71 protein-coding genes are annotated in these 81,647 nt (G+C 71.4%); 43 read left to right on the top strand and 28 right to left on the bottom strand.

What is annotated here, in order from left to right; genetic code table 11:
• Positions 1-2,368: type I polyketide synthase (locus tag ACH4UK_RS10910; RefSeq protein ID WP_398355691.1), on the top strand; the 2,368-nt coding region annotated here is incomplete at its 5' end.
• A 113-nt stretch (positions 2,369-2,481) separates the two neighbouring features.
• Entirely contained in the window at positions 2,482-4,008 is a 1,527-nt protein-coding gene (locus tag ACH4UK_RS10905) for a cytochrome P450 (protein ID WP_398355690.1), read from the top strand.
• Between the two features lie 94 nt (positions 4,009-4,102).
• Here the strand turns inward: ACH4UK_RS10905 and ACH4UK_RS10900 are convergent, their stop codons facing one another.
• On the bottom strand, positions 4,103-4,492 hold the full coding sequence (locus tag ACH4UK_RS10900) for a nuclear transport factor 2 family protein (protein ID WP_398355689.1): 390 nt from the start codon (positions 4,490-4,492) through the stop codon (positions 4,103-4,105).
• Between the two features lie 749 nt (positions 4,493-5,241).
• Positions 5,242-5,808: a Uma2 family endonuclease gene (locus ACH4UK_RS10895; protein ID WP_398355688.1), complete on the bottom strand. Its 567-nt coding sequence runs from the start codon at positions 5,806-5,808 to the stop codon at positions 5,242-5,244.
• Positions 5,809-6,043: 235 nt separating this feature from the next.
• On the opposite strand from ACH4UK_RS10895, the gene ACH4UK_RS10890 reads away from it, so the two are divergent.
• On the top strand, positions 6,044-8,062 hold the full coding sequence (locus ACH4UK_RS10890; protein ID WP_398355687.1) for a thioredoxin domain-containing protein: 2,019 nt from the start codon (positions 6,044-6,046) through the stop codon (positions 8,060-8,062).
• A gap of 135 nt (positions 8,063-8,197) precedes the next feature.
• Here ACH4UK_RS10890 and ACH4UK_RS10885 read toward each other — a convergent pair whose 3' ends face one another.
• Positions 8,198-8,890: a hemolysin III family protein gene (locus ACH4UK_RS10885; protein WP_398355686.1), complete on the bottom strand. Its 693-nt coding sequence runs from the start codon at positions 8,888-8,890 to the stop codon at positions 8,198-8,200.
• Positions 8,891-9,114: 224 nt separating this feature from the next.
• Here ACH4UK_RS10885 and ACH4UK_RS10880 point away from each other — a divergent pair, with 224 nt between their 5' ends.
• The gene (locus ACH4UK_RS10880) at positions 9,115-10,941 is read left to right on the top strand and encodes a phosphoenolpyruvate carboxykinase (GTP) (protein ID WP_398355685.1); all 1,827 of its coding nucleotides are present in this window, start codon (positions 9,115-9,117) and stop codon (positions 10,939-10,941) included.
• A gap of 183 nt (positions 10,942-11,124) precedes the next feature.
• On the opposite strand, the gene ACH4UK_RS10875 is transcribed toward ACH4UK_RS10880, so the two are convergent.
• The 7 genes from ACH4UK_RS10875 to ACH4UK_RS10845 all read right to left on the bottom strand — a co-directional run bounded on the left by ACH4UK_RS10875 (position 11,125) and on the right by ACH4UK_RS10845 (position 18,951).
• Positions 11,125-11,727 carry a hypothetical protein gene (locus ACH4UK_RS10875; protein ID WP_398355731.1) on the bottom strand — a complete coding sequence of 201 codons (603 nt, stop codon included), beginning with the start codon at positions 11,725-11,727 and terminating at the stop codon, positions 11,125-11,127.
• A 43-nt stretch (positions 11,728-11,770) separates the two neighbouring features.
• Positions 11,771-13,591 carry a substrate-binding domain-containing protein gene (locus ACH4UK_RS10870; protein WP_398355684.1) on the bottom strand — a complete coding sequence of 607 codons (1,821 nt, stop codon included), beginning with the start codon at positions 13,589-13,591 and terminating at the stop codon, positions 11,771-11,773.
• The gene (locus ACH4UK_RS10865; RefSeq protein ID WP_398355683.1) at positions 13,588-14,808 is read right to left on the bottom strand and encodes a toxic anion resistance protein; all 1,221 of its coding nucleotides are present in this window, start codon (positions 14,806-14,808) and stop codon (positions 13,588-13,590) included. The genes ACH4UK_RS10870 and ACH4UK_RS10865 overlap by 4 nt, the downstream gene beginning before the upstream one ends.
• Before the next feature lie 77 nt (positions 14,809-14,885).
• Complete coding sequence (locus ACH4UK_RS10860; RefSeq protein ID WP_398355730.1) at positions 14,886-15,977, bottom strand: hypothetical protein; 1,092 nt, start codon at positions 15,975-15,977, stop codon at positions 14,886-14,888.
• Positions 15,978-16,136: 159 nt separating this feature from the next.
• A complete protein-coding gene (locus ACH4UK_RS10855) occupies positions 16,137-16,535 on the bottom strand; it encodes a hypothetical protein (RefSeq protein WP_398355682.1) in 399 nt (132 codons plus the stop codon).
• 90 nt (positions 16,536-16,625) lie between these two features.
• Positions 16,626-17,837, bottom strand: coding sequence for a pyridoxal phosphate-dependent aminotransferase (locus ACH4UK_RS10850; protein ID WP_398355681.1), 1,212 nt, complete (start codon positions 17,835-17,837; stop codon positions 16,626-16,628).
• A 301-nt stretch (positions 17,838-18,138) separates the two neighbouring features.
• A complete protein-coding gene (locus ACH4UK_RS10845) occupies positions 18,139-18,951 on the bottom strand; it encodes an arylamine N-acetyltransferase (RefSeq protein ID WP_398355680.1) in 813 nt (270 codons plus the stop codon).
• 200 nt (positions 18,952-19,151) lie between these two features.
• On the opposite strand from ACH4UK_RS10845, the gene ACH4UK_RS10840 reads away from it, so the two are divergent.
• Positions 19,152-19,481 (top strand): hypothetical protein, encoded by a 330-nt coding sequence (locus ACH4UK_RS10840; RefSeq protein ID WP_398355679.1) that lies wholly within the window; start codon positions 19,152-19,154, stop codon positions 19,479-19,481.
• Between the two features lie 34 nt (positions 19,482-19,515).
• On the opposite strand, the gene ACH4UK_RS10835 is transcribed toward ACH4UK_RS10840, so the two are convergent.
• A complete protein-coding gene (locus ACH4UK_RS10835) occupies positions 19,516-20,343 on the bottom strand; it encodes an NAD(P)-dependent oxidoreductase (RefSeq protein WP_398355678.1) in 828 nt (275 codons plus the stop codon).
• A gap of 98 nt (positions 20,344-20,441) precedes the next feature.
• On the opposite strand from ACH4UK_RS10835, the gene ACH4UK_RS10830 reads away from it, so the two are divergent.
• Positions 20,442-20,846: a winged helix-turn-helix transcriptional regulator gene (locus tag ACH4UK_RS10830; RefSeq protein WP_398355677.1), complete on the top strand. Its 405-nt coding sequence runs from the start codon at positions 20,442-20,444 to the stop codon at positions 20,844-20,846.
• Positions 20,847-20,954: 108 nt separating this feature from the next.
• Positions 20,955-21,815 (top strand): serine protease, encoded by an 861-nt coding sequence (locus tag ACH4UK_RS10825; protein WP_398355676.1) that lies wholly within the window; start codon positions 20,955-20,957, stop codon positions 21,813-21,815.
• 76 nt (positions 21,816-21,891) lie between these two features.
• Here ACH4UK_RS10825 and ACH4UK_RS10820 read toward each other — a convergent pair whose 3' ends face one another.
• A complete protein-coding gene (locus tag ACH4UK_RS10820; protein ID WP_398355675.1) occupies positions 21,892-22,713 on the bottom strand; it encodes a TetR/AcrR family transcriptional regulator C-terminal domain-containing protein in 822 nt (273 codons plus the stop codon).
• Positions 22,714-22,796: 83 nt separating this feature from the next.
• Between ACH4UK_RS10820 and ACH4UK_RS10815 the strand changes: the two genes are divergently transcribed.
• Positions 22,797-23,645, top strand: a complete 849-nt coding sequence (locus tag ACH4UK_RS10815) for a siderophore-interacting protein (protein ID WP_398355674.1) — start codon at positions 22,797-22,799, stop codon at positions 23,643-23,645.
• Between the two features lie 40 nt (positions 23,646-23,685).
• On the opposite strand, the gene ACH4UK_RS10810 is transcribed toward ACH4UK_RS10815, so the two are convergent.
• A complete protein-coding gene (locus ACH4UK_RS10810) occupies positions 23,686-25,311 on the bottom strand; it encodes an amidohydrolase family protein (protein WP_398355673.1) in 1,626 nt (541 codons plus the stop codon).
• 72 nt (positions 25,312-25,383) lie between these two features.
• Complete coding sequence (locus tag ACH4UK_RS10805) at positions 25,384-26,727, bottom strand: alanine racemase (RefSeq protein WP_398355672.1); 1,344 nt, start codon at positions 26,725-26,727, stop codon at positions 25,384-25,386.
• Positions 26,728-26,860: 133 nt separating this feature from the next.
• On the opposite strand from ACH4UK_RS10805, the gene ACH4UK_RS10800 reads away from it, so the two are divergent.
• The 5 genes from ACH4UK_RS10800 (at position 26,861) to ACH4UK_RS10780 (ending at position 32,192) form a co-directional block, all read left to right on the top strand.
• Complete coding sequence (locus tag ACH4UK_RS10800; protein WP_398355671.1) at positions 26,861-27,976, top strand: sugar kinase; 1,116 nt, start codon at positions 26,861-26,863, stop codon at positions 27,974-27,976.
• On the top strand, positions 27,973-28,731 hold the full coding sequence (locus tag ACH4UK_RS10795; protein ID WP_398355670.1) for an IclR family transcriptional regulator: 759 nt from the start codon (positions 27,973-27,975) through the stop codon (positions 28,729-28,731). Before ACH4UK_RS10800 ends, ACH4UK_RS10795 begins: the two co-directional genes overlap by 4 nt.
• A gap of 6 nt (positions 28,732-28,737) precedes the next feature.
• Complete coding sequence (locus ACH4UK_RS10790) at positions 28,738-29,148, top strand: RidA family protein (RefSeq protein WP_398355669.1); 411 nt, start codon at positions 28,738-28,740, stop codon at positions 29,146-29,148.
• A 164-nt stretch (positions 29,149-29,312) separates the two neighbouring features.
• Positions 29,313-30,788, top strand: a complete 1,476-nt coding sequence (locus tag ACH4UK_RS10785) for a GntP family permease (protein ID WP_398355729.1) — start codon at positions 29,313-29,315, stop codon at positions 30,786-30,788.
• Positions 30,789-30,881: 93 nt separating this feature from the next.
• Positions 30,882-32,192: an Nramp family divalent metal transporter gene (locus tag ACH4UK_RS10780; protein WP_398355668.1), complete on the top strand. Its 1,311-nt coding sequence runs from the start codon at positions 30,882-30,884 to the stop codon at positions 32,190-32,192.
• 109 nt (positions 32,193-32,301) lie between these two features.
• On the opposite strand, the gene ACH4UK_RS10775 is transcribed toward ACH4UK_RS10780, so the two are convergent.
• Positions 32,302-34,029 (bottom strand): chitinase, encoded by a 1,728-nt coding sequence (locus ACH4UK_RS10775; protein ID WP_398355667.1) that lies wholly within the window; start codon positions 34,027-34,029, stop codon positions 32,302-32,304.
• A gap of 652 nt (positions 34,030-34,681) precedes the next feature.
• On the opposite strand from ACH4UK_RS10775, the gene ACH4UK_RS10770 reads away from it, so the two are divergent.
• From ACH4UK_RS10770 to ACH4UK_RS10685, 18 genes are all read left to right on the top strand, one after another.
• Positions 34,682-35,548 carry a hypothetical protein gene (locus ACH4UK_RS10770; RefSeq protein ID WP_398355666.1) on the top strand — a complete coding sequence of 289 codons (867 nt, stop codon included), beginning with the start codon at positions 34,682-34,684 and terminating at the stop codon, positions 35,546-35,548.
• A gap of 291 nt (positions 35,549-35,839) precedes the next feature.
• Positions 35,840-36,547 carry a Flp pilus assembly protein CpaB gene (gene cpaB / locus ACH4UK_RS10765; protein WP_398355665.1) on the top strand — a complete coding sequence of 236 codons (708 nt, stop codon included), beginning with the start codon at positions 35,840-35,842 and terminating at the stop codon, positions 36,545-36,547.
• 7 nt (positions 36,548-36,554) lie between these two features.
• Positions 36,555-37,868 (top strand): CpaE family protein, encoded by a 1,314-nt coding sequence (locus ACH4UK_RS10760; RefSeq protein WP_398355664.1) that lies wholly within the window; start codon positions 36,555-36,557, stop codon positions 37,866-37,868.
• A gap of 3 nt (positions 37,869-37,871) precedes the next feature.
• Positions 37,872-38,303 (top strand): TadE family protein, encoded by a 432-nt coding sequence (locus tag ACH4UK_RS10755; RefSeq protein WP_398355663.1) that lies wholly within the window; start codon positions 37,872-37,874, stop codon positions 38,301-38,303.
• Entirely contained in the window at positions 38,300-38,719 is a 420-nt protein-coding gene (locus ACH4UK_RS10750; protein WP_398355662.1) for a TadE family protein, read from the top strand. The genes ACH4UK_RS10755 and ACH4UK_RS10750 overlap by 4 nt, the downstream gene beginning before the upstream one ends.
• 76 nt (positions 38,720-38,795) lie before the next feature.
• Entirely contained in the window at positions 38,796-40,133 is a 1,338-nt protein-coding gene (locus tag ACH4UK_RS10745; RefSeq protein ID WP_398355661.1) for a CpaF family protein, read from the top strand.
• Between the two features lie 10 nt (positions 40,134-40,143).
• Positions 40,144-41,088, top strand: coding sequence for a type II secretion system F family protein (locus ACH4UK_RS10740; RefSeq protein ID WP_398355660.1), 945 nt, complete (start codon positions 40,144-40,146; stop codon positions 41,086-41,088).
• Between the two features lie 21 nt (positions 41,089-41,109).
• Positions 41,110-41,997 (top strand): DUF5936 domain-containing protein, encoded by an 888-nt coding sequence (locus ACH4UK_RS10735; RefSeq protein WP_398355659.1) that lies wholly within the window; start codon positions 41,110-41,112, stop codon positions 41,995-41,997.
• Positions 41,998-42,090: 93 nt separating this feature from the next.
• On the top strand, positions 42,091-43,533 hold the full coding sequence (locus ACH4UK_RS10730; RefSeq protein ID WP_398355658.1) for a sensor histidine kinase: 1,443 nt from the start codon (positions 42,091-42,093) through the stop codon (positions 43,531-43,533).
• 26 nt (positions 43,534-43,559) lie between these two features.
• Positions 43,560-44,546 carry a response regulator gene (locus ACH4UK_RS10725; RefSeq protein ID WP_398355657.1) on the top strand — a complete coding sequence of 329 codons (987 nt, stop codon included), beginning with the start codon at positions 43,560-43,562 and terminating at the stop codon, positions 44,544-44,546.
• 204 nt (positions 44,547-44,750) lie between these two features.
• Positions 44,751-44,981, top strand: coding sequence for a hypothetical protein (locus ACH4UK_RS10720; RefSeq protein WP_398355656.1), 231 nt, complete (start codon positions 44,751-44,753; stop codon positions 44,979-44,981).
• Positions 44,978-45,586, top strand: a complete 609-nt coding sequence (locus ACH4UK_RS10715; RefSeq protein ID WP_398355655.1) for a pilus assembly protein TadG-related protein — start codon at positions 44,978-44,980, stop codon at positions 45,584-45,586. Before ACH4UK_RS10720 ends, ACH4UK_RS10715 begins: the two co-directional genes overlap by 4 nt.
• Before the next feature lie 34 nt (positions 45,587-45,620).
• Positions 45,621-46,235, top strand: coding sequence for a hypothetical protein (locus ACH4UK_RS10710; RefSeq protein ID WP_398355654.1), 615 nt, complete (start codon positions 45,621-45,623; stop codon positions 46,233-46,235).
• A gap of 8 nt (positions 46,236-46,243) precedes the next feature.
• Positions 46,244-46,891: an OmpA family protein gene (locus tag ACH4UK_RS10705; RefSeq protein WP_398355653.1), complete on the top strand. Its 648-nt coding sequence runs from the start codon at positions 46,244-46,246 to the stop codon at positions 46,889-46,891.
• A gap of 171 nt (positions 46,892-47,062) precedes the next feature.
• Positions 47,063-48,571, top strand: coding sequence for a DUF4246 domain-containing protein (locus ACH4UK_RS10700; protein WP_398355652.1), 1,509 nt, complete (start codon positions 47,063-47,065; stop codon positions 48,569-48,571).
• A gap of 158 nt (positions 48,572-48,729) precedes the next feature.
• Positions 48,730-50,319 carry a hypothetical protein gene (locus ACH4UK_RS10695; RefSeq protein ID WP_398355651.1) on the top strand — a complete coding sequence of 530 codons (1,590 nt, stop codon included), beginning with the start codon at positions 48,730-48,732 and terminating at the stop codon, positions 50,317-50,319.
• Positions 50,320-50,390: 71 nt separating this feature from the next.
• Positions 50,391-51,863, top strand: a complete 1,473-nt coding sequence (locus tag ACH4UK_RS10690; RefSeq protein WP_398355650.1) for an amidase — start codon at positions 50,391-50,393, stop codon at positions 51,861-51,863.
• A 118-nt stretch (positions 51,864-51,981) separates the two neighbouring features.
• Positions 51,982-52,899: an aldo/keto reductase gene (locus ACH4UK_RS10685; protein WP_398355649.1), complete on the top strand. Its 918-nt coding sequence runs from the start codon at positions 51,982-51,984 to the stop codon at positions 52,897-52,899.
• A 148-nt stretch (positions 52,900-53,047) separates the two neighbouring features.
• Here the strand turns inward: ACH4UK_RS10685 and ACH4UK_RS10680 are convergent, their stop codons facing one another.
• On the bottom strand, positions 53,048-53,848 hold the full coding sequence (locus ACH4UK_RS10680) for an AraC family transcriptional regulator (protein ID WP_398355648.1): 801 nt from the start codon (positions 53,846-53,848) through the stop codon (positions 53,048-53,050).
• A 160-nt stretch (positions 53,849-54,008) separates the two neighbouring features.
• Between ACH4UK_RS10680 and ACH4UK_RS10675 the strand changes: the two genes are divergently transcribed.
• The gene (locus ACH4UK_RS10675; protein ID WP_398355647.1) at positions 54,009-55,481 is read left to right on the top strand and encodes an MFS transporter; all 1,473 of its coding nucleotides are present in this window, start codon (positions 54,009-54,011) and stop codon (positions 55,479-55,481) included.
• Positions 55,482-55,584: 103 nt separating this feature from the next.
• Here ACH4UK_RS10675 and ACH4UK_RS10670 read toward each other — a convergent pair whose 3' ends face one another.
• Together ACH4UK_RS10670 and ACH4UK_RS10665 are read right to left on the bottom strand one after the other, a co-directional pair.
• A complete protein-coding gene (locus ACH4UK_RS10670) occupies positions 55,585-56,133 on the bottom strand; it encodes a hypothetical protein (RefSeq protein WP_398355728.1) in 549 nt (182 codons plus the stop codon).
• 125 nt (positions 56,134-56,258) lie between these two features.
• Complete coding sequence (locus ACH4UK_RS10665; RefSeq protein ID WP_398355646.1) at positions 56,259-58,280, bottom strand: hypothetical protein; 2,022 nt, start codon at positions 58,278-58,280, stop codon at positions 56,259-56,261.
• 298 nt (positions 58,281-58,578) lie between these two features.
• On the opposite strand from ACH4UK_RS10665, the gene ACH4UK_RS10660 reads away from it, so the two are divergent.
• Complete coding sequence (locus ACH4UK_RS10660) at positions 58,579-59,172, top strand: hypothetical protein (protein ID WP_398355727.1); 594 nt, start codon at positions 58,579-58,581, stop codon at positions 59,170-59,172.
• Positions 59,173-59,260: 88 nt separating this feature from the next.
• On the top strand, positions 59,261-60,460 hold the full coding sequence (locus ACH4UK_RS10655; RefSeq protein WP_398355645.1) for a hypothetical protein: 1,200 nt from the start codon (positions 59,261-59,263) through the stop codon (positions 60,458-60,460).
• Positions 60,461-60,489: 29 nt separating this feature from the next.
• Here ACH4UK_RS10655 and ACH4UK_RS10650 read toward each other — a convergent pair whose 3' ends face one another.
• Entirely contained in the window at positions 60,490-60,897 is a 408-nt protein-coding gene (locus ACH4UK_RS10650; RefSeq protein WP_398355644.1) for a DUF192 domain-containing protein, read from the bottom strand.
• A gap of 104 nt (positions 60,898-61,001) precedes the next feature.
• Between ACH4UK_RS10650 and ACH4UK_RS10645 the strand changes: the two genes are divergently transcribed.
• The 3 genes from ACH4UK_RS10645 (at position 61,002) to ACH4UK_RS10635 (ending at position 63,515) form a co-directional block, all read left to right on the top strand.
• Complete coding sequence (locus ACH4UK_RS10645) at positions 61,002-61,985, top strand: prepilin peptidase (protein WP_398355643.1); 984 nt, start codon at positions 61,002-61,004, stop codon at positions 61,983-61,985.
• 130 nt (positions 61,986-62,115) lie between these two features.
• Positions 62,116-62,925: a class I SAM-dependent methyltransferase gene (locus ACH4UK_RS10640; RefSeq protein ID WP_398355642.1), complete on the top strand. Its 810-nt coding sequence runs from the start codon at positions 62,116-62,118 to the stop codon at positions 62,923-62,925.
• 137 nt (positions 62,926-63,062) lie between these two features.
• The gene (locus tag ACH4UK_RS10635) at positions 63,063-63,515 is read left to right on the top strand and encodes a hypothetical protein (RefSeq protein ID WP_398355641.1); all 453 of its coding nucleotides are present in this window, start codon (positions 63,063-63,065) and stop codon (positions 63,513-63,515) included.
• A 148-nt stretch (positions 63,516-63,663) separates the two neighbouring features.
• Here ACH4UK_RS10635 and ACH4UK_RS10630 read toward each other — a convergent pair whose 3' ends face one another.
• Positions 63,664-64,842, bottom strand: a complete 1,179-nt coding sequence (locus tag ACH4UK_RS10630) for a winged helix DNA-binding domain-containing protein (protein ID WP_398355640.1) — start codon at positions 64,840-64,842, stop codon at positions 63,664-63,666.
• Positions 64,843-65,259: 417 nt separating this feature from the next.
• A complete protein-coding gene (gene mgrA, locus ACH4UK_RS10625) occupies positions 65,260-66,309 on the bottom strand; it encodes an L-glyceraldehyde 3-phosphate reductase (RefSeq protein ID WP_398355639.1) in 1,050 nt (349 codons plus the stop codon).
• A 264-nt stretch (positions 66,310-66,573) separates the two neighbouring features.
• Here mgrA and ACH4UK_RS10620 point away from each other — a divergent pair, with 264 nt between their 5' ends.
• From ACH4UK_RS10620 to ACH4UK_RS10605, 4 genes are all read left to right on the top strand, one after another.
• Positions 66,574-67,335 (top strand): isoprenyl transferase, encoded by a 762-nt coding sequence (locus ACH4UK_RS10620; RefSeq protein WP_398355726.1) that lies wholly within the window; start codon positions 66,574-66,576, stop codon positions 67,333-67,335.
• Between the two features lie 382 nt (positions 67,336-67,717).
• Positions 67,718-69,040, top strand: a complete 1,323-nt coding sequence (locus ACH4UK_RS10615) for a PhoH family protein (protein WP_398355638.1) — start codon at positions 67,718-67,720, stop codon at positions 69,038-69,040.
• Positions 69,041-69,429: 389 nt separating this feature from the next.
• Positions 69,430-70,143 (top strand): transglycosylase SLT domain-containing protein, encoded by a 714-nt coding sequence (locus tag ACH4UK_RS10610; RefSeq protein WP_398355637.1) that lies wholly within the window; start codon positions 69,430-69,432, stop codon positions 70,141-70,143.
• A gap of 167 nt (positions 70,144-70,310) precedes the next feature.
• Complete coding sequence (locus tag ACH4UK_RS10605; RefSeq protein WP_398355636.1) at positions 70,311-71,702, top strand: AI-2E family transporter; 1,392 nt, start codon at positions 70,311-70,313, stop codon at positions 71,700-71,702.
• Between the two features lie 86 nt (positions 71,703-71,788).
• Here the strand turns inward: ACH4UK_RS10605 and ACH4UK_RS10600 are convergent, their stop codons facing one another.
• Positions 71,789-72,322 (bottom strand): alkyl hydroperoxide reductase, encoded by a 534-nt coding sequence (locus tag ACH4UK_RS10600; RefSeq protein ID WP_392947423.1) that lies wholly within the window; start codon positions 72,320-72,322, stop codon positions 71,789-71,791.
• A 12-nt stretch (positions 72,323-72,334) separates the two neighbouring features.
• Complete coding sequence (locus ACH4UK_RS10595; protein ID WP_398355635.1) at positions 72,335-72,889, bottom strand: peroxiredoxin; 555 nt, start codon at positions 72,887-72,889, stop codon at positions 72,335-72,337.
• A gap of 133 nt (positions 72,890-73,022) precedes the next feature.
• Between ACH4UK_RS10595 and ACH4UK_RS10590 the strand changes: the two genes are divergently transcribed.
• Positions 73,023-73,997: a LysR substrate-binding domain-containing protein gene (locus tag ACH4UK_RS10590; protein ID WP_398355634.1), complete on the top strand. Its 975-nt coding sequence runs from the start codon at positions 73,023-73,025 to the stop codon at positions 73,995-73,997.
• A 64-nt stretch (positions 73,998-74,061) separates the two neighbouring features.
• Here the strand turns inward: ACH4UK_RS10590 and ACH4UK_RS10585 are convergent, their stop codons facing one another.
• The 5 genes from ACH4UK_RS10585 to ACH4UK_RS10565 form a co-directional block, all read right to left on the bottom strand.
• Positions 74,062-76,455: an FtsX-like permease family protein gene (locus ACH4UK_RS10585; protein ID WP_398355633.1), complete on the bottom strand. Its 2,394-nt coding sequence runs from the start codon at positions 76,453-76,455 to the stop codon at positions 74,062-74,064.
• Entirely contained in the window at positions 76,452-77,138 is a 687-nt protein-coding gene (locus tag ACH4UK_RS10580; protein ID WP_398355632.1) for an ABC transporter ATP-binding protein, read from the bottom strand. The genes ACH4UK_RS10585 and ACH4UK_RS10580 overlap by 4 nt, the downstream gene beginning before the upstream one ends.
• Positions 77,135-77,659 carry a PadR family transcriptional regulator gene (locus ACH4UK_RS10575; RefSeq protein ID WP_398355631.1) on the bottom strand — a complete coding sequence of 175 codons (525 nt, stop codon included), beginning with the start codon at positions 77,657-77,659 and terminating at the stop codon, positions 77,135-77,137. The genes ACH4UK_RS10580 and ACH4UK_RS10575 overlap by 4 nt, the downstream gene beginning before the upstream one ends.
• A 99-nt stretch (positions 77,660-77,758) precedes the next feature.
• A complete protein-coding gene (locus ACH4UK_RS10570; protein ID WP_398355630.1) occupies positions 77,759-78,046 on the bottom strand; it encodes a hypothetical protein in 288 nt (95 codons plus the stop codon).
• Positions 78,043-79,014 (bottom strand): SPFH domain-containing protein, encoded by a 972-nt coding sequence (locus tag ACH4UK_RS10565; RefSeq protein WP_398355629.1) that lies wholly within the window; start codon positions 79,012-79,014, stop codon positions 78,043-78,045. The genes ACH4UK_RS10570 and ACH4UK_RS10565 overlap by 4 nt, the downstream gene beginning before the upstream one ends.
• Positions 79,015-79,253: 239 nt before the next feature.
• On the opposite strand from ACH4UK_RS10565, the gene ACH4UK_RS10560 reads away from it, so the two are divergent.
• Complete coding sequence (locus tag ACH4UK_RS10560; protein ID WP_398355628.1) at positions 79,254-81,485, top strand: transglycosylase domain-containing protein; 2,232 nt, start codon at positions 79,254-79,256, stop codon at positions 81,483-81,485.
• The last annotated feature ends 162 nt before the right edge of the window (positions 81,486-81,647 follow it).

Raw genomic sequence — 81,647 nt, 5'->3', positions numbered from 1 at the left:
GTCGGCTCCGGTGTGGGGTCTGGTGCGCAGTGCGCAGTCCGAGAACCCGGACCGGATCCTGCTGATCGACGTGGACGAGCAGGCTCCTGACTGGGCTGCCCTGGCCGCTCTGGAGGAGCCGCAGCTCGCGGTGCGGGGCGGAGGGGTTCTGGTGCCGAGGTTGCAGCGGGCCGCTGTCACCACGGCTGTCGGCACAACTGTCGCCACCGGGCTCGACCCGGACGGGACGGTTCTGATCACGGGCGGTACGGGTGGTCTGGGCGCGCTGTTCGCCCGGCATCTGGCCGAGCGGCACGGTGCCCGTCACCTGGTGCTCCTCAGTCGCCGTGGCCCGGACGCACCCGGTGTGGCCGATCTGGTGGGGGAGTTGGCGGTTCTGGGCTGTGAGGCCCGTGCCGTGGCGTGCGATGTGTCCGATCGCGAGGAACTCGCCGTGCTCATAGCCTCGTTGGAGCGGCCGCTGACTGCTGTGATCCACGCGGCGGGTGTGCTGGACGACGGTGTGGTCACGTCCCTGACTCCGGAGCAGCTTGCTCGTGTGATGGGGCCGAAGGCTGATGCGGCGCTGCATCTGCATGAGCTGACGGCGGGGATGGATCTGTCGGCGTTCGTGCTGTTCTCGTCGGTGGCGGCGCTGATCGGCAGTCCGGGGCAGGGCAATTACGCGGCGGCGAACGCGGCGCTCGACGCTCTGGCTGCGCATCGCAGGGCGCAGGGTCTGCCGGCCACATCGCTGGCGTGGGGTTTGTGGGCGGATGCCTCCGGCATGGCCGGTGGCCTGGACGAAACCGAGCTGGCACGCCTGGAGCGGCAGGGCGTCGGTGCCCTGTCCACCGAACTCGGCCTGGAGCTGTTCGACCAGGCCCAGCGGGTCGACCGGCCCCTCGTCGTTCCGGTCCGGCTGGACCTGGCGTCCCTCCGGGCCCAGGCCAGGGCCGGGCTGCTGCCGCCTCTGCTGCGGGGTCTGGTACGGATACCGAGGCAGTCCGCCGGGACCGAGGGCTCACTGGCGCAGCGGCTTGCCGGTGTTCCCGTGGCGGACCGGGAGGCCATCGCGGTCGATCTTGTGCGCGGTCAGGTGGCGGCCGTACTCGGCCACGCCACTTCCGAGGCCGTCGAGCCCGACCGGGTCTTCAAGGAGCTGGGCTTCGACTCCCTCGCGGCGGTGGACCTGCGCAACCGGCTCACCCAGGTCAGCGGCGTACGGCTGCCGTCCACGCTGGTCTTCGACCACCCGTCGCCCGTCGCCGTCGCCCAGTTCCTGCTGTCGGAGGTTGGTGACGCACCCGACCGGCTCGTCGGGCAGCCGGGGCCGGCGGCGGCCGTCCCCGCCCGCGAGGCGGGTCCAGCGGCGGGTGGAACCCTCAGCACGCTCCTGCGGCACGCCCATGCCGGGGGTTCGATCGTCTCGGCGGTGCCGCTGCTGACCGAGGCATCGAGGTTCCGGCCGTCCTTCGCGTCGGCCGCCGAACTCGGAGGCGGTGACGGGTACGTCGTACAACTCGCCCGAGGCCGAAGCCGAGACGGAGGCCGGGACGAACAGGTCAGCGGCGGCCGGGAGCTGCCGAAACTGGTCTGCGTACCGTCCTTCGTGGTGGGCTCCGGTCCGCACCAGTTCATGCGGTTCGCGGACCACTTCGAGGGCGAACGGGACGTGTACGTATGCTCGTTGCCCGGATTCCGTGGCGACGAGCCCTCGCCCGGGTCCTGGGACGCCGCGACGGAGGTTCTGGCGGACGCGATCCGTCGGGCTGTCGGTGACGATCCCTTCGTGCTGGTCGGCTACTCCATCGGAGGCGTCGTCGCGCACTCGCTCGCGGCTCGCTTCGAGGCTGAGGGAGTGGGTGTTGCCGGTCTCGTCATGATCGACACGCCGACGCCGGAGGGGGAGGAGGAGACCAACCGGGTCTTCTCGCTGGTGATGACGGAGATCCTCGAACGCGATCACGAGGCGATCGCCGTCGACGACGCGAACTGGCTGGCCATGGGGACGTACATGCGGCTCCTCGGCGAGCGGGTCACCACGCGGATCGCCGCTCCGTCGCTTCTGATCCGGGCGGGCGAACCCCTCGGCGGGCGAGCTGCCGGGGCCGTGACGGACATCGGGGGCGGCACGGGCGGCACGGGCGGCGACGACACCGGAGGCGTGGGAGCGCATGCCGGTGACGCGGACGCCGGGAACGCGGATGCCGGGAACGCGGACGTCGTGACCCACGACTGGCCCGCATGGCAGGTCGGTGACGACGAGGTCGTGATCGCCGCGGACCACTTCGCGTTGATCGAGGCCGCGGCTCCGGCCACCGCCGAGGCGACGGGGAGGTGGCTCAAGGTGACCGACACGGACGACCGGGCCGAGCGGTCCCGGTGAACCCCCTGAAGTGACAGCACCACCTGCCGGCGGGCACCGCCCGCCGGCAGCGGACGACAGCAACGGACGAAGCACCACTCGCCACCGCTACATGACAGAGATGGATGACAGCCATGGATGAGTCCAAGCCGACCACGGGCGAGGCGGCCCGGACCGAGGGATCGGCCTGCCCGGTGGACCACACCGCCCTCACCGGCGCCGCGGGCGCCGCGGGCGCCGCGGAGACCGACGGGGGGACCACGAGCCCGGCACCGGAGCCGGCCGTCGCGCACCGGCGGGCGGCGATGCCGGCCACCGCGCTGCCCGGCCCGAAGCTGCCCGCACCGCTGCAGGTCCTCAAGTACTGGCGGCACCCGGCCGAGTTCGTGGAGCAGTGCCAGGAGGAGTACGGCGGCCGGTTCGCACTGAGCATCAGGATTCCGCCCAAGCCGCTCTACGTGCTCTCGGACCCCGATGACATCAAGCAGATGTTCCTCGCGCCCCCCGATGTCCTGCACACCGGCACCGGCTCCTCCACCATCGAGAAGTTCACCGGCCAGTCCGGGCTCGCCTGGCTGGACGAGGACGAGCACAAGGTCCGCCGCAAGCTCCTCATGCCGAGCTTCCACGGCAAGGCGCTGCAGCGCATCGACACGGCGATCCCGGCGATGGCCGTGACCGAGGTCGCCAAGTGGCCCCGAGGCCAGGACATGCCGCTGCACCCGCACATCCACCGTTTCACGCTGCATGTGATCCGCGAGGTCATCTTCGGTTCGAAGGTGCCGCGCCAGTGGGACGAGCTGATCGAGGTCCTCATCAAGATGATGGGGTTCAACGACCGCATGGGCTCGGCCATGATGATCCACAAGATGTCGGCCAGGGCGGTGAAGGCGCTCCGAGCGGTCAAACCGCTGGGATTCGACGAGTTCCTCACGCTCCGGGAGCGTGCCGACGCGCTGATCGCGGAGGCCGTGGACGAGCGCCGGGCGTCGGGCGAGCTCGGTGACGACATGCTGGCGGTCATGCTCGGCATCACGCACGAGGACGGCTCCCCGCTGTCGCACCGGGAACTGCGCGACGAGATGATGACCATCTTCCTCGCCGGTACGGAGACGACGGCGGCCGCGATCGCCTGGTCGTTCGAGTTCCTGAGCCGTGAGCCGGAGGCGCTGAAGAAGCTGGTCGCGGAGATCGACCTCGGTGAGGGCGACGAGTATCTGACGGCGACCGTCCAGGAGGTCCTGCGGCTCAAGCCGTCGATCCCGCAGATCATCCCCCGTACGGTGATGAAGCCGATCGAGATAGGCGGGGTGCGCTTCGAGCCCGGGATGCTCCTGTGGGCGAGCGCCTACCTGATGAACCGCGACCCGTCCCTCTACCCGGAGCCGAAGGCGTTCCGCCCCGAGCGGTTCATCGGAACCAAGCCCGGTGTCTACACCTGGATTCCGTTCGGCGGCGGCCGCATCCGCTGTCTCGGCGACAAGATCGCGCTGCTGGAGATGAAGGCCGTACTCCGCGAGGTGCTGTCCCGGTGCGAGCTGTACCGCCACGATCCGACCCCGGAGGGCACGCGTAGCCGCAGTGTCTCGGCGCTGCCGCAGCGGGGAGCGATGCTGGAGCTGCGTCCCCGGGTCCGGGAAACGGCCGCGGGCGCGGTCTGAGCCGGCGAACGCGGGCCCGGACGGCGACGTGCCGGGCGCAGGACGGGCCGTGGGCATCTGTCACAGATGCGCACGGCCCGTCCTGCTGCGGCGGCTACGCCGATATGGTCACACCCGCTGCGGCGAACTCCGTGATCATGGCCTCGCGCAGGGCGAGGGTGCCGGTGAACGGACGCACCATCACCACGAGTTCATCGATGGCGCCGGCCTCGTTCACATGGAAGAAGTTGCTTCCCTCGATCTCCTTCTCGCCGACCCGGGCGCGGAAGAGCAGCGAGTGAGCGGTCCCGTCCTCGGAGGAGAGGTCGCGCACGAAGACCACGTCCTGGAGGACCTGGCCCACCGCGCGCAGGATGGGACCGGCGGTCTCCCGCCCTTCGAACGCCTTGAACACGACGGGGCTGCGGAAGACCACGTCGTCGGCGAGCAGCGCCACGGCTGCGTCCATGTCCCCCGTGGCGAGAGCGGCTCTGAACGGATGCACGACTTGACCTCCTGCTGAGCGGCGAAGTGCGGATGATGTGGCCACCCGCACAGGAACGCGCGTCACGCTAGCCGCCGGTCCTGCCCGGGACCGAAGGTCGTCCTGAAGCTGCCAGCGGCACACGCCACGGGTCGGATTCCGGTTTCCCGCGTCCGGCTGCCGGCCAGGACCTTCGGCACTGCGCAGGCCCTCCCGGGCGTGCGGTCGCCTCAACTGGAGCCCGGCGTGCACCGAGTTGTCGCGGGTGGTGCGTTCGGTGTCCGCCACGGGAGGGTGCGCGGCGGCGCGATGTGCTGCCAACCCAGTACGGCGAGGGCAAGCGTCTACCCGAGGGAAGCGAGCATGAGCACGGGTTGAACGACGGGAGAGCACCCGAACGCGGTCGTGGAGACCAGGTACGTGAACAGGTCCACCGCGGTCTGAATCCGCTTGCGCACGGTGCGGCCCGCAACATCGCGGTGGTAGACCTCCCAGTCGAACCTTGCGCTGCGAGTGGAGGCAAGCTCCCCCAGGCGGGGTCCCAGCCGGTCGCAGCTTCGTGGGTTGCTGCCCCGGTTGGTGCGATCTCCCGTCCGCGTGACCTTGATCAGTTCCTGACCGGGCGCGGCTCAACGATCGCTTACGAGCAGGCATGGCATCCGCAGGTGCTGCATCCGGCCCGGAGGTGGGGAATGTTCCGATCGGTCCGCGGACAACGACGGTCCGGGCGCTACCGGGCAGCTACCGAAAGCGGGGAGACTTCTCCGCCCTCACAGGGACCCAAGATCGACCGCGATGGAGAAGGGTGCAGTGGCCTTCACCGCGCCGGTGAACATCTCGCCGTCCCTATAAGCCTTGGTGGCGGGATCGAGGACGTAGGTGTAGACGATCGGGACACCGGTGGCGGCCTGCTCGACCCGCCAGTAGAAGGGGATGCCGGCCTTGGCGTACTGGTCGACCTTCACGATCCGGTCCGTCGTCTCCGAGCCGGGCGACACGACCTCGACGACCAGGAGTACGTGTTCCGGACGGGTGGGTGTGAGGTCGATGGTCTCCGCTCGGTAGACAGTGACGTCCGGGCGGCGGTTGGTGAGCGGAACGTCCTGCAGGCGGACGTCGAAGTCGGTGTCGGCGTTCCAGTCCGGGCCTGCGGCGGCGTCCAGGGCATTGGCCAGGAGCCGAGCCAGCCGGTTGTGGCGCTTGGAGGCGCTCGGGCTCACGACGACCATCCCGTCCACGATCTCGATGCCGGCGCACTGCTCCTCGGACCAGGAGTCGTACTGTTCCGCGCTGATCTGCGTATGCATCCACGCGGGCGCCACCATCTCGGCGGTCATGGGGTACCTCCTTCGAGAGGCCTCGGCAGGTCCGGCGCTGCTTCGCCCAGCCTACTGTTTCGAGGTGTCGGGCTGCCTGACCCAGGGCGAGTGCGGGAAGGGTTTGACGCCGACTCTGAGGAGTAGGAGCTTCCCACCATGTGATGGCCCACCACCCACCATGGCGATTCGGCCAAGCGGGGTGGGCTCATGAGGGTTTCGCTGGTCGCGCCAGGCCCTGTGAGAGGCTGGGCTCATGAACCGGCTGGCTGGTGTGACCTCGCCTTATCTGCTTCAGCATGCTGAGAATCCCGTCGACTGGTGGCCCTGGGAGGCGGAGGCTTTCGAGGAGGCGCGGCGGCGCGATGTGCCCGTTCTGCTCTCCGTCGGCTACTCGGCGTGCCACTGGTGCCATGTCATGGCCCATGAATCGTTCGAGGACGAGACCGTGGCCGCCTACCTCAACGAGCACTTCGTGCCGGTGAAGGTCGACCGGGAGGAGCGGCCCGACGTTGACGCCGTCTACATGGAGGCCGTCCAGGCGGCCACCGGGCACGGTGGCTGGCCGATGACCGTCTTTCTCACGCCGGACGCCGAACCCTTCTACTTCGGGACCTACTTCCCCCCTGAGCCCCGGCACGGGTCGCCCTCCTTCCAGCAGGTCCTCGAAGGTGTGACGGCCGCCTGGACCGGCCGGCGCGAGGAGGTCTCCGAGGTCGCCGAGCGGATCGTCGCCGACCTGGAGGGGCGCTCGCTGGTCCACGGTGGTGACGGGGTGCCGGGGGAGCAGGAGATCGCGCAGGCGCTGCTCGGGCTGACCCGGGAGTACGACGAACAGCACGGCGGGTTCGGGGGCGCGCCGAAGTTTCCGCCGTCCATGGCGATCGAGTTCCTGCTGCGCCACTACGCCCGTACGGGGTCCGAGGGTGCGCTCCAGATGGCCGCCGACACCTGCTCGCAGATGGCCCGGGGCGGGATCTACGACCAGCTCGGCGGCGGTTTCGCGCGCTACTCCGTGGACCGGGAGTGGATCGTGCCGCACTTCGAGAAGATGCTGTACGACAACGCCCTGTTGTGCCGGGTGTACGCCCATCTGTGGCGCACCACCGGATCGGACGAGGCCCGCCGGATCGCCCTGGAGACAGCCGACTTCATGGTGCGGGAGCTGCGCACCGCCGAGGGCGGCTTCGCCTCTGCGCTGGACGCGGACAGTGAGGACGCGGAGGGCAGGCACGTCGAGGGCGCGTTCTACGTGTGGACGCCCGCGCAGTTGCGCGAGGTGCTCGGTGAGGAGGACGCCGCCTTCGCCGCCGGGTACTTCGGCGTCACGGAGAAGGGCACCTTCGAGGAGGGGTCCTCCGTGCTGCGGCTGCCGGGGGACGCGGGGCCCGTGGACGCCGCGCGCGTCGCGGACGTACGGGCCCGGCTGCTGGCGGCCCGTACGGAGCGGCCGCATCCGGGGCGGGACGACAAGGTCGTCGCCGCCTGGAACGGGCTCTCCATCGCCGCTCTCGCCGAGACCGGCGCGTACTTCGACCGGCCGGACCTCGTGGAGCGGGCCACCGAGGCCGCCGATCTGCTGGTCCGGGTGCACCTGGGCGAGGTGGCCCGGCTGACCCGCACCTCCAGGGACGGGCGGCCCGGCGACAACAGTGGGGTTCTGGAGGACTACGGCGATGTCGCCGAGGGTTTCCTCGCGCTGGCGGCCGTGACCGGGGAAGGGGCCTGGCTGGAGTTCGCCGGGTTCCTGCTGGACATCGTCCTGGAGCAGTTCACCGGTGAGGGCGGGCAGCTCTACGACACCGCGCACGACGCCGAGCAGCTCATCCGCCGGCCCCAGGACCCCACCGACAGCGCCACCCCGTCCGGCTGGACGGCGGCTGCGGGCGCGCTGCTCGGCTATGCCGCGTACACCGGGTCCGAGGCTCACCGCACCGCCGCCGAGGGTGCCCTCGGTGTGGTGAAGGCGCTGGGCCCGCGCGTCCCCCGGTTCGTCGGCTGGGGCCTCGCGGTCGCCGAAGCGCTGCTGGACGGGCCCCGCGAGGTGGCCGTCGCCGGGCCGGTCGGCGGTGAGCTGCACCGTACGGCGCTGCTGGGACGCGCCCCGGGTGCGGTGGTCGCCGTGGGTGAGGGGCCGGGGGCGGGGGCGGAGTTCCCGCTGCTGGTGGACCGGCCGCTGGTGGGCGGGGAGCCGACCGCGTACGTCTGCCGCCACTTCGTGTGCGACGCGCCGACGACCGATGCGGTGGAGCTGGCGGCGAAGCTCGGGGGTTGAGAGCGCCTGTGAGGACTCGGGTGTGAGAGCGGCTCGTGAGGACTCGAGGGTTGAGAGCCGCCCGTGGGCACGAGTAGAGGGGCCGGTCGTCTCGTGCGGCCGGCCCCTCCTCTCCTCCGCAGACCGGAGCCGTGCCTACCCGTGCTGGTAGGCGACCAGCGAGATCCCCACGTAGTGCGCGATGAACGCCGCCAGCGTCAGCGAGTGGAAGACCTCGTGGAAGCCGAACCAGCGCGGCGACGGGTTCGGCTTCTTGATCCCGTAGATCACCCCGCCCGCGCTGTAGAGCAGCCCGCCGACGATGACCAGCACCAGGACCGCGATGCCGCCGGTCCGCATGAAGTCGGGCAGGAAGAAGACCGCCGCCCAGCCCATCGCGATGTAGCACGGCGTGTAGAGCCAGCGCGGCGCGCCGACCCAGAACACCCGGAAGGCGATGCCCGCCGTCGCGGCCGCCCAGACGGCCCACAGCAGCGGCCGGGCGGTGGACTCGGGGAGCAGGAGCAGGGTCAGCGGTGTGTAGGTGCCCGCGATGATCAGGAAGATGTTCGCGTGGTCCAGCCGGCGGAGCACCGCCTCGCCGCGCGGTCCCCAGGTGCCGCGGTGGTAGACCGCGCTGACGCCGAACAGCAGACAGGCGCTGAGGATGTAGACGCCGCAGGCGATTCGGCCCATCGTGCTGTCGGTCAGGGCGATCAGGGTGATCCCGGCGATCACCACCGCGGGGAACATCCCGGCGTGCAGCCAGCCGCGCATCCGTGGTTTGACGGGGACGGGGTCGAGTACGACGGGGCCCGGGGTCGCGGCGCTAGCGGCGGCGTCAGTCATATCCGCCATGCTACCTACGCCACCGTAGGTAGTGGATATGGCACGCAAATGAGTGGCGATGCTCACGTGTGAGGCCCCCTGGACATATGGGCGGAACGGTCGGATGATCAAATGAGTGCAGTCGGCACCGGATGAGCGCCAGGGGAATTCGAAGGGTACGAAGCATCCGGGTCGCAGCCCCCACGGGGCCTTCAGACAACTGACACCCTCAACTAGGAGCGATCGTGGCGCGCGACATCGCGGCTCCCCTCACTGTCCCCACCCACCACCAGGAGCTGGTCTCCTGGGTCGACGAGATCGCAGCGATCACCCAGCCGGACCGGGTGGTCTGGTGCGACGGCTCCGAGGCCGAGTACGAGCGCCTGTGCGGGGAGCTCGTGGCCAAGGGCACGTTCACCAAGCTGGACGAGACCAAGCGGCCGAACTCGTACTACGCCGCGTCCGACCCGAGCGATGTCGCCCGCGTCGAGGACCGTACGTTCATCTGCTCGAAGGAGGAGAAGGACGCCGGCCCGACCAACCACTGGAAGGACCCCGCCGAGATGCGGGAGATCTTCACGGGCCGGGACGGTGTCTTCCGCGGGTCCATGCGTGGCCGGACCATGTACGTCGTGCCCTTCTGCATGGGCCCCGTCGGCTCGCCGCTCTCCGCGATCGGCGTCGAGATCACCGACTCCGCGTACGTCGCCGTCTCCATGCGCACCATGACCCGCATGGGCCAGGCCGTCCTGGACGAGCTGGGCACCGACGGCTTCTTCGTGAAGGCCGTCCACACCCTCGGCGCCCCGCTGGCCGAAGGCGAGCAGGACGTCCCGTGGCCGTGCAACTCCACCAAGTACATCTCGCACTTCCCCGAGGACCGCGAGATCTGGTCGTACGGCTCCGGCTACGGCGGCAACGCCCTGCTCGGCAAGAAGTGCTACGCCCTGCGCATCGCGTCCGTCATGGCCCGCGACGAGGGCTGGCTCGCCGAGCACATGCTCATCCTGAAGCTCACGCCGCCGCAGGGTGAATCGAAGTACATCGCGGCCGCGTTCCCCTCGGCCTGCGGCAAGACCAACCTCGCCATGCTGGAGCCGACCATCCCCGGCTGGACCGTGGAGACCGTCGGCGACGACATCGCCTGGATGCGGTTCGGCGAGGACGGCCGGCTCTACGCGATCAACCCCGAGGCCGGCTTCTTCGGCGTCGCGCCCGGCACCGGCGAGCACACCAACGCCAACGCCATGAAGACCATGTGGGGCAACTCCGTCTTCACCAACGTCGCGCTGACCGATGACGGCGACGTCTGGTGGGAGGGCATGACCGAAGAGGCGCCCGCGCACCTCACGGACTGGAAGGGCAACGACTGGACCCCCGCGTCCGGCACGCCCGCCGCCCACCCCAACGCCCGCTTCACCGTCCCGGCCGGACAGTGCCCGATCGTCGCGCCCGAGTGGGAGGACCCCAAGGGCGTGCCGATCTCGGCGATCCTCTTCGGCGGCCGCCGCGCCTCCGCCGTCCCGCTCGTCACCGAGTCCTTCGACTGGCAGCACGGTGTCTTCCTCGGAGCCAACGTCGCCTCCGAGAAGACCGCCGCCGCCGAGGGCAGGGTCGGCGAGCTGCGCCGCGACCCGTTCGCCATGCTGCCGTTCTGCGGCTACAACATGGGCGACTACATGAACCACTGGGTCAAGGTCGGCGCCGACAAGGCCGATCAGTCCAAGCTGCCGAAGATCTACTACGTCAACTGGTTCCGCAAGAACGAGGCGGGCAAGTTCGTCTGGCCCGGCTTCGGCGAGAACAGCCGCGTCCTGAAGTGGATCGTCGAGCGCCTGGAGGGCAAGGGCGAAGGCGTCGAGACCCCGATCGGCATCCTGCCGGCCAAGGGCGCGCTCGACACCGAGGGACTGGACCTCTCCGAGGCCGACCTCGACTTCCTGCTCACGGTCGACAAGAAGGTCTGGCGCGAGGAGGCCGCCCTGGTCCCCGAGCACCTCAACACCTTCGGCGACCATGCGCCCAAGGAGCTGTGGGACGAGTACCGCTCGCTGGTGGAGCGCCTCGGCTGAGCCGTCGCCCCGTGCCCCGCGGCCGGGTCCCTCGGACATCCCCGCCCTGACCTGTGGGTACGACCGACCCGCCGCGGTCCGGGGGCTGTCGTCGCCGACAGCCCCCGGGGGTGTCCCCGACCAACGGACACCCTCCCGGCCCCCGGAACCCCCTCACGGTTCCGGGGGCCGGCCCCTTCGCGCTCACCCGGCGCCGCCCCGGTCCTCCAAATACTTCGTGTGGGACCGCTGGCGCAGCTCATCCGCCTCGCGCAACGCGTCCACCAGGGCCTGCGCCTCCCCGTGCAGCAGCGACAGCTGCCGCTCCAGCTCCTCCTCCGGAGCCCGTGCGCCCGGCCCGAGCCGCGTCCACCACCGCGTCCGCAGATACGCGTCGACGGACTCCGGAACGTCCCGGGTCACCGCCCGCGCCACGACGTGGACGCCCTCCGGGTCGTCCGCCAGCGCCTCGGAGACCCAGCCGGGGGCCAGCAGCCCCTCCAGCAGGCCCGTCAGCGCGGCGAGCCGCTCCGCCGCGCCGGGCGGCAGGTCCACCCGGTCCAGGTACGCCCGCAGGGTCACGAGGTCGGCCCGCAGCCCGTCCAGCCGGGACGACGGCTCCTCGAACGCCGGGGCGGGCGGCCGGCGCGGCGGGGCGAGCAACGCGCCCGCCCCGTACAGCCCGCCGACCACCACCGGCCAGTACGCGCCCGCGAACCCGGCGAAGGTGAGGACGAGCCCGCCGAGGGCGGCGGCGCAGCCGGTCAGGTTCCGGGCCGACTCCAGATAGCCGAGGACCCGGGCCACCGCCGCCGGGCCGGAACCCGCGGACCTCCTCCCGGCCGGATCCCTACTGGTAGCCACGGATCTCCTCGAACGCCCCGTCCAGCGATCCGGGGCCCTCCTCCTTCGTCCCGTCGAAGAGCCGGCCGCCGGTCAGCGTGGCGACCGACTCCAGCTCGGAGCGGTCGGAGTCGCCGAACACGATCGGGAACACCGGGGTCACCCGCCGGGCCGGGGGCAGCGCCCGGTAGAACGCCTCGAACTCCGCCGCCGACCGACCGGCCGTGTTCTCGCCGTCCGTCATCAGCACGATGGAGGTGAACGCGGACTCGGTGTCCGGGCCGAGCCGGTCGTAGGCCGCGGCGAGCGACGAGTAGATCGCCGTGTCCCCCTCGGCCGTCAGCGCCGCTGCGTCCGCCCGGATCGCCGCCGGTCCCGCCTTCGGGTCCGCCGGGTCGACGGTGTGCGTGCGGACCTGCTTGACGGCCGACCCGAAGGGCAGCAGCGTCACCTGTTCGCGCTCCCGGAAGTCGCCGGTCAGCCCGTTCAGGGCGGACTTCAGCCGGGCCAGCCGCTCGCCCTCCATCGACCCGGAGGTGTCCAGCACGTACACGGTCCGCGACGGACGCCGCAGCCGGTGCTCGTACGAGGACAGCAGCCCGTCGGCGACCGACCGGGTACCGGGGAAGGGCAGTTCGCGGCGCTGCTCGGGGGAGAGCGGATCGGCGGGACGCGCGGCGGCGACGACCGGCCGGCGCAGCGTCCGCGCGGTGATCTCCCGCTGCACGGCGGTGGACCGGAAGTGCTCGGTCAGCGTCCGTACGGCGTCCCGGGCCTCCGGCGTGGCGCCGGTGAGCGCGCTCAGCGGGTAGTCGGCGGTCACCACCCCGTCGCGGGGCCGGATCACGGTCAGCCCGGCGTCGCTGTCCCGGTTCAGCGACAGCAGCACCGACTCGTAGTTGATCAGCGCGTCCACGGTGGAGCGCCGGGCGTACGCGGAGGCCAGCCAGCCCGAGGAACCCGAGGTCAGCCGCTGCCCCGCGAAGAACTCCTTCAGCTTCGGCGTGGCCCTGCGGACGTCGGCGTCGGTGAGCGCCGCCTGTGCGCCGGAGAGCCCGGACGCCACCGAGATCAGCGCGGCGAAACCGGAGTTGGAGCGGCTCGGGTCGGTCATCCCGTACGTCAGGTCCCCGGCCGCGACCGCCCGGTGGACCTGCGCCCAACTGACCTCCCTGGGATCCCAGCCGAGCCGCCGCACCGTCGCGGGCCGCACCCCGAGAGCGACCGGGGAGGCCATCAGCGGGGTCTCGGAGGCGATCCGGCGGGCGGCCTCCGTGTCCAGCCGGAGGTAGTCGTTGGACGACAGCCACACCGCGTCGTAGGCCCTGTCCGCCTTCCCGGACGCGAGACGTTCGACGGCGTCCAGCGTGCCCGCCCAGGTGGGCCGCACGGTGATCCCGGTCGCCTCGCGGGCCTTCGCCAACAGGGGTTCCATGTCGCTGAGTTCACTGGAGGCCAGGACCCGCAGCGTGCCCGCGCGGGCCCGCCCGTCGTCGTCGCCCGGTCCGGAACCCCGCCCGGCCTTCCCGTCCGTCGTGCAGGCGGCGAGCGGGACGAGGAGGGCCACGGCCAGCAGCGGGAGCAGGGCGCGCCGCAGGAGGCGACGGCCGCCGACGCGGGTGCGGGGCGTCCGGGGGGCGGTCCCGGGGGCGTGGCTGTCGGGGATCCGGGGGGCGGTCCCGGGGGTGTGGCTGTCGGGGGTCCGGGGTGTGGTTCCGAGGGTGTGGCTGCCGGGAGCCTGGGGAGCGGCCGTGCCGGTGCCGGTGCCGGCGTCGGGGTCGGGACCCGTGTGCCGGGTCCGGTGCGCGGGTCTCGGGCGGTTCCTCATGAGCGGCCCCCGTCCAGTGCCGCGTCCGCCGTGCGGCTGCGTTCCAACCGGGCCCCGGCCTCCTGGAGTTCGGCCGTCAGCGACTCCACGGTGGCCGCCATCGTCTCGGTCGCCCGCGCCTTGTACGTGTCGATGGCGTCGAGCGTCGCGTAGATCTGCCCGAACGCGGCGCGCAGGGTCTCGACGCCGACCGCCGGGTCGGCCGCGATGCGCTGGATCTCCCCGCTCTGCGTGGCGAGCATCTCCGCGTTCCCCCGGATCAGCTCCTCGGTGGTCGAGCGCAGCACCTGCACCTGCTCGGTCACCCGGCGCTGGTTCTCCAGCGCCGAGGACAGCATCACCGCGATCCGCAGCGCGGACACGGTGGTGGTGGCCGCCCGGTCGACGCCCTTGATCAGCTCGTCGTTGTTGCGCCGCACGACGTCCATCGCCAGGTACCCCTGGGCGCAGACCGCGATCTGGGTCAGCAGATCCTGGTGCTTCTGCCGTACGGGGAAGAGGACGTCGGCCCGCAGCGCGTCGGCCCGTGCCGGGTCGCCCGCCGCATCGGCCTCCGCGATGCGCCGCTCCACGACGTCGTCGAGGGCCTCGGTGAGGACCGCGTACTCCTGCAGCTTGCCCATGGTGTCCCAGAGGCGGGTGCGCTCGGTGTGCAACGCGGCGTTGTCGCGCCGCAGTTCGTCCTGGCCGCCGCGGAGCGAGCCGACGATCCGGTCGAGGGTGCCCCTGGCGGAGGCGTACTTCGCGACGTGGTCGCGCACCCGGCGCCCGCCCGGCAGCCGGGACAGCAGCCGGCGGGCCCCGCGCCCCGGGGTGTCGCGCGGATCGAGGTCCTCCACCGTGCGGCGCAGCTCGACCAGCGAGGACCCCACGCGGGCCGGGGCGTCGCCCTCGCCGGAGGCGAGCGAGCGGACGGTGCGGTCCAGCATCCGGTTGGACTGCTGGGCGGCGCTGCGGATGTCGCCCTGCCCGAGTGCGGCGATCTCGCCGACCCGGGCGCCGAACTCGGGGGAGCGGGCGTCGATCCCGGCGAGGCCGTCGACGTACTCCTCGGCGCGCCGGACCATGTCGGCGCGCACGGCCTCCCCGACCGGGACGAGCCCGGCGGCCTGCTCGGCGCGGATGGGGGCGACGGGCGCGGGCGGGGTGAGCACGAGCGGGGTCGTCGGCGGATCGAGCGGCCGTCGCGGATCCGGGGGTCCGGCGTCCTGGGGCATGGTGGCGGTCTCCTGTGCTTGGAGTGCGGGTCCGGCTGCCGGGGCCGCCGGAACGGGGCTGCGTGCGGGCGCCGGCCTCATCCGCCGCGGGCCCGTCGTGCCATCGAGCGCAGCACCTCCGCGGTGGGCACGGGCGCCTGGCGCACGCCGGTCAGCCGCTGGTCGATGTAGGCGGTGTGGTCCGCGGTCGCGGCGATGAACTCGGCCGCCGCGCCCTGGGGCCGGAAGCCGTGCCGCACCGCCAGCTTCCGCAGCCCCGGGTCGGTGGAGAGCAGCTCGCCGAGTTCCTGTCCCTCGTCGGTCAGCGGGACGAGGGTGTGGTCGCTGGAGACCGTGGTGTCCGGGTAGAGGACGACGAGGTCGCCGACCTCCTGTCGCCGGCTGCTCATCAGGAGGGAGGCCACCTGCGACTCGTAGACCAGCACGAGGGGGTTGCCCACCCCGCTGATGAAGTCCCGGAACGGCGCGTCGCTGCTGGTCTGCTGCGCGCCCTGCACCTGGACGAGCTTGCGCATCAGCGGCGCGGTGCGCCCGACCGCCTTCTCGTCGGCGGCCACCCGGCCGCCGTCGGCGACGTACGAGGCGGCGGCGAGGTAGAGGGCGCCGGAGTTGGAGGTGACGGGATCGGTGCTCGTGATGAACACCGTGCCGCTCAACTCGGCGTGCCCGGAGGCCCCTTCGAGCTGCTGCCAGGTCCGGTCGTCCTGGGCCGCCGCCAGGTAGGGGTCCATGAGCAGCGTCCCCTGCGTGGTGAACTTCGACCCGTCGTCGGCCCGCAGCCGGGCCAGCCCGTTGTCCGCGAGGACCTCGGCCGCGCTGCGGTGGGCCACCACGACGAGCGGCGAGTAGAACGGCCGCAGCGGGCCGCCCCGGCCCTCGGCCCCCCGGCGCAGCTCATCGGCCGGTGCCTTGGAGCCGGGGAAGGCGAAGTCGTGTCCCTTCAGGGGCAGTCGGTCCATCGCCCAGGATCCCGAGGTCTCCGTCCGGACGGCGAACCCCTTGGCCGCGAGGGCCTTCACGGTGTCGGGGTCGGCGAAGAACTCGGCCTTCTCCGAACCGATCACTCCGCGCACGGTCTTCGCGGCCGTGCCGCTGTCCCCGCTGTCGCGGCCCAGGGCAACGGCCGTTGCCACACCGGCGATCAGCAGGACCGCCAGGACGATTCCCACGATGCGTCTCACCTGCGCAGCGTGCTCGCGGAAACCCACATTCCGCGCCGAGTTGGGTGGACGGCAGATGAAGGGGCCATCCCAGAACGCAAACGGCCCCGCCGGAGCGAGGCCGTGGCACCCGGTCCGCACGCCTGCGCGGCACGCGGACCGGGGCCGTCAGTGGGCGCCGACCAGGTGCCCGGAGGGGGCCGGCACGGCGAGGGCCGCGGTGTGGGCGTCCATCCGCTCGGCGGAGAGGATCGCGGCGGTCGTGTCGGCGCGGGACGCGGCCACCAGCAGGGCGCGGCCCGCGAGGGCGTGGGCGCGCCGGTGGAGCTCCGCGGGGGCGCCGTCGGTCAGGGCCGCGTGCCGGGCGGGCGGGGCGCCGCGCAGCCGGGCGACCTGCTCGGCGATGCGGTCACCCGCGGTGCCGAGGCCCAGTTCGTCGGTGACCGCGAGGAGGGCGGCCAGGTGCCCGGCGAGCTGGATGTCCAGCTCCTCCTCGCGGCTGCGGTGCGGAAAGTCAGCGTGGTCGGCCGGGGTGTGGACCGAGGTGCTGCGGATCGGCTCGTACATGGATGGCCTCCGATGGTGCGTGGAACCATCCTACATTGGAATAGGTCTAAAGTTGTCTGCGATCCGGAAGGGTGACCGGGCGAGAGGCCCCTACGGCTGTCCGTAGCCGTCCAGGAAGGTGCCGATCCGGGTCACGGCGTCGGTCAGGTCCTCGACGGTCGGCAGCGTGACGATCCGGAAGTGATCGGGCTCGGGCCAGTTGAAGCCGGTGCCCTGTACGACCATGATCTTCTCGGCCCGCAGCAGGTCCAGCACCATCTGCCGGTCGTCCTTGATCTTGTAGACCTTGGGGTCGAGCCGGGGGAAGAGATACAGCGCCCCCTTCGGCTTCACGCAGGTCACCCCGGGGATCGAGGTCAGCAGGTCGTACGCCACATCCCGCTGCTCCAGGATCCGGCCGCCCGGCAGCACCAGGTCCTCGATCGACTGACGCCCGCCGAGCGCGGTGGCCACCGCGTGCTGCGAGGGCATGTTGGCGCAGAGCCGCATGTTGGCGAGGATTGTCAGCCCCTCGATGTACGAGGTGGCGTGCGCCTTCGGGCCGCAGACGGCCATCCAGCCGGAGCGGTAGCCGGCCACCCGGTAGTTCTTGGAGAGCCCGTTGAAGGTCAGCACCATCAGATCGGGGGCGAGCGAGGCCGTCGGGGTGTGCGTCGCGCCGTCGTAGAGGATCCGGTCGTAGATCTCGTCGGAGCAGACGACGAGGTTGTGCCGCCGGGCGATCTCGGTGAGACCGCGCAGCATCTCGTCGTCGTACACCGCGCCGGTGGGGTTGTTCGGGTTGATGATCACCAGGGCCTTGGTGCGGTCGGTGATCCGCCGCTCGATGTCCGCGAGGTCCGGCATCCAGTCGGCCTGCTCGTCGCACCGGTAGTGCACCGCCGTCCCGCCCGCCAGCGAGACCGAGGCGGTCCACAGCGGATAGTCGGGAGCCGGTACGAGCACCTCGTCGCCGTCGTCCAGCAGCGCCTGCATCGACATCTGGATCAGCTCGGAGACGCCGTTGCCCAGGTAGATGTCCTCGACGTCGAGGTCGATGCCCTTGGTCTGGTAGTGCTGCATCACCGCGCGGCGCGCGGACAGCAGGCCCTTCGCGTCGCCGTAGCCGTGCGCGCCCGCGAGGTTGCGCAGGATGTCCTCGAGGATCTCCGGCGGGCACTCGAACCCGAACGCGGCGGGGTTGCCCGTGTTGAGCTTGAGGATGCGCTGACCGGCCGCTTCCAGCCGCATCGCCTCCTCCAGCACGGGACCCCGGATCTCGTAACAGACATTGGCGAGCTTCGTGGACTGGATGACCTGCATGTCCGCGAGCTTACGGCGGCGTTTCGCGGGGTGCGCGGGGATTGCTCCCGCTCTACGCCCTCCGGGGAGCGTCCCCGCCCCGCCCCGTCTTCCATCGCGATGCCCATCGCCGCCCCGGGCCGTGGGATCGCCCGGTCGGGGCGGCGTCGCGGCTTGGAAAGGAGGCGTGGGCGGCGGGGACGGGTGAGATGCGCCACGCGGGGGCCGTATGCGGGAGCCCGTCCGGGCGGGGCGTGCCGGTTCCGGGGGCCGGGTGCGGTCTCTCGGGTGGCCGGGGCACTCGCTCCGGGCCGTGGCGCGGTCACTCCGGCAGTCGGGTGCCTGCCGGGAGGCGGATGCCGAAGTCGTCCGCCAGGACCTGAAGGGCTTCGTCGCCGTCCTTCAGCCGCCGCTCCCGGATCGTGCCGTCGTCGGCCGTCTCCACCAGGTCGAGCCCGGACAGGGCGAGGTGGGAGCCGATCCGGGTGAGCTGCGCGTACACCGCCTGCCGGAACGGCGAGCGCGGGTGCGTCGCGATGAACCAGTTGATCACCTCGTAGTCCGGCTTCTCGTACGGATCCAGGGTGAACGCGTACTGCGGCTCCCACGACCCGCCCTGGCCGGTCTGGAGCTCCCACAGCGGCAGCGGACCGGTGTGCGGTGCGTGCACCAGGCGGTGGCGGCGCGGCGCGTCGAACAGCTCGGCGCCCTCCACCAGCTCGATCGGCTCCAGCAGGGCCCCGACCGTCCCGAATCCGACGTCCGCCAGATACGGGTGCGGCTCACCCTCCACGTCCACCTGCATCAGCATGTGCGTACGGGGCCGGATGTCGCCGGGCGCGGCGCCCAGCACCACCCGGGCCGTCAGCGGCGTCACCGAGAAGCCGATCTGCCGCAGCACGGTGGAGAAGAGGGTGTTCTGCTCGTAGCAGTACCCGCCGCGCCCGCCGCGGACGAGCTTCGCCTCCAGGTCGTCGAGTGCCAGCGACGGCGCGGAGCCGAGGACGGGCTCCAGGTTCTCGAACGGGATGCCCAGCAGGTGGGCGCGGTGCAGGGAGCGCAGTACCTCCAGCGTCGGGCGGGGCTCCCCGGTCCAGCCGGTCCGGGCGAAATAGGCGTCGAGGTCGAGTGTCATACGCCGACCGTACGCAGCCGGGGCGCGGGCGCACCTCCGGCTGCGGACCGACTTTCCGGGCCGGAGGGCCTCGGTCCCGGGACCGAGACCCGGACCACCGGGGCCCGGGGCCGCCGCGCACCCGGGGTCGCGCGGGCGGGGCGGCTCAGATCTTGCTCAACTCGGGTGCGAGCCGGACCGGCCCGGGGAACGGTGGCTCCATGAGCATGTTCCGCAAGCCCCAGCCCCTCGCCGTACTCGTCCTCCGCGACGCACCCGATGTCGTCGCCGAGCTCCGGCGGGCGCTGGAGACCGCCGCCGATGCCGAGCGCCCCGGCCTGGAGCGCGCCCTCGCCCTGGCCGAGGAGTCCGCCGGGCGTCCGGACGCGGAGCTGCGCGGCCGGTGGGTGCGGCAGCGGCTCGCCGCCGCCGGGCACGAGGGTCCTGCGGACTCCGTGCAGGCCATCAAGATCCTGCGGCAGGCCGAGCCCGGTCTGACGCTGCTCCAGGCGGCGACGTACGCGAAGGAGGCCGCGGCGACGGAAGCCTGACGCCGGGCCGGTCGGTTCGCCGGGCCGGGGGCTGTCAGATCCCGTCCATCGAGCCGGCCGACGCGGTCAGCAGGGCGGTGCCGACGCCCTGCTCCCGGGCCGCGCGGAGCAGGGTCGCGTCCCCCGCCTCCGCCACGGCCCGGCTGGTGGGGTCATCGGACGGCGACCCGCCCGCGTACGCCGCTGTCGCCGGGGCCATCGCCGAGAGCCAGTCGGCCACCAGCACGCCGAACTCCTTCTGGTCGATCTGCGCGTCCGCCACCAGCGCGGCCGCGTGCCGGGCGCCGGCGAACATGGCGGTCATCGCGCTGAGCAGCGCCACGTCGTGCAGCGCCGCGAAACCGGGGTCGCTCCCGACGTACCGGGTGGCGACGGGCACGGCCAGTGCCTCGCGGTGGGCGTCGAAGACGTCGCGCGAGCCGCTGTAGAAGACATAGCCCCCGGCCTCCGGCACGCCGATCATCGTCGGCACGGCCATGACCCCGCCGTCCAGGAAGCGGGCGCCGCGCTCGGTCGCCCAGGTCGCGCGGGTGCGCGCCTCGGCCGGGGTCGAGGTGGTGAGGTCGACCAGGTCCTTGTCCGTGAGGTCGGCATCGGCCAGCGCCTCGCGGACCGATGCGTCGTCCAGGAGACAGGTGACGACCAGCGGGCTCGCGGCCACCGCCTCGGCCGCCGTGGCGGCCACCCGCACACCGGCGGCGGCGAGTTCGGCGCTCCGGCCGGGGCCGCGGTTCCAGACGGTGAGGGGGTGCCCGGCGGCGAGCCAGGTACGGGCGAGGGCCGTGCCCATGGCGCCGAGGCCGAGCAGGGTGAGGGGAGTGGGAGGTGTGGACGGTGCGGAGGCGGGGGTGTTGTCAGACATGCCGATTAGGCTGGTCGACGACACCGGGGGCGACAAGTACGCACTATGGAGTGGGTGGTTACCTCGCGGTGAGCGACCAGGTGGGGAGGGGCGGGACGATGCGGATCGTACGGAGGCCGGGGGCGTTCGTCTGCGGGATCGACGCGGCGATGGACGTGATCGGCGGCAAGTGGAAGGTGCTCATCCTGTGGGCGTTGAACGAGCGGACCTGCCGGTTCGGTGAGTTGCGCCGTGCCGTGCCGGGCGTGACCGAGAAGGTGCTCAGCTCCCATCTCAAGGAGCTGGAGGACGACGGCATCGTGCACCGCGAGGTGTATGCCGAAGTGCCGCCGCGGGTGGAGTATTCGCTCACCCCGCTGGGCCTCTCGCTGAACGCGGCGCTGGAACCGCTGGGGGAGTGGGGGCGCGACCACATCTACCGCGGTGCGGACGAGGCGGGCGGCGAGGCCGATTCCGGGGCAGGATCCGGGGTCGTCGTGGGGCTGGGGTACGGGCAGCCGTAGCCGCGGCCGGAACCGACCCCTTGTGATGGCCTGACATCTACGCCAACATGCGCATGTCAATAGCCGGAAGATCTCCGGTCCTTGGCATCACTGGAGGGGACCCCCCACATGAACAAGCCTCTCGTCGGTGCGTTTCTTGCTGCCCTGCTTCTGGGAGCGGGCGCCGCGCCCGTCGTCGCAGCCGAACCCGCACCGCAGGTACAGGAAGCCGCACCCAAGGCCGACCCCGCCGCGAAGGCCGTGACCTTCGCCGGGACCGTCGCGCTCAGCAACTGTTCGGGCTCCGTCGTCCGTTCGCCCGACTCCGAGCCCACCGACCCCGCCCTCGTGCTCTCCAACGGGCACTGCATGGAGTCCGGCTTCCCGGGCCCCGGCGAGGTCGTCATCGACCAGCCGTCCAGCCGGACGTTCACCCTGCTCGACGCCTCGGGCAGCGGCGTCGGCACCCTGAAGGCGAGCAAGATCGCGTACGGCACCATGACCGACACCGATCTCTCGCTCTACGAAGTCACCAGCACCTACCAGCAGATCGAGGACAGCTACGGCATCCAGGCGCTGGAGCTGGAGACCGCCCACCCGACGGCGGGCACCGCCATCACGGTCGCCTCCGGCTACTGGAAGCGCACCTACAGCTGTGACATCGACGGCTTCGTCCACCAGCTCAAGGAGGGCCGGTGGACCTGGAAGGACTCGGTCCGCTACACCCCGGAGTGCCAGACCATCGGCGGTACGTCCGGCTCGCCGGTGATCGACGACGCCACCGGCAAGGTGGTCGCCGTCAACAACACCGGTAACGAGAGCGGCCAGGAGTGCACGGACAACAACCCGTGCGAGGTCGACGAGAACGGCGAGGTGACCGTCCGCGAAGGCATCAACTACGCCCAGCAGACGTACAACATGGTCCCGTGCATAGGCATCGGCAACAAGATCGACCTGGACCGTGAGGGCTGCGCGCTGCCCAAGCCGTAGCCCCGGCGGAACCGACTGCGGCCCACGTCGCGGCCGTAAGCGATCCCGGGCGCGCGCCGGGCGGTCCTGACCAGCTTCAGGGCCGCCGGGTGCGCGCCGCCTCGATTCCGTCGAGCAGGACCCCGAGCCCCACCCGGAACGTCTCGCGGGCCTCCCGCTCCGGATACGGCACCGGATCCGCATCCGCGTCGCCGGGCCCCGGATACGGCTCCGCCGGCCCCTCCGCCTCCAGTCGGCTCACGGCGGGGAAGCGCGCCGCGAAGTCGGGGACCAGCTCCGTCAGGGCCGCCGAGCGCGCCGCCCACCACTCCTCGTCGGAACTCCCGGTGGCCCGCGCGGCCAGCCGGGCGTCGGCCACCGCCTGCGCCGAGCCCCGCAGATACGGGAACAGGGTTCCCACCAGCCGTCGCAGTACCCCCGCCTCGAGCCCGGTCGTCCGCAACAGGACGACCAGCGTGTCCAGGCCCGCGTACTCGTGCGGCCCCAGCACCGGCCGCGCCTGCGAGACCTGCAGGACCCAGGGGTGGCGGACGTAGAACTCCAGGACCTCCCCGGCCCAGGCGGTGAGCGCGGCCCGCCAGTCGTCCGGCTCCGGCTCCGGGGGCGCGGACGGCAGTTCGGCGTGCACGGTGTCGTACATCAGGTCCAGCAGCTCGCTCTTGCCGGGGACGTAGGTGTAGAGCGCCATCGCCGTGCGCCCGAGCCGGTCGCCGACCGCGCGCATCGACAGGGCCCCCATTCCCTCCTCGTCCGCGAGCGCCACCGCGGCGGCCACGATCGCGTCCACGCTCAGCCGCGGCCTGGGGCCGGGGCCGCCGCGCGCCGGCGGCGGCAGTTCGGCCCGCCACAGGAGGGAGAGGGAGCGGCGCGGGTCGCCCTGTCCGGCGAAGACCACCACGTGCGACTCCTTACGATGTAAAGTAATGCCGGGCGGATAATTCAGTACGCCGTAAACTATCAGCGGGAGAGAGGTCGGGTGCGATGACCCAGGCACTGCCGGTCACCTATGTGCGCGTCGTGGACGTGGAGCGGGTCACCCCCCGTACGGCGCGGATCGCCTTCACCGCCGACGAACTGCCCGACCTGCTGGAGGACCGCCCCGACCAGCAGATGAAGCTCTGCCTGCCGCGTCCCGGGCAGACCGTGCCCCGGCTGCCGGAGCGGGACGCCGATGACCCGTACGGCATGCGCTGGTACGAGGCCTGCCTCGCGATGCCGGAGGCGGAGCGGCCCTGGATGCGCGGCTTCACCGTCCGCTCCTACGACCGTGAGCGCAACGTGATGACCGTCGACTTCGTGCTGCACGGCGAGGGCGGCCCCGCCTCCCGCTGGGGCGCGGCGGCCCGGCCCGGGGACGTCCTCGGCATGGTCGGCCCCTCGTCCCTCTACGCCCGCCCGCTGCCCGACGCCCGGCGGATGCTCCTCGCCGGGGACGAGACGGCGCTCCCGGCCATCGCCACGGTGCTGGAGGCGCTGCCGGCCGGGACCGGGGCCGTGGTGTACGCCGAGGTCGCCGACGCGGGGGAGGAGGTGGCGCTGCCGTCCGGCGCCGGCGGGGTCGAGGTCCGCTGGGTGCACCGCGACCGGGGCGGCTCGCTGGTGGCGGCTGTGCGCGCGGCCGGCCGGGACCTCGACGGGGTGGACGCGGCCTGGGTGGCGGGCGAGGCCTCCGCCGTGCGGGCGCTCCGCCGCCACCTGGTCGAGGACCGCGAACTGCCGAAGGCCGCCGTGGAGTTCAGCGGCTACTGGCGGCGCGCTCTCACCCAGGACGACGCCCCGACCGAGGAGGACCTCGCCTGGGCGGCGGAACGGGCCGCCGACTCCGTCTGAGCCGAGCGGCCCGTCGGCCCGGTGCGCGCGCGGCCGGTCCTCAGGCCGCCGGGGCTCCCGCTCCCCGGATCGCCCGGCCCGCCAGCACCGAGGTCCGCCTGCCGTCCTCGATGACGAACCGGCCGTCGATCAGCACATGCGGGATGCCCACCGGCAGCGTGCGCGGCTCCTCGAACGTGGAGCCCGCCGCCACCGTCTGCGGGTCGAAGAGCACCAGGTCCGCGCGGTAGCCCTCGCGCACCAGGCCCCGGTCCGCGAGCCGCAGCCGGGCGGCCGGGCGCGAGGTCAGATGGGCGACGCACTCCTCCAGTGAGAGGATGCCCAACTCCCGGGCGTACCGGCCGAGATACTGCGGGAACGTGCCGTACGCCCTCGGGTGCGGCTTGTCGCCCTGGAGGATGCCGTCGCTGCCGCCGGTGTGCACCGGGTGGCGCATGATCTGCCGGACGTTCTCCTCGTGGCCCACGTGCTGGAGGATCGTCGTGCCGAGCCGGTCCTCGGTGAGCAGCCGCCGGGCCGTCACCCAGGGCTCCTCGCCCCGCAGCGCCGCCGACTCCGCCACCGTACGGCCCACGTACTCGGCCAGGTGCGGGGCGCTCACCCCCGAGATCTCGATGGTGTCCCACTCGATCGGCACCCCGTGGCAGCCGTCCGAGCCCAGCACCTCCAGATGGTGCCGGATCCGCTCGGCGCTCTCCGGGTCCGCGAGCCGGGTCAGGACCGACTCCGGACCGCCCTCGCTCGCCCAGCTCGGCAGCATGGCCACCAGCGTGGTGCAGCCGGGGGTGTACGGGTAGGTGTCGAGCGAGATGTCGGCCCCGGCGGCGAGCGCGGTGTCGAGCAGGGCCAGCAGGTCGGGCGCCCTGCCCTCGTTCACGCCGAAGTTCATGGTGGCGTGGGCGAGATGGAGCGCGCAGCCGGCGTTCCGGGTCAGCTGCACCATCTCCTCGTAGGCCTCCAGCGCGCCCGCCCCGTAACTGCGGTGGTGCGGGCAGTAGTAGCCACCGTGAGAGGCCACCACCCGGCACAGCTCGGTGAGTTCGGCGTCGTCCGCGTACATGCCGGGGGTGTAGGTCAGCCCGGACGACATGCCGACCGCGCCCTCCCGCAGGCCCTGGTCCACCAGCTCCTTCATCCGGGCCAGTTCGGCGTCGGTGGCGGGCCGGTCGTCCCAGCCCACCGCGTACATCCGGACCGTGCCCTGGGGGACGAGGTAGGCGGCGTTGACCGCGATGCCCTGGCCGCCGAAGTTCCGGTCGAGGCGGTCCAGGTAGCCGCCGACGGTGCGCCAGTCGAAGTCGATGTCGGAGCCGTCGCCGTTCCAGCCGGTGATGGAGCGGCGCACCTCGGCCAGGGTGCGGTCGTCGGCCGGGGCGTACGACAGCCCGTCCTGGCCCAGGACTTCGAGGGTGACGCCCTGCGCCGCCTTCGCACTGTGGTCGGGGTCGCGCAGCAGCGCCAGGTCGCTGTGGGCGTGCATGTCGATGAAGCCGGGGGCGAGCGCGAGGCCGTCCGCGTCCACGGTGCGGGTGGCGGTGGGGCGGGGGCCCGAGGAGCCCTCGGGATGGATCTCGGCTATCCGGCCGCCGTCGAGAGCCACATCGGCGCGGTAGGAGGGCGCGCCGGTGCCGTCGACGACGAGCGCGTCACGCAGGACCAGGTCCATGGGTCACCTTTCGGGGCGTTGTCCGAGGAGGGGCGGGCCCGCGGCTCCGCAAGAGCCGCGGGCCCGGCGGCTCTAGAAGAAGGTGCGGATGTAGTCGGTGACCGTGCCGTCCGCCGCGACCAGCGGGATCAGCTGCCACTTGTCGAAGCTGGTGCAGGGGTGCGAGAGGCCCATGCCGACCCAGTCGCCCACCTCCAGCTCGATCCCTTCGTCCGTACGCACCCAGGTGTGCTGGTCGGAGAGACCGGTGACCGTGACCCCGGTGGCGGGCCGGACCGAGCCGTCCCGGCCGGAGCGGACCACCTGGGCCTCGGGCAGATCGAGGTCGTGAGCCGCGTCCCGCTTGCCCGCGTTGAGGAACGCCTGCTCGCCGGAGGGGCGGGAGACGACCTGCGCCCAGAGGCGGAAGGCGGGCTCCAGCGCGCCCTCCTCGGGGACGCGGTTGAACGGGGTGAGGTGCTTGTAGTGCCCGTCGTCGTGCGAGACGTACGCGCCGGAGCGCAGCAACTTGAGGACGGGCAGACCGAGTTCGGGGATCTCCGCGAAGACGTCCGCGACCGCGTCGAACCAGGCGCTGCCGCCCGCGCTGATGACGATCTCCTCGACCCCCGTTCCCGTGAACCGTCCGGCGCTGTCGAAGGAGGCCGCGAGCGCGACGAGCCGCCGCAGCCACTCCCGTACCCGCTCCGGGTCGGCGTCCGGGACCTCGCCCTCGTACCCGGCGACGCCCACCAGGCGCAGCGATCCGGCCGCCGCCACCGCGTCGGCCACCGCCGCGCAGTCGGCCTCCGTGCGGGCCCCGGTGCGCGCGCCCTCGCCCGCGCCCAGCTCCACCACCACGTCGACCGGGCGGGTGGCGCCCGCCGCGCCCAGGGCCTGATCCATCAGCTCGACGCCGCGCACGGAGTCGACGTAACAGACGAAGCGGAACGCGGGGTCGGCGGTCATCTCGCCGGCCAGCCACCGCAGGGCCACCGCGTCGACCAGCTCGTTGGCGAGGAAGATCCGCCCGATGCCGTACGCCCGGTAGACCCGCGCCTGATGCGGCACGGCGGCCGTGATGCCCCACGCCCCGCGCTTCAGCTGGTCCACGAAGAGCTGCGGGGCCATGGACGTCTTGCCGTGCGGGGCGAACGCGAGGCCGTGGCGCTCGGCGTACGTCTCCAGGAGGTCGAGGTTGTGGGCCACCGACTCGGCGGAGAGGGCGAGGACGGGGGTGGTGAACCCGCCGGTGAACAGGTTGCGGCGCTCGGCGGCCAGGGCCCCGACGGTCAGGCCCTCTGCGTCCGGCGGCAGGGCCTTGAAGCGGTGGTCGACGCGTTCGTCGGCGAGGCCGGACGCCAGGGACGCGGGGGAGACGCCGGGGGCGGAAGGCGCGGGGGCGGCGGTGTGACCGGTGGGGCGTTCGGCTGCCAAGGGGAGCTCCTCGTAGTTCGTTGCAACATATGCAACACCCATTGCGTATATCGCTCAACGCTGTCTAACATCCGAGCCGATGCCCGGTCAATGGTGACCACCGGCCCGCACGCCGATCAGCGAGGAGCCCTCAGTGCCCGGACCCGCAGCAGGGACGGCCGTCGCCGCCACGACCACCGATGCCGTCTGTCTCGGTGAGTCCATGGTGACGTTCCTGCCCTCGCAGCCCGGCCGCCTCGCCGACGTGCCCTCCTTCGGGCGCGGGATCGGCGGAGCCGAATCCAACGTGGCCTGCGCGCTCGCCGCCGCCGGGCACCGGGCGGCCTGGGTCGGGAGGGTCGGCGCGGACGGCTTCGGCGACCACCTCGTCGAGACGATCGGGGGGTACGGGGTCGACACCTCTGCGGTCCGCCGGGACCCGGTCCGTCCGACCGGTATCTACTTCCGCACGGCCACGGACCGGGGGACCGACACGCACGAGGTCGCGTACTACCGGGCCGGGTCGGCCGCCTCCGCGATGTCGCCGTCGAACATGCCGTACGAGGAGCTCCTCGCGGGCCGGATCCTGCACCTGTCCGGGATCACGGCGGCGCTCTCGGCCGACTGCCTGGCGCTGCTGCGGGACCTGACGGCTCCGCGCGCCGGGCGGCCGCTGGTCTCCTTCGACGTGAACCACCGCCCCCACCTGTGGCGGGACGCGGACGCGTCCGTGCTGCTGGAGCTGGCCCGCCGCTCGGACCTGGTGTTCGTCGGGGAGGACGAGGCGGAGGAGGCATGGGGGATCGTGGGCGCGGAGGCGATCCGGGCGGCGGTGCCGGAGCCTTCCGTGCTGGTCGTGAAGCGGGGGAGTGCGGGGGCGACGGTCTTCGCCTCGGGGCTCCGCCCCGGACCCCGCTCCTCGAACGCCGGAGGGGCTGGAACGGCCGCCGCCGGGGCTGGAGTCGGTGACACCGTCACCCTCGTCCCCGCCCTCCGTGTCGACGTCGTCGCCGCCGTCGGGGCGGGAGACGCCTTCGCCGCCGGGTTCCTCTCCGCCACCCTCCGCGGGCTGCCCGTGCGCGACCGGGTCCGGCACGGGCACCTCATGGCCGCCGCCGTCCTCACCGTCCCCGGCGACCTCACCGACCCGCCCGCCCGCGACCACGCCGACCGCCTCGCCGCCCTCGACGACGACGCCTGGGGGAGACTTCGTCTCGGCCCCGGCTGGACCGCAGCCGACCGGGCCCCCGAGGAGGTACGCACGCCATGAGTCAGACCGTCGACCGGGCACTGAGCATCCTGCCGCTGCTCGCCCAGGGACCCGCCGACCTCGGCCAGGTCGCCGAGCGGCTCGGCGTCCACAAGTCCACGGCGCTGCGCCTGCTGCGTACGCTCCACGAGCACGGCCTCGTCTACCGCCAGGAGGACCAGCGCTACCGCCTCGGCGCGCGGCTCTTCGCCCTCGCGCAGGAGGCCGTCGAGAACCTCGACGTACGCGAGATCGCCCACTCCCACCTGGTCGCGCTGAACGACCGGTGCGGGCACACCGTGCACCTCGCCGTGTACGAGGAGCAGGAAGTCCTCTACATCGACAAGGTCGAGAGCCGCTACCCGGTCCGGATGTACTCCCGGATCGGGAAGCCCGTGGCGATCACCGTCGCGGCCGTCGCCAAGCTGCTGCTGGCCGACCTCACCGAGCCCGAGCGGCGCGTCATCGCCGAGAAGCTCGACTACCCCATGTACACGTCCCGTTCGACGCCCAACGCGGGAGCCTTCCTCAAGGAGCTCGCCGTCGTCCGCGAACAGGGCTGGGCCACCGACCTCGGTGGCCACGAGGAGTCCATCAACTGCATCGGCGCCCCCATCCGCGGCGCGGACGGGCGGGTCGTCGCGGCCATGTCGGTGTCCGCACCCAATGTGGTCGTCACGGCCGAGGAACTCCTCACCCTGCTCCCGCTGGTCCGGCGCACCGCCGAGACCGTCAGCCGGGAGTACTCCGGCACCACCCAACCCAAGAAAGTCTGATCAGCCATGACCGAGAAGACCGCCCTCACCCCCTCCACCCACACCACGCCGCCCGCGAAGTTCTCGCACGGCGTGAAGAAGGGGAACCTCCTCCAGGTCGCCGGCCAGGTCGGCTTCCTCCCGGCCGTGGAGGGCCAGGCCCCGACCCCGGCCGGCCCCACCCTGCGCGAGCAGACCCTCCAGACCTTCGCCAACGTCAAGGCGATCCTGGAGGAGGGCGGCGCGAGCTGGGACGACGTGATGATGATGCGCGTCTACCTCACGGACGTGGACCACTTCGCGGAGATGAACGAGATCTACAACGCCTACTTCGGCGAGCAGAACCTCAAGGAGGCCCCCTCGGCCCGGACGACGGTCTACGTCGGCCTGCCCAAGGGTCTGCTCATCGAGATCGACGCCCTCGCGGTGCTGAGCTGATCGCTCCGGCCCGCTGATCGCTCCGCGCCGCTGACCGCTCTGCCCCGCCTGATCGTCTTGTCGCACCCGCAGAACCCCTCACGACCGCCGTACGGCACGGCGCCCCGCTTCCCGGGGGCGCCGTGCCGCGCTCCCCCCTGCCCTCCAGCGCCATCGGAGTCCCCATGCTGCTCGCCGCCACCCCCTCGCCGGCCGAGACACCACCGCACACCGGTGGTCTGCTCCTCCTGATCGACGGCACCGCCGGTCTGCTGACCGTCGCCGTCCTCGGCATCGCCCTCCTGCTCTTCCTGATCATCAAGATCAGGCTCCAGCCGTTCGTCGCCCTGCTCGCGGTCTCCATAGCCGTCGGCCTCGGCGCCGGGCTCTCGGTCACCGAACTCTTCGGCACCGTGCAGAAATCCGCCGCCGTCTCGGTCATCGAATCCGGCATGGGCGGCATCCTCGGCCATGTCGCGATCATCATCGGGCTCGGCACCATGCTCGGCGCGATCCTCGAAGTCTCCGGCGGAGCCGAGGTGTTGAGCGCCCGCCTGCTGAACCTCTTCGGCGAGAAGCGGGCCCCGCTCGCCATGGGCCTGACGGGCATCATCTTCGGCATCCCGGTCTTCTTCGACGTCGGCATCTTCGTTCTCGCGCCGATCGTGTACGCCGCCGCCAAGCGCTCCGGCAAATCGATCCTGCTCTACGCGATGCCGCTGCTGGCGGGCCTGTCGATGACCCACGCGTTCCTGCCGCCGCACCCCGGCCCGGTGGCCGCCGCCGGACTCTTCAACGTCTCGCTCGGCTGGGTCATCCTGATGGGCGTCGTCGTCGGCATCCCGTCCGTACTCGCCGCCTGGGTCTACGCCGCCTGGATCGGCAAGCGGATCTTCGTCGACGTCCCGCAGGACATGGTGGAGGCCGCCGAGGAGGCCAAGGCCGCCGTCGCCGCCGAACAGCGCGCCTCGGGCGTCACCCCGCACGAGAAGCCGGTCCCGCTCGCCACGGTCCTCGCGATCATCGGCACCCCGCTGATCCTGATCCTCGCCGCGACCTTCTCCTCCATCGCCCTGGACCCCTCCACGCTCCGCTCGGTCATCGAGTTCTTCGGCAACCCGTTCGTGGCCCTGACCATCGCCCTGTTCCTCGCGTACTACCTGCTGGGCATCCGCCGCGGCTGGTCCCGCAAGTCCCTGGAATCGGTCTCCACGTCCTCGCTCAAGCCCGTCGGCAACATCCTGCTGGTGGTCGGCGCGGGCGGCATCTTCGGCGCGGTCCTCAAAGGCAGCGGCATCGCGGACGCGCTCGCCGAGACCTTCAACGACGTCGGCCTGCCGGTCATCCTGCTCGCCTGGCTGATCTCGGTCGTCCTGCGCGTCGCCCAGGGCTCGGCCACCGTCGCGATCGTCACCACGGCCGGGATCGTGGTCCCGCTGGTCGAGGGCCAGGACCTCTCCCAGGCCCACCTCGCGCTGATCATCATGGCGATCTCGGCGGGCTCGATCTTCGCCTCGCACGTCAACGACGGCGGCTTCTGGATGGTGTCGAAGTACTTCGGCATCAGCGAGCGCGACACCCTGAAGTCCTGGACGGTCCTGGAGACGGTGCTGTCGGTGGCGGGCTTCGTCGTCGCGGCGCTGCTCAGTCTGGTCATCTAGCGCAGGTGCGGGGCGGGCGGTCCCGGGCCCGGCCGCCCCGATTCCGTGCACGCCCCCTTGTGCCGCCCGGCCGATTGCGCTTCCTTGATCGGCATGGCGGAGACAAGCGCAACCACAGGGACAGGGGAGCCGGACTCCCGACCACGTAAGTCCAGCTGGAAGTACATCGGCCCCGGCATCGTCGTCGCGGCGACCGGGGTCGGGGCCGGCGACCTGGTCGCGACGCTGATCGCGGGCAGCAAGTTCGGCTACACCCTGATGTGGGCCGCGGTGATCGGCTGCATCGTCAAGATCTCGCTCGCCGAGGCGGCCGGCCGCTGGCATCTGGCGACCGGCCGCACGCTCTTCGACGGCTGGCGCAGCCTGGGCCCCTGGACCACGGTCTACTTCGCGATCTACGTGGTCGTCTGGGGCTTCATCTACGGCGCGACGGCCATGTCCTCCAGCGCCCTGCCCATCGTGGCGCTGTTCCCCGACGGTCCGGGGCTGAAGGTCTGGGCGATCATCACCGGGCTGATCGGGCTGGTCTTCGTCTGGTTCAACCGGTACGCCGTCTTCGAGAAGGTCATGACGGTCCTGATCGGCATCATGTTCGTGGTGGTCGTCTATGTGGCCGCCCGCGTCGTGCCCGACGTCGGCGCGTCCTTCGCCGGGCTGCTGCCCGTGCTCCCGGACGGCTCGCTCCTCTACACCCTCGGGCTGATCGGCGGCGTCGGCGGCACGATCACCATGGCCGCGTACGGATACTGGGTCAACGCCAAGGGCTGGAGCAACTCCTCCTGGATGAAGGTGATGCGACTCGACAACCGGGTCGCCTACATCACCACCGGGATCTTCGTCGTGGCGATGCTCATCGTCGGCGCCGAGCTGCTGCACTCCTCGCAGATCGCCCTCACCTCCGGCGACCGCGGCCTGATCGACCTGGGCAAGGTGCTGGAGGACCGCTTCGGCGCGGGCACCGCCAAGCTCTTCCTGGTGGGCTTCTTCGCCACGTCGTTCTCGTCGCTGATCGGCGTCTGGCACGGGGTGAGCCTGATGTTCGCCGACTTCGTGGAGCGGTTCCGGGCCCCGGCGGCCGGTGCGGGAGCAGCCGAGGAGCACGAGGGGCCGGCCGTCGCCGAGCGCCGGCAGCGGTCGCTGCCCTTCCGGGCGTACCTCCTGTGGCTGACCTTCCCGCCGATGACCCTGCTCTGGCTGGACGAGCCCTTCGGCCTGGTCATCGCGTACGGGGTGCTCGGCGCGTTCTTCATGCCGTTCCTCGCCCTGACCCTGATCTGGCTGCTCAACTCCTCCCGTACGCCGGGGGAGTGGCGCAACGGGTGGCTCAGCAACGGGATGCTCACCCTGTCCGGGATGCTGTTCGTCGTGCTGTGCGTCCAGCAGGTACGCGAACTGCCCTGGTGACACACGGCGGGTTCGCGGACCGGCCCCGAACGCAGCAGCGCCGCAGGGGGAGCGGCGGCGCTGCTGGTCCGAGGAGCGGTGGTGCGGTGCTGCGGTGGTACGGAGAGGGCTACGGCAGGTTGTGGACGTGCGGGCCGACCGCCTTCGACCAGGCGAATCCGGCCGTCGCGTCCCAGTTCGTCGACCAGGTCATCGCACCGCGCAGCGACGGGTAGGTCTTCGACGGCTTGAACGAGCCGCAGTTGGTGCCCCTGGTCAGGCAGTCCAACGCCGCGTTCACGATCGACGGGGCGACGTAGCCGCTGCCCGCACCGCGGGTGGAGGCGGGGACGCCGATGCCGACCTGGGACGGGTCGAGGCCGCCCTCCAGCTGGATGCAGGCGAGCGCGGTGAGGAAGTCGACCGAGCCCTGCGAGTAGACCTTGCCGTCGCAGCCGAGCATCGAACCGCTGTTGTAGTACTGCATGTTGACGACGGTCAGGATGTCCTTGACGTTGAGGGCCGTCTTGAAGTACTCGCCCGACGTCGACTGCATGTCGATGGTCTGCGGGGCCATCGTGATGACCAGCCCGCTGCCCGCCTTCGCCGACAGCTGGCGCAGCGCCTTGGACATGTAGGTGGAGTTGAGGCCGTTCTCCAGGTCGATGTCGACCCCGTTGAAGCCGTAGTCCTGCATCAGCGCGTACACCGAGTCGGCGAACGCGGTGGCGGAGGCGTCGCTGTCGACCCGGACCGAGCCCAGTTCGCCGCCGACCGAGATGATGACGTTCTTGCCGGCCGCCTGCTTGGCCTTGATGTCCGAGCGGAACTGGGCGTCGGTGTAGCCGTTCAGGCCGGCCGAGTCCAGGTTGAAGGTCACCGCACCCTGCGTCGCGGTGGCGTCCGCGAAGGAGACCGCGATGATGTCGTAGTCGGCCGGGACGTCACTGAGCTTCTGGACGGCCGCGCCGTTGTTGAAGTTCTGCCAGTAGCCGGTCACCGCGTGCTCGGGCACGGCGGGCCCGGGGCCGGGGCCCGTACCCTGCTTGGCCGTACGGGCGCTGATGGCGGCCGACTTGACCGACTCGCCGGCCGCGTTGGTGGCGCTGACCGAGAACTGGTAGGCGGTGTCCGCGGACAGGCCCGTCACGGTCGCCGAGGCGCCGGTGGAGGTGGTGGCCTTCGCGCCGTCCCGGTACACGGTGTACCCGGTGGCGCCGGAGACCGCGTTCCAGGACAGGGCGACGGAGGACGTGGTGGTGGTGCCTGCCGCGAGACCGCCGGGGGCCGCCGGGATGACCGGGCCGGGATCCTCGCCGCCCCCGCCGTCGGGGCCGGTCACCTCGACGTCGTCGGCGAAGTAGGCGGCCTGCCCGTACCAGCCGTGGGTGTAGACGGTCACCGAGGTGGTGTTCGCGCCGGTCCTGAAACTCGTGGACAGCTTGGTCCAGGAGGAGGAGCCCGGCGTCCAGGTGGAGACGTCGGTGGTGCCGGTGCCGCTCACGCCGAGATAGGCGTAACCGCCCTGCACCCAGGAGCTGAGCGCGTACGTCGAGTCGGGCTTCACGGCGACCGTCTGCGAGCACCGGGCGTTGTCCTGGCCGGCCGGGGTGGCCTTCAGCGCGGACGTGCCGCTGCGCACGGGGGAGGAGACGGCGGCGCCGCTGCCCGGCGAACAGGTCCAGTTGGCGAGGCCCGACTCGAAGCCCGCGTTCTTGGCGTTGTTGACGTCTGCTGCCTGGGCGGTGCTGACGAGTCCGGTGACGGTCAGGGCGGCGGCCGCGACGACGGCCATGGCGCCGCCGAGCACGGGCCGGGTGCGGCGCCTTCTGCGACTGCTGCCTGCGGAGCGTTCCACTGGTGCCTCCGGGGGAGTTGGTGGTGCCTGGCGGGGGTCGTGCGGGAGTACGGGACGGCCGACGGGGCCGGGGGTCGCACGGGGTGGGCGGAGCGGGGATCCGTGACGGGGAAGCGGTGGCCACCGCTGTGGCGCATAAACTGGTCCAGACCAATCAAGTTGTCAAGACCTCTGGCGGTGAAAGGCTTTCCGAGGGGCGGGTGCGAGGGAGTGCGGTCGCCCCCGTACAGGGGTGCCGGGTCGGGGATTTCTCGCCCCCGAACGACCTCGCGGCCGTACGTCGCCCCCCGCACGAGTGATCTTGCGGCGGATCTTCGGAAGGTTACGGAAACGCCCTTACGAAAAGGGAGGCGTGCGCCCCGGAAGCCGGGCTGACGTGCGCGAATGGATACGCGATCGAGAACCGGACGCAGACTGCGGTAACGCTCCGCAGTGAAGGCGGAGTTGGGCGGAATCGATTTCATCCCGTTTAGCACCCGGGCCCGGTAGGAACGCTGTTCGCATGCTGACGTACTGGTCTCCGATAACTGTTCTCTGCCTGGTGAGACGTGGCTAAAGTGCTGGGTCAGGAGCACGGAGCAGGAGCGATTGCGGCCGACGCCCGACGTCGACCGGAGCCGAAACGGGGAAGAGCGTGCCGACCGCAATAGCAGTGACGAGCGCAGACCTGGTGCTGCCGCCCACGGATCAGCAGACGCCGACCGCGGCTCTGCTCCAGGCCCCCGAGGCCCAGGTGCTGGAGCTGGCGATCGGCGACATGCACCTGCTGCTCGAACAGCACGGGTATGTGATCGCCCTCTATCCCTCGGGCATCCGCCCCGAGCACGAGCGCCGTCTCCACTCCATCCGCTCGGTGCTGGAGAGCGACCGGATCGCCCTCGTCAAGGTCGACCTCCCGCCCCTCGGCGTCGCCGTACTGGTGCGCCAGCTCCGGCAGTTGTCCATCTGCGACTTCAGCCCCGGGGTGGTCGCCTCCGCCGCCCGGCTGCTCTCGCACTACATCTACGCGGGCGCCCTCCTCAACTCCGTCGCCCGGCTGGACCGGGTCCCGGTCAGCCTCAAGGCCCACGCCAAGTCCTGGGTCCCCGGCTCCCAGTTCGCCGTGCTCGCCGGCCCCGAGCCGCAGCTGATCAAAGTGGGCCCGACCGTCGAACCGCCGGCGGGCCCGGACTTCGGCACGCATCTTCTGGTGGCCAAGGGGAATCTGCAGTCGGACTGGGTACAGGAGACCCTCGCCCCCGCCTGGAAGGTCCAGGCCGTTCACGACACCTCTGTCCCGGCCGACTCACCGCGCTGGTGGGGCACGGGAAAGCTGGTGGAGTTCGCCGCCCACCTCCCGGACCTGTCCGTGCTCTACCAGCTGGTCTCCTCCGTACGCCGGGAGAAGTGTCACTGGTGCGCCATGGAGCTCATCGGCGACCGCTGCGCATTCTGTTCCGCTCCGGTCGCGGCTTCGGAGAACCGCATGCTCTCCGCCGGTGTCCTCCACCACAAGGCCGACGAGTCACCGGGCCCCTAGCGCGACCGCTCCTCCCCGCACCGCCCGCACCGGGCGTCCCCGCGCACGTACACCGTTCAGCGCCACCGTCCCCGCCCCGCGAACCGCCGTTCCCGCAGTGGCTCGCACCCGTCAATGTAAGCGCGTAACCGCTCCACGAACGGCTCCGACCGCACCGCCCACAGCACCACAGCACCACAGCACGACGGCACCACAGCTTCACCGCTCCACCCGCTCCTCCGCTCCTCCGCACGGCTCCCTCCGTCCGCTGTCCGTCCCCACGCATCCGATTCGAACGAGGTTGTCCGGACCATGAACTCCCGCCAGCGCCGCGGCGTGATACTCCTGCTCCTGTCGGTCCTGTGTGCCTTCGCGGCCTTCGCCGGCGTGCTCTCGGTGATCAGCGACGTCAACTCGAAGGTCGGACCCGAGGTGACGGCGTACCAGCTGAAGACCAACGTGGCTCCGTACACAGCCCTGAACAGCGGCCAGTTCGAGAAGATCAAGATGCCCAAACGCTGGCTCTCGGAGAACGCCGTGACCGACCTCCGGGAGGTCGAGTCGAAGATCGCGGTCACCGAACTCCGCGAAGGCTCCCTGCTCCAGTCGGACATGATGGTCCGCAAGCCCGAACTCCGGGCCGGTGAGCAGGAGATCGCCATCATGATCGACGCCTCCACCGGCGTCGCCGGCAAGATCACGCCGGGCGCGACGGTCAACATCTACGCCACCTTCGCCGGGGAGCAGCAGGGCGCCACGGCCCAGTCCAAGGTCATCGTCTCCAACGCCAAGGTGCTGGACGTCGGCGAACTCACCGCCCTGGACCCGAGCGCGGACGACCGGGGGACCCGGGCCACCGAGGCCGTGCCGATCACCTTCGCCCTCAACACCCTGGACACCCAGCGCGTCGCCTACGCCGAGTCCTTCGCGGAGCACGTGCGCCTCGCGCTCGTCGCCCCGGGCAGCGACGGCACCATCCGTCCGGGGGACCGCACCTACACGCTCGACAAGGACAAGTGAGGATCGGATGACCACCAGAATCCTCCCGGCCGTCGGCGACCTGGACGCGGCCCGCTCGGTCACCACCCTGCTCAGCCAGCTGCCCGACGCCGAACCGGCGACCCCCGTGGGGGACTCCACCCAGCTCATCGACACCCTGGCCCGCCTCGCGGGCGAGGCGCTCGACGAACTGCCCGAGGTGGTGCTGGTCCACGAGCGGATCGGCCCGGTGCCGGCCCTGGAGCTGATCCGGGAGGTGTCGATGCGGTTCCCCTCCGTGGGAGTCGTCATGATCACCGCGGATGCCAGCCCGAACCTCTTCGCCGACGCGATGGACTCCGGCGCGCGCGGTCTGGTCACCCTGCCGCTGAGCTACGAGGAACTGGCCAACCGCGTCCAGGCGGCCGCCCAGTGGTCCGCCGGCGTACGCCGCCACCTCACCTCCGGGAACGACGTCTTCACCGGCCCCGGCGGCACGGTGGTCACCGTCACCGGCGCCAAGGGCGGCGTCGGAGCGACGGTCACCGCCATCCAACTAGCTCTGGCCGCCCAGGCGTCGGGCCACTCGGTGGCGCTGGTGGACATGGACCTCCAGACCGGGGACATCGCCTCGTTCCTTGACGTCCAGTTCCGGCGCTCCCTCGTCGACCTCGCCCTGATCACCGACATATCGCCCCGGGTGCTGTCCGACGCGGTGTTCTCGCACTCCACCGGCCTCGCCCTGCTGCTCGCCCCCGGCGAGGGCGAGCGCGGCGAGGAGGTCAGCGACCGCTCGGCCCGCCAGATCGTCAGCGCGCTGCGCACCCGCTACGAGATCGTCGTCATCGACTGCGGTGGCCAGATGAACGGCGCCAACGCGGCGGCCATCGAGATGGCGGACGTGGCGCTGCTGGTCACGACCCCGGACGTGATCGCGGTGCGCGGCGCGAAACGCATCGTACGGATGTGGGAACGGCTCCAGATCCGCAAGGCCGAGGAGACCGTCACCCTCGTCAACCGCTTCACCCGCAACACCGAGATCCAGCCGCCGCTGATCCAGAAGATCACCGGAACCCGGGTCGCCTCGGCGGCGGTCCCCGCGAACTTCAAGGAACTCCAGGCGTCCATCGACTCCGGACGTCTGCACGAACTGGACGCCAAGAGCACGGTCAAGCAAGCGCTCTGGGGCCTGGCGGGAGAGCTGGGCATCGTCAAGGAGAGCGCGACGGCGAAGAAGAGCGGCAGCGCCCTGGTCAAGCGGAACAGCGGCGCTCTGAAGAACGACCGGGGCTCGATCGGACGCCCGCGCCGCCGGCGCGACGGCTCCGGACGCGGGCCCGGAGACTCCGAGGGGACACGTTGAGCGATGGCCACCACAAGGACGGCACGAAGCGGCATACGGGGGCGGATCACCGCCCTACGTGAGAGCCGGGACCGGGATCGCGGGCAGACCGCGGTCGAGTTCCTGGGCATGACTCCCTTCATCATCCTGATCATGCTCGTGCTCTGGGAGTGCGCCCTGATCGGCTACACCTTCAGCCTCGCGGCCAACGCGGCGGACGTGGGCGCGCGCAAGGGCAGCGGGGCGGAGTACGGGGCGGGAGCGGCGTGCCGGGCGGGGGCGATGAAGGACCTGCCCGACGCCTGGGAGGACAAGGCGTCGGTGCGGTGCGGCGGCGGGAGCGGCCTGTACGAGGCGACGGTGAAGCTCAAGGTCCCGGTGCTGGTGCCGGGCCTGTTCGACCTCGACACCGAGATCACCGGCAAGGCCGGATCCCCGAGGGAGGACCAGCGATGACGACGCATCCGTACAGCGGCGGAGACGGAAACCCCGCCCGGACCCGGGATCGTGACGGCGACCGGGGCCAGGTCGCCATGGAATACCTCGGCTTCCTCCCCCTCCTGCTCCTCGTCGCGATGGGAGCCATCCAGCTCGGCCTCGCCGCGTACGCCGCCAACCAGGCGGGCACCGCATCCCGCGCCGGAGCCCGTACGGCAGCCAGCGTGGACGCCCGGGGCAGCGGTCAGTCCAACGCCCGCGACGCCGTGAGCGACTGGGTGGAGAACGGCGGATTCCGCTACCGCGAGCGCGGCGGACAGGACATCACCGTCACGGTCCGGGTCAAGGTGCCCTCCGTCGTACCGGGGCTGAAGGGCTGGTGGGCCGAGCGGAGCACGACCATGCCCAACGAGAAATCCGGCTTCGGCTTCTGACCCGGCCCTCCTGTGAGAGGGCCGCACCGACCGACCGGACCAGCACCACCCGCCGACACCGAGGAGAGTTACGCCGATGAGCCTGCGGGCACGCATGACCGCTCCGGAGGAGCAGGGCGGGGCACGGGAGGACGGCCACATGGTGGCCACTTACCGGGCCAAGCTGCTGGAGGAGATCGACCTCGCGGAGATGTCCTCGCTGGCCGCCGCCGACCGGCGGGCCCGGCTGGAACGCGTCCTCGGCCACATCATCAGCCGCGAGGGCCCGGTCCTGTCCACCGTGGAGCGCTCGCAGCTGATCCGCCGCGTCGTCGACGAGGCGCTCGGCCTCGGCATCCTGGAACCGCTTCTGGAGGACGCGTCCATCACCGAGATCATGGTCAACGGCCCCGACCAGATCTTCGTCGAGCGCAACGGCAGGGTCGAACAGCTCCCGATGCGCTTCGGCTCCCACGAGCAGCTGATGCAGACCATCGAGCGGATCGTGTCGACCGTCAACCGCCGCGTCGACGAGTCCAACCCGATGGTCGACGCCCGCCTGCCCAGCGGTGAACGTGTCAACGTGATCATCCCGCCGCTGTCGCTGACCGGCGCGACCCTTACCATCCGGCGGTTCCCGCGCTCCTTCACCCTCCAGGAGATGATCGGCTTCGGCTCGCTGGACGAACAGATGCTGGTGCTGCTCGCCGGCCTCGTCCAGGCCAAGCTCAACGTCATCGTCTCGGGGGCCACCGGCACCGGCAAGACGACCCTCCTCAACGCGCTCTCCGGGCTGATCCCGAACGCCGAGCGCATCGTCACCATCGAGGACTCCGCCGAGCTCCAGCTCCAGCAGAGCCATGTGATCCGGCTGGAGTCCCGCCCGGCGAACGTCGAGGGCAAGGGCCAGATCACCATCCGCGACCTGGTCCGCAACTCCCTGCGTATGCGCCCCGACCGCATCGTCGTCGGTGAGGTCCGAGGCGGCGAGTCCCTCGACATGCTCCAGGCGATGTCCACCGGCCACGACGGCTCGCTGGCCACCGTCCACGCCAACAGCGCCGAGGACGCGCTGATGCGTCTGCAGACCCTCGCCTCGATGTCGGAGGTCGAGATCCCCTTCGAGGCCCTGCACGACCAGATCAACAGCGCCGTCGACGTCATCGTCCAGCTCACCCGGCACGCCGACGGGGCCAGGAAGATCACCGAGATCGCCATCCTGGACTCGCACGGCCGCGACCCGTACCGCATCGTCACGGTCGCCCGGTTCAACGCCCAGCCGATGTCCGCCGACGGCCGGATCCACGGCGACTTCCAGTACCTCCCGCTGCCCCGCAGGCTCGCCGAGCGCCTCTACCTGGCCAGCCAGCCCATCCCGCAGGCGTTCGGCGTCGCCCAGTCCGCCGAACAGCTCGCCACCCGAGAGGCCAACTAGGTACCGAGCCATGGACAACGTCAACCTCCCCCTGGTCACCGTCGGCGTCACGCTGCTGTGCTGCGTGCTCGGCGTGATGGGCCTGTACTCCTACTCCGGCGGCAAGTCCGACCGCGACGCCCTCGTCGAGCGGCTCTCCCACGTCGGACAGATCCCCGAGTCCGGCCGCGCCCGCCGCTTCAAGGGCCTGGACCGCCGGCTGCGGGGCACCGCACTGGGCCGGAAGCTGGAGCTGAAGCTCGCCGCGACGGGCCTGGACATCACACCCGGCGAGTTCCTCGTCTACGCGCTCGTCGCGATGGCGGGGCTCTGGATGATCGCCTCCTCCATGCTCGCCGCGTTCTTCGGCCCGGTCGCCGCCCTGATCGGCCTCTGGGGCACCAACGCGTTCCTCAACTGGCAGCGGGTCAAGCGCACCGAGCGCTTCATCAACCAGCTCCCCGAGCTCTCCCGCATCCTCGCCAACGCCACCCAGGCGGGCCTGGCCCTGCGCACCTCGCTGTCCATGGCGGCCGAGGAACTGGAGGACCCGGCCGGTGAGGAACTGGCCCGGGTGGCACGGCGGCTGGCGGTGGGCGAGCCCCTGGAGGACGCGCTGAGCGAACTGACCGACCGCCTGCCCTCCCGCGAACTGGTCGTCCTCGTCACGACCCTGGTCCTCTCCAACCGGGCGGGCGGTACGGTCGTCAGCTCGCTGCGCAACCTCACCGAGACCCTGGAGGAGCGCAAGGAGACCCGCCGCGAGGTCAAGACCCAGCTCTCCCAGGTCACCGTCACCGCCTACGCCGTGCCCATCTTCGGCATCGGGGCGATGCTCCTGATGAACGCGGTCATGCCCGGTGCGCTGGACCGGATGACGGGCGCGTTCATCGGCCAGGCGGCGGTGGTGGTGGCCATCGTCCTCTACGCGATCGGGTTCGTCGTCATCCGTCGCATGTCCCGTATCGACGTCTGACGAGCTGGGAGAAGAAGCGTCATGGACCTACTGCTAGCCCTGGTCGTCGGCCTCGCCGTCTACGGGGCCATTCACGGCATACGGATGTACCGGGCCGACGCCAAACTCCCCGGCGACCTGGCCATCGCCCTGGAGTCCGGCTCCTCCCGCACCAGCGCGGTCGGCTCCGGCATCGACCGCCTCGGCATCCGCTGGGCCCCCATGGTGCTGCGGATGATGGGCCCCAAGGCCGTCAACAAGAAGCGCCGCCAGATCGACCTGGCGGGCAACCCCGGCGGCCTCACCATCGACCGCTACGCGGCGCGCCGCGCGGTCTACGGCGCACTCGGCCTGCTCGGCGCGTTCTCGATGCTCCTGCGCGGCCAGCCGCTCCTGGCCCTCCTGATGATCGCGTTCGGCCTGTTCTGGGTGGAGGCGGGAATCTGGTCGGCGATCCGGGTCCGCCGCGAGCACATCGAACGCACCCTGCCGGACTTCCTGGACGTCCTCGCCGTCGTGGTCTCCGCCGGGCTCGGCTTCCGGCAGGCGCTGGACCGGGTGGCGGAGAAGTACGAAGGCCCCTGGTCCGACGAACTGCGCATCACCCTGCGGCAGATGGACATGGGCGTCAGCCGCCGCGAGGCCTTCGAGGAGCTGCGCAGGCGCAACGACTCCGAGCAGGTGGCCATGTTCGTCACCACGCTCCAGCAGGGTGAGGAGCTGGGCGCGCCGATCGTCGAGACGCTCATCCAGATCGCCAACGACATGCGCCGCACCGACGCCCAGAACGCCCGCCGCAAGGCGGCCAGGGCGGTCCCCAAGGCCACGTTCGCGGTGACGACATTCCTGCTGCCCGGCACCCTCGTTCTCCTGACGGTCGGATTCGTGTACGGAGCCGACGTCGACTTCGCGTTCCTCACGGGCGGATGACATGAACGACGGGCGGGATGGGGACGACGGGAACGAGGGAGGACGCGGGGACTTTCGGGCGCCGACGGGACTGGAGACGGAGGTGACAGGCACATGGCATACCAGCTCAGCGGCGCGCAGCCCGGACTGACCGCGGAACTGACCCGCGCCCACGCCGGCACCCCGGCCCGCCCGGCCTTCGCCATCCAGGTCAACGCCCTCCAGGCGATGTGCCGCCAGGTCTTCGGCTTCCGGCTGGCGATGATCGCGATAGCAACCCCGTACGCCATCAGCCACACCGCCCCCGGCCTGCCCACCTGGTTCATCGGCTCGGCGATCCTGGTGACCTTCATGGGCTCGTACGTCCTGTTCCGGGACTGGGAGCGCTTCGGACCGGTCCTCCTGCGGCACCCCTGGCTCCTGGGCGTCGACGCGTTCTTCGGCGCCCTGCTGCTGATCACCGCCACGCCCGAGTCGACCCTCGCGTACGTCACCGTCTGCACCCCGCTGCTGGCGGGCCTGGTTCACGGCTGGCGCGGCGCGGCGGTCTTCGCGGCGCTTCAGGTGATCATCGTCGTCGGCGTGTACGCCAGCGTCCCGAAACTGGAGGCGGGCGGGGCGACGGCACTCCTCCTGCCCGGCTTCTGCGTGATCGCCGGGGCGGTCGGGGTCACCCTGCGCAATCTGCTCCTGCGCTTCGGGGCGGCCACCCAGGCGCTCACCGAGACCCGGGCGCGGCTGGCGGTGAACGAGGCGGTGGAGGGCGAACGCACCCGCCTCGCACGGGAGATGCACGACTCGGTGGCCAAGACCCTGCACGGCCTGGCGCTGGCCGCCGAAGGCCTGGCGAGCTCTGCGGACCGGATGGACCCGCCCACCGTGAGGCTCCAGGCGGAACTGGTCGCCCGCGCCGCGCGCCGGGCTGCCGCCGAGTCCCGGGAACTGCTCAGCGACCTGCGCCGGGAACAGGGACTGGAGGGCGGTGTCGACCTGGTCGCGGAACTGTCCGCCCAGGTCCAGGACTTCACCGCCCGCCACCCGATCACGGCCACGTTCCGCCGCCTCGCCGAGGGGACCCCGATCCCTCCCGTACCGCAGGCGGTCGCCCGGCAACTCCTCACCGTCGCCTCCGAGGCCCTGGAGAACGCGCACCGCCACGCGAGCCCGACGTACCTGATCGTCCTCGCGGGCGTGAAGGGCGAAGTGCTCCGCGTCAGCGTGTATGACGACGGGCGCGGCCTGCCCGTCGGAACAACGCTCGACACCCTCCGCCGGGCCGGCCACTTCGGCCTGGTCGGCATGGTGGAGCGGGCCGCGTCCATCGGGGCCCGCATCCGGATCGGGAGGGGGCGGGCGGAGAAGGGCACGGAGGTGCGGGTGGAACTGCCGCTGGCGGCGCTGACGGGCCCGGCAGCCGAGGAGAACACCCGCTCGGCTCCCGCGCCGTCACCTCCGCTCTCCCCTGCACCACCGCCGTCGTCCGTACCCGCACCCGCACCCGCACCCGCACCTGCACCTGTACCCGCGCCCGAGAACGTCACGACCCCCCACCCATGACCCCGACCCTGAGAGGAGGTCGCAGCATGCCGGACGATGTCTTCCCCACGCCGAACCACTACGGGGCGACGGTTCACCACCACGCCCCCCAGCACATGGCGTCGCACGTCCCGCTCACCCCGACCCCCGGCCCCGCCGGAAACCCCGGGCCCCAGCACACTGCGATCCAGTCCCCGTCCCCCTTCCCCCCGGGGCCCACCGCCCCGGCCGTCGAACGCCTCCGGGTGGTGGTCGCGGACGACAACCCGGTGGTCCGGGCAGGCCTGGGCGTCCTGCTGTCCGGCCGGGCGGACATCCAGGTGGTCGCGGAGGCGGCGGACGGCCGGGAGGCGTACGAGAAGACGCTCGAACAGCGTCCCGACGTCGTTCTGTTGGACGTCCGCATGCCCGGCGTGGACGGTATTTCCGCCCTGCCGCACCTGGTCGGCATCGCGCCCGTGCTGATGCTCACGTACAGCCGTGAGAGCGAGATCGTCCACGAGGCGCTGCGCCTGGGCGCGGGCGGCTACCTGGTGCACGGCGAGTTCACGGCGAACCAGTTGGTCCAGGCGGTACGCGACACGAAGGACGGCCGTGCCAACTTCACCGTCACAGCCGCGGACGCCCTCCTGGCCCATATGCGCCACGGCACGCCGCCCCAGCGGGGCCCGCTCCCCGAGGGCCTGGGCTCGGCACTGGCGACGGCGCCGGCCCCACCGCCCTCACGCGCCTCCGAACCTTCGGAAAGCCTTTCGCAACTGCAACCAGTTGTGGGACAGTCTTCTGTATCCGGGGGGCCGGTACCCGCCCCCAACAGGCAGCAGTACGGGCTGAGTTCGAGGGAGGTGGAGGTGATGGACTTGATTGCGTCCGGAATGAGCAATCAGCAGATCGCCGCCACCTGCTTCATCAGTGAGAAGACGGTCAAGAACCACATCAACCGCATCTTCACGAAGCTCCACAGCGCCACTCGCAGCGAGGCCATCGCCCACTGGCTCGGCACCGCGCCCCGGTACCCCGGGCGGCAGCCATGACCGAGCGATCTCGCAACGAGAGGGCCCAGAAAGGCTTTTGGGCCCGGGAATGGGCCCACGGGCCCTCTGGGCAAGCGATGATTTCCCCCTATGTTTCTCACGTCGCCAACGGCACCGGCCGGGAGGAAGCCGGTATCGGGGGCGACACCGCAGAAACGTGCGAGTCGGCCGGCACCCGGTCGGCCGAACCAGGAGGGGAACACCATGTCGGACATCACCCTGAAGGCCGCCGTCCGTGTGAACGGATGGGCCAACACCGCCGTCAGCAGCATCCAGAAGCGCTACGCGGCGAAGGACCGGGGTCAGACGGCGTTCGAGTACCTGGGGATCATTCTGGTGGTCGTGGCGATCATCGGTGCGATCGTGGCAACGGGCATCGGCGGTGCGATCTCGAAGCGCATCGAGGGGCTGGTGAACTCGATCACGGCGAAGTGATTCGCTTTCTGCGCAAGGACCGCGGGCAGGCTTTCCCCATCTACGTGATGATGGTGGCGGGCCTGCTCTTCCTTGCGTTGGCGTTCTTCGCGGTCGGTAAAGCCTCGGCCCTGCGCAACGGTTCCCAGGGCGCGGCGGACGCCGCCGCGCTTGCCGCTGCCCAGCAGGCACGCACCAACTTCGGGCCCGGCTTCTACGCCTCGCTGCCCGGCAACCTGCTGGACGCCTTCCTCGTCAAGCCCTTCGTCGCGCCTTGCTCCGAGGCGCAGCGGCTGGCCTCCGCCAACGATGCGGACAAGCAGCTCTGCTATCCGACCCCCGGGTACCTGCGCGACCGGATCACGGTCGAGGTCAAGGGGCGCAAGCCGGTGGACTCGCCGGTGCTCCCCGGTTCGAAGAACAAGAGGGCCAAGGCCAAGGCCACCGCGCTCATCGAATTCCGCTGCCCCAACCCCAAAGCTGTGGACTTCAACAGTGACGGAGTCCAGGACCTCTTCATCTTCACCTGCCGGAACGGCAAGATTCTCGAGATCGCGCCCGGCAGCCCGCCACCGTGGGAGAGCGTGAGCAGAACCCTCTTTGACGTGCGGTTGGTCGATCAGTGACAGCGAAGCGAACGACGAGTAGAGGAATCGGACCATGAGCATGCGGCGGACCACGACGACCAGAAGGGCGATGGCGGCTGTCACAGTGACGGCCGCCCTGGCCCTCACGCTCGCCGGCTGTGGCGACGACGGAGGCGACGAGCCCGGCAACGAGGGCTCCAGCGCGCCGTCCGCCCCAGCCAGCCCCTCCGAGGACAAGGGCGGGTCGCAGCAGGAGGACACGGCTGCGGGCGAGAACGTGGACGCGAACGCCAAGCTCGCGGAGGCTCGTGGTCAGAATGGGCTGACGCTGGTCATCAGCCAGGTCAAGCGCGACTCCGGCGGTTTCGTGACCGTGCAGGGTGAAATCAAGAATGGCGGTAGCAGCACTCAGAACACGTCCAACTGGGTCGGACAGGAGTCCGCGCTGGTAGCGAAGAACCCCAACTCGGTCGCCGGGGCAACGCTGGTGGACAAGAGGGGCAAGAAGAACTACTACGTGCTTCGTGACACCGACGGCAGATGCCTCTGCACGACTGCCATTGTTCCGCTGTCCCCTGGAGAGTCGGCGTCAGTCTTCATGCAGTTCCCGGCGCCTCCCCAGGAGACGATGGAAGTCGACTTCACCTTGCCGACTTTCGGCACTACCTCACTCAAGATCTCCGGGTGAGTGCGGACATGAAGATCACCCGACGGGTCAAGCCCACGCGTAGCGCCGGCCGTGCGGTGGCTGTTGCCGCGCTTGTGGTGAGCAGCGCGGTCCTGGGCGTTTCGGTCTCCTACGCCGATGACGGACCCAGCGTTCCACCGGGTACGGAAGCGACATCCGAAGCGCCTGTTCCCATCGACTCGAGCGATCCTGATCTGAAGATGCCCGAGGGCGGGACCCTCGCCCCCGGCAAGGTCCTGGACATCGTCCAAGTGGTCGAGGACCAGGGCGGCGAGGAACGCCGCGAGGACAGCAACGCCGACATCAAGTTCGCGCTCCAGGCCGAAGTCCTGTTCGGCAAGGACAGCGCGAAGCTCAGCTCGGCGGCCAACGCTCGTATCGCCGCCATCGCCGAGGAGGTCAAGAAGCAGAACGCGACCAAGATCCGCGTGTTCGGCTTCACCGACAACCTCGGTTCCTCGGCCCACGGAGACGTCCTCTCCAAGCAGCGGGCCGACGCCGTGCACGGGGTCCTGTCCAAGGAGCTCGGCCCCACGATCACGTACGAGATCCGGGGCTACGGCGAGCAGTACCCGATCGCCAGCAACAGCAACGAAGAGGGCCGGAAGAAGAACCGCCGCGTGGAGGTCTCCTTCCCGCGCGGAGAGGGATCCTGACTGCTCCTCCCCCTCCCTCCCCCCGCACCCGTCATCGCTCGCCGAGCGGTGGCGGGTGCGGTCGTGCCGGGCGAGGCGCGGTGCGCGGTGGAGGCGGGTGAGTTCGCGGGAGTGTCAGTCTGCTGACGTATCGTTCCCGCCACCACACGCCGACCGTGAGGACCAAGAGAATTGACCGGCCTGTCCGCTTTCCCGCTGCCCTTTCGGGTTTCCCGTTCCCTTTCGTTCGCGACACCCCGAACGCTGCGGGAACTACAGATGATGCAGTGCAGCTCACACATCCGGGCGAAGCCGGGATGGTTCGACAAGATAGGCGAGGCCGACATCGTCGCCCGGTGGACGCGAGAAGCGGTCGCCCAAGGCCTCACCGAGGCGCAGGTGCGGTACGTTCTCGCGGAACTCACGCATTACGCCGCGCTGCGGGACGGACGAACCGGTATCGAGGTGTCCGCCGTCGACGGGGTGTGGCAGTCGGACACCCTGGTCGACGACGAGCTCAGGTCCCGGCTCCGCGAGGCGGTCCAGGTTCTGGAGCAGGTCCCGGAAGCCGATCAGGACTGGCATCCGGGGTCCGACGGCCAGGTGCTGAATCTGGTCCATCCCTCACTCTTCTGTCTGGTGCGGGAGGCGAGCGGCGCACCCGAGAGGGCCTGGCGGAACCCGACGGACCGCTACGCGAGATACGAGTTCTCGGAGAAATTCCAGTGGCTGCCGACGGACGTCGACGTCAGCGCCGAAGGTGACGCCACCTTCCGTTCGTACGTCAACAACGTCCACCCCGAGGCCCATCGCCAACTGGCCTCCGTCCTGCCGGACTTGTTCGCACGCTTCCGCCCCCTCCTGGAGAACGTACTCACCGATCTGCGCCATCCGCGGCCCCTGCGGATCGAGGCCGATCCTTTCGGGTGGTACGACTCCGAGCCGGAATGTCCGGACGAATCCTCCTTCAGTGATGACGAGGCCTACGCGGAAGCTCTCAGCGCGTGGGAGGCGGCCCAGGACGACTGGTGGGACACCCGAAGTCCGGTCATCCCGGACGCCCCGGCCTTCACCCCGCCCGCGCCGCCCGAGGAGTCCGCCCGAGTCGACCTGCGCTGCCGCAGCCTCCAGGTCATCGTCAAGCTCGCCACGATTCACCTCACCCCGGACAAGCCCGAGTACCCCGGTGGTTCCTGGCATGTCGAGGGGATGCTGAACGAGCGGATCGTCTCGACCGGCATCTACTACTGGGAGGGCGAGAACATCACCGAAAGCCGGCTGAGCTTCCGGGCGGCACTCGACGACCCGCGCTACGAGCAGAACGACGACAACGGTCTGCGGGAGGTCTACGGCCTGGAGGACGAGGACGCACTGAACCAGACACTGGGGTCGGCGTCGACCCCGGCGGGCCGCTGCCTGGCGTTCCCGAACATCCTGCAGCATCGCGTCGACTCGTTCCGGCTCACGGATCCCACCCGCCCGGGATGTCGCAAGATTCTGGTGTTCTTCCTGGTCGACCCGTCGGAAAAGATCGTCTCGACATCGGATGTGCCACCGCAACAACCGTGGTCCGGGACCTCGACCATGACGCTTGAACAGGCCAGGCAGTATCGCGAACAGCTCATGCAGGAACGCAAGTTCTTCGTCGACGAGCACAACGAGCAGCTCTACGAACGGGAATTCTCCCTCTGCGAGCACTGAAGTCTCTTCTGGGCGGATCACCCCGGCCGCCCCCGCCATGACAGCAATCCGGCCACATGCTCTCCGAGCCCGTCACCCGAACGGCCGACCGTCGTTTGTGTTGTGGGCCGGAAGCCGGACCGGTCGGCTGCATCAGGTGGGGCGTGGAGGAGGCAGTGATGGGTGTGGAGGCCCACGCGACGAACGAGCGGGTGACGGGGCGCACATGGACCGTGCGGCTGGACCCCGTCGGCCGCGGCCGTGCGGACGTGCGCGTCTCGTGCAGCCGCCCCGCCTGCGCCGCGCAGGTGCTGCCCTCCGCGGCCGCCGGTCGCGCGGCGGCGGTCGCGCATCTCAGGGCCCACCTGCGCGCGGGTCCCGCCCCCCGTCCCTCGGCGTACTGCGCCTGCCGGGCCGAGGAGTGCCACTCCCACATCCGCCCCGCCGGGCCGCGTGAACGTCCCGCGGCACCCTGGCGGTGCGGGGGCGCGGTCGTCCTGGCGGTCGTCACGGACCGGGAGGGGCGCTGGTGGCGTGTCATGGAGTGCTGCTCGCGCTGTGCTGCCGCCCATCCCACCGCGAAGGTCGTCGCCTCCGCCCCGGGTCCCGACAGGCCGGTTCCGGCCGACACCCTCCGGGCCGGTGCCGGGGCCGCCGCCCCCGCGCCGTCCGTGTCGGCCGTCGGGCCGCACTTCTCGCACACCGAATCCGCGACCGGCTCCCCGGACCGGGTGCCGGTTCCCCGGCCCGCAAGGCCGTCGCGGCAGCGTGCCCCGCGAGGGAGGATCGCGCAGCGCTTCGTCCCGCACGATCTGTGGCCCGTCGCGCTGCGGGACGAGCTCACCGAACTCGGTGAGCTCTTCCGCGCCTACCAGCAGCGCGCCGAACCCGACCTCGCGATGCTCGCCGACCTCCACGCCCGCAAGGCGAAGGCCTTTGCCAGTTGGGCCGACGTCACCGGCGACACGGGACTGCGGCTCGACGCCCAGCGAGCCGAACAGGCCGCCGCCACCGCCCGCCTCCAGCATCTGCACCGCAGCGGCCAGGCTCCGGACGGTGACGGGCCGGCCGTGGCACGGCTGCTGACCGCGGCCGCGCAGTGGAACCACGCACGGGCCGTCCTCGCCCACGTCGCCGACCACGCACCCCTGCCGGGCCCGGATGCACGCCTCCTGGTGGTGATGCTGACGCTGCGCACCGCGCAGTCCGGGGTCGGCAACCTCGTCGGGCAGGACCTGAAGGGGCTGCCCCTGCGGGATCCCGAGCACCTGGTGGGGCAGCTGGTGGAGTGCGGCTGGCTGAGTATCGCCGGGACCGTCGACGAACTGATCGCCTCCCGCCCGGAGTGCCCCACCCGGATCAGCGTGCCGTCCCTGACGCCCGACGAGAGCGACCCGGGCCCGTTCACGTTCGGCAGGAAGATGCGCCCCAAGCTCAGCGGATGGGCCCAGAGAGTCGTCGGCGAGAAGAAGCTCCGCAAGGCCAGGACCGCGGCCGAGGCCCGGTTGCTCGCCCTGGCCCTGGCCACCGGCATCGGCCCCGACGGAGGACTGGGGCCCCAGGGCCAAGGCATCGACCTGGAGGCCCTCTCCTCCTGGTGCGCCATCGACCCCGGCGACCTGCCGGAGCTCGTGGACCAGTTCACCGCGGCGGACTGGCTGACGGAGACGGCCGTCACCGACACCCTCCTCACCGGCCGGCTGACCGAACGTGTCCTCCCCCTCAGCTGCCCGCTGACCGATGGCGTCGGCGCGCGACAGACGTCCTGAGAAGGAGAGGCGATTCCGTTGCGGGCGTCGGCATTTCCTGCCCTCCGAACCAGCCGCATACGTTCGCATTCATGACGTGGAATTTCCTTACGGCAGAAGAACTCACGACCGCCCTGCGCACCGGTGAAGTGACCTCGGCAGAACTGACCGACGACGCGATCACCCGCATCGAGCGGGACGACCCGGCCATCAACTCCCTCTGCGTGCCGGACTTCGACCGTGCCCGATCCGCCGCCCGCGCTGCCGACCAGGCGCGTGCCCGGGGCGAGGACCGCCCCTTGCTCGGCGTCCCGGTGACGGTGAAGGAGTCCTACGACGTCGCCGGGCTGCCCACGACCTGGGGCATGCCGCAGCACCGGAACCACCTGCCCGCCGAGGACGCGGTGCAGGTGTCCCGGCTGCGGGCCGCGGGTGCGGTGGTGCTCGGCAAGACCAATGTGCCCCTGGGGCTGCAGGACCTCCAGAGCTTCAACGAGCTGTACGGCACCACCAACAACCCCTGGGATCACGGGCGTACGTCGGGTGGGTCGTCCGGCGGATCGGCGGCGGCCCTGGCGTCCGGGTTCGGCGCGCTCTCCATCGGCTCCGACATCGCCGGTTCGCTGCGCACCCCCGCACACTTCTGCGGCGTCTACGCCCACAAGCCGACCCTCGGGCTTGTGGCGGACCGCGGCATGGTCCCGCCCGGCACGCCTGCGCTGCCCTTCGCCCCCGACCTCGCCGTCGTCGGTCCGATGGCACGCAGCGCCCGTGACCTCACGCTCCTCCTCGATGTCATGGCCGGGCCCGACCCGCTCACCTTGGGGGTGGCGCACACCGTGACACTGCCGCCCGCGCGCCACGAGCGACTCGGCGACTTCCGGGTCCTGGTCCTCGACGACCATCCGCTCATACCGACCGGGTCCGCCGTGCGGGCGGGCGTGGGCCGGGTGGCCGACGCCCTGGTCGAGGGCGGCGCCCATGTCCGGCGGCACAGTCCGCTGCTGCCCGAGCTAGCCGAAGCCGCCACGCTCTACACGCAGTTGCTGTTCTCGAGCTCCGTCGCACGCTTTCCCGTCGAGGCGTACGAGCGACTGCGGGCCCAGGCTGCCGGGCTGAGCGCCGACGACCGGAGCCTCCAGGCGGCGCGGCTGCGCGGCATGGTGTTCAGTCACCTCGACTGGATCGCCGCGAACACCCGCCGCGAGGTCCATCGACACGGCTGGCGGCAGCTCTTCGCCGAGTTCGACGCCGTGGTCTGCCCCATCACGCCCACCCCCGCGTTCCCGCACGACCACGACCCGGATCTGCTGGGACGCCGTGTCGACATCGACGGCGTCGGGCACCCGTACTTCGACCAGCTCGTCTGGGCCGGTCTGGCCACCATGCCCGGTCTGCCCTCCACCGCCGTACCGGCGGGCCGGTCCCCCGAGGGGCTGCCGGTGGGAGTGCAGCTCATCGGTCCGATGTTCGAGGACCGCACCCCGCTGCGGCTGGCCGAACTGCTCGAGCAGCGGCTCGGCGGCTTCCGGGCGGCGCAGCCGGGCGCACCCGGTGAGCGGTGAGCGGTGGGCCTTGAGCGGTGACGAGTGCCGCGCCGCATGCAGCCGTAGCCGGTAGGCGGTAGGCGCAGGAGCAGGCGAAACGTTGCCAGGACCCCATGCGCCCGGAGATCATCCCGGAATGACATCAGAGACGATCACCGCGGCCGCATCGGGCACCTGGACCCTCGGCGACCTCGTCGTCAACCGGATCGGGTTCGGGACGATGCGGCTGCCGCAGCAGGGCGAGGCGTTCGACGTCGACGCCGTGCCGGGTGACCGGGACCGGGCGATCCAGGTGCTGCGCCGCGCCCGCGAGCTCGGCGTGAACCACCTCGACACCGCCGCGTTCTACTTCTCGCGGCTCCGCTCCGCCAACGAGCTGATCAACAGCGCGCTCGCCCCCTACCCCGACGACCTGGTCATCACCACCAAGGTCGGGCCGGGGCGCGACCCGGCCGGCGAGTGGCAGACCCATGCCACGCCGGGGCAGCTGCGCGGGCAGGTCGAGGAGAACCTCCGCCAGCTCGGCCGCGACCACCTCGACGTGGTGAACCTGCGGATCGTGGGCGACGGTTCGATCGCCGAGCGCTTCGGTGCGCTGGCCGAACTGCGCGAGGCCGGGCTGATCCGTCATCTCGGGCTCTCCAACGTCGGGCCCGCGCAGCTCGCCGAAGCCCGTGCCATCGCACCGGTGGTCTGCGTGCAGAACAAGTACGGGCTCGGATCCCCGCCGGACCAGGACGCGTTCCTGCGGGCCTGCGGCGAGCAGGGAATCGCCTTCGTGCCCTTCTACTCCATCGCGGGCGCCGGGCGCGAGGCGGGCGCGTCCCCGGACGCGGACGGCGACGCGCTGCTCGGTGTCGCCCGCGCCCACGGTGTCAGTACGGCACAGGTCCGGCTCGCCTGGACGCTGCACCGCGGACCCCATGTGCTCGCCATCCCCGGCACCGGCAACCCGGACCACCTGACCGCCAATGTGGCCGCCGGAGCCCTGCGGCTGTCCGACGGCGAACTGGCCGCTCTGGAAGCCCTCCACCGGGGCGGCGGCACGGGCTGACCGCGTACGCGGATGAACTCCGCCGGCGCCGCGAACACGGGGAAGGACAGGCACCGGCGGATGAGCTCCGCCGGCGCCCCCGAGCACGGGGAAGACCAGGCGCCGCCGGAATCGCCGGACGGCCTTCTGGGTGCGAGCGCCGCGGTGGTCAGGCCTCGGGGGCGCTCGTGACAGCTGCCTCGAACGGAGCGTTGCCGTTCAGGTAGCGCCCCGGTGACGTGCCGACGGTTCGCCGGAACGCCGCGAGGAAGGCGCTCGGTGTCGCGTAACCCACGGTGTGCGCGACCCGGGAGACGGGTTGGCCCTCGGCGAGCAGGGGAAGCGCGGCACGCAACCGCACTTGGGTGCGCCAGCGGTCGAAGTGCATGCCGGTGTCCTGGACGAACAGCCGGGTCAGGGTACGGCGGCTCACCCCGATGGCCCGTGCGTGCGCCTCGAGGCTCCGTGAGTCTGCCGGATCGGCGAGCAGCGCGTCGGCCACAGCGCGCACGCGATCGTCGGTGGGGTGCGGGACATCGATGGGGGTGGCCGGCAAGGGGCGCAGCAGATCCAGGACGACCGCCTCGGCCCGTAGCCGCGGGCCGTCGTCGAGGCTTTCGCGGCTGAGGTAGCCGATGAGGTGGGCGAGCAGCCCGTCGACGCCGACCGGCGTGGGGTCCGCCCAGTCCAGGTCGCATCGGTCCGGTTCGAAGTAGAGGCTGCACAGCACCGCCTCGCGGGTCGCACCGGTCCGGTGGACCACCCCCGCGGGCAGCCACAGTGCCCGTGTCGGGGGCAGGACCCAGTAGGCGTCGTCGACGGCGACGCCGAGCACACCGCGCCGCGCCCAGGCCAACTGGTGCTGGGGGTGGCTGTGCGGAATGAACCACTGCCCGTACGCCATCGGAAAGCTCCCGACGACGATCGCGCCCACCCCGGGCGGGACGGCCCCCACAAAGGCCTTGGTCATGGCCCCAGCCTATGGCCTCAGCGCGATACGACGTGGCCTGGTAGCGCATCGCGGTCAGCGCGGCCGGTGCATAGCGTCATGGCATGCCGATCGATCACGCACCGCGCCATGGGCGCTACCGCAGTTCACCGGGGCCGTTCACGAGCACAGGGCGTTCGGCGTGACAGCGGCGCCGACCACCGTCACGGCCGGCGTCCCTGGGCGCCGCCGGCCGGCCCTGGTCGTGCTGTGCTTCGTCCAGTTCATGCTCGTCCTGGACGACAACGTGGTGAGCGTGGCGCTCCCCAGCATGCGGGAGGATCTCGGCTTCGGCGCCGCGGGCCTGGCCTGGGTCGTCAACGCCTACTTCCTCGCCTTCGGCGGGCTGTTGCTGCTGTTCGGCCGCATGGCCGACCTGCTCGGCCGCAGGCGGGTCTTCCTGACCGGTGTGGCGCTGTTCGGTGCGGCGAGCCTGGTCTGCGGGCTCGCACAGGAGCCCTGGCAGCTCGTGGCCGGACGGTTCGTCCAGGGCGCGGGCGCGGCGATGGCCAGCCCGGCCGCGCTGGCACTGATCGCGCTGCTCTTCCCCGGTACGGAGGAGCGCGCCAAGGCATTCGGTATCTGGGGCGGTATCGCGGGTCTGGGCGGCACGATGGGCCTGGTGATCTCCGGTGCGCTGACCGGCCTGGCGTCCTGGCGCTGGATCTTCCTGATCAACCTGCCGGTGGCCCTTGCGGCTGTCGTGCTGCTCCCGCGGCTGGTCCCCGAGAGCCGGGCCGGGCGCGCGGTGCGCCTCGACGTACCCGGTGCGGTACTGGGCACCGGTGCCCTGGTGGCCCTGGTCTACGGACTGCTCCGGACCGGGGAGTCGGGCGGCGGCGACACCGCTGCTGTCGGGTCCCTGGTTCTGGCCGTGCTTCTGGCCGTCGTCTTCGTCGCCGTCGAGTCACGGACCGCCGAGCCGCTGGTGCCGTTGTCGTTCCTGTCCTTCCGCGTCCGCGCCGTCGCCAACGGGACGACCCTGCTGTTCTCCGCCGCCATGTACGCGATGGCCTTCCTGCTGATGGTGCACCTGCAGACGGTGCTGGGCTACCGCCCGCTCACCGCCGGCGTCGCCTACCTGCCCTATGGCGCGGGCATCCTCGCGGGCATGTGGCTCTCCTCCCGGGCGGTGGCCAGGTTCGGCGTGCGCCCGGCCCTCGTCCTGTCCTTCCTGATCAGCGCGGCCGGACTGCTGCTGCTGTCCGGTGTGGCGCCGAGCGACGGCTACGCCTTCGGAGTGCTGCCCGGCATGCTCGTCACGAGCCTCGGATGCGGACTGGGTCTGCCCGCCCTGACGGTCGCCGCGCTCACGGGCACCACCGAGGAGAACGCCGGACTCGGCTCGGCCGTCCTGAGCTCCGTTCAGCAGGTCGGCGGCGCCGTGGGGGTGGCGGTGCTGGTCGCTCTGGCCTCGCGCCGCAGCGAGGCACTGACCGGACGGGAGGGCCCCCTGCGGGCCGCGACGGAAGGCTTCTCGCTCGCGCTCACCGTCGCTGCGGCCCTCCTCGTACTCGGCGCTGTCCTCGTCGGCGCCCTGCTCGGGAAGAAGCACCGCACGTCGGATGCGCTCGACGCCGCAGAAGCTCCGGCCGACCGCGCACATCGCACGTAGCCACCACTTCGCCCGCGGCGGTCTCCCTTTTTCCGGCAGGCGTCTGCCCCACCGGGCAGCTGCCGGGCGGCCGCACGACACCGCAAGGCCCTTGTCGCATCTCCTACTTCACGGTGATCGACCCCACGAACGCGTCCAGGTCCTTCGCGTCGACCGCGTCCTTCACCCCGTTCAGGCGCACCACGAACGGAACGCCCTTCGAGTCCACGCCCGCGACCAGGACCCCGGTCATCGGGGTCCCCACGTTCGGGGTGTCCTCCTTGCCGTCCGCCGTGAAGTCGTAGTCGATCCGGCGGGCTTCGCGGGCCTCGCCCGCGCTGTCCGGGCCCGCGAGGCGTACGTCCTCCGTGGCCTTGCGGGTGGATCCCAGGCCGATGCCGGCGCCCGCCGCGGCCGCCGCCCCGGCCGCGTCGCTCACGCCGGTGGCGAAGTCCAGCTGGACCGAGACCATGCCGGTCCTGATGCCGTCCTCCTCCTTGAGCGCGACGGCCGCGTTGGCCTTGGCGCGCTCAGCCGCCGGCTGTTCCGCGTACCCCTCGCTCTTCGGATAGCCGACGCGCAGGCTGCCGGTGTCCAGCGTGCCCCAGCCCTCGGGCACGGACGCCGTGTCCTTCTCGCCGCCGCAGCCGGTCAGCAGGAGGGCCGCTCCCATGACGGCCGCTGCCGTGGCGGCCGCCGTGGTGGCCGTCACGCGTCCCCGGAACCTCCCCGGCTCCGGGGTCTTCCGTGTCCTGGCACCCATCGCTCGTGTCACCGCCTCTTCGCCTCTCCGCCTCGTCAGTTCGCGCAGTAGCTGTACGGAAGATACGTGCGCCGGTCGCCCTGCGGGGCCCCGAGGAACCGCGCGTCCGCCAGCGTCTCCTTCTTCTCCTCCGTGGAGAGGGAGAATCCGAGGCTCATGCCGAGCGAGAGCTCGAAGCCGAACTCCTGGGCGTCGCTCTCGCCGCTGTACCGCAGGCTGCTGGACAGCCCGTCCTCGAACATCAGCTGCTGGAAGGGGTCGTTGCCCTCCGGGCGGGACTCCATGCCCCGGTCGCCGAAGAGGTACTCGAACGGGGCGGTGTTGTTGCCCGAGCCGTCCAGCCACTGTTCGGCGACGGACCGGTTCGCCTCGGTGGCCGCGTCCGTGTCCTTGCCGAAGACGATCGAGTTCGTCACCACGTCGATGCCGGTCTCCCCCGAGGAGTCGGAGGCGCTGCCCTTGCCGCCGCGTTTGTCCTGGCCGCTCTCGCCGTTGTCGCCGCCGACCTCGACCTTGCCGGACGTCGAGCCGCTCTCCACGGTCTGCGTCATGTCGATGCGGACGATCTTCCCGGTCTTCTGGTCGCGGGTGACGGTGATGGCGCCGGTGCGGTTCTGCTTGGCGCCCACTGTGCCCTTGATGGGCCCCACGTTTCCGCCGGCCTTGCCCTCCAGTTCGAGCTTGGCGGTGTACGTGGACGACTCGTTGCCGTTCACGTCGTCCCTGGTGATCGTCACCTCGGGCGAGAACTTCGCCTTGCCGCCCAGTTTGGCGCCGAGTTCGTCCTCGTCGCCGCCCTTGACGGAGAGTCCGCCGTCCGCGTAGGCGTTGAGACCGACGGTCGAGTAGGAGATCTTCTTGTCGCCGATCTTCTTCTCGATGTCCTCCTTCTTCTCCGCCCACTTCATCGCGGAGTACCAGCCGCCGCCGTAGCCGCCGCTGTGCTTGGTGGAGGTCTCCCACATCTTCATTTCCTCGATGTCGTCCCGCATCTTCTGCGCCTCCTCCTCGCTCGCGAAGATCCAGGTGTCACCGTTGGTGATCTTGATGCCGCCGCCGATGTCGACGTCTGCCTTGCCGAGGCTCCCGAGCTTCACGCCCGGGGTGCTCGCGGTGACCCCGGCGGAGGCGGCGTCGGTGAACGTCATGGAGACGACCTTGTCGTCGGCGTCGACCTTGCCGTCGCCGTTCACGTCCGTGCCGGCTCGGGAGACCTTCTGCTGGAAGCCGTACTCCTCGCCCCACTCGAACCAGCCGATCTTGACCTTGCCGCCCGCCGTGTCCGAGATGCTGGAGATCTGGCACATCTTGGGCTCGTAGTCCGCGTCCGTCTTCGGCTTCGCCTCGGGGTCCTGGCCGCCGGTGGAGCAGGAACCGCCGCTGCCGGCGAGCGAGCTGATCGCACACCGCAGGCGCTCCCCGATCCTCCCGCCGACGCCGGCCATCGCCATCGCGCCGATCAGCATGACGACGAGGACGACGACGCCCAGGTACTCCGTCGCCGTCGCACCGCCGTCCCGCCAGTTGTACGCGTACTGCGGCGGGGGCGGGGGCCGGGTGGCGCGCTCCTCCAGCAGCCGGTCGACGGCCACCCCCGACGCCGCGCCGGCCGCCAGCGACACGCCGGGCATGAGAACGCCCTCGATCCCCACGACGTCCCCGGCGACGGCGAAGCCGTACAGCAGTCCGGCAAGCGGTACGGCCAGGGTGGCGAGCAGGTACAGGGTCCGGGAGGACTCGCGGAACTCGTCGGGAAGGATCCGGGCGGCGGCCAGGACGGTCAGGAGCGTCACGAGGAGACCGGGCAGGTGGATCAGGGTGAGCCGCCAGCCGAAGGTCTCCAACCGCGTCTCGGTGCCCAGCAGTTCGACCAGCACCCGGCTCGTGACGAACCCGGCGGCGAGATAGACGAGCGCGCCCGTCACCCAGCTGCGGGTCAACGCGAAGAACCGGCCGCCCTGTTGGCCGCGTCGCGCGGCGCCGGACCCCGCGATGCCGTGGCGCCCCGGCGGTATGCGGCCCGCGCTCCCGTCTCCCCAGCCCCCGTCACCGCTCACGGTGCACCTCTCCTCGACCCCGCGCGTGTTGCCCGATGGCTGGGAGCGTACGGCCGGAAAGCTGCCCCGACCCGGGCCCCCGGCCCCAAAGCCGGGCCCAACTGCCGGAGGCGGAAAACATGTTGTCCCGAGCGCGGCGGCCGTTCCGCTTCCGGCCGTTCCGCTTCGGGCCGGACCGGTTTGGGCCGTCCGTGGGCCCGTGGGCCCACGCAGCTCCGGCCGCCGCTCAGTACGCTCGGAAGTGCCGGAGGTCGCCGACCACGACACCGCGATGAAGAGCGATGGGGGTGGGGCGTCGATGGATGCCGGATTCTTCTACTCGTACCACCTGGGGTGGACCCGGCTGGACGCCCGGACACTGCTGGGCGACCTGGAGGCCGAAGGGCTCCGCCCGGCGCACCCGGTGACCGGCCGCACGGTGCTCGTCAGCCTCGACTCCGGCTCCCTGGGGGCCCGTTCACCCGTCACCCGCGAGCAGTTGCTGTCCATCGCCGGTCTTCAGCGGCTGCGCGAGGTCGGCTTCCGGTTGTGGACGGACGGGGGCCTCGACCTCCTGGTGCGCATCCGGCGGGCCCGGTCCGGCGTCGTCGCCGTCGAGTTCTCCGTCGGGGAGCTGCCCGAGCCGGAGCGGGAGCACGCGGTGAGCGCCATCCGGCGGACCGTCGGACGGGCCTCCGTGCTGTGCATCGGCTTCGTCGTCGACCGGAGCGGCGCGACGGCCGCCACCGACTGGGACGGCGTCGTCATCGAGGGCGCCGCGCCACTCGACGCCTGGCCGGACACCGTCGCCGTACGGGACGAGACGGCGGCCCGGCATCCGCAGCTCGCGGTCATGGACGCGGTGGAGATGTCGCCGTGGAAGATGTTCGGGAACGAGGTGCTCGGCGTCTGAGCCGGGCCGCCCGCCCGCCCCGGCCCGCCGGGGGCGGCCCGGCTCCCCATGGCGGGGAGAGGCCGCCGCCGACGTCATAATCGGCCGTATGTCCGATCACCAGTTCCGCACCCGGACGCCCGCAGGGCCAGCCCCGGGCCCCCGCGTCCCCGGGCCCCGGGCCGTCGTCGCGCTCCGGGCCGCCGCGCCCGCGCTCGCGGTCTACGCCGCCGTGCGGGCCTTGGGGCTCCTGGTCTTCTGGGCAGCCGCGTCCGCCGCCGGGAAGGACCCCCTGGGGCCGCTCAGCGGACGCTGGGACTCCGTCTGGTACCAGCGCATCGCCGAGAACGGCTACCGCCACACCGTCACCCTCCCGGACGGCTCCGTCCACTCCGACCTGGCGTTCTTCCCACTGCTCCCGGCCCTGGAACGCGGCATCCTTGAAGTGACCCCGCTCACCCTCGGCGGGGCCGGCCTGCTGGTCGCCTGGACGGCCGGGCTGCTCGCCGCCTGGGGCGTCTTCGCCGTCGGCTCCCATCTGCGCGGACGGCGTACGGGGGTGGTGCTGGCCGCACTGTGGGGGGCGTACCCGACGGCGTTCGTCCAGTCGATGGCGTACACGGAGACCCTGTTCACCGCACTCGCCGCCTGGGCGCTGTACGCCGTCCTCAAGGGCCGCTGGATCGTCGCGGGCGCGCTGTCCGTCCTGGCGGGGCTCACCCGGCCCTCGGCGGCGGCGCTCATCGCGGCCCTGGCGATCACCGCCGCCGTCACCCTCGTACGCGAGTACCGCGCCGAGCGTCGCGCCGGGCCGGTCCTGCGCCGCAACGCCCGGATGATCGCGGGCGTCGCGCTCGCACCGCTGGGCTGGCTGGCCTACGTGGTGTTCGTGGCCGTGCGCGAAGGCAGCCCGTTCGCCTACTTCGACGTCCAGGCGCAGTGGGGCAACAACATCGACGGCGGACGCGCGCTCGCCGCCTTCATCGCCGGGCTCCCGTGGCCCGCCGCCCTCGGCCTGTGCACGGCGCTCGGGCTGCTCGGATGGCTGGTGGTGCTCTGCGTACGGCAGCGGCAGCCGCTCCCGGTGCTCGTCTACGCCCTCACGATCGTCGTCATCTCGCTGATTGGCGCGGGATACTTCGGCTCCCGGCCGCGCCTGATGATGCCCGCGTTCCCGCTGCTGCTCCCGCCCGCCGTCGCCCTGCTGCGGCTGCGCACCACGGGACGCACGGCCGCCGCCCTCGCCGTGCTGGCCTGCGCGTCCGCCGGATACGGGGCCTGGACCCTGCTGGGCGCGGGCCCTCCGTAGCGGCGTCGCGTCCCGTCGCGGGACAGCCCCTACGCCACCTGCGTCCCTTGCGCCCCCTGCGTTCCGGAGGCGGGGGGCGTCGCCGTCAGCTCCACCCGTACGCCCGGCCGCACCCCCCACCGCTCCATCGCCCCGGCCTCCGCCTCCACCACGTGCCGGGACCGCAGCCGGGGCAGCCCCAGGCGGCCGGGCTTCATCGTGCGGACGGCCAGCACGGTGAACTTCCGGTCCAGGTACGCCACATCGATCGGGAACCGCATCCGGAAGGTGTGCACGCTCCCGCACGGGGTGAGCATCAGCGCCCCCTCGATCCCGTCCCGCCCGAGCAGCCCCTTGGTACGGGCCCGGTAGGAGGCCGCTATCCGCAGCGGCACCTTCGGGGCCCTGGGGTCCGCGCCGACCGTGAGCGTGCCGTCGCCATCGCGCCATGTCCTCATGGGCACCGACCGTAGCCTCCGGCGGACGTGCCCGGGGCCGATCCGGCCGTGCTTGGGCCCCCGGGCCCAAGACCCCTGTTCCCGCCGCCCATTAGGGTCGTCCCGTGGACGCCGCGCTGCTCGCCCTCGCCGCGGTCTGGGGTGCCGTCACCGGACTGCTGATCCCGCGTGCCGCCTACCGGTTCGCCGTAGAGCCGGAGGAGCCCTGGCGCACGGCGTGCCCCGCCGGCCATCCGCTCACCGGCCCGGCCCGCGGCTGGCTGGGCCCGGCCCGCTGCGCGCCCTGCGCCGCCCCGACAACGCTCGCCGCACCCGGGGCGGACACGGCGGCTGGAACCCCTGTGCCGGACCCGTTCGCGGCCGGAGCTCTCGCGCCGGACCCGTCTGCCATCGGCCCGTCCGGAGCTCCCGTGCCGGACCCGTCCGCCGCCGGAGCTTCCGCCCCGGACCCGTCCGCCGCCGGAGCCCCTGCCCCGGACTCGTCCCAGGCCGGAACCCCCGCCCCGGACCCGTCCGCCGCCGGTACTCCCGCCCCCGGAACTCCCGCCTACGCCCCCGGCGTCCTCGCCCCCCTGATCACGGTGGCCGCCTGCGTCGCGCTCGCCGCCGCCACCGGGGGCAGGCCCGAGCTCATCGGGTGGCTGGCCCTGGCCCCCGTCGCCGTGCTCCTCGCCGTCATCGACCGGCGCGTCCACCGGCTGCCCGACCCGCTGACCCTGCCCCTGGCGGCCGCGGCCGTCCTGCTGCTCGGCGGGGCCGCGCTGCTTCCCGGGCACGCCGGATCCTGGACTTCCGGGGTGCTGGGCGGGCTGGTCCTCGGCGGCTTCTACTTCCTGCTCTTCCTGATCAACCCGAACGGCATGGGCTTCGGCGATGTGAAGCTCGCCCTCGCCCTGGGCGTGGCCCTCGGCTGGTACGGCTGGACCGTGCTGTTCGTGGGCGGGTTCGCCGGGTTCCTGTTCGGGGCGGCGTACGGACTCGGCCTGGTGCTCCTGCGCAGGGCGGGGCGCAGGACCGGCATCCCGTTCGGCCCGTTCATGATCGCCGGGGCGCTGACCGGTCTGCTGCTGGGGGCCCTGGCCGTGTGAGGAGGGGCCCGCGTGCGGGTGCGCCCCGGCCGACGCGTGCGCCCGGCCCCCGCGTGCGCCCCGGCCCCGCGTGCGCCCGCCCGCCCGGAATCCGGTCGCGTGCCCCGGGCCCGCCTGACACGATTCCCGTATGCCCGATCCATCCGCTCCCGCCCCCCTCCCCTTCGACTCCGCGGCCTCCCGTGACCGGTTCGAGGCGCTCGTCGCCGAGGCCGACGCCGTCTCCGTGGACGGCTGGGACTTCTCCTGGCTCGACGGCCGGGCCACCGAGGAGCGCCCCTCCTGGGGGTACGCCCGTGCGATGGCCGACCGGCTCGGCCGGGCGCACGCCGCGCTCGACCTGCAGACCGGGGGCGGCGAGGTGCTGGCCGCCGCGCCGAAGCTCCCGCCGGTCACCGTGGCCACGGAGGCCTGGCCGCCGAACATCGCCCGCGCCACCGCCCTGCTGCACCCGCTCGGCGCGGTCGTCGTCGCCGACGAGGACGAACCGCCGCTGCCCTTCGGCGACGCGGCCTTCGACCTCGTGGTCAGCCGTCATCCGGTCACCACGTGGTGGGCGGAGATCGCGCGCGTCCTGACCCCCGGCGGTACGTACTTCTCCCAGCAGGTCGGCCCGGCCAGCGTCTTCGAGCTCGTGGAGTACTTCCTCGGCCCGCAGCCGCCCGAGGTCCGCCGGGGCCGGCATCCCGAGGACGCGCGGGCCGCCGCGACGGCGGCCGGACTCGAGGTGGTGGACCTGCGCTCGGAGACCCTGCGCACCGAGTTCCGCGACATCGGTGCGGTGGTCTACTTCCTGCGCAAGGTGATCTGGATGGTGCCCGGATTCACCGTCGAGCAGTACCGGCCCCAACTGGCCGCGCTGCACCGGCAGATCGAGGCCCAAGGGCCGTTCCCCGCCCGCACCGCCCGCTTCCTGATCGAGGCCCGCAAGCCCCGGTGACGGCGGCCGGGCACCGTCTCGATGGTCAACCCATATGTCCCGTACGCCAGTTCAGCTTCGTCCCGGATGCAACGGGATCGTGCGGGCGGCCGTCCTACTCTTCGGGAGGCACGCACCGTGAAGGAGGGGGAGCGCTCATGACCGTGGAGAGCGAAGACTGCGCGGGGCCCGCCGGGCGCGCGCGGCACGGCAACGCGGAGTGGCTCAGGGGGGCCAGGCTCACCGCCGTCCTCGGGGTCTACTACCTGCCCGAGGGCCGGGCCGCCGAGCCGGAAGCCGTCGAGTTCGTCCTGTCCGAGGGCCAGTCCGTCCTGCTGACCTGTGCCTCCGACCGGACGCTGCGCGTCACCCCGGGCACCTGGCCACGGCTGCCCGACTGGTGCGTCCCGGCGAGCCGGTGGCAGCACTCCCCGCCCGCCCTCCTGCCGCCGGTGCCGTACGGGGGAGCGTGGACGGTCGTGGGCACCCAGGAACTCAGGGACGCGGACGGGGAGGTGCTCCAGGCCGTCATCCGGTGCGAGGAAGGGGACTTCGTGGTGGTCGCCGGAGACACGATGGCGGTCCGCTTCGACCCCCGCCCCGGCCCCTGAACCGCCCTCGGCTCGCCGCGTCCGTACGTACGTCCCTGCCCCTCACCCGTACGCAGACGCTCCGCCCCGTACGTGCCATGCCCCCGCCCCGTACGCGCGAGCCCGACCCCGTACACGCGAGCCCAACCCCGTACGCAGACGCCCCGCCCTACGCGTGCGGGCCCACCGTCACCGGGCCGACCGTCAGTTCCGCCGTGCCCTCCATGATCGCGGCGACCCGCTCCACCTCTTCCTCCAGGGCCCGCAGCCGGGGTGCGGGCAGGGGCTCCAGCGGTTCCACCGTCACCGTGATCCGGCGGCCCGAGCGGCGCTGGTGCCAGACGCCGGCCACCGTGCCGTCCACCAGCAGCACGGGGAAGTTCCCCGCCTGTCCGCCCGCGAGGGCCCGCTCGTACGCCGCCCCGGGGAACAGCCGCTCACGGGGCCCCGAGGCGATGGTGAACGCGTCGAAGTACGGGAGCAGCCGCACGCCCCGCACCGGCGTGTCCGGGAAGTCCGTGTCACCCGCGACCACCCACGCCGGACCGTCGTCCGCGAACGCCACCTCCTCGATCGCCCCCGCCGCGGCCAGCGCGGCGAACTGCTCGGCCGCCCAGCGCTTCGGCGCGGCGAGCCACCGGGCGAAGTGCAGGGGGGTGGCCGGCCCGTACGCGTACAGGTACCGCTCGACCAGGGCCGTCAACGCCCCGGGGCCGGGCCGTGGGGTGCATCCGGGGTTGGTGTACGTGGCCTTCCGGCCCCGGTTCGGGGCGTAGGCGAGGGCGCCCCGGTGGCCCGCCAGGTGCAGGACCTGACGCCAGCGCGGCCACATCGCCTGGAATCCGGGCATCACCAGGTCCCCGGCCCACGGTCCGGTCCGCGCGACGACCTCATCGGAGAGCTCGTCGATCGTGAGCTCCGTCCCGGTCAGCGCCTCTCCGACCGCCGCGACGACCGCCTCCACCTGGTCCGGGGTCATCCGGGCGTCTTTGGGAAAGGGGTTCGGGCCCGTCGGCACGGCGGACAGGGCCCCGGTCCACAGGGGCAGGTCCGCGGCGGGCAGCAGGTGGACCGTGCCGCGCGGCCCGAACGTCTTGACCAGGGTGCGGTCGGTCCACAGCGCCGTACGGACGTCCGTACGGGTCAGTCCGTCACCGCGCAGCCCCACGGAGAGCTCGGCCGCCGACAGCACCTGGGCGTGCGCGCCGAGCATCGCGGCCACCGCATCGCCGGGGGCAGCGAGGGGCGACGCGGCGGCGGCGTCCGGGTGGAGGTGCTGGCGGGCCAGCCTCCGGGCGTTCGCCCCGGGCCAGGTCACGGTCGCGGTCGCACGGGATGGTGTCGTCATGCCCCGAACCTAGAGCCCCCAGCGGTCAGTTCCTGTCCGCTGTCCCGCTACCGCGCCCCGGCGGCGTCAAGGCGACGCCGTGCGGCGACCCCTCGATACCGGGGTCGATACCGGAGCCGATACCGGGGCGACCCCGGGTCGCCATCGGGTGCGGAAGCCCTGCTCGCAGGGCGCTCGGAGGGCGCTCAGGGGGCGTGAGCCGTGCTCGCAGGGGAGTCCGGCATATTCGGAGAGTAGTTATGGAGCGGCAATGCACGCGACATCGCTTACGAAGGGTTATGGTGGAAACCCCCCCTCGGGCCGGTCCGTATCCCCCCCCACGGACCGGCCCGTTTTTTTACGGGCCGGCACAGGCGCTGCCGTGCGGCCCCGGGGCCCCCGCGTTTTTCCGTGTGCGGAAGCCCCGTTGACCCGACGTCAGCTGCGACCGGCCCAGATGTTGGTGCCCGCCGTGTCCACGGCGAACGCGTCGATCTCCTTCAGCTCCTCGGCGGTCAGCGCCGGACCCGCGAGGGCCGCCACGTTCTCCTCCAGCTGCTTCACGCTGGAGGCGCCGATCAGGGCCGAGGTCATCCGGCTGTCGCGCAGGACCCACGCGATGGCCAGCTGGGCGAGCGACTGACCGCGGCTCTGCGCGATGTCGTTGAGCCCGTTGAGCCGGCGGACCACCTCGTCGGAGAGCAGGCCCGGGTCGAGGGACTTGCCCTGGGTGGCGCGCGAGCCCTCCGGGATGCCCTTCAGGTACTTGTTCGTGAGCAGGCCCTGCGCGAGCGGCACGAAGGAGATGCAGCCCATTCCGGCCGTCTCCAGGGTGTCGAGCAGTCCGTCGTCCTCGATCCAGCGGTTGATCATGGAGTAGGACGGCTGGTGGATCAGCGCCGGCACACCCATGTCCTTGAGCAGCGCGGCCGCCTCGGCGGTCTGCTCCGCGGTGTAGGAGGAGACGCCCACGTACAGCGCCTTGCCCTGCCGGACGGCGGACGCCAGGGCGCCCATCGTCTCCTCCAGCGGGGTGTCCGGGTCGAAGCGGTGCGAGTAGAAGACGTCGACGTGGTCGAGGCCCATCCGCTTCAGTGAGGCGTCGAGCGAGGACAGCAGGTACTTCCGGGAGCCCCACTCGCCGTACGGGCCCGGGTGCATCAGATAGCCGGCCTTGGTGGAAATGACCAGTTCGTCCCGGTAGGGGGCGAAGTCCTGGGCGAAGAGCTTGCCGAAGTTCAGCTCGGCCGAGCCGGGCGGCGGTCCGTAGTTGTTGGCCAGGTCAAAATGCGTGACGCCGAGATCGAAGGCGCGGCGCAGGATCGCACGCTGCGAGTCCAGCGCCCGGTCGTCGCCGAAGTTGTGCCACAGGCCCAGCGAGAGGGCGGGCAGCTTGAGGCCGCTGCGCCCGGTCCGGCGGTACTCCATGGAGTCGTAACGCGAACCGGCGGCGCGGTAGTACAGGTCGGGGGAGAGGTAATCAGTCACGTTTCTCTCCTTATCACGGACTTGTGACAGACCGGGTTGGGCCCCGGTGACCCGATCGCAGTAATGTGGCCGCTTCGGGGAATGCCGATGTGCGGCGCGGCGAAGGCCCGCGTGGCCCGTGCCGGTGGTAGAGGCGCGGACCGCCGAGGGATCGTGCGGGCGGTGCAGGCCGTGCAGCGATCCCCTGCGGGGGACGGCCCCCGGACCCCCGGCGACGGGGAGGGCGGGCCCCGGGGCCCGTACGGAACCGAGAGGGTGAACACAGTGAACTTCCGCGACCTGGTGTACAGGCTTTACGCGCGCCGGGTGGGGGGCCGCCTGGACCACGACCAGGTGCCGAAGCACATCGGGGTCATCCTCGACGGCAACCGGCGGTGGGCCAAGGCGTCCGGCGGATCGGCCGTGCAGGGCCACCAGGCCGGTGCGGACAAGATCTCCGAGCTGCTCGGCTGGTGCAGCGAGACCGATGTCGAGGTCGTCACCCTCTGGATGCTGTCCACGGACAACTTCGACCGGCCCGAGCACGAGCTGAGGCCGCTGCTCGGCATCATCGAGAACACCGTGCGCAACCTCGCCGCGGACGGGCGCTGGCGCGTCCACCACGTCGGCACGCTCGACCTGCTCCCGGCGGAGACGCAGACGGTGCTCAAGGAGGCCCAGGAGTCGACGTCCGACAGGGGAGGGATAATCGTCAATGTCGCGGTCGGCTACGGCGGCCGTCAGGAGATCGCGGACGCGGTGCGCTCCCTGCTCCTGGAGCACTCGGAGAAGGGCACGAGCTTCGAGGAGCTGGCCGAGGTCGTCTCGACCGACCTGATCTCCGAGCACCTCTACACCCGGGGCCAGCCCGATCCCGACCTGGTGATCCGGACGAGCGGCGAGCAGCGGCTCTCGGGCTTCATGCTCTGGCAGAGCGCCCATTCGGAGTACTACTTCTGCGAGGTCTTCTGGCCGGCCTTCCGCAAGGTCGACTTCCTCCGGGCGCTGCGCGACTACGCCGCCCGCCACCGCCGCTACGGGGCCTGAACGCCCCGCCCGCCCGCGTGTTGCCGATGGCTCCCCTATATAGGGGAGCCATCGCGTACGCACGGGAGTCATCGCGCGTCCACCGGGACTTCTCCACACCGTGTCATATGCGGCTGCATGGCTTCGTGCGATAAAGGGAATACCCCTGTCAGGTCGACGTCCGGTCATCAACCAGGCGGATGTCGCATCCAAGTGAGCGGCACCCAGCCCGCTCGCCCGGGAGGCCCTTTGCACACGAAGGACCGTACACAGCGTGCGGCCGACGCGGAGGCCGTGGTCCGGCCCGCGCACAGGGCCCGATCCCGGTCCGTCCTCTCCCTTCGGGAAGCTCCGCGACCGTCTGTCGCACTCCCCGACCTCGTCCGAGGGGGTACGTCCTTCCGTGGTGACCAGTACTAAGCGCCGCATGCCCGACAGGCGCACCTACGTTCTCGACACCAGCGTCCTGCTGGCCGACCCAGGCGCCATGGCCCGCTTCGACGAGCACGAAGTCGTGCTGCCGATCGTGGTGGTCACGGAGCTGGAGGCCAAACGGCACCATCCCGAGCTCGGGTACTTCGCCCGGCAGGCCCTGCGCCTGCTGGACGACTTCCGGGTCCGGTACGGCCGACTGGACGCCCCGATCCCCCTCGGGGATCTGGGCGGGACGCTCCGTGTCGAACTCAACCACTCCGATCCCGGCGTCCTGCCCGCCGGCTACCGGTTGGGGGACAACGACTCACGGATCCTCGCGGTCGCACGCAATCTCCAGGCCGAGGGGTACGACGTCACGGTCGTCTCCAAGGATCTGCCGCTCCGTATCAAGGCGTCCTCCGTCGGCCTCCTCGCCGAGGAGTACCGCGCGGAGCTCGCCATCACGGACTCCGGCTGGACCGGCATGAGCGAACTGTCCCTCGCCGCGGAACAGATCGACCTGCTGTTCAGCGAGGAGACGCTGTACGTCCCCGAGGCCGCCGAGCTGCCCGTGCACACCGGTCTGGTCCTCCAGTCCGAGCGCGGCAAGGCGCTCGGCCGGGTGACGGCCGAGGGCAATGTGCGGCTCGTGCGCGGCGACCGGGAGGCCTTCGGCATCCACGGGCGCAGCGCCGAGCAGCGGATCGCCCTCGATCTCCTCCTGGACGCCGACGTCGGCATCCTGTCGCTGGGCGGCCGCGCGGGCACCGGCAAGTCGGCGCTGGCCCTCTGCGCGGGCCTGGAGGCGGTGCTGGAGCGGCAGCAGCACAAAAAGGTGATGGTCTTCCGTCCGCTGTACGCGGTGGGCGGGCAGGAGCTCGGCTATCTCCCCGGCAGCGAGGCCGAGAAGATGAGCCCCTGGGCGCAGGCGGTCTTCGACACGCTCTCGGCGGTCGCGGGGCGCGAGGTCATCGAGGAGGTGCTCGGGCGCGGGATGCTGGAGGTCCTGCCGCTCACCCACATCCGCGGCCGCTCGCTGCACGACGCGTTCGTGATCGTCGACGAGGCGCAGTCGCTCGAACGGAATGTCCTGCTGACCGTGTTGTCCCGAATCGGGGCGAATTCGCGTGTCGTGCTCACCCACGACGTGGCCCAGCGGGACAACCTCCGGGTCGGCCGGTACGACGGAGTCGTCGCCGTCGTCGAGAAACTGAAGGGCCATCCGCTGTTCGCCCACGTCACGCTCACGCGGTCCGAGCGTTCACCGATCGCCGCGCTGGTGACCGAAATGCTGGAGGAAGGCCACATCTGACACGCATGCCCCATTGATGCCGCCCGGCGAGTCAAGGAGCTTAGCCGGGCGGCATCGTGCTGCGCCGTCATTTCCGCAAAACCAGGGGCCCAAACGGGGTGTGACCTTTCCCACGCAACACAGAATTGCCTCCTGGCGTCCCCGTCCGGCAGAGTCTTGCTTCCGTCAGGCCCCGCATACGGCACTTGGGCACCTCCAGAGGCGCCACGCACCACACAACTCAACACGAGACGCCCGTATGCCGCCCGCGAGTACCACGCGGCAGCCTCCTCACCGGGGTTGCCCAACGGGCCCGTGCCTCCCGTGACCCACGCAGTAGGGAGGCCAGCGTCAGGGGCACGAACGCGCCCGCGAGGTCACCTAAGCGGGCGATGCTGGAAGGACACCATGTGAGCCGGATCTCGGTCCGGGGGTTCGCCGTGGCATCTGCCACCGCGGTCACCACCGTTGGCGCCGTCGTAGGCGTTGCTGCGGGCGGCACACCTGCCGCCGACGACAACAACTTCGAGGCTGCCGCAGCCGACACCACGCTGCTCGCAGACATCCCCGCGGGCCAGCAGGCCCAGGTCCAGACCGCTTCGCTGACGCAGCAGGCCGATGCCCAGGCATCCGCCGCCGACGCCGCCGCGAAGAAGTCGGCCGAGGAATCGGCCCGCCTCCAGGCTGCCAAGGACGCCAAGTCCAAGAAGCAGGCCGCCGAGGACCGGGTCGAGGCCGAGCGCAAGGCGGAGGAGAAGAAGAAGGAAGACGCCGAGCGCGCCAGCCGTTCTTCCGTCCGCGACGCGTCCTCGTTCTCCGCGCAGGGCTCCTACAGCGTGGCCGACGTCCAGGCGATGGCCCGTCAGATGGTCCCCGCGGACCAGTTCCAGTGCTTCAGCAACATCGTGAACCACGAGTCGACCTGGAACTACCGCGCGTCCAACCCGTCCTCCGGGGCGTACGGACTCATGCAGGCCCTCCCGGGTCACAAGATGTCCTCCGCCGGCGCCGACTGGCAGACCAACCCGGCCACCCAGATCAAGTGGGGCCTCAGCTACATGGACGGCCGTTACGGCAGCCCGTGCGGCGCCTGGTCCTTCTGGCAGGCCAACAACTGGTATTAGAGGGAGCGGGCGGACGTTCACGGACCGCCCGCTCAACCTCACGAGGCCCCTCACCGTCCAGACGGTGGGGGGTCTCGCGCGTGTACGGTCGCATCCTGCGATCCCGGGGAGCGCGGAGAAGCGCCGAGGGGCCGCTGGGCGGCGAAGATGGGGGAAGGAAAGAGAGCATGTCGAAACTGCCGGGCTGGCTGGGCCGCTTCGGGTCCGAACTGACGGAGCTGGGCGCGCGACTGGACGAGCGGCGGGCGCGCGCCGCCGCCGAGGACGAACCCGTCGTGCTGCGCAAGGTCCCCGCGGACCCCGAGGGCGACGACCCCGGGCAGGTGCCCGCGCCGCCGTCGTACGCCCCCTCGGTCGCCGCCAAGCCCGATCCGGTGGCGGCGATCCCGTGGGGGATGCGGGTCGCCGCCGAGGCCGGCTGGCGCCTCCTCGTCCTCGCCGGGACGCTCTGGGTGCTGATGCGGGTGATCAGCGCGGTCCAGCTGGTGGTGCTGGCCTTCGCCGCAGCCCTGCTCGTCACCGCGATGCTCCAGCCGACCGTGGTCCGCCTCAAGCGGTTCGGGCTGCCGCACGGGCTCGCCACCGCCGTGACCGCCGTGCTCGGGTTCGTCATCATCGGCCTGGTCGGCTGGTTCGTGGTGTGGCAGGTGATGGAGAACCTCGACACGCTCTCCGACCGGGTCCGCGACGGCATCGACGAGTTGAAGCGCTGGCTGCTCGACAGCCCCTTCCACGTCACCGAGCAGCAGATCAACGACATCGCCAAGAACCTCAACGACACCATCGGCACCAACACCGAGGAGATCACCTCCGCCGGGCTCCAGGGCGTCACCGTGATGGTGGAGTTCCTCACCGGGCTGCTGCTGGCGATGTTCTCCACGCTGTTCCTGCTCTACGACGGCAGGCGCATCTGGGAGTGGTCGCTCAAGCTGGTGCCCGTCGCGGCCCGTCCCGGGGTCGCCGGCGCCGGACCGCGCGCCTGGCGCACCCTGACCGCGTATGTGCGCGGCACGGTGCTGGTCGCCCTCATCGACGCGATCTTCATCGGTTTCGGTCTCTACATCCTCAACGTGCCGCTCGCGGTGCCGCTGGCCGTCTTCATCTTCCTGTTCGCCTTCATCCCGCTCGTCGGCGCCGTGGTCTCCGGGGCGCTCGCGGTGGTCGTCGCCCTGGTCACCGAGGGGGTGTGGACCGCGCTGTGGGCGCTGGTGGTGGTCCTGGCGGTCCAGCAGATCGAGGGGCACATCCTGCAGCCGTTCATCCTCGGCCGCGCGGTCCGGGTCCATCCGCTCGCGGTGGTCCTGTCGGTCGCGACGGGCGGTCTGGTCGCGGGCATCGGCGGCGCGGTGGTCGCCGTGCCGCTGGTCGCCGTGATCAACACGGTGGTCGGCTATCTGCGCTCGCACGGCGATCCGGGATCCCCGGGCGAGCGCGGCGGACACCACGGGGCCACCGCCCTGTCGATGACCCCGGCGCACGCCGCGCCGGCGGCCGCGCCCCCGGGCCCGGAGGACTCCCCGGGCGAAGGCGCGCAGGAGAGCCCGCCGCCGAAGGAATAGCGGAACGGACCGGAACGAGAAGAAGGGCCCCGGGGACGGTCGGTCGTCCTCGGGGCCCTTCTCGTATCAGGGGTGGTGCGGTGTCACTACTCGGCGAGTACGGCCTCGGCGTCGAGGGTCACACCGACCGCCTGGATCACCGAAGCGACCTTGACGGCTTCCTGAATGGTCTCACGGTCCACGCCGGCCTTGCGCAGCACCTGCTCGTGGGAGTCCAGGCACTGGCCGCAGCCGTTGATCGCGGAGACGGCCAGCGACCACAGCTCGAAGTCGACCTTCTCCACGCCGGGGTTGCCGATGACGTTCATCCGCAGGCCCGCGCGGAGCGTGCCGTACTCCGGGTCCGACAGCAGGTGCCGGGTCCGGTAGAAGACGTTGTTCATCGCCATGACCGCGGCAGCCGACTTGGCCGCGGTGTACGCCTCGGCGGAGAGGTTGGCCTTCGCCTCGGGCTCCAGCTCGCGCAGCACCTTGGGCGAGCGCGAAGCGATGGCGCAGGCCAGCACGGTGCCCCACAGCTGCTGCTGCGGGAGGTCGCTGTTGCCGATGACCGAACCGAGGTTCAGCTTCAGGTCCTTGGCGAAGTCCGGCAGGGCGGACTTCAGTTCGTCGAGAGCCATGTCCGAATCAGCTCATTCGCCCGAGAGGAGCGCGACCGGGTCGAGGGTGTTCTCGCCCTTGGTCCAGTTGCACGGGCACAGCTCGTCGGTCTGCAGGGCGTCGAGGACCCGCAGGACCTCCTTGGGGTTACGGCCCACGGAACCGGCGGTCACCATCGTGAACTGGATCTCGTTGTTCTGGTCGACGATGAAGACGGCGCGCTGGGCGAAGCCGTCCTCGCCCTCGATGCCGAGGTCGCGCATGAGCTCGTGCTTCGAGTCGGCCAGCATCGGGAACGGCAGGTCGGTCAGGTCCGGGTGGTCCTTGCGCCAGGCGTGGTGCACGAACTCGGAGTCACCGGAGAAGCCGAGGACCTGGGCGTCCCGGTCGGCGAACTCCTCGTTCAGCTTGCCGAAGGCGGCGATCTCGGTGGGGCACACGAAGGTGAAGTCCTTCGGCCAGGCGAAGACGATCTTCCACTTGCCCTCGTAGGTCTTGTGGTCGATCTGCTCGAACTCCTTGCCGCTCTCCAGCGAAACACAAGCAGTCAGGTCGAACTGGGGGAACTTGTCACCGACAGTGAGCACGCGCTCTCCTTGCAACGTCTGGAATTCCCTTTTTGGGGGCGTTCCTGAGGGTTGGACGGGTTCCACCTTGGCACAGAGTGCATTGATCACAGAAATAGCTACACTCGGTCGAGGTGATCGGAGGTGCCTATCAGTGGCCCAGGGGAATCAGGGCATACGCCCCAAGCAGCACACCAAGCAGCCCAGTCTTTCGCAGCTGCGCGCCTTCGCGGCCGTGGCGGAGCATCTGCACTTCAGGGACGCAGCGGCAGCAATCGGGATGAGTCAGCCCGCACTCTCCGGTGCGGTGTCCACCCTGGAGGAGGCACTGGGTGTCCAGCTCATCGAGCGTACGACGCGCAAGGTGCTGCTCTCCCCCGCGGGGGAGCGGCTCGCGGTGCGGGCCGGGGCGGTGCTGGAGGCCGTCGCCGCGCTGATGGAGGAGGCGGAGGCGGTCCGGGCCCCGTTCACCGGAGTCCTCCGGCTCGGCGTGATCCCGACCGTGGCCCCGTATCTGCTGCCCACCGTGCTCGGGCTGGTCCATGAGCGCTACGTGGACCTCGACCTCCAGGTCCACGAGGAGCAGACCTCTTCGCTGCTGGAGGGGCTGGCCGCCGGGCGGCTGGACCTGCTCCTCCTCGCCGTGCCGCTCGGGGTCCCCGGGGTGGCCGAACTCCCGCTGTTCGACGAGGACTTCGTCCTGGTCATGGAGCAGGACCACTGGCTCGGCGGCCGCTGTGACATCCCCCGCGAAGCCCTGCGCGAACTGCCGCTGCTGCTCCTGGACGAGGGCCACTGCCTGCGCGACCAGGCCCTGGACATCTGCCGTGAGGCCGGCCGCACCGAGGGGGCGCCGGTGACCACGACCGCCGCCGGGCTCTCCACCCTGGTCCAGCTGGTCGCCGGCGGGCTCGGGGTGACGCTGCTGCCCCGGACCGCGGTGACCGTGGAGACCGGCCGCAACGAGGCGCTGACCACCGGGTACTTCGCGGATCCGGCGCCCAGCCGGCGGGTGGCGCTGGCGATGCGGACCGGGTCGGCGCGGGGCGGCGAGTTCGAGGAGTTCGCCGCCGCCCTGCGCGAGGCGATGCGGCCGCTGCCGGTGCGGCTGGTGACGGAGAGCGCCTGAACGCGACCGTGCGGCCGGGGCTCCCGACCACGGGAGCCCCGGCCGCACGCGGGCCGGGCGGAGATCACTCGGTGCGCAGTCCCTCCGGGCGCATCATCCGCCACAGCGGCGGCAGCGACAGCAGGGTCACCAGCACGATCAGCGCGCCCCCGGCTCCCACCAGCGGCCAGAACAGCCACCAGTCGGAGACCGGCTTGCCGATCATCCAGGCGAGCGTCCCGCCGAGCCCCAGGCCGCCCGCGACCGCCACCGCGAGGCCGAGCACCACCGGCACGGCGGTCTGCCACAGCACCGACCAGCCGAGCGTGGAGCGCCGGGTGCCGAAGGCGACCAGCACCGACAACAGCCGCCTGCGCTCGCGCAACTGCTCCAGCTGGGAGACCAGCATCGAGGCGGCGATCAGCAGCAGCACCGCGGTCGCCCCGACCCGGAGGCCGGTCTGCACGCTGTCGTACTGCCGGTCGCGCGCCACCGGGTTCAGCTCGACGAAGCGCATCCCGGGATCGATCCCGACGGCCGTGTTGCGTACGTGCTCGGCGACGTCGGGCACGCTGTCGTCGATCCGGATCTGCGCGACGATCGTGGCGCCGGGCAGCTTGCCCGCGTCCAGCGCACCGGTGGTCGCCATGATCCCGTAGTGGACCTCGCCCATCGGGTCCTCGCGTCCGGTCACGGTCGGGGTGCCGGCGGGCAGCGTCCACCGGTACGCCTTCGCGCCCATGCCCTCGCCGATCTCGACGACCTTGCCCTTGCGGGCGGTCTGGTCCACCCAGCCGGCCTGCCCCTTGTCGTCCGGGGGGTGCACGACGAAGGCGTCGCCGTCCGCGCAGGCGTCGATCCGGGCCAGCTCGCGCAGGGTCGCGCAGGTGCCGATGGTCAGCGAGGTGGTGGGCTGGATCTCGTCGTCCGCGTACCTCCCGGGCCTGGTCGCGTACGCCTCGACCGAGCCGATGACCAGCTCGACGCCCTCGGTGGCGCGGAACCGCGCGATGGCGGAGGTGGCCGCCTCGCCCGTGACGTCCTGGGAGTACGCGGCGAACTGGGCCCGCGAGGGGTCCTGGCCCGTCACCCGGTGGAAGTCGGCGTTCATCGCGGCGAACAGCATCTGGAGAGCGACCGCGCCGGCCACCGCGACCGTCACGCCGCTGACCGCGCGGGACGCCGCCCCGCTGCTCAACTGGAGCCTGCGGGTGGCGAGCTGCCAGGGCACCGGGCCGCCGCGCAGCCGGTTCACACAGGCCTCGACCAGCCAGGGCAGCAGCAGCGCGAGACCGACCAGCGTCAGCACGGCGCCGGAGGCTATGGCGAACGGGTTCACCGGCTCGTACCCGTTGGTGCGGCCCGTCGTGGCGAGCACCGCCAGACCGGCCACCGGCATCAGCAGGCGCCACCAGAGCCGGCGGCCGCGCGCACGCCCCTGGCGTACGACGCCGAGCGGCTCGATCACCACGGACCGCATCGCGACCAGCGTGACCAGCACGGCGGTGAGCGGCACCGCCAGGGCGATCAGCAGCGCCAGCGGGGGAGCGGGGACCAGGTCGGCGGGGAACGCGCTGACGTCCCAGATCTCCACCGAGCCGATGAGCTCCCGGCCCCCCAGGAAGAACGCGAGGCCGATCAGCAGACCGAGCACCGCTCCGAACAGGGCCTCCCCGGCGGCGATCCGCCGGGTCATCCGGATGTCCGCGCCGACCAGACGCAGCGCGGCCAGCCGGCGGTCGCGGCGGTCACCGCCGAAGCGCACGGCCGTGGCGATGAAGATCGCGACCGGCGCCAGCAGCACGACGCAGACCATGACGACGAGCACGATCAGCAGCGGCGGCAGCGCGTCACCCTGGCGGGAGTCCCCGTACCCGGCGATCCGGTGGCCGCCCTTGGCGGGCGTCAGGGTGTCGCTGCCCGCGTAGTAGAGGAGTTCACCGGGGGAGCGCAGCCCGGCGTCCCCGATCGTGCCGGTGATCCCGTACGGCAGCCGTTCGCGCAGCAGCTCGTTGCCCGGGGTGCCGAGCAGCTCCCGCAGGGCGGGGGAGACCACCATGCTGTCCGCCTCCGGGAAGCGGTCGACTCCCGGCGGCAGGACGGGGGTCGAACCGTCCGGGCGCATCAGATACCCCGCGACGGTCCGGTCCCGGTACTCGGAGGCGGCGTTGATCCGCACCACCGAGCTGTCCGTCCTCGGGGCGTTCGCGTCGGGCGAGTCGGAGATCCGGGTCTCGCTGCGGGCCTGTTCGCGGGTGTTCTGTTCGTCGATCAGATGCGGCACGGAGGAGGCGAGCAGCAGCAGGGCGACGCCGAGGCCGACGCCGACGGCGGTCAGCAGCGTACGGATCCAGCCCTCGCGGCCCCCGGCGGCGGCGAACCGGATGCCGAGGCCGAGATCGCGGAGGGTCACCGCGCCCCGTGCGGGCGGCGCCGGGCGCGGCGGCGCGGCGGTCCGCTTCTCGTGGAGCAGGGTCATGCGGCGTGCTCCATGTCGCGGGTCCGGCCGTCGCGCACGGTGATGTCGCGGTCGGAGTAGGCGGCGACCCGGGCCTCGTGGGTCACCAGGACGACGGCGACGTTGGCGGAGCGGGCGGCCTCGGTGAGCAGCGCCATCACCCGCTCGCCGTTGAGGGAGTCCAGCGCGCCGGTCGGCTCGTCCGCGAAGATCACCTTCGGTGAGGCCGCCAGCGCTCGGGCCACGGCGACCCGCTGGCCCTGCCCGCCGGAGACCTCGCCGGGGCGCTTGGCCCCGAGGTCGTCGACCTCCAGGCGCTCCATCCACTCCAGGGCGGCGCGCTCGGCGGCCTTGCGCCGGACCCCGTTCAGCCGCAGCGGCAGGGCGACGTTCTCCACACAGGTCAGCTCCGGGACGAGCTGGCCGAACTGGAAGACGAAGCCGAAGTCACTGCGCCGCAGGGCGCTGCGCTCGGCGTCCGACAGCGCGGACAGCTCGCGGCCCGCGTAGGTGATGGTGCCGGAGTCGGGGGTGATGATCCCGGCCAGGCAGTGCAGCAGGGTCGACTTGCCGGAGCCGGACGGGCCCATCACGGCGACGACCTCGCCGGGGTGCACGGAGAAGGAGGCGCCGTCCAGGGCGGGCGTCGCACCGTAGGTCTTGCGCAGATCGTGCGCGGCGAGCAGGGAGCCTTCGGGAATCACGGAGCCACCACCTTGGCGAGCTGGTCGAGACGGGCGGCGGTCAGTTCCAGCCAGCGCAGATCGGCTTCCAGATGGAACAGGGCGTGGTCGCAGATCAGCTGGTCGGCGAGGTCGCCCGTGCGCTTGCGGTCGGTGAGGACGCGCATCATCCGCAGGTGCGCCGAGCGCTGGGAGTCCAGCAGGTCGGCCGCGCTGCGATCGGTCAGGAGCGCGAGGACGACCTTGGTGTAGAGCGTCGACTGGAGGTAGGGCTCCGGCTTCTCGGGCTGCGCCAGCCACTGCGAGACATCGGAGATCCCGGCGTCGGTGATGGCGTACCGCTTGCGCTCGGGGCCTCCTTCGCTCTCGACGCCGTCGACCTCGACGAGTCCGTTCTTCAGGAGCCGGGACATCGTCGAGTAGACCTGGCCGTAGTGCAGCGGGCGGTCCTGGCCGAACTTCTCGTCGAAGGTCCGCTTCAGGTCGTAGCCGTGCCGGGGGCCGGACTCCAGGAGCCCGAGGAGGGTGTGGCCGATAGACATGAGGAGCACTGTACACGGGGTGTATACCTGCTGTGTATACGCGTCCGAAAAGGGCCCCCGACCCAGGTGGGGGGCGGGGGCGCGGTGTCGCACGGCCTTCTAGGAAGCGTCCGGGGTGTCGGGTGCGGGCGGGGGCTCCGGCGCCTCCGGCGGCTGTTTCGGCGGCCGCCCCCGGCGGGCGATCGGCCGCGCCGCCCCCGGCAGCCGGCCCGCCTCCGCGAGCGCCCGCCGCAGCAGGAACTCGATCTGCGCGTTGGCGCTGCGCAGCTCGTCGGAGGCCCAGCGGGCGAGCGCGTCGTGCACCGCGGGGTCCAGCCGCAGCAGCATCTGCTTGCGCTGCTGCGAGCGGGCTCCCGGTGTCCGCCGGGGAGGCGTCCGGTCGGTCACTGGTAGAGGGAGCCCGTGTTGAGGACCGGCTGGGCCGCGCGGTCACCGCACAGCACCACCATCAGATTGCTGACCATGGCCGCCTTCCGCTCGGAGTCCAGCTCCACGATGTCCTGCTCGGCGATCCGGGCCAGGGCCATCTCGACCATGCCCACCGCCCCCTCCACGATCTGCTGACGGGCCGCGACGACCGCGCCGGCCTGCTGGCGCTGGAGCATGGCGGAGGCGATCTCGGGGGCGTACGCGAGGTGGCTGAAGCGCGACTCGATGATCAGGACGCCCGCGGCCTTCACCCGGGCGGTCAGCTCGACGGCCAGCTTCTCGGTGATCTCCTCCGCGTTGCCGCGCAGCGAGAGGCCGTCCTCCTCGTGGGCGTCGTACGGGTACTCGATGGCGATGTGCCGCACGGCCGCCTCGGTCTGGGTGGCGACGAACTCCAGGAAGTCGTCGACCTCGAAGAGCGCCTGGGCGGTGTCCTCCACCTTCCACACGACGATCGAGGCCAGCTCGATCGGGTTGCCGTAGGCGTCGTTGACCTTGAGCACCGCGGTCTCGTGGTTGCGGACGCGGGTGGAGATCTTGCGGCTGGAGGTCAGCGGGTTGATCCAGCGGAGCCCGTCCGCGCGGATGGTGCCGACGTACCGGCCGAAGAGCTGGATCACCCGGGCCTCGCCCGGAGCGACCATCTTCACACCGCTCATGCAGAAGAAGGAGGTGATGGTGAGGAGCACCCCGAGGATGAGGAGCGGGATCCCGACCGCGTTGTTGCCGCCGGTCCCGATCACCCCGCCGGTGATGGCGAGGCCGACCCCCGCGAACACCCCGACCACGGTCAGGAGCAGTCCGAGGCCGCCCGGGATGGAGTGTGCGGTGACCTCCCTGACCTGGGGTGCGGGCATGTCGGGCGCGTCGACCGGCAGGCCGTCCGCGGTGGCGTCCGGACGGTGGTCGTCGTGCTGTCCGGTCATGGGATCCCCCGTTCCGCGCGGTCTCGCACCACGCTATCAATGTGATTACACATTATCGGTTGTCGCAACCTTGTCCACCCCTGGGGAGTCGGTTCCTAGGGAACAGGTGCTGATTGTCACGTCCGTAAAAGACCGGATCGCTTGTCTTTTGTCCCTGCCTACGGTGTTAGCTGGCAGGTCTGAGCGAACTGAGGAAACCGAGCGAGCCGGTCGAGCAGAGAAGCGGGAGCAACACAGCAATGGGTCGAGCGGATGCGCGACGAGCCCAGGCGCGGGAGTCACGCCGGGCCCCGAAGAGTGGCGGCATACGCAGACTCTTCACGTGGAAGAAGCTGCTGGGCACGTTCTTCGGAATCGTCCTGCTGGGCATGGGCGCCTTCGGCGCGCTCTACCTGTACGTCGACGTCCCCGCCGCCAACGCCATGGCCGAGCGGCAGAGCAACGTCTACAAGTACAGCGACGGCACGGTCCTCGCGCGGTCCAACAACGGCGTCAACCGCCAGATCGTCGACCTGGCCGAGGTGCCGAAGAACGTCCAGCACGCCTTCGTCGCCGCGGAGAACAAGACCTTCTACAAGGACCAGGGCGTCGACCTCAAGGGCACCACGCGCGGTCTGTTCAACACCCTCAGCGGCAAGGGCAAGCAGGGTGGCTCGACCATCACCCAGCAGTACGTGAAGAACTTCTATCTGACGCAGGACCCCACCGTGAGCCGCAAGCTCAAGGAACTGGTGATCTCGCTCAAGGTCGACCAGCAGGAGTCCAAGGAGACGATCCTCGCCGGGTACATCAACACCGCCTACTACGGGCGCGGTGCCAGCGGCATCCAGGCGGCCGCCCAGGCGTACTACGGCGTCGACGCCAAGGACCTGAACGTCTCCCAGGGCGCCTACCTCGCCTCCCTCCTCCAGGCCCCCAGCCAGTACGACTGGAACTCCGCCACCGACACCGGCAAGCGCCTGGTCAAGGAGCGCTGGGCCTACACCCTGCGCAACATGGTGGAGATGGACTGGCTGACCGAGTCCGAGAGGACCGGCCTGAAGTTCCCCTACCCGCAGAAGCCCAAGCCCGCCCAGGGCATGGAGGGCCAGACCGGCTACCTCGTCGAGGCGGCCAACAAGGAGCTGGAGAAGCAGGGCGTCTCCGCCGAGGACCGCGAGGCCGGCGGCTGGACGTTCACGCTCACCATCGACAAGAAGCGCCAGAACGCGCTGGAGAAGTCGGTGGACGACCAGCTGGAGTCCAAGCTCGACCGCGAGGGCAACAAGATCGACGCCACGGTCCAGGCCGGCGCCACTTCCGTCGACCCGAAGACCGGCAAGGTCGTGGCCCTCTACGGCGGCGAGGACTACGTCAAGCACTACACGAGCAACGCCACCCGCCAGGACTACCAGCCCGCCTCCACCTTCAAGCCGCTGGTGCTCGCCTCGGCCCTGGAGAACGAGTCGAAGACCCAGGACGGCAGCCTGATCGGGCTCAACACCGTCTATGACGGCACGAGCAAGCGGCCCGTCGTCGGCAGCGACACCCCGTTCAACCCGCAGAACGAGGACGGCCGGGACTACGGGCCGATCTCCGTCCAGAAGGCGATGAACAGCTCGGTCAACTCCGTCTTCGCGCAGATGATCGTCGACGTGACCCCCGCCGCCGTCAAGGAGACCGCGCTCGCCCTCGGCGTGCCCGACAAGAACTTCCCCGAGCGCCCCGCCGTCTCGCTCGGCACCATGAACGCCTCGACCTGGGACATGGCGGGCGCCTACGCCACACTCGACAACCACGGTCAGCGGGTCACCCCGCACATCGTCCAGTCCGCCGAGCACCGCGACCGTTCGGTGAACGCGGAGAAGCCCAAGCGGGAACAGGTCATCAGCCGCGCCTCGGCCGACACCGTGACCAAGGCGCTCACCGGGGTCGTCGACGTCGGCTCCGGCAGCGCGGCGAACACCTCCGCCTACGACGCGGCGGGCAAGACCGGCACCTCCGAGGACAACAAGTCGGCCTGGTTCGCCGGATACACCCCGGAACTGACCACGGTCGTGGCCCTCTTCGGCGAGGGCGACGGCGGCCGCAAGCAGGTCTCCCTGACCGGTACGGCCAACTCCGGCCGCGCCAACGGCGGCGGCTTCCCGGCCAGGATCTGGGCCGACTACACGCTCGGCGCACTGGGCGGCGGCTCCGACCGGACCTTCGATCTGGAGGACGTGGAGCGCGGCGAGGTGCCCGCACCGCCGACGCCTTCCGACACGCCGTCCGAGGAGCCGACCCCGTCCGAGAAGCCGACCCCGTCCGACACGCCCTCCGAGACGCCGAGCGAGACGCCCAGCGACACCCCGTCCTCGACGCCGCCTCCGTCCAGCAGCAGCCCGCCCGTCTCCCAGCCCCCCACGAGCCCGGAGATACCGCCGCAGCCCGGCGAGGACGACGGCCAGCCGGGCGAGCGGCCCGGTGGCAACGGACTGTTCGGGCAGTGAGGGCCTGACCGCACCAGGAGCACAGGGCGCACGAAGGACGTGAGGAGAGGGGCGGGCCCCGCCCGGGCCCCCCCACACCCCAACGCCACAAGTACGCCTAGCGCAAGAGGGGCCCCGCGGCGACAGTGCCCCGGGCGCCCACACGAACCAAACCACCATGGC

It is taken from the genome of Streptomyces sp. NPDC020884 (assembly GCF_044333935.1).
Taxonomy (GTDB): domain Bacteria; phylum Actinomycetota; class Actinomycetes; order Streptomycetales; family Streptomycetaceae; genus Streptomyces.
Note: the sequence above shows the minus strand (reverse complement) of the source record. Positions and strands in the feature narration are given on the sequence as shown.

Coding starts and splice junctions, on each gene's coding strand:
- ACH4UK_RS10560 (WP_398355628.1), top strand. CDS start 79,254: ATGGGTCGAGCGGATGCGCGACGAGCCCAGGCGCGGGAGTCACGCCGG.
- ACH4UK_RS10870 (WP_398355684.1), bottom strand. CDS start 13,591: ATGAGGAACCGCCCGAGACCCGCGCACCGGACCCGGCACACGGGTCCC.
- ACH4UK_RS10760 (WP_398355664.1), top strand. CDS start 36,555: ATGACCACCAGAATCCTCCCGGCCGTCGGCGACCTGGACGCGGCCCGC.
- ACH4UK_RS10840 (WP_398355679.1), top strand. CDS start 19,152: ATGAGCATGTTCCGCAAGCCCCAGCCCCTCGCCGTACTCGTCCTCCGC.
- ACH4UK_RS10605 (WP_398355636.1), top strand. CDS start 70,311: ATGTCGAAACTGCCGGGCTGGCTGGGCCGCTTCGGGTCCGAACTGACG.
- ACH4UK_RS10600 (WP_392947423.1), bottom strand. CDS start 72,322: ATGGCTCTCGACGAACTGAAGTCCGCCCTGCCGGACTTCGCCAAGGAC.
- ACH4UK_RS10740 (WP_398355660.1), top strand. CDS start 40,144: ATGGACAACGTCAACCTCCCCCTGGTCACCGTCGGCGTCACGCTGCTG.
- ACH4UK_RS10780 (WP_398355668.1), top strand. CDS start 30,882: ATGGCGGAGACAAGCGCAACCACAGGGACAGGGGAGCCGGACTCCCGA.
- ACH4UK_RS10650 (WP_398355644.1), bottom strand. CDS start 60,897: ATGAGGACATGGCGCGATGGCGACGGCACGCTCACGGTCGGCGCGGAC.
- ACH4UK_RS10745 (WP_398355661.1), top strand. CDS start 38,796: ATGAGCCTGCGGGCACGCATGACCGCTCCGGAGGAGCAGGGCGGGGCA.
- ACH4UK_RS10830 (WP_398355677.1), top strand. CDS start 20,442: ATGCGGATCGTACGGAGGCCGGGGGCGTTCGTCTGCGGGATCGACGCG.
- ACH4UK_RS10850 (WP_398355681.1), bottom strand. CDS start 17,837: ATGCAGGTCATCCAGTCCACGAAGCTCGCCAATGTCTGTTACGAGATC.
- ACH4UK_RS10655 (WP_398355645.1), top strand. CDS start 59,261: ATGTCCGATCACCAGTTCCGCACCCGGACGCCCGCAGGGCCAGCCCCG.
- ACH4UK_RS10835 (WP_398355678.1), bottom strand. CDS start 20,343: ATGTCTGACAACACCCCCGCCTCCGCACCGTCCACACCTCCCACTCCC.
- ACH4UK_RS10815 (WP_398355674.1), top strand. CDS start 22,797: ATGACCCAGGCACTGCCGGTCACCTATGTGCGCGTCGTGGACGTGGAG.
- ACH4UK_RS10630 (WP_398355640.1), bottom strand. CDS start 64,842: ATGACGACACCATCCCGTGCGACCGCGACCGTGACCTGGCCCGGGGCG.
- ACH4UK_RS10720 (WP_398355656.1), top strand. CDS start 44,751: ATGTCGGACATCACCCTGAAGGCCGCCGTCCGTGTGAACGGATGGGCC.
- ACH4UK_RS10710 (WP_398355654.1), top strand. CDS start 45,621: ATGAGCATGCGGCGGACCACGACGACCAGAAGGGCGATGGCGGCTGTC.
- ACH4UK_RS10755 (WP_398355663.1), top strand. CDS start 37,872: ATGGCCACCACAAGGACGGCACGAAGCGGCATACGGGGGCGGATCACC.
- ACH4UK_RS10680 (WP_398355648.1), bottom strand. CDS start 53,848: ATGACCAAGGCCTTTGTGGGGGCCGTCCCGCCCGGGGTGGGCGCGATC.
- ACH4UK_RS10825 (WP_398355676.1), top strand. CDS start 20,955: ATGAACAAGCCTCTCGTCGGTGCGTTTCTTGCTGCCCTGCTTCTGGGA.
- ACH4UK_RS10795 (WP_398355670.1), top strand. CDS start 27,973: ATGAGTCAGACCGTCGACCGGGCACTGAGCATCCTGCCGCTGCTCGCC.
- ACH4UK_RS10635 (WP_398355641.1), top strand. CDS start 63,063: ATGACCGTGGAGAGCGAAGACTGCGCGGGGCCCGCCGGGCGCGCGCGG.
- ACH4UK_RS10670 (WP_398355728.1), bottom strand. CDS start 56,133: ATGGGAGCGGCCCTCCTGCTGACCGGCTGCGGCGGCGAGAAGGACACG.
- ACH4UK_RS10905 (WP_398355690.1), top strand. CDS start 2,482: ATGGATGAGTCCAAGCCGACCACGGGCGAGGCGGCCCGGACCGAGGGA.
- ACH4UK_RS10890 (WP_398355687.1), top strand. CDS start 6,044: ATGAACCGGCTGGCTGGTGTGACCTCGCCTTATCTGCTTCAGCATGCT.
- ACH4UK_RS10695 (WP_398355651.1), top strand. CDS start 48,730: ATGGGTGTGGAGGCCCACGCGACGAACGAGCGGGTGACGGGGCGCACA.
- ACH4UK_RS10885 (WP_398355686.1), bottom strand. CDS start 8,890: ATGACTGACGCCGCCGCTAGCGCCGCGACCCCGGGCCCCGTCGTACTC.
- ACH4UK_RS10660 (WP_398355727.1), top strand. CDS start 58,579: ATGGATGCCGGATTCTTCTACTCGTACCACCTGGGGTGGACCCGGCTG.
- ACH4UK_RS10865 (WP_398355683.1), bottom strand. CDS start 14,808: ATGCCCCAGGACGCCGGACCCCCGGATCCGCGACGGCCGCTCGATCCG.
- ACH4UK_RS10705 (WP_398355653.1), top strand. CDS start 46,244: ATGAAGATCACCCGACGGGTCAAGCCCACGCGTAGCGCCGGCCGTGCG.
- ACH4UK_RS10575 (WP_398355631.1), bottom strand. CDS start 77,659: ATGTCTATCGGCCACACCCTCCTCGGGCTCCTGGAGTCCGGCCCCCGG.
- ACH4UK_RS10685 (WP_398355649.1), top strand. CDS start 51,982: ATGACATCAGAGACGATCACCGCGGCCGCATCGGGCACCTGGACCCTC.
- ACH4UK_RS10750 (WP_398355662.1), top strand. CDS start 38,300: ATGACGACGCATCCGTACAGCGGCGGAGACGGAAACCCCGCCCGGACC.
- ACH4UK_RS10585 (WP_398355633.1), bottom strand. CDS start 76,455: ATGACCCTGCTCCACGAGAAGCGGACCGCCGCGCCGCCGCGCCCGGCG.
- ACH4UK_RS10640 (WP_398355642.1), top strand. CDS start 62,116: ATGCCCGATCCATCCGCTCCCGCCCCCCTCCCCTTCGACTCCGCGGCC.
- ACH4UK_RS10785 (WP_398355729.1), top strand. CDS start 29,313: ATGCTGCTCGCCGCCACCCCCTCGCCGGCCGAGACACCACCGCACACC.
- ACH4UK_RS10810 (WP_398355673.1), bottom strand. CDS start 25,311: ATGGACCTGGTCCTGCGTGACGCGCTCGTCGTCGACGGCACCGGCGCG.
- ACH4UK_RS10730 (WP_398355658.1), top strand. CDS start 42,091: ATGGCATACCAGCTCAGCGGCGCGCAGCCCGGACTGACCGCGGAACTG.
- ACH4UK_RS10565 (WP_398355629.1), bottom strand. CDS start 79,014: ATGACCGGACAGCACGACGACCACCGTCCGGACGCCACCGCGGACGGC.
- ACH4UK_RS10845 (WP_398355680.1), bottom strand. CDS start 18,951: ATGACACTCGACCTCGACGCCTATTTCGCCCGGACCGGCTGGACCGGG.
- ACH4UK_RS10725 (WP_398355657.1), top strand. CDS start 43,560: ATGCCGGACGATGTCTTCCCCACGCCGAACCACTACGGGGCGACGGTT.
- ACH4UK_RS10735 (WP_398355659.1), top strand. CDS start 41,110: ATGGACCTACTGCTAGCCCTGGTCGTCGGCCTCGCCGTCTACGGGGCC.
- ACH4UK_RS10895 (WP_398355688.1), bottom strand. CDS start 5,808: ATGACCGCCGAGATGGTGGCGCCCGCGTGGATGCATACGCAGATCAGC.
- ACH4UK_RS10855 (WP_398355682.1), bottom strand. CDS start 16,535: ATGTACGAGCCGATCCGCAGCACCTCGGTCCACACCCCGGCCGACCAC.
- cpaB (WP_398355665.1), top strand. CDS start 35,840: ATGAACTCCCGCCAGCGCCGCGGCGTGATACTCCTGCTCCTGTCGGTC.
- ACH4UK_RS10690 (WP_398355650.1), top strand. CDS start 50,391: ATGACGTGGAATTTCCTTACGGCAGAAGAACTCACGACCGCCCTGCGC.
- ACH4UK_RS10790 (WP_398355669.1), top strand. CDS start 28,738: ATGACCGAGAAGACCGCCCTCACCCCCTCCACCCACACCACGCCGCCC.